Here is a 109,890-nt window from a genome sequence, read left to right as displayed (position 1 = left end):
CATGACTGCTCCGTAAGATGTGTGTTCGATGGACTCCGGGCGTTATCCGCCAAGAGCGCGGTTCCGCCCCGTGGGCGGTGTTCCGGATTACCGGTCGCGTTTGTCCATCGTCGTTCACTCCTCTACGAATGGCATGACAGTAGAAAATGACGTTGTGCCGGTCAAGCATAGGTCGCCGATCATTCACCATCTGCACGGCATGGCGCAAAATGGGCTGGCATTTGCCCTGTGTAGGTCACACCGGAATCGGCGGTCAAAGTTCGTCGCAAAAGGCGCACAAACAGCCACGCAACATATGTCGCTGCATGGCTGCTGCTTTGGCAAAGGGCTCAGGCCGCCGCTGTTGCTTCTATTTCAAACAACAAACCCGGTATCGCAAGGCGGCTCACCCCCAGCAGCGTCATCGGCGGTGCGCATTGGATCGGGCCAAAGCGCATTCCGAAAAGATCAAAGTTTTTAAGCGCTTCGTCCACATCGGTCGCATAGACACCCAGCCGGATGATATTGCCAAGGCCCATATTCGCGCCCTGCAAGACGGCCTCGAGGTTGTCCAGTGCAAGGCCGATCTGGCCGCGCATGTCGCCAAGGTGCTGTGGATTGCCCTCGCCGTCGACAGAGGTTTGGCCCGCGCAGATCAACTGGCGCGTGGTGCCTTCGATGACCTCGCCCTGATTGTAGCCAAGGTTCAGCGACCAATTCCATGGGTTTACCGGGGTACGTTGCATGATAAATTCTCCTGATTGAAACGATTGGGGGCGGCTCAAGCGGCCTTTTGATCGGTATTTTCTGCATCAACGACACGTTCGAGATGCCAGATCTTGGATACGATCTGCCAACCCTCAGCACCCTTCACAAAGCCCAGATGATCGACAAAGACGTTCTCATGCGCCCGGATGCGAACCTTCACGGTCGCGCTGATTGGCGAGAGATAGTCGATCAACAAAACCTCGGCTTCGCGGGGCTGGCCCTTGCTGGCCGGGGACGTGCGGCCAGCGACATCGCGGCTGAAACTGTCGATCGGTTCGACGAACACGGTGCCCTGATCGGCATCAAAAAGGCTGGACTGGGGGTGAAACACCGCATTCAGCTTCTCTGTGTCACAGTCATGGATGGCGTCAAAATAGGTGTCGATGGCAGCGAGCAGGTCAATCTGAAGGGTCATGGGCGCATCTCCGATTTGCGTTGATGACCGATACTTGTCATGCCGGGGAAAATCGCGATACTGGCGAAATGGACAACACACAGTCAAATTCTGCCAACATGGCCAAAACGGCCATGCCCCCCGCAAAAAACGGTTTGGTTTGCGCCATCGCCTATGATGGTCTGTGCACATTTGAATTCGGCATCGCGGTCGAACTTTTCGCCCTGCCACGGCCAGAAATCGAAAACTGGTATCGCTTTGCGACCGTGGCCGCGGACGACGGGCCAATTGCCGCGCTTGGCGGCTTTACCATTCAGGTCGACGCCGGTCTTGAACTGTTGCAAGAGGCCAGCCTGATCATTGTGCCCGGTTGGCGTGGCGCGGACACGCCGGTGCCAGAGGCGCTTTGCAAGGCCCTGCGCGCCGCCTATGACCGGGGGGCCCGGATCGCGTCAATCTGTTCAGGAGTATTTGTGCTGGCGGCGGCGGGTTTGTTGAACGGCAAATCGGCGACAACCCATTGGCGGTACACGGATATGCTGGCAGAGCGCTTTCCAGAGATTTCGGTTGATCCCGACGTGTTGTTCGTCGAAGGCGACCGTGTCTTTACCTCTGCCGGATCTGCCGCCGGTCTTGATCTGGGCTTGCATATCATCCGCCAGGACTACGGCGCACAGGTGGCTGCTTCTGTGGCGCGCAGGCTGGTGCTTCCGGCACAACGGGATGGGGGCCAACGCCAATTCGTGCCGCGCCCGGACCCAAAACCCCGCACAGGCTCGGGCTTGGCGTCACTCCAGGACCGCATCCGCGCATCAATTGACGAAGAATGGCCAATTGAACGCATGGCCAGCGAAGCGGCAACAAGCGGTCGGACCCTGGCAAGACGGTTCCACGAAGAGACCGGGACAACCCCGCTGAACTGGCTAAAGGTAGAGCGTGTGTCGCGGGCGGCAGAACTGCTTGAGAATGGGTCTATTCCGCTGTCGGATGTCTGGGAAATCTGTGGCTTTGGATCGGCTGAAACCTTTCGGCGCGAATTTCGAAAGATGATGGGCGTTCCGCCCATCCGCTACAGAGAGCGTTTAGGCGCCCCTGCCGCGTAACCGAACGCAGCGCATCTGTGATTTGATTTTCATGCCGCAGGTTCGAAATTTGCGGATCGCCCCGGCGCGGCATCTTCCCCGGTCTTGCCCTCTGGCACAAGCGGAGCGGGCCGCGCATCGGCTGCGCGGCCCTTTTCGCGTTATGGGCAGGTGTAACCGCCATCAATCACCAGATCGGCCCCCGTCATGAACGAGGATTTATCCGAAGCAAGGAACACGGTGCCGTAGCCAATTTCATCAGGCTTGCCAAAGCGTTTCATCGGCACCAGATCGACCAACGGGCCCCATGCCTCTTTGGGCACAGAGGATTCGAACAGGTTGGTGTCGAACATGCCCGGACAGATGGCATTGATGCGGATGTTGTCGCCTACGAACTCCAACGCGGCTGATTTGGTCATCAGACGGACAGCGCCCTTGGTAGATTGATAGGCGGTTGAGACGCCTGCCCCCGCGATGCCATAGATGGAAGCGAAATTGATGATCGACCCGCCGCCGTTTTCCTTCATTGCGGGAACCGCCGCCTTCATACCCAGCAAGGTGCCCAACTGGTTGACGCCCACAATCTGGTGGAATTTTTCGACCGTATGATCCAGCAGACCCGCATGGTAATAAATACCGGCATTGTTCACCAGCACGTCCAGCTTGCCAAAACTGGCAACGGTCCTGGCGACCGCGGCCTCCCACTGATCTTCCTGTGTCACATCAAGCGCGACAACCTCTGCCCGACCACCGGCATCACAGATTTCCCTGGCCACGTTTTGTGCATTGTCCCACAGGCCTGTTGCGGGTTTGCCTTCGGCGATAATCGGGTCTTCAGGCAAATTGGCGAGCATCAAGATCGCGCCCTCCTTTGCCATCAGTCGCGCCTGCGCCTGACCCAGTCCGCCACCCGCCCCTGTGAGCAGCACTACTTTGCCTTCGAGTCTTCCAGCCATGGTTTTTCCTCCCTTTGGATTTTCACTAGATTTTGGGTTGTTCGTTGCGGTTCGGCTCAACCCGAACAGCCGTCCGGGAACGTTCATCAGAACATTCCGTTGTCATGAGCGCTGGTTGCCGGCAGTTCCTGCAAGACGTCCCAATGCTCGATGATCTTCCCGCCCTCATTGAGCCGGAAAATGTCGATGCCCGCGTATTCAAGGCCATCCGGCCAGATCTGGTGGCAATGCAAGACCACGTAGCAGCCTTCGGCCAGCGCGCGTTTGATGGTGACACGCTTGCCCGGAAACCCGGCCGCCATACGTTCGAAATACGCGATGAACCCTTCTTTGCCGGTCTCCACATGGGGGTTATGCTGGATGTAATCCGCCCCCACATATTCGGCCACCGCACGACGCGGGTCGCAATCGTTGAACATCAGCTCATAGAAAGCGATGACATTGCGTTTGTTCTGTTCCAGATCAGCCATGGATCAGAACGGGTAATGCTGTGCGGGGTCTTCGATCGTGACCCAGCGGGTTGAGGTAAAGCTGTCGATGCCAGGCCTTGCCGCCAAAGCGGCCATAGCCGCTGTCCTTGACGCCACCAAATGGCATCTGCGCCTCATCCCCCACTGTGGGTCCGTTGATGTGGCAAATGCCGCTTTCGATTTGATCGGCCACTTTCATGGCGCGCGAAATATCCGCGCTATAGACAGATGCCGACAGACCATAAGCCGTGTCATTGGCCACGCGCACGGCCTCGGCATCGTCTTTCACCCTGATAATGGGTTTGACGGGGCCAAAGCTCTCTTCCTGATAGATCAGCATCCCGGGCGTCACGTTGTCGATCACGGTCGCCGTGACAACCGCGCCATCGCGCGTCCCACCGGCCAGCACCTTGCCGCCCTTTGCGACGGCGTCGGCAATGATCCGATCCATTTTTTCCGCCGCGTCCAATGTGACAAGCGCCCCCAGCACGACCTTGTCGCGCGGATTGCCTGCGGGCAGCTTGGCCGCCTTGGCCGCGAAGGCGCGGACAAAATCATCGGCAATGCCTTCGTGCACGATGATGCGTTCGGTGGACATGCAAATCTGGCCCTGGTTCATGAAAGCCCCGAATGCGGCACCGTTTACCGCCCCTTCGAGATCGGCATCGTCCAGAATGACCATCGGCGCCTTGCCACCCAATTCCAGCAACACAGGTTTGAGATGCGCCGCCGCTTTTTGCGCGATGATGCGCCCGACATTGGTCGATCCGGTAAAGTTGATGTGTCGCACAGCCGGGGCCGAAATCAGCGCATCAACGATGTCTGCGGCATCCTCTGGCGCGTTGGTCACCACGTTCAGCACACCGTCTGGAAACCCGGCCTCTTGAAACACGGTTCCAATGGCGCGTTGCACAGCCGGGCACATCTCGGACGCTTTCAGCACAACCGTGTTGCCGCAGGCAATGGCGGTGGCGACGGCGCGCACGCCCAGAATGACCGGCGCGTTCCACGGCGCGATGGCCAGACAGACGCCCAATGGTTTGCGCTGTGCCATGGCAAGGCTGCCGGGTTTGTTGACCGGGATCACATCGCCCGTGATCTGTGTGGTGATAGCGGCCGCCTCACGCAGTATGGCCGCAGCAAGCATGCAATTGAACCCCGCCCAAGGCGCCGTTGCACCGGTTTCGGTGATCATCAGCTGAATGATCTCGTCAGTCTTGGCCTCCAGCGCATCAGCGGCCTTCAGCAGCAACATGCGCCGCGCACCCGGTCCCGTTGCGGCCCAGGACGGATAGGCCGCGGCGGCGGCATCAACCGCCATCAAGGCATCCGCCACGCTTGCGGCTGCGGCCGTCGTCGCCACGTTCCCCGTGACCGGATCACGGCGTTCATAGGTACGAGTGTCCTGTGCGGTGACCTCGCGGCCACCGATCAAAAGGTTTACAGTCATTTGATTTTCCTTAGAAATTCATGGCTTCGGACATGACCGAGGCCTCTAGGCCGCCGTCACATGCAATGTTTGTGCCGTTCACCCAACGCGCCCCGTCGGATGCCAGAAACAGGATAGAGGGCGCGATGTCGTTTGCCGTACCTGCACGGCCCACACGGTTGATGTCGCCGTTGACGCGGTCATCACCCAGCACATCGCGGAACTGCAAAAGAATGGGGGTCTCGACCGGGCCGGGGCTGACGGCGTTCACGCGAATGCCACGGTCCTTGAACACCGGATCATGGGCGGCGCGGTAGGTCCACATCAGCAACAATTCCTTGCTGTCGGGGTATGAGGTTTCATCCTGAATGTTGTGGTCCGCACAGAATTGCGCAGGATCGGGGAAGCCTTTGACGTCGATGGCTTTGCGCGTCCGCTCAAGATTGCTGCGCCAGCCGAAACCGGCAATGGACGCCACATTGATGACAGAGCCATATTGGTTCATCTTGGGGGCCAGCCCCAGCGACAAGGCACGCAGCCCCAGAAAGTTGACCGCAATGGTCGGCACTTTGCCCGGCGTGCCCGAAAGCCCCGCGACATTGGCCAGGGCGTCGATCCCGTTTGGCAATGCGTTGACCAACGCCGCGACACCCTCTGCGGACCCAAGATCCGCCGCGATGAAATGCCCGACCGGGTTGTCCGGCGTGTTCCGATCGACCGAGAACACATTGGCCCCCTGCGATTGCGCCAGCTCTGCGGTGCGCTGCCCGATGCCCGACGCAGCCCCCGTGACAACAATGTTCTTTCCTAAAAGCATCTGTTTTCCTCCCTAAATGACTTGTTGATTTCAGTGATGCGATGGCCGGTCTGGATCACCGCTCCTGGCAGGTGGGCCAAGTGCAGCTTTGTCGGGCGCGAACGATGCGCGCCGCGCGAATGCGCGTGTCATGGTTCCCCCCCGACATCCCCAATTCAGGGGGTTTTTCTTTTTGTGATCCAACGTAGTTCGGTAAATTCGTCCAAGGCCCACCGCCCGCCGAACCGGCCATAACCGCTGGCTTTTACCCCGCCGAACGGGGCAAGCGGGTCGTCATCCACCGTGCACCGGTTGATGTGGCAAATGCCGGTGTGGATCTGGCTTGCGATCTGGTCCGCGCGCATCGGGTTTCCACTGAAAACCGATGCGGCAAGGCCATAGTCGCTGTCATTGGCGACCGTCACCGCCTCCTGGTCGGTCGCCACGCGCGTGACAGACAGGATCGGCCCAAAGGTTTCTTCGGTGTAGAGCCGCATGTCCGCCTCGACCCCGTCGAGCAGCGTCGGATGGAAATAAGCACCCCGCATCCCGCCGCCGCCCACAAGGCGTGCGCCCTTGGACACGGCATCGCCGAGCAGACCGGACAGACGCTCTGCCGCACCGACGCCAATGACCGGCCCGATGTCCGTCGCGGCATCAATGGGATCACCAACCACCAAAGCATCGCGCAGCTTTTCGATCTTTTGGATCAGCGCATCGGCCACGTCGGTCTGGACGATCAACCGTTCGGTGGACATGCATATCTGTCCCTGATTGAGGTAGGCTCCCTGCACCGCCTCTGATGCGGCAAGGTCAAGATCGGCATCGTCCAGCACAACCATCGGGGCCTGACCGCCCAGTTCCAGCAAGGGCCGCTTCAGGTGCTTGGCGCAAAGCGCGGCGATCCGGCGGCCAATCCGCGTCGAGCCGGTGAAATTCACCCGGCGCACCACCGGATGCTCGATCAGCGCATCAACGATCCTTTCGCTGTCGTCCTGCGGGCACAGGAACACCTGAACCACGTCTTGCGGAAACCCGGCCCCAACCACCGCGTCGCCGATCAGGCGAAAGGTACGCGGCGCAATTTCATTGCCTTTCAACAAGACCGTATTGCCACAAAGCAAGGGCGCTGCGATGGCGCGAATGCCCAGGATCACCGGCGCATTCCAAGGCGCGATCCCAAGGCAGACACCGCAGGGGACGCGATGGGCCTCGCTGATGATGTCATTTTCGGCTGTCAGCGTTTCGGGGTGACGCAAGGCGCCCGCCTGATCCGCGACACCATACAGAAGACGGGCGGCAAAAGTGACGTTATGCGCAGCCCATTTTTGTGGGGCTCCGATCTCTTCACACATCGCGTGGCAGAGCGCGTCACCATCCGCAATCAACCGATCCGCGAGCGCCCGAAGATGGTCCGCACGGGCATCGACCGCCAAGGCAGACCACGCAGGAAACGCCGCCGCGGCATGCGACACAAACCGCAGGCTTTCAGCCAGATCATGCGCAATCTCGCGGCTGACCACATCCCCTGTCGCCGGGTTCTGGCGGGTAATGATGCGCGGCTCTGTGGTCAATTGTGACGATGTCAAAGGTATCATGTGTTTTTAACGGATTTGCATCCGTCCTCCCCTCTTTAAGACTAGAGCAGGAGCATTTTGCATGTAATGTTAGATTCTGGTCATTAAATGCGAAATTCTGGGATTCGTGATGCAAGATACCTACGCCACACTGCAAGACGAGCGCGATGCTTTGCACAACCGGTCCTTGCGCCGCCGGTTTCCTGACGGATTCGCAACGCTCTTGTTTCTGACCCGTGGCACCCTGCTGATTGGTGAGGACGAAAATGAACGCCATGGTCCGGCGCTGTTCTTCTGGCCGGGCAACAGCCGTGATGTGCTGACACTGAAAGCGGGGGCAAGCGCGCGGCTTTTGGGGCTGAGCGATGCCATTATCCTGGACGCGATCGGCGCGCGTTCGGAATTGGTGCATTTGCGGATGCTGGTCGAAACGCCCTTCTCTGCCGTATTGTCCGAAGACCCCAAAGTTCCGCAGATCGAGACGCTGTTTGACTGGTTTGCCCATGAGCTTGAAGAACCCGAACGCCGCTCGCCCATGTCGATGTCCGCGTTCCTGCGCCTGCTGCTCATCGCGGCCCTGCGCGTCCACACACCAGAGGATACGTCGGTCAGCGCCGAGGCAACGAATGTCCTGCGCCAGTTCCGCCATCTGGTCGAGCTGCACTATAAGGACCACTGGAAAGTGACCCGCTATGCCGACACGCTGGGCGTTGAATACGACCGCCTGCACCGGATCTGCAAACGCGATACCGGTCGATCCCCGGCCGAGTTGGTACATGAACGCATCACCGCAGAGGCCAAGGCGCGACTAGAGAATTCGGGCCTGCCGCTCAAGAAGATTGCGGCGGATTTGGGGTTCTCGGATGCCTCGCGCTTCAGTCACTTCTTCAAACGCCGCACCGACCTGTCGCCAGGGGCCTATCGCGCGGTGGTGTCACGGCCCGACAGTGACGATCTGCAAGACCTGCGGCGCGGGTTTTCGGACTGGCCGTAAAGGGCGGGGTCATCGCTCCTCCGCCACCTGCGCAGCATGAGGCAAGATGGGTCGCATTTGCCGATCGTGGATTGCGCAAAGATTGCGCCAGTCGCGGTTCGTCGCGGAAAGGGCCAGTGATTTAAATCAAAACTCCGCCTTCGAGCGGGTTGGGCGGAAACCGGACCTTAGCTGCACCTGAACACATCTTACTGCAGATCGGTAAAAGCGGTCATTCAAGACCGCGAAAGCTTAACCAACCATGCTGCACTAACCATCAAGGTCAGCAATGCGCAGGAAGCGGAGTTTGCAAAGTTTGGGCGACTTCCCGACAGCGGTCATTCGTGCTGCGTGCGGCGAATTCGGGCTGTGAGCCCAAATTGCTTGATAATGCGTTAAGCGAGAATGTCGGCTCTTCGTGGTCCGGGAAAAAAAACGGAGCAAAATCAACGTAGTTATTGCCAAGGGATTGTGGCACGAGAATTTTCAATGGTTCTGGTCCGGGAACAACCACTGCAAAAAAAAACCGGTTTGGCAGTGACCTGCCCCCTGCTGGTCCCTCATTCATAATGAGAGTCTGCAGGTTGAATCTGGGTATTCGGCTTCCGCGTCTGACGCAAGCGCGCCGGGCGCGGAGTTTTCAAATTGCTCAAGCGCACGGCGCGCTTGCAGCGGCGTTTGGTTGCCCAAGGACGAGTGTGGCCTGACCGTGTTATAGTCGTAACGCCATAGGGCCAGCTTGCGCCGCGCATCATCCAGGCTGTCGAAGATCTCCTCGTTCAGTAGCTTATCCCTGAGACTGCCGTTGAAGCTCTCGATGAACGCGTTCTGCTGCGGCTTGCCCGGATCGATGTAGTGCCACGGCACCTCGTTCTCGTCGGCCCATTTCAGGATGGCCCGACTGGTGAACTCAGTTCCATTATCGCTGACAATGCAGCCGGGCTTTCCGTAAAGCCGGATCAGAGCGCTGAGCTCCCGGGCGACCCTTGCGCCGGAGAGGCTGGTGTCCGCGATAAGGCACAGGCATTCCCGAGTGCAGTCATCGATCACTGCCAGCATCCGGAACTTCCGCGAGGCGCCGAAGCTGTCGGATACGAAGTCCAACGACCAACGAGCATTGGGATACGCCGCAACTGGCATCGGCACCCTGGTGCCACGCGCCCGTTTCCGGCCGCGCCGCCGCTTCACGGACAGCCCTTCTTCGCGATAGACCCTGTAGAGCTTCTTGTGGTTCATGGTCATGCCCTTGCGCTCCAGCAGCACGCCGATCCGGCGGTAACCGAACCTGCGCCGCTTGGCAGCGATGTCCTGCATCTCCTTGCGGATCTCGGTACAGTCCGGTGGGCGTTCTCGCCGGACTGTTTTGGGATCGACACCGACAAGCCTGCAGGCCCGGCGCTGCGAGATGTCATGATCCCGCATCGCCCGAAGCGCCGCGTCTCGCCGCTTGGTCAATGTCGTCAATTCTTTCCCAGCAAGTCTTTCAGCACGACGTTGTCGAGCATGGTATCGGCCAGCAGGCGCTTGAGCTTGGCGTTCTCGTCTTCGAGCGCCTTCAGCCTGGCGGCCTCAGAAACTTCCATCCCGCCATACTTGGCCTTCAACTTGTAGAAAGTCGCCGTGCTCAGCCCGTGCCTGCGACACACCTCCGCTGTCGGCATCCCTGCTTCCTGTTCTTTGATCATACCGATGATCTGCGCCTCGGTGAAACGACTCTTTCGCATCTGTCTGCTCCTTCAGAGTTGGCGCAGACTCTACATTACGGTGAGGGATTTCGCGGGGGGCAGGTCAGCAGCTCTGTCTCCGCTTCCCAGGTACGAGTGAGTTCGAGCGTGATCCAAGTATCTGTGGTCTGTTGCGAATGCTTTCGGAACGCCCCGAGAGTAAGAGCATAAATTGACGCAAACTAGCGCTCCTTCAACACCCAACTTAAGCCGTTCATTTTAAACAGTAATGAATTTATTTCCTTCCGATCCAAACTTCAATGTGCTCCGGTGAGGTCTGATCTCGCCATTTTGAGGCACTTAAATCAAACACCCGTACAGGGGCAGTAGTGTCTGATCTGACGATTTTTTGGAGAGCAGCGGCCAAATTTATAGCCTCTTCCCGGTATTCTGGACTCGAATACCGAACCTCGAGAGTGCCCTCTGCAGCAGCTACATTATTAAATTGGCTTGTCTGGACGTTCCACCCTGCATTTTCGAGTTCTTCGCCAAGCCTCTCAGCCTCTTTGTGTGTCCAAGGTTCAGACCTATTTACCGATAGCCAAGTATCAGCCAAAAGCGGACCTGGGACTTGCGTTCCGGGCAGCTGAGTATTGTCTCCGGAACTGGCGGGTTCGATAGGAATTTCTGGGCGCTCTTGAGCTAGAGCACAACCTTGGCCAAACCAATTATACAGACACCAAACGGAAACTGCAGGGAGTGCCCGCCCGCCTGAAACGATCTGAACAACTGCTAAAGTTGTGATTGCCATAAAAACACCAGCTACGAACCATGCTATGGTATGCACCAGCAGTCCTGGCAAATTTGCAAGTATCGTGAGTCCTATATATACTGCGGCGCCTATTCCAGCAACTTGCAGCGCGAAGCCTGTGTCAAGGCCATCCTTGAACCAAACTCCAACGATTGCAACCCCTGCAAATACGGCAAGAATCGTTACAATAACTTTTGCCAGATCAGGATTTACCGACAGCGCTTTCTCAATTACCTTCCAAGGCGCAATCGTAAGAACTAAACCGCCGTCTTCTTTAGGTTCGTTGCTATTGTGTGCCATCATCAATAAATCCTTAAGAAACTTTCCAGAAGGCCCGTAAATTGGGGTGAAGTCGCGGAATTTCCTCTGTCAATCAAACCACCTGTGCCAGAGCCGACGTCGGTTTCCATCAGAATTCTGACAGTAATAGTTTCTGGATGTAAGTTTGCTTCCACCGCAAAAAATTAGCTATAAGTCGTTACTCTATAAGGGAAACCATTATGCCTTTTAGGCCTTTATCAAGAAGGCTGAGGCCATGAAGCCATCCGCGAGGCCGTCATCTTCCAAATCGACCAACGCCCAGTCGTGGTCTTTCCCGGCAAAGCCTAAAACACCTACGACCTGCCCCTCCGGGGCTACGGTCAACCGAGTGCTAGAAATGCTCGGCGCAGACCGCAGCACCAATCCAGAACGTGCGTTCACAATATATCGACCCAGACTATTGTTAGGGCCAGCGTTTAATCCAGGCGAAGTCGGTGTCGTGCGAGCAGCTAGTCGGGTAGCCAGTTTTATATAGCGATTGACCAACTCGCCGTAGTACTCGCCAGCACCGTTCCGATGACCTTGTTTCCAGCCAAGATTTCGATCATATGACCCTCGATTATAAGCAATCGCAACCTTTGTTGATTCCGCGATGGTCAGTTTGCGATCTAAGTACAGCTTCAGTCCTTTGGCTTTTGTCGTAGCCTCGGACAAGGCTTTTCCAAATGTTCCCTCGAAGCTTCTCCAACCTTTTGTAAGGAAGTAGTTGGGGTCTTCCTTGAAGAATTGCAGATCATATTGAAACAATCCGTAGCCACGGCAGAAACGTTTTTTGTGGCGGACATATTTAGCATATTCAGGCGCAACGTTACCCAATATCTGCAACGCATTCCGTCCGATATCATACATTTCAACGCCATTGGGCATCGCTTTGAGTTCTTGTGGCGTTCGAGGGAACGCTTTGCGGCGCGGTGCGCCGATTACATCCCCGACGCAGGCATCTAAGAAGGCTTCCTCACCGTCCGCGTGTTCGCGGATGCGCGACCAAAGATATCCAGTTTCTTGGTATGCGATGCCCGCAAACATAGGCAAAGTAAACGGTGTCTTTTTGATTTCGGATTCGATTCTTAGACCAAACTCTTCCAAGAACCAATTGATCTCTTTGCGGGCGCTCATTATTCAATATCCTCTGTTTTGTTGCCTAAATATTTGCATTTTGAATGTAAATGTATCGTAAATCGACAAACGGCCTATTGCTGCGCCGCCTGTTTTAGGTTGCCCAATATTTTCCCTTAGATCAAGATGTTTTGAGGTTTTGTTCCGTTGTTCGGGCACCTACTCCACGATCTTTGGGAGGAGACTAAATTCTCCTTCCACTGCCAAATTTTGCAAAACTGTTCTCTGATTGCGGCTTTTTATCCAAACATGGTCCGCCTCAAAAGTAGATCACTCACACCATGAAGGCACCGTAACCCGTTGATTGATCAGAATAACCGCTGTGATCGAAATTTTGATGGCGTAGTGTCTATTAACGACACTATTTCGCCTATGCGTTGCCGGCTAAATCCGAAAGCGGCCACTGGCGTCGGTACGGAGAAATGATGCTTTTTCCTGCGGTGCAGACGCCCAGTTTAGTAGTTTAAATGTCCGCTACTAACATACCTGTACAATCAGATCATGCCCGTTTTGGGCTGACAGCAGTCATCCGGTGTGATCGCTCAGGCCGGTGCCAGGGCATTTTGCGCAAAACCACGCGCTGCATTGCCGCAAGTCTGCTTGGAGCCCATTTCGCACTTCGCTGCACGGTATGCGAACGTCCGGTTCTGTTGCAGCGGCCGTAGGGCGGAACAAATTTCGATCGATTTTGGGCAAAGGTCCGTTATCTGGTATCAGGTCAGAGTTTACTTGCAGCCGCCCGGAACTGCGTCGCGTTGAAACTTCACTCAATTCAGCTGAAACAGGTGTTGCGTTAGCAGCTTTGCTGAGCAGCCCGACGCGTTTGCAGCCGAAATTCCTTTTCGAATTTGTCTATCCCTTGAGAGGTTTTTTTGGACGATGGAACGGAGAATATGCGTTGGCAGCCGTGCGGAAAATAACTTGCTCGCAGTCGCTCTAGAGTTTCGTTAGAAAACTCCCTTCCATCATCGCCATCATAGAAACGGTAACCTGCATCGCCTGAGGTCGTCACTATCTCGCCTGGAAATTCATTAAAGGCTCGGGAAAAGAAAACGATGCAAATCCTTGTGCTTTCAAGGCTCTGTAGAAATCGCAGAATATCTGTGGCCCTTTCGTACAAGCTAGCACGATTGTTGCCACCTTCTTGAAAGCAAGAATAGTGCATTACTAGCATCGATGGGATCGCATCAGGGCGCGCCCAGATTCTGATCCTATAGTCATCCCTCCAGTCCTTCGGAAGGGAAGTCGAAAAACGCCACCGCAAACCCATGTCTTCTTCGAGTTCGTCAAGAAAGCCCTGCATTCCCACATATTCCTCGAATTCGTAGAAATCGGTATCGCATTTTATGAGCACTACATCCCCATTTTCTTCCACAGTGGAAGCAAAGGAGCGGTCAGGATAGATCTCTAGATACCAGCTTGCTAGCAACTTGTGAGCAGACCAGGGGTCATCTGGTGTTACAATGCTGTTGTGATCCCCCGGGAGCCCTCTAACTCGGTTACAAAGAAACTCAACATCCCGCTTCTCAACTACTATCGACCGCAATGGACCCCAGCCCACAGTTGGGTCTATCTCAAAAGCACAGAAGCTTGTGATCGCTTCCATATGCCCCTTGCGGCGCCATTCATCGCGCAGATCGTTCAAGAAACTGCTTTCTACAGCAACGATATCGCCGCTCTCGTTCACTTGATATCGAATCTTAAACAGTTGTGCCATGTCTTCGAGCGAAGCGCTTGACGACAAGCTGGAAAGCCAATTTGCAAGTCGGCTTCCTCCTGTCGGCGTCGCAAAGGTAAAAATTGCCGGTGTCCGTTCAGCTAGACCCTTATGTCCATTGATGATATTTCGGACAATCAGGCCACCCATGCTATGTGCAACGAACAATATGTCCTGATATCGAGCTACCCCATTTTGGTGCACATCCAAAATACCACGTTCGAGTATTTCGGTTGCGAAAAAGTCACTGCTCAGACTATCTATGCTTGGACTCTCACGCCATTTGGTCGAAAGATAGTTGACGACCAATACATCGGCATCCGAGAAAAGATTGTCTTCTACGACAATCTCTGGCCACGTTGGGCCGTTGTTGTCGGCTGTAGAGCTCCAAGTTTCGGATGCGCTTCCGTCGATCCCATGAACGAAGATCATAATCTTGGATGAAGCGGCTTCTTTTCTAAGCCAGCAACTTTCTTCGTATTCAACGTCTTCGCAGCTCTGACCGAACGCAGCCGATCCCAGAGATATCAGAACGATGGCTTTGGACAGTAATTTCAGAACTCGCATAATTCGGCAGCCTTCAACCACCAGTGATTTTCCGCATTTTTTGGACTTCAGGCTCATTTTTCACGAATTCTGAAGAGAAAATCAAGGATTTCTTCCTAGTCATGAATTGCAGAGCAAGATGGCCTCGATCCAGAACTGCTACTACCCATGGGATTTGCCAAACTTATCCGTTTATGTGACAGGCGACAACTACCGGTGTTCGCCAACTCGAAAGCCAGAAAGCGGACTTTGGCGCAGTAGCAGCGAATTAGTTCTTTGTCGCGCACTGCCGACCTTGTGCTGTAAAATTTGTTGCGTCAGGTATCGAACGGCAGCTTTAGTAAAGCTGCAACGCAGCGTTTGGTTCTTCGAGCAACGGCGGCAATGGGCCGAGGGCCGCCTTCCACAGCAGCCCTCACAGCCTCCACAACAAAACCCCCCCATTACACCCAGTCACCCAAAACCTGGCAAAGCTCAGGCTTGTTTCCGGGATACGTCGAAGTCGGCTCTCAGGGGGGCGGTGTCGTAGATGATGGTCATTCGGGCAAAGAGGTGCCGGTCCTCGGTCAGTTCAAAGACATCGACGCATTCGAATTCCACGATCTTGCCGCTGGCGAGGGTCCAGACGTACCGGAAATGCAGCGCCACGGAGCGGCCTTCGATGGAGCGGTCAAAGATGTTGAGCAGCGTCGTTTGCGAGCGGGAGGTGTCGGCAAAGAGTTCGGCGTAGAAATCCTGTGCAGGCCGCACGCCGTAGAGCGGCGACACGATCTCGGCGTCGGCGGTAAAGAGGGCGCGCACCCCTTCCAAATCGCCAGCATTTAGAGCGTCGAGGTAGCGGTTGCAGAGGTCGTCGAGGGTCATTCAGGTCTCCTTCGGGGAATTAGGCCCGAGGCGCCTCTGAATAGACGGAGCCGCCGGTGGGCGGCGGCTTCTGTGATCTTAACGCATCATCAGGCCGCCGTCAGGGGTGGCGGTAATAGCATGGGGTCTGATGGCAACGGAGGATCATGGGGGATCAGTATTGGTTCGCTGCGCCGCTGTCAAAAGCATGCGCTCTGCACCATGCACAAAACCGTCGCTGATCGCGCGGGGCCTTGCGGTCTGTGGTGTGGTGGTGATGGGCCGGTTTTTGACGCCGCCCCTAGGGCCCACCCCCTGGCCTCAGGCCGCAATCAGTTCGGCGCTTGCGCCCGCAGTTCCGCGTCAAATTCAGCGATGGCCTTGGATTTGTCTTCGTCGTCGGTCTCGTGCAGCTCACGGGTGACGACACCGGGCAAAGCGCCGAATTGCTTGCTCAGTTTCACCGGGTAAAAGGTTGTCTTGATCCCGCCAAAGCCCGGCAGTTTCTGCAACAATTGTGATGTGGAATTGGCGCAGAACGCCTGGGCCACTGCGCCGTTGTTGATCGCCAGTTGCAGCGCCTTTTCGGCAACCTCGGGCGAGACTTCGATCCGCTGGATCACCACATAGTGGGTCTTGCGGGAATGGGCGCTGGCATAAAATTTCTCGATCCGCGGCGTAATACCGTAAAGCACATCGGCACGTTCGGCGATCTGCGAATGCTGCACCGACCCCGCCGGATCAAAGATCACCCGCTGCGAGCCGTTGATCATCAAACTGGTATGCGCGCGGCCCCGGTGGTGGCGTTCACCATGGTATAAAGCGTCAGCGCAGGCGGGCCATCATGGCGATAGGCCGCGCGCGCCACGGTTTCCGCATCGTCATAGCGTGTCCGTTCTGACGTTGTGCCACATGCCGCAAGAAGGGCAAGGCCGACAAAGGCCACAATCAGTTTCTTCATCGGATCTTGCCCCCGAAAGACAGCTTAGCTGTTGAAAATGGCGAGGAAAATCAGCACCAGAATCGACGCAACCGCCACGCGCGTCGACGCAGTGATAAAGCCGTTAAAGGTGTCTTCCTGAACGGAGATGTCCATTTCGCCGTGTTTGTGTTCAGCCATGTCATTGGTCCTTTGGATCGTGTTCCCGGTCGATGTAACGGATTCCTCTTGGGCTGTCACGCCTCGAGCTGATATCGCCGGTCTAACGCGCGATTATGTCGCTTCGGTGTCAGCTTCGCGGGCGACTTTTTCCAATTGCTCCGCCAAACGGAACCCGATGCGGCGCGGGGCGGCGGTTTCGACCTGGGTTGGCAGCGCGCGGAGCAGCACGTTCAACTGGCTGACATGCTGCACCAATTGGGTGCGGATACCCTGGGCATCGGTGCCATGAAAGGTGATGATGTCGGGATCGAAATAACCCATGCCCTCAATCCGCAAGATCCCGGCCTGACCGCCGGTGAACCCCATGGCCACCTCGTGTTCGTTGTCCAATCCGGCCTCGAAATCGCGGATATAGAGCACCAGCCGCTCATAGGCCCATTCTGCCGCGCTCTTTTGCGCCACCGGGCGATTGGTCAGACAATCCGCGGGTGGCAGGCCCTTCGCGGGCGCCTGGCCCTCTGTGTACACTTCGATTCGCCGTGGCAAGGCCGCGGCTTCTGCCGCTTCGGCGGTGGTGGAAATATCATGTTCTTGCATGGAACCTCGGCTCATAACGGCATTGCTGTGGTGTCTTTTATATCTTCCATGACGAAACTCGCAGAGATATCCGAAAGCGGCACCATGGCGATCAATTTCTTGTAGAACACGTCATAGGCCGGCACATCCGCCACCCGGACCCGCAGGATGTAGTCCAGATCGCCGGTCATGCGATGCGCGGCGGTGATTTCCGGCAAAAGCTGCACCGCGCGGCCGAATTTCTCCATCCAGGCGGCATCATGGGCATTGGTGCGCACCAGCACATAGACCTGAAGCGGGCAGCCGACCTTGGCCGCATCCAACAGCGCGACACGCCCCCGGATCACCCCCGCCTCTTCCAGCATGCGCATCCGCCGCCAACAGGCATTGCGCGACAGGCCTGGCCGCCTCGGCCAGGGCATCCATGCTCTGGCTGGCATCCTTCTGCAGCGCCCGCAGAATCTTGAGATCAAATGCGTCAAGCTGGGTCATTGATGGGATCATGTCCCAAAGACAGACGCAAAAGCAAGAAGATTTGGGACGGATTGACCGCCATGGTTTGGTATTTTGTCACCAACAAGATCTTTGCAAACAGCAGGAGAACCCCATGCCTTCACACGGTCCCGTCGCCTTTTTCACCGCACATCCCGCTTCGGTCAACGAAAGCTATGGCCAGCACCTGCGCTTTGCCCTGCGGTTTTCGGGTCTGCTGTTTCTTGCCGCCGGCGCGGCATTGGTCCATGCGATCCTGCCGCGTTCTTTGAAAAAACCGCCAGCCGGATTGTCCTGCGGCTGCATGACAAAGTGACCAACCGACGGTAATGCGGTTCCGCCTGCGGGCCTAATCCCGTGGGGCGGCGGCCCGGCGCAACCGGTCATTGATGGCCCGTCCCAACCCATGATCGGGCACCGGGGCCACGGCGATCCCTTTGGGGCCGCCCCTGTCAAGCAGGTGCAACGCCCCAAACAAATTCGCCGCCGCTTCCTGCAGGTCGCCAGCGGGGGACAGCGACATGTCGCCCTGGACCGGGCCAAAGCCCAGCAGAACCTCACCCTGTTCGACCGTCTGCGCATTCATCCGCAGCCCGGCGGAAGGCGCGTAATGCGACAGCAATTGCCCCGGCGATGTCGGGGTCTCTGCCGAGCCACCGCTGGCCAGCGGGACACCCAACATGGCCTCCAGCGCCTCGGCCTGGAATCCACCGGGGCGCAAAAGGGTCGGTTCGGGGGCCAAGGCCAAAATCGTCGATTCCACCCCGACGGAACAGGCCCCGCCCATCAGAACCGCCTCGATCAGCCCGTCCAGATCGGCCAGTACATGTTCGGCTGTTGTCGGGCTGATCCGCCCCGACAGATTGGCCGAAGGCGCGGCCAAAGGCCCGTCAAAAGCCCGCAGCAGCTCCCGCGCCAGCGGGTGCGCCGGAAGGCGCAGCGCCAGCGTGTCCAGCCCCGCCGTCACCAAGGGTGAGATCCCCGCATCGGGCCGCAATGGCAGGACCAGCGTCAAGGGCCCAGGCCAGAACGCCGCCGCAATCCGGTCGGCGACATCATCCCAGATCACATAGCGCTGCGCGGTGGCCACATCTGCCACATGGGCAATCAACGGATTGAAACTGGGCCTGCCTTTGGCGGCGTAAATCCCGGCCACGGCCTGACCGTCGCGGGCATCCGCGCCCAACCCGTACACCGTTTCCGTTGGAAAAGCGACACGCCCCCCCTGCGCCAAAACCTTTACCGCGCCTGCAATACCATCCCCCTTGGGATCAAGCCGCGCTGTGATGATCGGCTCAGCAATAGTATCAGTCATCGGTCAAAATCAGTCATCGGTCAGCACAACCTTCCCTGTGACGCCGCGTTTCGGTTGTCGCAGAATTTCGCAGGCGTATAGCTAAAGTTTAGGCTTAAAGCAAAGACTTTGCAAGGAAAATATATGGCATATTCCGCCCCGCTCAACGACTATGATGTCATCCTGCGTCACATTGTGCCGCTCGCCCCTGTTGCCGCGACCGACAAGTTTGCCGAAGCGACAGCCGAAATGGCAAAGGCCGTTCTGGGCGAGGCTGCGCGGCTCTGCGAAGAGAAGCTGACGACATATCAACGCAACGGCGACCTGCACCCTGCGGTGTTGGAAAACGGCGTTGTGCGCACCTCGCCCGGGTTTGCCGAAGGACATCGCGCAATCGGCGAAGGGGGCTGGATCGGCATGTCCGCCGCACCAGAGCATGGCGGCATGGGGTTGCCGATGATGCTGACCACTGCGGTCAATGACATGATGTCGGGGGCGTGTCTGTCCTTGCAGCTGGCCCCGCTGATGAGCCAGGGCCAGATCGAGGCCTTGGAAAACCATGCCTCGGATGCGTTGAAGGCGCTGTATATTCCCAAGCTGATTGCCGCGAATGGACCGGCACGATGAACCTAACCGAGCCGCAGGCCGGGTCGGACGTTGGCGCGCTGCGCAGCAAGGCGGAACCAAACGGCGACGGCACCTATGCGGTTTCAGGACAGAAAATCTTTATCTCCTGGGGGATAACGATTTTTCCGAAAACGTCTGCCATTTGGTGCTGGCGCGTCTGCCCGATGGCAAACCGGGAACCAAGGGCATCTCGCTCTTTCTTGTGCCGAAGTTCATTCCTGATGAAACCGGCGCACCGGGCGCGGCCAATTCGCTGCGGGTGGTGTCGCTGGAACACAAAATGGGTCTGCATGGCTCGCCCACTGCCGTGATGGAATACGATGGCGCGACCGGTTGGCTGGTCGGCGAAGCGCATGACGGGATGCGGGCGATGTTCACCATGATGAACAACGCGCGCCTTGGGGTCGGCGTTCAGGGTCTGGGCCAGGCCGAGGCTGCGACCCAGACCGCGCTGGCCTATGCGCTGGATCGCAAACAGGGCCGAAGCCCGATCGAGGGCGGCACCGGCACAATCATCGACCATGCGGATGTGCGCCGTATGCTGGCCACCATGCGGGCAGACACCTTTGTCGCACGCGCCATTGCCGTCGCCTGTGCCCAGGCAATCGACATGGGCCATGCCACGGGCGACGCAAACTGGACCACAAGAGCCGCACTTCTGACACCAATCGCCAAGGCCTTTGGCACCGAAACCGGCATGCGCGTGGCCGAAATGGGTGTGCAGGTGCATGGGGGCATGGGGTTCATCGAAGAAACCGGAGCAGCCCAGTATTACCGCGACGTGCGCGTCACCGCGATCTACGAAGGCACCAATGGCATTCAGGCGATGGACCTTGTCGGGCGCAAAATGATGGATGGCGGCGACGCGATGAACGCCCTTCTGGACGAGGTCGAGGCCCATGCAGAGGGGCTGCGCGCCACACTGCCGGATCTGGCGGAACCGGTCTGGCAGGCGTCTGAAACCCTGCGCGAAGTGGTCGATGCAATGGTGGAAAAATCCGACATGAATGCACGATTTGCCGGCGCCGTGCCGTTCCTGATGGGATTTGCGCGCGTGCTGGGCGGGCATTTCCACCTGAAAGCGGCAGCCGCCGAAGGCGCAGACAGCGCACGCGGCAGGCTGGCGCGCTTCTATGTGGAGCGGCTTTTGCCAGAACATGCCAGCCTGTTGGAGCAGGCAGGTGCCGGGGCGGCGGCCCTCTATGCGCTGACGCCGGAAGATCTGGCCTCGTAATGGACGGCAGCGCACCCGGCATCCGCACCCCCTGGCCCGAACCACCCGCCGAAGGCACCGCAACCGAGGTCGCACCCGGCGTGCTCTGGATGCGGTTGCCGCTGCCGATGGCGTTGGATCATGTCAATATCTATGCGCTGGACGACGGCGACAGCTGGACCGTGATTGACAGCGGAATTGACACGAAACGCGCGCGCGCCATTTGGCAAAGACTTTTGTCCGGGCCACTGGCGGGCAAGCCGATCGGCCGCGTCATCGTCACACATCACCACCCGGATCATATCGGTCTGGCCGGATGGTTTCAGACAGAACATGGCGCCACGCTGTGGACCAGCCGCACCGCATGGCTGTTTGCCCGCATGTTGTCGCTGGACGTACAGGATCGGCCAACGCCGGAAACGCTGGCGTTCTGGCGGTCCTGCGGCATGGATCCTGACGTTTTGGCCAAACGCATGGGCGAACGTCCCTTCAACTTTTCCGATGTCGTGGCACCGCTGCCCTTGGGCTTTCACCGCCTGAAAGCGGGGGATGAGGTCACCATCGGCGGGCGGCGCTGGGCTGTGCATTTCGGCCATGGCCATGCGCCGGACCACCTCACCTTCTGGAGCCTCGACGACAATCTGGTGATTGCCGGGGATCAGATCCTGCCCTCGATTTCCTCCAATATCGGCGTTTATGCGACCGAGCCGGATGCAGATCCGGTGGCGGATTGGCTGGAAAGCTGTGAGCGGTTCCTGCCTATGGCGCGCGAGGATCATTTGGTGTTGGGGGGGCACAAGCTGCCGTTCACCGGGGTGTCGATGCGGTTGCAACAGTTGATCGACAATCATCATGGCGCGCTTGCCCGGCTGGCGGACCACCTGCAAACGCCGCACAGCGCCGCCGAATGCTTTGCCCCGCTGTTCAAACGCAAAATCGGCGAAGGCGAATATGGCCTGGCCATGGTCGAAGCGATGTCACATTGCATCCACCTCTGGCACGAGGGCCGCGCCACGCGGGCACGTCGCGATGATGGTGCCTGGATCTGGACGGCGGCCTAGGCGACCTGCGCGGTCCCGGACTTGATCCGGGACCTATCGTCCGTTTGCGCGGAGGTCCCGGATCAGGTCCGGGACTGTGCCGTCTAATGCTCGCCCGCTTATGCCCGCCCCGCCGTGGCCGACAGGGCCAGCGCATCAATCCCCAGCGTGCCCAGTGCCGCCTCCCATTTTTCCGTATCCGGAAGGTCAAACACCAGATCAGGGTCGCTGTCACAGGTCAGCCACCCGTTTTGGGCCAGTTCGTTTTCCAATTGCCCCGGCCCCCACCCGGCATAGCCGAGCGCCACCAGACGCCGTTGCGGCCCGCGTCCGGCACCGATCTCTTCCAATACGTCCACTGTGGCGGTCATCGACATGCTGTCATCCACCGCCAGCATCGCCACAGGCGATTCGTAATCCGGCGAGTGCAGCACAAACCCCCGCCCCTGCTCCACCGGTCCGCCAAAATGCAGCGGCCCCGGCGCAAAATCATCGGTCACCGAAATATCCAATTGTGACAACAGGCTGCCCAGCGACAGATCCGCCACCGGTTTGTTGATAATCAGCCCCATCGCCCCTTCGTCGGAATAGGCGCAAAGATACACCACCGAATGGGCAAACCGCGGATCAAGCATGCCCGGCATGGCAATCAGAAGTTGCCCGGTCAGGTCACTATTGCCAATATCCGACAGCGTTTTGGCCATTACGATGGTCTCCCCAGAGTCACATTGCCCGACAAAGATGGTCGCTTGGGACACAACACGCAAGTCTCGCTACAAAGTGAGTTGGATTTCCGTCGGCTTTGGCGCAGGTCTGGGGGCATGATGCGAAATTTGATGAAAATTGTCGTTTGCGCCTTGGGTCTTTCGGGGGCGACGGCAGCGGTAGCACAACAGTCGCCGGGCCAGGAAATTGCGCGGGCGGAATTTCTGCCGGGCTGGCGTCAGGCGGATGGCAGCCATGTGGCTGGTCTTTTGATCGACCTGAAACCGGGATGGAAAACCTATTGGCGCAGCCCCGGTGATGCCGGAATTCCGCCGCGGTTCAACTGGTCCGGCAGCCGCAACATCGGTGATCTGCGCCCGGTCTGGCCGACGCCGCGGGTGATGGACCAGAATGGCATGACCTCGATCGGCTATCCCGGCGATGTGGTGATTCCCTTTGTGATCCGACCGGATGCAGCGGGGCGCGAGGTGCAATTGCGGGCCCAGATGGAATTGGGCGTCTGCAAGGACATCTGCGTTCCGGCGACGCTGACCTTTTCCGGGGTCTTGCCGCGCAGTGGCACCCGTGACCCACGGCTGGTGGCGGCAATGGTGGACCAACCGCTGAGCGCGGCTGAGGCCAAAGTGGGCAAGGTCACCTGCCGCATTTCCCCACAGGCGGGGGGCATGACCGTGACCGCCTCGATCCCGATGGCATCGGCGGGCGGGCCCGAATTTGTGGTGATCGAAACCGCCAATCCGGCGATCTGGGTGTCCGAGGCCGTGACCCGTCGTGAAGGCCGCGACTTGATTGCCGTCACAGAAATGAGCCACGTCAACGGCACGGCATTTGCGGTGGATCGTTCCCGGCTCAGGTTCACCGTGCTGGGGCACGATCACGCGGTCGATATCCAGGGCTGCGCGGCGCGCTAACCCGCCCCGCGCGCTGTCGGTGTGAGTGCCCTGTCAGCACCGGTCACACCCCCGCCCCCAGCCAACAAACAAGTACCGTCAAACGGGGCAAGCGGCCCGACTGTGGGCAGCGCTTGCGCGGGTTTTTGCAGCCGCCAATACGGCGCTGGCGGTGACCGGCCTGTTACCGGCGGCGGTCGCGGCGTGACGACATCGGCTGAAACGCCACGCCGACATGTGCCTCGCAATAGGGTTTGCCCTGTTTCACCGGCAGCCCGCAGAACCAGAAATCATCTGTCGCAGGGTCGCCAACCGGCCATTTACAGGTGCGTTCGGTCAGCTCCATCAAGGTCAGGCGTTTGGCCTTCTTTTCGATTTCGCTCACTTTGGCCAGCGCCTCTGGGCTGATCTCATTCGCCGAGGGTTGCGGCGGCAGCGGCTGGCCGGCAGGGATGATCTGGCGGCGGGCCGGTGTCACCGGCTTGGGCACAACTGCGGTTTCCACCACCGGTTCGGCCTTTGGCTTGGCTTCGACCTTGGGCACTGGTTTGATCTTGGGCTCGACCTTCGCCGCCTTGGCCGGTTCCGGTTTGGCCGCGGGGCCAACGCCGGCCCGGTTCGACAGGCCCAGCCGGTGCACCTTGCCAATCACGGCATTGCGCGTCACACCACCCAGTTCCTTGGCGATCTGGCTGGCGGATTGCCCCTCGCCCCACATCTTTTTGAGCAATTCGACGCGTTCATCGGTCCAGGCCATCGGGTATCCTTACGAGAAAAGCAGCCTCATGTACGGGCTGCCCTTGGAATTTCGGTCAAGCTCCTATTCTAGTCACTCGTGGCTGAGTTACAAGGCCGCGAATCGGTAAGGGAGAATCAACATGGGCGAAACAGGGCACACACCCGAAAGCACCGTACTGGACATGGGCGGTCGGCGCTTTGGCGCGGTGAACTGGCTTGGACTGTTCACGTTGTGCCAGCGCGAGGTTCAGCGATTCCTTGCCGTCTGGACCCAGACCTTGTTGGCGCCGCTGGTGACCGCCGGTCTGTTTCTGTTGATCTTTTCCATCGCCATCGGCCCACGGCGCGGCGATGTCATGGGGGTGCCGTTCACCCATTTCATTGCCCCCGGCATCCTGATGATGACGGTGATCCAGAACGCCTTTGCCAATGCCTCGTCCTCGATCATGATTTCAAAGGTACAGGGCAATATTGTGGATACGCTGATGCCGCCGCTGTCGCCGCTGGAGCTGGTGATCGGCTATCTGGCGGGTGGCGTGGCGCGTGGGGTTGTGGTGGCAATTGTCATTGCGACCTGTCTGGTGCTGTTCCTCGGGATTGGCATTGCCCATCCGGTCTGGATGCTGGTGTTTGTCATCCTGGGCGCGGCGTTTCTGGCGGGCTTGGGCATTATTGCCGGCATCGTGGCACAGAAATTCGATCAAATGGCGGCGATCACCAATTTCATCGTGACGCCCTTGGCCTTTTTGTCCGGTACGTTTTATTCGGTTCAGGCCCTGCCGCCGGTACTGCGCGAGATCACCCATATCAACCCGATGTTCTATCTGATCGACGGTGTGCGCTATGGCATGGTCGGGGTCTCTGATTCGTCGCCCTGGTTGGGGCTGGCGGTGTCCATCGTTTCGGTTCTTGCGGTGGGGTTTATCGGCTGGACCATGTTCCGGCGCGGCACGCGGCTCAAGGCCTAGGGGCAGCCCCCGCTGCGGACCGCCGGGTGGCAGCCCGCCCCTCGCGCCATGCAAGCAAGGCGCCGCCGGCAATGATAATCGCTGCGCCCAGCGCCGACACTGGGCGCGGCACCACACCAAAGACGCCGAAATCAATCACTGCGGCGAAAATCAACGTGCCATAGCTGAACGGCACGATAAAACTGGTCTCGGCGCGGGACACGGCATTCAGATAACAACTCTGGGCCAGGGCCATCGACAGGCCAACCCCCGCCATACCGCCCCATTGCGCGAGCGTGGGCCAGACCCAGACCCCGCGCCCAAAGACCAGCACCACCAATGTCGCGATGCCCAGGCCGATCGCGTTGTTGATCGACAGCACCTGCAACGGCCCCTCTCGCCCGGTCAGACGCTTCATGAAGATCACCTCCAGCCCCAGCAACATCGCCGCGCCCAGCGCCAGCAAGGCGGCGGGCTGAAACGCGCCGGTTCCGGGCCGCAACAGCACCAATGCCCCGACAAAGGCCAACCCCGCCGCCGCCCAACGCACCGGGCCGACCCGCTCCCCCAGCAAAGGGATCGCGAGGATCATTGCAAACACCGGGTTGAGAAAGGAAATCGCCGTTGCATCCGCCAGCGGGATCGCGGCCACGGCGGCAAACATCAACGTCACCCCGCCCCAGCCACAGCTGGTGCGTTGCAGATGAAGCCGCCAATGCACCCTTGTATATTTCAGCCGCGACACCCCAACGATGCCGCGAAAAACAGGCCCGCGAACAGAAACCGCCCGAATGTGACCTGCAAGGGATGCATGGAACCGGCAATCGCGCCGGCGCCCAACGCCTTGGCAAAGGCGGTTGAACTGGCGATGAACACCGTCGCGCCAAGCATCAGAAGAATGGCAAGCGGGGGATTTTGGGTTTTGGCCTGAAACATGCAGAGAGTTGCACCGATCCCGGCCGGATTGACAAGAACAATCGAAGACGCCTGTCAGGGCGGATGAGAGGCGCGAAAAGCCTCAGCCGAACGCGCGAGGATAGACCAATTCTGCCTCTGGTATGTCCTGTCCCGGCGCCATCAACAATGTATGGGCAATCGGATAAGGCGAGGACAGCCGCGCCGCCCGCGCCTGTGAAAATCCGCACCGCTCGTAATATGCCGGATCGCCCAACACCACGATCGTCGCGCCGCTGGCCCCGGCCCAGCCCGACAACATGCCAAGCATACGGCGGCCAAAGCCCTGCCCCTGCCACTCCGGGGCAATCGCCACCGGCGCCAGACAGAGCCAGCTCTTGGGTTTGACCATCATCGACAGGGCGAAGTAACCGGCAACACCCCGGCCCAGCGGCAGGACGCTTTCGCCCGCAATGGCACCGGATTTGCGCAATTGCGCGATCAACTGCGCTTCGGTCTTGCGCCCGAACGCCGTGTGCAACAGCGCATCCACCGCCGCCTCTTCGCCGCGTTTCATTTCCCGCAAGAACCCGGGACGAAGTTTTGCGCCCTCGGCGCGCGTGTCTTTTTGCATGTTGCCTAGCCATTCCTGGCGGCGGTTTCGACCACCGAAACCGTCTGTGTCACCAATTCCGCAGGCCCGTAGCTGGTCAGAAACGCGGTTTCCGCCGCATCCAGCCCCACGCCGATGCGGGCAATGGTGCTGGCGGTGGACATGCCTGTCGGATCAAACAACTGCCAGCCGCCATCCAGAAACACCTCGACCACGGCATGAAAATCGGGCGGTTCGACCCCCGGCGCATAGGCGCTGACAAACCGCGCCGGAATGGTCGAGGCCCGCGCCATGGCAATCATCACATGGGCGAAATCCCGGCAAATGCCCTGACGTTGCACAAATGTGTCCAGCGCGGTTGTCCCCGCGTGGCTGGCCCCCGGCACATAGCGGATGTTGCGTGCCACCCAATCGGCAATTGCCATCACCCGCGCCCCGCCCGACAGTGAGCCGAATTCCTCGATCACGAAATTCTGGAATTGATCCGACGGGCAATAGCGTGACGGCATCAGATATTGCACCACGCCCCCCGGCAAAAGATGCGGCGGCACCGACGCCAGCGCATTGAGATCCGGGTTGGCGCGATCGACCTCGACCGACGCGCGGTATTGGCAGGTGAAATCACCCGCCACCCGCATCCAGATCCGCTCTCCCACCGAACTTTCGGCGTTGACGCGCGCGAAATGCAAGGTCGGGCCGGGTTGCAGATAGGGGGCGATGATCCGTTGATCCGGCAGGATCGCCGCCTCGATTTGCAGCAGAATATCGGTTTCCGCCGACAGTCGATAATGCAGATAGGACTTGATCTGTAGCAACATATCGGGGCTCCGTATTGGAGGTTTGAAAAAATCGGGCGCAGCGGTCGTTTGGGGACGTAACCCAATGGCAGTTGGTTTCAAGTTGGCGCGATAAGGCCGTCGGCCTGGCATTTCAGACACCGGTAAACCGCACGCCGCAGGTCGCCTGTCTTTGGCCCTCCTGTCTTTGGTCTGCCTGTCTATGAGCCACCTGTCTTTGGTCTACCTCAAGGGGTGTCTGCCCCGCTGCAACAAATCAAGCTTTGATTGCCATCCTGCCCAGCATTTGGGACAGAACACGCCGATTGCCCGTCTAGACCCTGCTTTTGGTTGCCCGGCCGGCAAGCTGTTGCAAGACCCGGCGCAGCACAACAACATCGTCGGGGTCAAGCCCGGCCACCAGCGCCGCATCATATTGCTCGGCAACACCATACAGATCACGATAGGCCGCCTGCCCCATTGGGGTCAGCATCAGATGTTCCACCCGCCGATCTGCGTCATCCTCCTGACGGATCAGAAAGCGCCGCGCCTCCAACCTGGCAACAGCGCGGCTGACCTTGGTCTTGTGGATATTGGCCAACCGCCCGATATCCCGCGCCGTCATCCGGCCATAGACCCCAAGATGAAAGAACACCCGCCAATCGGTCACCAGCATCCCGTAGCGGTCTTTGTACACCTTCTGAAATCCCAACGACGACACCTCGGCCGCCTGATTCAGCAGATAGGGCAGGAACAGGTTCAAATCGAACCCGCCATCTGATGCGCTATTATTTGTCATATCGCGAAGGATAATCGTTGTTAGTTACAAATTCAACTATTATTTCTCTCTCAGCAGGAGGACACGTGATGACAAATTCCCCAGTCACCCCGACAATGAACCGCCCCATGACCCAGGCCCAGACACCGGTTGGCACGACACCCGGCTATATGCCCGGTTTTGGCAATGACTTCGAAACCGAGGCCCTGCCCGGTGCCTTGCCCCAGGGGCGCAACAGCCCGCAGAAATGCAACTATGGGCTTTATGGTGAGCAGCTTTCGGGAACGGCCTTTACCGCGCCCAGCCACCAGAACGAACGCACCTGGTGTTATCGCATCCGCCCCTCTGTCAAACACAGCCATCGGTTTGAAAAGATCGACGTGCCCTACTGGAAAACCGCCCCGCATGTGGTGTCGGATGTGGTGTCGCTTGGCCAATACCGCTGGGATCCGGTGCCCAACAGCGATCAACCGCTGACCTGGATCACCGGAATGCGCACCATGACCACGGCCGGCGACGTGAACACCCAGGTCGGCATGGCCAGCCATATCTATCTGGTCACCGAGTCCATGCAGGATTCCTATTTCTATTCGGCGGACAGCGAACTTCTTGTCGTGCCACAACAGGGCAAGCTGCGGTTCTACACAGAACTGGGGATTATCGACCTTGCGCCGGGTGAAATCGCCATCCTTCCGCGTGGGCTTGTCTATCGGGTCGAGGTCGTCGAAGGCCCGGCGCGCGGATTTGTCTGCGAAAACTATGGTCAGAAATACGACCTGCCCGGCCGCGGCCCGATCGGGGCCAATTGCATGGCCAACCGCCGCGATTTCAAAACCCCGATTGCCGCATTCGAGGACCGCGAAACGCCATCAACAGTCACCGTCAAATGGTGCGGCCAATTCCATCAAACCAGCATCGGTCATTCCCCGCTGGATGTGGTGGCCTGGCATGGCAATTATGCCCCGGTGAAATACGACCTCAGCGACTATTGCCCGATTGGCGCGATCCTGTTCGATCACCCCGATCCGTCGATCTTTACCGTATTGACCGCCCCGTCCGGCGTCGAAGGCACCGCCAATATCGACTTTGTCCTGTTCCGCGAACGCTGGATGACGATGGAGGACACCTTCCGCCCGCCGTGGTATCACAAAAACATCATGTCGGAACTCATGGGCAATATTTACGGCCAATACGATGCCAAACCCCAGGGCTTCGTGCCCGGCGGCATGTCGCTCCACAATATGATGTTGCCGCACGGCCCGGATCGCAATGCCTTTGAAGGCGCGTCAAACGCCGATTTGCAACCAGAGAAGCTCGACAATACCATGTCGTTCATGTTCGAAACCCGGTTCCCCCAGCATCTGACCGCCTTTGCCGCGCAAGAGGCCCCGCTGCAAGATGATTATATTGATTGCTGGAGTGATCTGGATAAGAAATTCGATGGCACGCCGGGCAAGAAATAGGTCGGCACTGGCAGTGAGGCAAAGATGACTGGCGCGTCCCTGAAACTTGTGGTGATCTTGCCGATCCTGCTGCTCTTTGGCGGGCTGATCGTGGCGGTTGTTCTGCAACGCCGCCGCGAGGCCCGTGACGAAAAAGCCCGTGTTGAACAATCCCGTGATGAAAGCGACAAAACATGAAGCTATACTCATATTGGCGATCCACCACGTCGCTGCGGGTCCGCGCGGCGATGAACCTGAAATCGGTGGACTATGACATCGTGCCGGTTGACCTGGTCGCAGGCGACCAAAGGCACGAGTCGTACCAGACGCTGAACCCGGGCAAAGGCGTGCCAACGCTGGTGCTGGATGATGGCACCGTGTTGACGCAAAGCATGGCGATACTCGACTATCTTGAAACCCGCTATCCCGAACCGGCACTCCTGCCGGCTGATCCAATCGCGCGGGCCAAGGTCCGTGCCGCAGCCGATCAAATCGCGCTGGATATCCATCCGGTCAACAATCTGAAGGTCGTAAGCCACCTGAAATCCCTGGGCCATTCCCAGGACGATGCGGTCGCTTGGATGAACCACTGGATGACCGAGGGCTTCACCGCCTTTCAACATCTGATCCGCCCCGACACCGCCTTTTGTTTCGGCGACAGCCCCGGGCTTGCGGATCTTTGCCTTGTTGGCCAGCTCTATAACGCCCGCCGCTGGCAATGTGATCTGGCCCCTTTCGGGCGTCTGATCGACATTGATGCCCGCTGCCAGCAGATTGACGCTATCGCCAGCGCCATGCCCGAGCGCCAGCCTGACGCGGCAGCAAAAGTTGCCACCTGACAAAACTGCTACCTGACAAATAACCGCCTGACGCAAAGGCGATGCGCATCCCGCGCAGTACTTAACAAAGGAAACCACATGCCGCTGATGAAAAGCTGGGTCGAAAGCGCCAATGCCCCCGATACGCAATTTCCGCTGAACAACCTGCCCTATGGTGTCTTTTCGGTTGGCGGGGGCGAGCCGCGCTGTGGCGTGGCGATCGGCGACAAGATCTTTGACTGCCGCGCAGCAGAAGAGGTCGGCTTGCTGAACTTCGGCAAAGAGCCGCTGTTCGACGTGCCGTTCTGGAACGAAGTGCTGGAGGCTGGTTCAGACGTCTGGGACCGGTTGCGCAACACCCTGACCGGGCTGTTCATTGCCGGCAGCGACGTCCGCGCCACGGTGGAACCCTTTCTGATCGACATGGATGCCGCAGAAATGCATCTGCCGTTCCTGATCAGCGAATACACCGATTTCTATGCCGGCCGCCACCATGCCACCAATGTCGGCACGATGTTCCGTGGGGCGGAAAACGCCCTGCCCCCGAACTGGCTGCATATTCCCATTGGCTATAACGGGCGCGCGTCTTCGGTTGTGGTGTCCGGCACCGATGTGCGCCGCCCCTGGGGACAGTTGAAAGGCCCGAACGACGCCCTGCCGCGCTTTGCCCCCTGTGCCCGCTTCGATCTGGAACTGGAAATGGGGGCCATTGTCGGCACACCCTCCGACCGCCCGGTCACCGTCCGCGAAGCTGACGACATGATCTTTGGCTATGTGCTGCTGAACGACTGGTCCGCACGTGACATCCAAGCCTGGGAATACCAACCGCTTGGGCCGTTCCAGGCCAAGGCAACCGCAACCACCCTGTCGCCCTGGATCGTGACCAAAGCGGCGCTGGAACCTTTCCGCTGTGACACGCCTGCACGGGAACAAGAGCTGCTGCCGCACCTGCGCGACGCGGGCCCGATGCTTTATGACATCGACCTGTCGGTGACGCTTGCCCCGGCGGGCAAAGCGCCGACCACCATCGCCGAGACCAATTACAACGTGATGTATTATTCCGCCGCCCAGCAACTGGCGCATCACACCACCTCGGGCTGCCCGATGAACTCTGGCGACCTGCTTGGCTCTGGCACGATTTCCGGCCCGGAAAAACATCAGCGCGGCTCTCTTCTGGAACTCAGCTGGGGTGGCAAGGAGCCGCTGACACTCGACAACGAAGAGACCCGCACCTTCCTCGAAGACGGCGATACCCTGACCCTGTCCGGCGTGGCACGGGGCGACGGATATCAAATCGGCTTTGGCGCCTGCACAGGCCGGATCTTGCCCGCGCTGGCCGACCCTTACGCGCGATAGACCCTTCTTCTCTTCCTGAAATACGCAATTCCCGGCCCTTCCACCCCGACTACAGTCAAGGAAACCACAGGGCCGGGATCTTTGCCTCTCAGGGCGATCCGAACTTGGGCGTGACCACGGGCAATGACAGCGTGATGATCGCCCAGGTCCGCGGAACCGCCCCCCCGCTGGACCTAAACGGCGGCACTTGACCTCGCCATGTGGCAGGCGCCGTGAAGGTGATCACAGAACACCGGGCGGTGCATGCCATTGCACCCCCGGCTATTGACCCGTTGACCCCAGCCCCGCATGTCGTACACCTGAGCCACACCGACATGCGAGGCATTCATGACCCAGATCATCCAGTCCTTTTCCGAGATCTCCGATCATTACGACGCGGCATTTGTCGACCTGTGGGGGTGTGTGCACAACGGCATCGACGCTTTCCCCGAGGCCGTCGCCGCCCTGCAAGGCTTTCGCGCACGTGGCGGCACCGTGGTGCTTTTGACCAACGCCCCGCGGCCGCGTGACGAGGTCGCCGAACAATTGGCAAAGATGAATGTGCCGGATGATGCGTTTGACACAATCGCCACCAGCGGCGACAGCGCCCGCGCCGCAATGTTCACCGGCGCGGTTGGTTCAAACGTCTATCACATCGGCGAACAGCGCGACGGACGGTTCTTTCAACCGCTGCATTTGATCTCGGACCCGGTCACCATCAATCGCGTGCCCCTGCAAGAGGCCGACGGCATCGTCTGTACCGGCCCGTTTGACGCCCTGGCCGATCCCGCCGTGTTGCGCCCGGATCTGTTGTTTGCCAAGCAAAAAGGCCTGAAACTGCTCTGCGCCAATCCCGACATCGTCGTTGATCGCGGCGAGAGCCGGGAATATTGCGCCGGGGCCGTGGCGGCACTTTATACTGAAATGGGGGGCACCAGCCTCTATTTCGGCAAGCCACATCCCCCGGTCTATGATCTGGCGCGCCGCCGTCTGGCCGAGATCCGCCCCGGTGTCGCAGACAATGCGATCATTGCCATCGGTGACGGCCCCCATACCGACATCGACGGCGCAATGGGCGAAGATATTGATTCCTTGTTCATTTCCGGCGGGTTGGCGGCACAAGAAACCAAAACGTCGCATAGCCCGGATGAAACGGCCCTAAACCATTATATTCAAAGCGAAAACATCAACCCCAGCTATACAATAGGTCGCCTGCGCTGACCTAATAAGGCTTGATTTTCTGCGCCTGCAAAGTAATTATGTTGCGAAATGCCCGACATGGGCGCGCAAAAATTACCCGAAGGCGACAAAATGGAGCCCCCCATGCTGGACAATATGCCCCGCGGCACGATCTGTATCGAAGACATCGAAATGGGGATGACCCGTCACCTGCGCAAACAGGTGACGGACCGCGACATCGAATTGTTCGCCGAGGTGTCGACAGACCGCAATCCGGTGCATTTGGACGACGACTATGCCCAGGACACGATCTTTGAGGGGCGCATTGCCCACGGCATGTTGACCGCCGGGCTGATTTCAGCGGTGATCGGCGAACAATTACCGGGCCATGGCACGGTCTATATGGGCCAAACCCTAAAGTTTCTCGCCCCCGTGCGCCCCGACGACGTGGTCTATGCCGAGGTCAAGGTGATCGGGATCGACCACGCCAAACGCCGGGTGACGCTGGAGTGTCATTGTGCCGTCGACGGCAAAAAGGTGTTGATCGGTGAAGCCAAGGTGCTGGCCCCGTCACGGAAGTTCGACTGAGGATGGTTGAGACATTGGGCCACATATCCGGTTTGGCCGCATATCCAATTTGGCCCGTGCTTGCACCCGAAGTCCAGCGCACCGCTTGGTCGCTGACGACCTGACACGGTTGCCGATAAAGACCCCAATCGGCATTTTCATTCAGGAATACGCCCCCGCCGAATACGTCAGCTCGTAGCTATGGCTGTATAGCTCGAACACGATGCCGAACGGATCTTCGACATAGACCATCCGATAGGGTTTCTCGTCGGGAAAGTATTCGCGTACGGGCATGCGTTGCTTCCCACCAGCCGCAACAATTTTCGCAAGAAGGTCTTCAAGATTGGGGTCCTGGATCGCGAAATGGAACGTCCCATGCTGGCGAAACTTAAGATTTTCCTCCGGCGCATGGTGTCCTTCGAATTCAAACAATTCGAACCCGACGCGGTCGGCGGTCGCAAGATGCGCGATCCTGATACGCCCCCACCCGGCACCAAACACATCGGTGCACATCTGCCCAATGTCGCTGCCGTCTTCGATAATCTCTGTTGGTTCCATGATGACATAGAACCCAAGGACATCACCGTAGAATTTGATGGCTTTGTCCAGATCGGGAACAGATAGCCCGATGTGTGAAAATGTGCGTGGTGTCGGGTGCATAACGTAATCCTTTTCCGGTTATTGTCACCGGTTTAACTGGACCAACACCAAACCTGAAATTATGATATTTCATGATATTGATAACACCATGGAATGATCTGTGCTCAATGCCACATGGCTGGAAACCTTTACGACCCTATGCCAGGTCGGACATTTTACACGAACGGCTGATCAGCTGGGCATGACGCAACCCGGCGTATCGCAACATTTGCGCAAACTGGAAGACCAGATTGGGAAGCCGCTGATTGTCAGAGACGGCAAAACCTTTACCCTTTCGCCCGCGGGGGAAGCTGTTTTTGCTGTTGGCAAGGCCAGACGCACGCAAGAGCAGGCCCTGAAAGAGATCGTTCAGGTGGACGAACCAGATGTTGGCACCGTCCGTATCGGGTGCTCGGGTAGCTTCGCGCTGTGGCTCTACCCCCATCTGCTGGAGCGTATGCAACAGGCCCCGGACCTTGTCATCCATTTGAACGCAACACCGCAGGCCGGTATCGTGAACGGGGTTCTCGACGGCGATCTTGATTTGGGCATCGTCACGGAACGGATGGATCACCCCCAACTTGAAACATCCTTGCTCACCAAAGAAGAATTATGTCTGGTCCTGCCCGCAGGTTTTCCGACCGATGGTCTCACCTTACAGCGCCTGAACATCCTTGGCTTTGTTGCCCACCCGGATGGTTTTGCCTATGCCAATGAATTGCTGCAAAAAAACTTTCCAGATGAATACCAAGGCGCAGAGCACCTAAAGATCCGAACCTTTGTAAACCAAATTGGCCAGATCCCGATCCCGGTGGCCAAGGGCATTGGATATACGATCTTGCCCAAATCCGGTGTGGACGCATTTCCACATCCTGAAGCTCTATCAATTTATGCCCTTCACGAAAGACGGTTTCACGATCTGTGGACCATTGCCCGCAAGGGGCGATCCCAATTCGCCCGCATTTCCGCAATCAAGGCGACAATAGACCGGGCAACGCAAGCCGCAGGGTGAACTCATCCCTGCCTGCCGATGCCTACCGTCGGCGGGACACCCAGGTCACCGCTTTGGCGGCGAAACCAGGCCGCGCCAAGCCAACATCATGGCGGGAATTCGTAAAGGGTCGAACAACAAAAACCCCCACCGATCTCTCGGCAGGGGTTTCTTTTTTCAGGCGGGGCTTTCACCCCAGGAATTACCAGTCCTCGCGGACCACAATCCGGGTTTTGATCGGCAACTTCATCGCGGCAAGGCGCAGGGCCTCTTTCGCCACGGCTTCGGTCACGCCGTCCAGTTCGAACATCACACGGCCGGGTTTGACCTTGGCCGCCCAGAAATCCACCGAACCTTTACCTTTACCCATCCGAACTTCGGTGGGTTTGGAGGTTACGGGAGTGTCCGGGAAAATGCGGATCCAGACACGGCCCTGACGTTTCATGTGACGCGTCATGGCACGACGAGCCGCTTCGATCTGGCGTGCAGTCACACGCTCAGGCTGAAGCGCCTTGAGGCCATAGGTGCCAAAGTTCAGATCGCTACCGCCTTTTGCCTCGCCGGAAATCCGGCCCTTGAACATCTTGCGGAATTTAGTGCGTTTGGGTTGTAGCATTGGTTACGCTCCCTTAGCGACGGCCACCGGCACCACGTGGGGCCGGACCGTCCTGGAGTTCCTGTGCCTTGCGGTCACGCGCTTGGGGGTCGTGTTCCATGATCTCGCCTTTGAAGATCCAGACCTTGATCCCGATGATGCCATAAGCGGTGGTCGCTTCGACATGTGCATGATCGATATCGGCACGCAGAGTGTGAAGCGGCACGCGACCTTCGCGGTACCATTCGGTCCGGGCGATCTCGGCACCGCCAAGGCGGCCCGCGACGTTAACCCGGATACCCAAGGCACCCATGCGCATGGCGTTCTGCACCGCGCGCTTCATGGCGCGACGGAAGGATACACGACGCTCAAGCTGTTGTGCGATGCTTTCGCCAACCAGGCGGGCATCCAGCTCGGGCTTGCGCACTTCAACGATGTTGAGGTGCAATTCGCTGGAGGTCATGTTGGCGATTTTCTTGCGCAGGGTTTCGATGTCTGCGCCTTTCTTGCCAATAATCACGCCAGGACGCGCAGTGTGCACCGTGACGCGGCACTTCTTGTGCGGACGTTCGATGATCACGCGGGAAATACCCGCCTGCTTGCACTCTTCATGAATGAAGTCGCGGATGGCGATGTCTTCCATCAGAAGATCGCCATAATCCTTGGTATCGGCGTACCAGCGGCTGTCCCAGGTGCGGTTGACCTGAAGGCGCATACCGATCGGATTGGTTTTGTTACCCATTAGGCTTGCTCCTCGATCTGACGCACCTTGATGGTGATTTCCGAGAACGGCTTGTGAATCTTGCCGAACCGGCCACGGGCGCGCGGACGACCGCGTTTCATGATCAGGTTCTTGCCAACATAGGCTTCGGCCACGATCAGCTCATCCACGTCAAGACCGTGGTTGTTCTCGGCGTTGGCAATTGCCGACTGCAGGCACTTGCGTACATCCAGAGCAATCCGCTTCTTCGAGAACGCCAGATCGGTCAGCGCTTTTTCAACCTTCTTGCCGCGGATCAGACCAGCGACGAGGTTCAGTTTCTGCGGGGACGTCCGGAGCATGCGCAGTTTTGCCATTGCTTCGTTGTCTGCCACGCGGCGGGGGTTCTTTTCCTTGCCCATGACTTATTTCCGCTTCGCTTTTTTGTCGGCGGCATGGCCATAATAGGTACGGGTCGGCGAATATTCACCGAACTTCTGACCAATCATGTCTTCGCTGACGTTGACAGGGATATGTTTCTGGCCGTTGTACACGCCAAACGTCAGACCCACGAATTGGGGCAGGATCGTCGAGCGGCGCGACCAGATTTTGATAACTTCGTTACGCCCGGATTCGCGCGACGCTTCGGCTTTTTTCAGCACATAAGCATCGACAAAGGGGCCTTTCCAAACAGAGCGCGACATATATTAGCGACCCTTCTTCTTGGCGTGACGCGAGCGCAGGATAAGCTTCTGCGACGCCTTGTTCTTATTACGGGTGCGCGCACCTTTGGTCGGTTTGCCCCAAGGCGTGACCGGGTGACGACCACCCGAGGTCCGGCCTTCACCACCACCATGGGGGTGGTCGATCGGGTTCATCACGACACCACGAACACTTGGGCGGATGCCCTTGTGACGCATGCGGCCGGCTTTACCGTAGTTCTGGTTCGAGTTGTCGGGGTTCGACACAGCACCAACGGTGGCCATGCATTCCTGACGGACCAGACGCAGTTCGCCCGAAGACAGACGGATCTGAGCGTAGCCACCATCACGACCAACAAACTGGGCATAGGTGCCCGCGGCACGTGCGATCTGGCCGCCTTTGCCTGGCTTCAGCTCGATGTTGTGAACGATTGTACCGATTGGCATGCCCGAGAACGGCATCGCGTTGCCCGGCTTGATGTCGGCCTTTTGGGCTGCGACGATCTTGTCACCAATGGCCAAACGCTGCGGCGCCAGGATATAGGTCTGATCGCCATCAAGGTATTGCACCAATGCAATGAATGCGGTCCGGTTCGGGTCATATTCAATCCGCATCACGACGGCTTCGACGTCGAGTTTGTTGCGTTTGAAGTCCACGATCCGGTAGAGACGTTTCGCCCCACCACCACGGCGGCGCGATGTAATACGTCCGGTGTTGTTCCGGCCGCCCGACTTCGTCAAACCCTCGGTGAGGGCTTTGACGGGGCGTCCTTTGTACAGCTCCGAACGGTCGATCAGCACCAGCCCGCGCTGGCCCGGCGTCGTCGGCTTATACGACTTGAGTGCCATGCTTTCTGTCTTCCGTTTAGCAATGCAGGGCGTTTCGTGCCCCGCTATGTTTGAAGGCCCCCGTAGGTGCCCAAGTTATAGGCCCCCGTAGGTGCCCGGTTCGAATTGCCTTGCGGCAATAACGCAGACGCCCCAGACGAATCTGGGGCGGTGCGGATGGGGTCTGATAGGGGATGAAGGGGGTGGGGTCAAGTGGCGCGACCACTGGAAGTTTGCCGGGACGCCATTCAACGCCCCCTTCAATTGAGGGACGTGTATCCGGCACTGCAAGAAACGAAAAGACCCCGGCCACTTTCGTAGCCGGGGTCCAAAATCCCAACGTGGGCAACAGGCGCTTACAGACCGGTTGTCACGTCGATTGTGTTGCCCTCTTCGAGCATCACATAGGCTTTTTTCACGTCTTTACGCTTGCCCAGTTGGCCTTTGAAGCGTTTGACTTTGCCTTTGGTGATCGATGTGTTCACCGCTTTGACCTTCACACCAAACAGAGCTTCAACAGCCTCTTTGATCTGGGGTTTGGCGGCGTCGATCGCCACTTCGAATACCACGGCACCGTTTTCGGACGCCATTGTGGTTTTCTCGGTGATGATCGGCTTGCGGATCACGTCGTAATGTTCTGCTTTCGCACTCATTTCAAACGAGCCTCCAGAGCTTCGACAGCCGCTTTGGTGAGCACCAGGGTGTCACGCTTGAGGATGTCATACACGTTTGCACCCATCGATGGCAGGATGTCGAGACCTTCAATGTTGGCCGCAGCTTGTGCGAAACCGGCATTGACTTCGGCACCGTCGATGATCAGCGCGCGCTTCCAGCCCAGTTCACGGACCTGTTTGGCCAATGCGCTGGTTTTGCCTTCGGACGCGGCGTTTTCGATCACAACCAGTTGCCCGGCTTTGGCTTTCGCCGACAGCGCGTGCATCAGGCCCAGCTTGCGGACCTTTTTCGGCAGATCGTGGCCATGCGACCGCGGGGTTGGACCTTTGTAGATACCACCCTTGCGGAAGATCGGCGCGTTACGGTCACCGTGGCGTGCGCCGCCGGTGCCCTTTTGGCGATAGATCTTCTTGGTCGAATAGCTGGTTTCCGAACGGGTCTTCACCTTGTGGGTGCCGGCCTGTGCGTTGTTACGCTGCCAACGGACAACACGGTGCAGGATGTCGGCGCGCGGCTCGAGACCGAACAGCGCATCATCCAGATCGACCGAACCGGCAACGCCGCCGTCGAGATTGATCACATCAAGTTTCATGCTTCACCCCCTTCGGCAGGTGCTTCGACCGCCGGTGCTTCGGCAGCGGCTGCTGCTTCGGCAACCTTCAGACCCGCCGGGAACGGCACGCCATCGGGCAGCTTTTTCTTGACCGCGTCTTTGACTGTGACCCAACCACCTTTGGAGCCGGGAACAGCGCCTTTGATCATGATCAAGCCACGATCGGCATCGGTTTTCACAACTTCAAGGTTCTGGGTGGTAACACGGACAGCGCCCATGTGACCGGCCATTTTCTTGCCTTTGAAAACCTTGCCCGGATCCTGACACTGACCGGTCGAACCATGCGAACGGTGCGAGATCGAAACACCGTGCGTGGCGCGCAGGCCGCCGAAGTTGTGCCGCTTCATGGCACCGGCGAAACCTTTACCGATGGATGTGCCGGACACGTCGACCTTTTGGCCTTCGAGGAAGTGTGTGGCGGCAATTTCCGCACCCACTTCGATCAGGTTGTCTTCGGACACCCGGAACTCTGCCACTTTGCGCTTGGGCGCAACATTGGCCTTGGCGAAGTGACCGCGCATCGCTTGCGATGTACGGCTGGTTTTGGCTGTACCGGCGCCGAGCTGAACGGCGCTATAGCCGTGCTCTTCCGCGGTGCGTGTTGCCACAACCTGAAGACTGTCCAATTGCAGGACGGTCACGGGGATCTGTTTGCCGTCTTCCATGAAGACGCGGGTCATCCCGACTTTTTTTGCAATGATACCAGAGCGCATCATGTTCATGCCCTCCTTACGCTTGCAATTTGATTTCGACGTCCACACCAGCGGCCAGGTCGAGCTTCATCAGCGCGTCCACGGTCTGGGGGGTCGGATCAACGATGTCGAGAAGGCGCTTGTGTGTCCGGATTTCGAACTGGTCGCGCGACTTCTTGTTCACGTGGGGGCCACGCAGAACGGTGAATTTCTCGATCTTGTTCGGCAGCGGGATAGGTCCGCGCACGTTGGCGCCGGTCCGCTTGGCAGTGTTGACGATCTCTTGTGTGCTGGCGTCCAGTACACGATAGTCAAACGCCTTGAGCCGAATGCGAATGTTTTGGCTTTGCATTGGTCATGAGCCTTCATTGGCGTTTCGGTTGAGAGGAAGACTGACGACCATCGGCAACCTTCTTCGAACCTAAAAGGCGGGGAATCACCCCGCCTTTGACGGCACGATGGCCGTTGCGCGCGTATACGGGCTTGGGCCAGTGGTGGCAACCCGCAGCTTGCGGATATCGGAACTAAATTGCCCGAGCTCCAACAAAGAATGCGCAAAGACAAAGGGCCAGTCGTTTGACTGGCCCTTGGCTTGATTATGAGGTCCCGGGTCAGGCCCGGGACCGGATCACGATCACTCGATGATTTTGGACACAACGCCGGAACCCACGGTGCGGCCGCCTTCGCGGATGGCGAAGCGCAGGCTTTCTTCCATGGCGATCGGCGCGATCAGTTCGACTTCGAACTTCAGGTTGTCGCCGGGCATAACCATTTCTGTGCCTTCCGGCAGGTTCACGGTTCCGGTCACATCGGTGGTGCGGAAGTAGAACTGCGGACGGTAGTTGGCAAAGAACGGCGTGTGACGGCCACCTTCGTCTTTGGTCAGAATATAGGCTTCTGCCTCGAACTTGGTGTGCGGCTTGACCGAACCCGGCTTACACAGAACCTGACCACGCTCAACGCCTTCACGGTCGATACCGCGCAGCAGGGCGCCGATGTTGTCGCCCGCTTCACCGCGATCCAGCAGCTTGCGGAACATTTCCACACCGGTACAGGTGGTTTTCTTGGTGTCGCGGATGCCGATGATTTCCAGTTCGTCGCCAACGTTGACAACGCCACGTTCCACACGACCGGTCACAACAGTACCCCGACCCGAGATCGAGAACACGTCTTCGATCGGCATCAGGAACGGCTGGTCCACAGCGCGTGCAGGCTGGGGGATGTATTCGTCAACAGCGGCCATCAGCTCGGCGATTTTCTCTTCACCGATGTTGGCGTCGCGACCTTCCAGAGCGGCCAGAGCCGAACCGGCGATGATCGGAATGTCGTCGCCCGGGTAGCCGTATTCGCTCAGAAGTTCACGAACTTCCATTTCCACCAGTTCCAGCAGTTCCTCGTCGTCAACCTGGTCAACTTTGTTGAGGAAAACCACCATCGAGGGGATGCCAACCTGGCGGCCCAGCAGAATGTGCTCACGCGTTTGCGGCATCGGGCCGTCAGCAGCGTTCACCACCAGGATCGCGCCGTCCATCTGCGCCGCACCGGTGATCATGTTTTTCACATAGTCAGCGTGGCCGGGGCAGTCGACGTGCGCATAGTGGCGCGCTTCGGTTTCATATTCCACGTGCGCGGTGGAAATGGTGATCCCGCGGGCTTTCTCTTCCGGCGCGCCGTCGATTTCGTCATAGGCTTTGAAGTCACCAAATTGCTTGGTGATCGCCGCGGTCAGCGTTGTCTTGCCGTGGTCAACATGGCCAATCGTGCCGATGTTGCAATGCGGTTTGGAACGCTCAAACTTTTCCTTTGCCATGGTAGTGGCTCCTTTTGTCTTCTGGTCGGATGGTGGGGACGCGCCCCACCCTACGGTGGTGGGTAGGGCGGAGCTAACCCCGCCACCCGGCTATTATGCGTACTTCGACTGGATCTCGTCCGAGATGTTCTGCGGCACAGGATCGTAATGGTCAAACTGCATCGTAAACTGCGCCCGGCCCGAGGACATGGACCGCAGGGTGTTGATGTAGCCGAACATGTTCGCCAGAGGCACCATTGCGTTGATCGCAACAGCGTTGCCGCGCGGTTCCTGGCCGGTCACCTGGCCACGACGCGAGGTCAAATCGCCGATGATGCCACCGGTGTAATCCTCGGGTGTCACAACTTCGACCTTCATGATCGGTTCCAGCAGTTTGGCGCCAGCTTTCCGCATACCTTCACGCATGCCCATACGAGCTGCGATTTCAAAGGCCAGAACGCTCAAGTCAACGTCGTGGAACTTACCGTCGATCAAGGCAACTTTGAAGTCGATCACAGGGAAGCCCGCAAGCGGACCGCTGTCCATGACCGATTTGATGCCTTTTTCAACACCGGGGATGTATTCCTTGGGAACGGCACCACCAACAATTTTCGATTCGAAGGAATAGCCTTCGCCCGGCTCTGTTGGTGTGATGACCATTTTCACCTCGGCGAACTGACCCGAACCACCCGATTGTTTCTTGTGGGTGTAGGTATGTTCGACTTCGTGACCGATGGTTTCACGATATGCCACCTGCGGCGCACCGATGTTGGCCTCAACCTTGAATTCACGCTTGAGACGATCCACCAGAATATCGAGGTGAAGTTCGCCCATGCCCTTCATGATGGTCTGACCGGATTCGATGTCGGTTTCGACGCGGAACGACGGATCTTCTGCCGCCAGACGCGCAAGGCCGGTCGACATCTTCTCTTGGTCGCCCTTGGTTTTGGGTTCGACGGCAATCTCGATCACAGGATCGGGGAAGGTCATCGTTTCCAGAACCACCGGATCGGATTTGTCACACAGGGTGTCACCGGTTGTGGTGTTCTTCAGACCGCCAAGCGCGATGATGTCGCCAGCGAAAGCTTCGCTGATTTCATCACGGTTGTTCGAGTGCATCATCATCATCCGGCCAACACGTTCGTTGTTGCCCTTGGTCGAGTTCAGCATCGAATCGCCCTTGGAGAGTGTACCGGAATACACACGCACAAAGGTCAGCGAGCCAACAAACGGGTCGTTCATGATTTTGAACGCCAGGCCCGAGAAGGCCATGTTGTCGTCGGCACGACGCGGGATGTTGCGGACTTCTTCTTCGTCGCCGGGTTTGAAGCCCATGTAATCAACAACGTCCAGCGGGCTGGGCAGATAGTCGATCACAGCGTTCAACAGCGGCTGAACACCTTTGTTTTTGAAGGCCGAACCACCCAGAACCGGCACGAATGCCAGCGCCAAAGTCCCCTTGCGCAGCAGGGCGCGCAGGGTTTTGACGTCCGGCTCTGCGCCGTCCATCAGGTAGTTTTCCATCGCGTCGTCGTCCATTTCGACGGCCGCTTCGATCATTTTGCCGCGCCATTCGTCAGCCATGTCTTTCAGGCTGTCGCGAATCGGTGCTTTGATCCAGCTGGCGCCAAGGTCTTCACCCTGCCACAGCCATTCTTCCATGGTGACCAGATCAATCAGGCCTTCCAGCTCGGTTTCGGCACCGATCGGAATCCCAACCGGCACGGCTTTGGCGCCGGTGCGGTCTTCGATCATTTCAACGCAGTTGAAGAAGTCTGCGCCGATTTTGTCCATTTTGTTGACGAACACCATCCGCGGAACCTTGTAGCGGTCAGCCTGACGCCACACGGTTTCGGTCTGGGGTTCGACGCCAGCGTTGGCGTCAAGCACACAGATGGCCCCATCGAGAACCGCCAGCGAACGTTCAACTTCAATGGTGAAGTCAACGTGGCCGGGGGTGTCGATGATGTTCATCCGGTGCTTTTCGGAGTTTGCCGTAGCGCCGTCCTCGGTGCGTTCCCAGAATGTGGTGGTCGCAGCCGAGGTAATGGTGATCCCGCGTTCCTGCTCCTGCTCCATCCAGTCCATCGTAGCCGCACCATCGTGCACCTCACCGATGTTGTGGGATTTGCCAGTATAGAACAGAATCCGTTCCGAGCAGGTGGTTTTACCTGCGTCGATGTGGGCCATGATGCCGAAGTTACGATAACGATCGAGCGGATATTCGCGTGCCATGGGTATTAGCCTCTAAAGAATTACCAGCGGTAATGGCTGAACGCTTTGTTCGCGTCGGCCATCTTGTGGGTGTCTTCGCGCTTCTTAACAGCAGAACCACGGGAATTAACAGCGTCCAAAAGCTCGCCGGCGAGGCGTTCTTCCATCGTGTTTTCGTTGCGCGAGCGCGAGGCGTTGATCAACCAACGGATGGCAAGCGCTTCACGGCGCTCGGGGCGCACTTCAACGGGAACCTGGTAGGTTGCACCACCAACCCGACGCGAACGTACTTCGACCGACGGTTTGATGTTGTCGAGCGCTTCGTGGAACAATTCCACCGGCGCGCGCTTTACCTTGCCTTCAATACGATCAAGCGCATTATAGACGATTTTTTCTGCGACCGACTTTTTGCCGTCGATCATCAGGTTGTTCATGAATTTTGTCAGAACCCGGTCACCATATTTGGCGTCGGGCAGGACTTCGCGTTTTTCAGCGGCGTGACGACGTGACATATCCTGTTCCCCTTACTTAGGACGCTTCGCGCCGTACTTCGAACGGCGTTGCTTACGATCTTTGACGCCCTGGGTATCCAGAACACCGCGCAGGATGTGGTAACGCACACCGGGAAGGTCTTTTACACGACCGCCACGGATCAGCACAACAGAGTGCTCCTGGAGGTTGTGGCTTTCACCGGGGATGTAGCTGATGACTTCGAAGCCGTTGGTCAGACGCACCTTGGCCACTTTCCGCATCGCCGAGTTCGGCTTTTTCGGTGTGGTGGTGTAGACGCGTGTGCAGACGCCGCGTTTCTGCGGGCATTGTTCCAAGTGCTGGGACTTGGACCGTTTGACTTTGGGCTGCCGCGGCTTGCGGATCAGCTGTTGGATCGTTGGCATAGAGGTATCTTCCCCGGTTTCGCTCTCATTCAAGGTGCACGAGGCGCACCCCATGCGGTTTAGGATCGTGGCGCTTGCCAACCCCGTAAGAGGCGTACACAAGCGCAAAACCCGCGATCGCAGCCATTCCGAGGTCTACGACGCGGTTTGTTATCAGAGGATCGGAGCTATAGGTGCCCGGATCTTGACCACTTCAATATGATGTCGACGGCGGGACAGGCCCATTGCCGAGATGAGGGTGGCGTATAGGCGGAGTCGCACCCCTTGTCAACAGCACCCGCCATCCTGGATCGCCGCCGGTGAACCGCTTGCAAACAAGCCGTCGCCAGTGCAAGGCTTGTATCATCTTTCGCAGGGATAGGAGCATCAGAAAAGACAATGCAGGTCATTGGTTTATGCCGGTTCTCTTATCCCGGTCTTGGCGGCTTTCAGGTCGAACATGACACAATCGAAGATCGCATCGCCTATCTCTATGCGCCCGACCGGATGGAAGAGCGGTTTCGCCATTTCGAGGCAATCACCCTGCCCGGGCTCAAGGCCCAGACCGACGGTGATTTTACCTTTGTGATTGTGGTGGGCGATCAATTGCCCAAGATCTATGCCGACCGGCTCTGCGATCTGGTGGCTGATTTTCCTCAGGCCCGGATCGTGGCGCATCCACCGCGCGAACACCGCCCGGTGATGGCGCAGATCATCAACGATGTCCGCAGCGACCTGGGCCAGCCCTGTCTGCAATTCCGTCACGACGATGATGATGCGGTGGCTGTGACCTTCATACAGCGCCTGCGCGAGGCTGCGGACGACTGTGGCGCATTGCTGCGCGATCACCGGCTTGTCGGCTTTGACTTCAACCGTGGCTTCATTGCCCGCCCCGATGCCGATGGCGTCCATGCCGAGGAAAACGTGACGCCCTATTGGGGGGTTGCGCTAGCGATGGCGGTCAAACCCTGGGCGCGCCACACGATCATGAATTTCGGCCACAACCGGCTGAACCGATTCATGCCGACCGTGACCTTTACCCACGAAGATATGTTTGTCCGTGGCCATAACGACCACAACGACAGCCGTCAGGGCAAAAACGTCACCAAGGTCAAACTCAAGAAACTGGACGCCGAGGGCGAGGTCTATTTCCAACAGACCTTTGGCATCTCATCGGATCGGGTTCGCGAGATCTTTTCTGCCCGGGCGGGCGCTGCGCAATAGGGTGAATATCCCCATGGACACGACAATCGCCGCCCCGATCAGGGTCAGCGGCGTCGGCCAGTCCCCCCAGATCACGTAACCCAGGATCAGCGCCCAGATCAGACCGGTATAGCGAAACGGCGCGGTAAAGGCGATCTCGCCCACCCGCATCACCATGACGCTACAGAGATAGGCCACCAGGATAAGCCCGGCTGCGGCCACGATCAAAAGGGCGTTTTGCGGCGCAACGGGCTGCCAGCCAGTGGGGATGCTGGCCAGACCGGCAAAGGCCATCACCGACACCGCCCCGCACAGCGACACCAGGATGGACGGCACGGCGGTCGAAATGCGCCGTGTGACCAAATCGCGGAACGTCGAACACCCCACCGCAACCAGCGCGAAGATCGTTGCCGTACTGAACCCGTCGGGACCGGGGCGCAGGATCAACACCATGCCAAAGAATCCCACGGCGATGGCCAACCAGCGCCGCCAGCCCACAGGCTCGCCCAGGAACAGCGCCGCCCCCAGGGCCACGCTCAGCGGCAGGATTTGCAGCACAGCGGTGACATTGGCCAATGGCATCTGGAACAGCGCCGCCAGAAAGAACACGGTCGCGCCGACCTCTGATGCGGATCGCAGGGCGATCAACACCCAATCCCGCCGTGGCAGACGGAACCGAAACGCCCCAAGGTGACGGGCCAGAAAGACCAGGAACAGGCTGGCCAGCACCCCCCGCATGAACACCAGTTGAAACAATGGGACCGCACCATCAGTCAGCTTTACCATGGCATCATTGAAGGTAAATCCGGCCATGGCCCCCATCATCAAGAGCGCGCCGCGTATATTGTCCTGCATCCTGCCCCCTGCCCTACTCTGTCCTGCCGAACTCTGTTCCGCCCAATTCTGTCGTGCCCAACATTTTCCTGCTCTGTGCCGATCCTTGGACCTCTCGACCGGAAGAGACAATCCCCTGCCGCGCAGTCGTGGTGTTCCACAACGAAAAACCCCGCCCGCATTGCTGCGGACGGGGTCAATTCATAACTTGGACGATCGGCCTTAGCTGCGGCTGTCTTCTTCGACAATCGGCTGGCTGAACGGATCATTGACAACAACGTCTTCCGTCGGCGCGGCCAGTGCTGCTGCGGCCTCGGCTTCGATACGACGTGCTTCGACAACCACATTGTCACGGTCCTGCGCGACACGACGCATCTGCTGGGTTGCCCCACCAGTGCCCGCCGGGATCAGGCGACCCACAATGACGTTCTCTTTCAGGCCCACCAGCTTGTCTTTCTTGCCCTGCACCGAAGCCTCGGTGAGAACGCGGGTGGTTTCCTGGAACGACGCTGCCGAGATGAACGACCGGGTCTGCAAGCTCGCCTTGGTGATCCCCAGAAGGATCGGCTCGCCCTGGGCCTCGCGTCCGCCTTTGGACAGCGCTTTTTCGTTCGCTGCGTCAAATTCGGCCTTGTCCACATGTTCGCCCTTGAGAAGCGTGGTATCGCCGCTGTCCTGGATCTCCCACTTCTGCAACATCTGGCGCACGATCACTTCGACATGCTTGTCGTTGATCTTCACACCTTGCAGACGATAGACGTCCTGAACTTCGTCGATCATGTAGTTCGCCAGCGCCTCGATCCCCATGATGGCGAGGATGTCGTGCGGTGCCGGGTTGCCGTCCATGATGTAGTCGCCCTTCTGGACGAAGTCACCTTCCTGAACCGGAATGTGCTTGCCCTTGGGCACCATGTATTCAACCGGTTCCAGGTTGTCGTCAGCAGGGTCAATCGCGATACGGCGCTTGTTCTTGTAGTCTTTACCAAAGCGCACGTAACCGTCGATTTCGGCGATGATCGCGTGATCCTTGGGACGACGGGCTTCGAACAATTCGGCCACACGCGGCAGACCACCGGTGATGTCCTTGGTCTTGGCACCTTCGCGCGGGATACGCGCGACAACGTCACCGGCTTTGACATCCACACCGTCATCCACCGACAAAATGGCGTCAACCGACATCGGATAGGTGATCGGGTTGCCAGCCTCGTTCCGGACCGGTTCGCCATCACTGTCGACCAGAATGATTTCCGGCTTCAGCTCATTGCCTTTGGGCGCCGCACGCCAGTCGACCACGATCTTCTGGGTCATACCGGTCGCGTCATCGGTTTCCTCACGCACGGCCACACCGTTCACCAGGTCGACGTGACGGGCCATACCGTCCTTCTCTGCGATGATCGGCAGTGTATAGGGATCCCACTCATAGAGTTTGTCACCCCGGCCCACTGTGTCGCCCTCTTTGACGAACAGCTTGGTGCCGTAGCCCAGCTTGAAGCTGGCGCGCTCTGCGCCGTGTTCGTCATTGATGACCAGCTTCATGTTCCGACCCATCACAAGGGTCTCGTCCATGGAGTTCTGCAAGGTGTTCGCAGCTTCGAATGCCACGATACCTTCGGTGCCGGCCTCTTGGAACGACTGTTGGCCACCCTGCGCAACGCCACCAATGTGGAAGGTCCGCATTGTCAGCTGTGTACCCGGTTCCCCAATCGACTGCGCCGCGATGATACCCACGGCCTCGCCTGAGTTCACCATGGTGCCGCGCGCCAGGTCACGACCATAGCACATTGCACAGACGCCTTCCTCGGCCTCACAGGTCAGCGGGCTGCGGATGCGCATTTTCTGTACAGCCAACTCTTCGATCGTGTCCGCCATGCGTTCGTCGATCAAAGTGCCTGCCTTGCAGATCACGTCGTCCGACCCCGGCTTCAGCACGTCATCGGCTGCAACCCGGCCCAGAATACGCTCGCCCAGCGACGACACAACCTCACCGTCATTGACCGCAGCTTCTGCCGTGATCGCCCGGTCGGTGCCACAGTCACGTGCACGCACGATGCAATCCTGTGCCACATCCACCAGACGACGGGTCAGATAGCCCGAGTTCGCCGTTTTCAAAGCCGTATCCGACAGACCCTTACGGGCACCGTGGGTCGAGTTGAAGTACTCGAGAACGGTCAAACCTTCTTTAAAGTTCGAGATGATCGGCGTTTCGATGATGTCGCCGTTCGGCTTGGCCATAAGGCCACGCATCCCGCCCAGCTGTTTCATCTGGGTGACCGAGCCACGCGCACCGGAGTGGGCCATCATGTAGACCGAGTTCGGCTCCATCACCGAACCATCCTCGGCATGACGTTCCGCCGAAATGGTGTTCATCATCGCTTCGGTGACTTTGTCGTTACACTTCGACCAGGCATCGACAACTTTGTTGTACTTTTCGCCCTGAGTGATCAGGCCGTCCATGTACTGTTGTTCGAAATCCTTCACCTGATCGCGGGTTTCTTCGACGATGGGCCATTTGGTGTCAGGAATGACCATGTCATCCTTGCCAAAGGAAATCCCGGCTTTGAACGCCTCGCGGAAACCCATGGTCATGATCTGGTCACAGAAGATGACGCTCTCTTTCTGGCCGCAATACCGGTAAACGGTATCAATCACCTTTTGCACGTCTTTCTTGCGCAGAAGGTTGTTGACCAAATCGAACGGCGCTTTGGCATTCAACGGCAGAAGCGAACCAAGCCGCAGACGGCCCGGCGTGGTTTCATACCGTTTCATGATTTCCAGACCGTTTTCGTCGATCTGTTTGACCCGCGCGGTAATCCGCGAGTGCAGATGCACTTCGCCTGCGTTCAGAGCATGTTCGACCTCTTCGATGGAAGAGAACGACATACCTTCGCCCTTCATGCCGTCACGTTGGATGGTGACGTAATAAATGCCCAAAATCATATCCTGCGAAGGAACGATGATCGGCGCGCCGTTGGCGGGCGACAGAACGTTGTTGGTCGACATCATCAGAACGCGCGCTTCAAGCTGGGCTTCAAGCGACAGCGGCACGTGAACCGCCATCTGGTCGCCGTCAAAGTCAGCGTTGAAGGCCGAACAGACCAGCGGGTGAAGCTGGATTGCCTTGCCTTCAATCAGCGTGGGTTCGAACGCCTGAATGCCCAAACGGTGCAATGTCGGCGCGCGGTTCAACATGACGGGGTGTTCGCGGATCACCTCATCCAGAATATCCCAAACTTCGGGACGTTCCTTTTCCACCAGCTTTTTCGCCTGTTTCACAGTCGACGACAGGCCCTTGGCCTCCAACCGGCTGTAAATAAACGGTTTGAACAGCTCCAGCGCCATCTTTTTCGGCAGACCACATTGGTGCAGCTTCAATTCCGGGCCGGTCACAATCACCGAACGACCGGAGAAGTCGACGCGTTTCCCCAAAAGGTTTTGACGGAAACGACCCTGTTTGCCTTTCAGCATGTCGCTGAGCGATTTCAGCGGGCGCTTGTTGGCACCGGTGATCACCCGACCGCGACGGCCGTTGTCGAACAACGCATCAACAGATTCCTGCAACATCCGCTTTTCGTTCCGCACGATGATGTCGGGCGCACGCAATTCGATCAGACGTTTCAGACGGTTGTTCCGGTTGATCACACGACGATACAGATCGTTAAGATCCGACGTCGCAAAACGCCCCCCATCCAGCGGCACCAGCGGGCGCAGCTCTGGTGGGATCACCGGGATCACGGTCATGACCATCCATTCCGGGCGGTTGCCGGATTTAAGGAAGCTTTCAACCACTTTCAGACGTTTGATGATCTTCTTGGGCTTCAGCTCACCTGTGGCTTCTTTCAGGTCCGCACGCAGGGTGTCGGCCTCGTTTTCGAGGTCGATATTGGCCAGCATTTCGCGGATCGCTTCGGCACCGATATTGGCGGTGAAGGCGTCCATGCCATAGGCATCCTGGGCATCCATGAACTCTTCTTCGGTCATCATCTGACCATAGGTGAGGTCGGTGAGGCCCGGTTCGATCACGACGTAGTTTTCGAAATAGAGCACGCGTTCCAGATCGCGCAGCGTCATGTCCAGCATCAGACCGATGCGCGACGGCAACGATTTGAGGAACCAGATATGGGCGCAGGGCGCGGCCAGTTCGATGTGGCCCATGCGTTCGCGGCGGACCTTTTGCAGCGTGACTTCGACACCACATTTTTCGCAGACAACGCCGCGATATTTCATGCGTTTGTATTTGCCGCAGAGACATTCGTAATCTTTGATCGGGCCAAAGATACGCGCACAGAACAGGCCATCACGCTCGGGCTTGAAGGTCCGATAGTTGATGGTTTCCGGCTTCTTGATCTCGCCATAGGACCACGACAGAATCCGTTCCGGCGACGCCAACGAGACCTTGATCTCATCAAAGGTTTTCACCGGGGCAACGGGGTTAAACGGGTTGTTGGTCAGTTCCTGGTTCATTCGATTTCCTCATTGAAGGAGGGTGCGGGGGAGTGGCGGTGCGCAACGAATGCGCACCCAACGTAGGGTGTGCCCTGAGGGCGCACTGACTACTCGTCCTCCTCCGCATCCAGGAGTTCCATGTTCAGGCCAAGGCCGCGGACTTCTTTGACAAGGACGTTAAAGCTCTCTGGAACGCCCGCCTCAAAGTTGTCTTCGCCTTTGACGATCGATTTATAGACCTTGGTCCGGCCAGCAACGTCATCCGATTTCACGGTCAACATTTCCTGCAGGGTATAGGCGGCACCGTAAGCTTCAAGCGCCCAGACCTCCATTTCCCCGAAACGCTGTCCACCGAACTGTGCCTTACCGCCCAACGGCTGCTGGGTCACAAGCGAGTATGGTCCAGTCGAACGCGCGTGGATCTTGTCATCGACAAGGTGGTGCAGCTTCAGCAGGTATTTGACACCCACAGTCACCGGACGGGCAAACTGTTCACCGGTCCGGCCATCAAACAGCACCGATTGACCCGATTCAGAGAAGCCAGCCCGCACGAGCGCGTCGTTCACGTCGCCCTCTTTCGCACCGTCAAACACCGGCGTCGCAATCGGAACACCGCGGCGCACATTGCCCGCAGATTCCAACAGTTGCTCTTCGCTCATACCGGCAATGCCTTCTTCATAGACATCATCGCCATAAGCACCGCGCATCGCATCCCGAACCGGGGTCAGATCACCGGAACGGCGATATTCACCCAATGCATCGTCAACCTTGATCCCCAGACCGCGTGCGGCCCAACCCATGTGGGTTTCCAGAATCTGACCAACGTTCATCCGCGACGGAACACCCAGCGGGTTCAGACAGAAATCAACCGGCGTGCCATCGGCAAGGAACGGCATGTCTTCCATCGGAACAACGCGCGAAATCACACCTTTGTTGCCGTGACGACCGGCCATTTTGTCACCCGGTTGCAGCTTGCGCTTCACCGCGATGAACACTTTGACCATTTTCATCACGCCCGGCGGCAGATCGTCGCCACGGCGGACTTTTTCGACCTTGTCTTCGAACCGTGCGTCAAGCTGACGTTTCTGCGCTTCGTATTGCTCGTTCAGCGCTTCCATGATCTTGGCGTCTTCTTCTTCGCCAAGCGCCAGTTGCCACCATTGGCCGCGGCTCATGCTGCCCAGCAGTTCCTCGGTGATTTCCGAGTTCGGGCGAATGCCACGCGGACCTTTGACCGCGGTCTTGCCCATGATCAGGCTGCTGAGACGGGCATAGATGTTGCGGTCGAGGATGGCCAACTCGTCGTCGCGGTCGCGCGACAAACGTTCGATTTCCTCGCGCTCGATCTGCAACGCACGTTCGTCTTTTTCGACGCCGTGACGATTGAACACCCGCACTTCGACAACTGTACCAAAGTCACCCGGTTTCACCCGCAGCGATGTGTCACGCACATCCGAAGCTTTCTCACCAAAGATGGCGCGGAGGAGTTTTTCCTCTGGCGTCATCGGGCTTTCGCCTTTTGGTGTGATCTTGCCCACAAGGATATCGCCCGGTTCGACGTCGGCACCGATGTACACGATGCCCGCCTCGTCGAGGTTGCGCAGCGCTTCTTCACCGACGTTGGGAATGTCGCGGGTGATCTCTTCTGGTCCAAGCTTCGTGTCACGTGCGGCGACTTCGAATTCCTCGATATGCACCGAGGTAAAGACGTCATCACGCGCAATGCGTTCGGAAATCAGGATCGAGTCTTCGTAGTTGTAGCCATTCCAGGGCATAAACGCGACGATCACGTTTTTACCCAGAGCCAGCTCACCCATATCGGTGGACGGACCGTCAGCGATAACCTCGCCTTGCGACACTTCCTGACCCACCTTCACCAGCGGTTGCTGGTTGATACAGGTGTTCTGGTTCGACCGCTGGAACTTGCGCATGCGATAAATATCAACGCCGGGGTCGCCGACCTCAAGATTATCGGTCGCCCGGATCACGATCCGCTGGGCATCGACCTGGTCGATGATCCCGCCCCGTTTCGCCATCACGGCCGCACCAGAGTCACGGGCCACAACCTCTTCGATGCCGGTGCCGACCAGCGGCGCTTCGGAGCGCAGGGTCGGAACCGCCTGACGTTGCATGTTCGAGCCCATCAAGGCGCGGTTGGCGTCGTCGTTTTCCAGGAACGGAATGAGCGAGGCCGCAACCGACACCAGCTGTTTCGGCGACACGTCGATCAGGTCGACGTTTTCGTTCGGCGACAGAGTGTAGTCACCGGATTTCCGGGTCGACACCAGATCGTTGACGAATTTCATGTTCTCGTCGAGGTTGGCGTTCGCCTGCGCAACGGTGTGGCGCATTTCCTCGGTCGCGGACATGTAATGCACTTCGTCGGTGACAGTGCCGTCCTTGACGATCCGGTACGGTGTTTCGATGAAGCCGTATTTGTTCACGCGGGCAAACGTCGCCAGCGAGTTGATCAGACCAATGTTCGGGCCTTCCGGCGTTTCAATCGGACACATCCGGCCATAGTGGGTCGGGTGCACGTCGCGCACCTCAAAGCCCGCACGTTCACGCGTCAGACCACCCGGTCCAAGCGCCGAAAGACGGCGTTTGTGGGTGACTTCCGACAGCGGGTTGGTTTGGTCCATGAACTGCGACAGCTGGCTGGAGCCAAAGAATTCGCGCACGGCGGCCGCGGCCGGTTTGGCGTTGATCAGATCCTGCGGCATCACCGTGTCGATCTCGACGCTGGACATCCGTTCCTTGATCGCGCGCTCCATACGAAGCAGGCCAACACGGTACTGGTTTTCCATCAATTCGCCGACCGAGCGCACCCGGCGGTTGCCGAGGTGGTCAATGTCGTCGATGTCGCCACGACCGTCGCGCAGATCGACCAATGCCTTGATACATTGAACGATGTCGTCCCGATCCAGCGTCCGCTGGGTGTCTTCCTTGTCAAGCGCAAGGCGCATGTTCATCTTCACGCGGCCAACCGCCGACAGGTCATACCGTTCGCTGTCAAAGAACAGGGTATCGAACAGCGCCGAAGCGGCTTCGACGGTGGGCGGCTCGCCCGGGCGCATCACACGATAGATGTCCATGAGCGCGGTGTCGCGGTTCATGTTCTTGTCCATCGCCATGGTGTTGCGCATGTAGGCGCCGACGGTGATGTTGTCGATGTCCAGAACCGGGATCTCGGTGATGCCCGCGTCCACCAGATCTTTCAGCGTGCCACCTGTAACATCGCCGTCCTTGTCGAGTTCCCAGGTCAGCTCATCACCGGCTTCGACGTAAATCGCGCCAGTTTCTTCGTTGATGATGTCCTTGGACACGAATTTGCCAGCGATCTGTTCGAACGGCACCAGAAGATCAGTGACCTTGGCTTCGTCGATCAATTTCTTGACCGCCCGCGGCGTCACTTTCTTGCCAGCTTCGGCAATGATCTCGCCCGTGGCGGCATCCACCAGGTCATGCGTCGGACGGGTTCCGCGCGCACGTTCCGGGAAGAACTTGGTGACCCAGCCCTCACCCCGACGAAGGGTGTAGGTCACGGTGTTGTAATAGGCGTCCATGATCGCCTCTTGATCGAGACCCAGCGAATACAGCAGGGTTGTCACCGGCAATTTGCGGCGACGGTCGATCCGGGCGAATACGATGTCCTTGGCGTCGAATTCGAAATCCAGCCAGGACCCGCGATAGGGAATGATGCGGCAGGCGAACAGCAGCTTGCCCGAGGAGTGGGTCTTGCCCTTGTCATGGTCAAAGAACACGCCCGGCGAACGGTGCATCTGGGACACGATCACACGTTCGGTGCCGTTGACAACAAAGGTACCATTTGGCGTCATCAGGGGCATATCGCCCATGAACACGTCCTGTTCCTTGATGTCCTTGACGGATTTGGCGCCGGTATCTTCGTCGATATCAAACACGATCAGACGCAACGTCACCTTGAGCGGTGCGCTGTAGGTCAGGTCACGCTGCTGACATTCCTCAACATCGAATTTCGGTTTTTCCAACGCGTAATCGACGAATTCGAGAACGGCAGTCTCGTTGAAATCCTTGATCGGGAAAACCGACTGGAAAACGCCTTTGATACCTTCACCATCCATCGGCGTCAGCTGATCGCCGGACTTCAGGAACAAGTCGTAAGAAGATTTCTGAACCTCGATAAGGTTCGGCATTTCCAGCACTTCACGGATTTTGCCGTAATACCGACGAAGACGTTTCTGGCCTAGGAAGCTTTGCGCCATGACAGATGTCACCTTTCACATTTCTCAACGGTTGCGTCCGCTGTCGGGCTACAGCGACGCCGCCATCAGAGACGACAATGGTCGGATCCATGCCTGGCCGCCGTCCCACCGGCTGCCTCCCGATCCTTTGACCCGTGTCTTGGAAAACCCCATTTGGATGGGGCTTGCCAAGACGGGATCGGCAGGGCCCGGGGAAACCCCGGCCCTGCCTCGTTCTGTCGCTCTCCCTCAGGAGCATGAGATCCCGGAACATGTCCGGGATGACCACAGCCCCATCGGGACAGAGATCACTTCAGTTCGACTTCAGCACCAGCTGCTTCGAGCTTCTTCTTGATCTCTTCGGCTTCGTCTTTGGACACTTGTTCCTTGACGGCTTTGCCACCCGCTTCGACCAGCTCTTTGGCTTCTTTCAGGCCAAGACCGGTGATGCCGCGGACTTCTTTGATCACGTTGATCTTTTTGTCGCCTGCAGCTTTCAGGATCACGTCGAATTCGGTCTGCTCTTCAGCAGCAGCCGCGCCCGCGCCATCGGCAGGGCGGCCATCATCACTGCGCCGCCAGCTGCGGGCTCGATGCCGTATTCGTCTTTGAGGATGGTTTTCAGTTCTTGTGCTTCCAGCAGGGTCAGACCAACGATGTCTTCTGCCAGTTTTTTCAGATCAGCCATTTTTAACTCTTTCCGTATCTAGATGTGTTCCAACGTGTGAGTTTCAACCCCACGAAAGTCTCTTGGTTTGCCTTACGCCGCTTCTGCCCGTTCCTCGATAGTCGAGAGGATGGAGGCAATATTCGAAGCTGGTGCGCCAATGGCCCCGGCAATGTTCGAAGCAGGTGCGCCGATACAACCAACGATCGAAGAGATAAGCTCTTCGCGCGACGGCATTTTCGACACGGCTTCGACACCGGCCCGGTCCAGTGCAGTTTCACCCATTGCCCCGCCAAGGATTTCGAACTTCTTGTTCTCTTTGGCAAAGTCCTCGACCACTTTGGCAGCTGCCACAGGGTCTTCGGAATAGGTGAGCACGGTCATACCCGTCAGAAAGTCAGCAATGCTTGCGCAGGGCTTCCCATCCAGGGCGATCTTGGCGAGCCTGTTTTTGGCGACACGCACAGCGCCACCCGCGTCGCGAGCACGCGCGCGGAGGTCTTGCATCTCGGCAACCGTGAGACCTTCGTAGTGGGCAACCACTACGACGCCAGAGCTTTCGAAGATCTGGCCGAGTTCCTCGACCAATTTCTCTTTCTGGGCTCTATCCACAGTTTCACTCCATTAGTTGGAGGGGGACCCCTCCGGCTCAGTTCTGCCAGACAAATGCCTGACAACGCAGTCCGTACGGGTCGTCACAAACGAGAGCCCGGAACACATCCCGGGAGCGTATGTCTCTTCCCGTCTCGGGCAGGAATTATCGGCACTGGCCGACCCACCGTCTCGGACGAAATAAGGGCGCCTGCGAATCACGCGGGTGCCCTCGCTCTGTGGAATAGGTGTTTTGCCGGGAAATGCCAAGGGCAAGAATGAACTTTGCGACACTCGGCCGACGCATTCCGGGGGGCCAGCCGGTCGAAGCCCGCATCGGATCAACGCGCGCCCAAGGTCCGCCGCCTATTGTTTTGTTGTGCCGCGGTTGTCCGCGCGGGTTCAATCGCGCTGGTCCCGTCACATTGGCCTATTGGCCATAAAGCTGACTTCTTCACGCATATACCCAAATGGTTGGCACAATGAAAGACCGCCCCCCATGGGATGGCAAGTGCCGAATTCAGGCGGCATTCACCTCAGGGCGGTCGCCGGGGCCCAAATCAGCAAGCCGCGATATCAGTGCCTTTTTCGATACCGGCTTGCCAATCACATCATTCATTCCGTGACCGAGATAGTCCTGCACCTGATGTTCCATCACATTTGCGGTGACCGCAATGATATGCGTCGGAGGGCGGTCATTGGCAATTTCCATTTCTCGGATGCGCTTAGTCGCCTCTATCCCATCCATGACGGGCATCTGGATATCCATCAAAATAACATCGAATTCCCCGCCTGTAACCGCCGTAACCGCTTCGGCGCCATCATTGGCTTCTTCGACACGACCGCCGGTATTTTTCAGGAACCTGCGCAAGATCATGCGATTGGTGGAATTATCGTCCACCACCAGAACCCGCAGATTGACCACCCCATCGCTGACCTCTGTCGGGGTGTCCTTGGTCGCGGCTTGGGTCTTTGGCGCCACCGCTGGCAGCGGCAGATCAAACCAGAACTCTGCCCCGTGTCCAAGGATGCTGTTGACGCGAAGCTCGCTGCCCATGGCGCGGACCAATTGGCCGGAAATCGTCAACCCAAGTCCGGTTCCGCCATGTTTGCGTGTGATGCTGGCATCAGCCTGGGTAAACGGTTGAAAAATGGTTTTTTGCGCCTCAATCGCAATCCCCGGGCCAGTATCCTTGACCGAGAAGCGGATTTCTGCCCTCCTCCGGCGCCAGTTTTGCCGACAGGCGCACCGTCCCATGGGCGGTGAATTTGATCGCATTGCTGATCAAATTATGCAGGATTTGGCGCAGACGCGTGGCATCCCCCACAACCATCTGTGGAATATCCGGCGAAATCTCAACCTCGAACCTCAAACCTTTGTCGCGTGACACGCCCCGATACAGTGCCTGCGCGGTATTCAACGCCTCACCAATATCAAATTGCCGGTTCTCGATCACGATTGCGCCTGCCTCGACCTTGGACAGGTCCAAAACGTCGTTCAACGTATTCAACAGCAATTCACCGGATTGACGTATGACAGTCACACAGGCGCGTTGATCCGGATTCAAATTCGAGTTGGCCAATTCACTGTTCATGCCCAGAATACCATTCAAAGGCGTGCGAATTTCGTGGCTGACATTCGCCAGAAACCGCGTCTTGGCCTCATTGGCCTGTGCGGCTGCGCGGCTGAGCTGCCTTTCGCGGCGCTGCGCGATCCCGGCAAAGATGATTTCGGCGATAACATAGAGCACCAGAAAGGCCATCAAGGCGACAATCAAGGCCTGCACTCTCACCGAGCGGGCGTTTGCACCAATCCCCAAAGTGACTTCTGCGAAATCTCGCCCCTGGAAGGTGTCTATCCAGATCACACGTAGCTCACCGGACAGTTCGGTAAGCTCCCGCGCCATGACAATGGAATCGCGCGGCGCAATTATTGGACGGTCAAATATGACCTCCTCCCGTTCGCCGAGAAATTCCCTGTATCGCTGCAAGAGAGACCTGATTTCGGGGGTATCGCCGACATTGGTCTGCTCTAGCACGTCAACCCGGCTCCACAAGAGATCAAAGCGCCGTTGTACATCCGTGCGCTTCACCTCACCCGTGGATTGCAGCCGCAAAGCCAGCGAAAGACGCTGTGATTCAAATACAAGCTCGCTGACCTTCCAGGAATTGGCCGAAACCTCCTGCATGGCCCGTTCCTTGGCCAGGTTCACTTCCCCCTTTTGGGCCACAAAGAGAACAGCCAAAGCGACGATCGCGGCCACCGCAACAGTCGCTCTGAGTGTCCGCCCATTTTCTTTGAGGGAATTCCACACCGCGCCCGTTCCTTATCAGGGGCCAATATGAAGCTTGGCCAGCTGCCAAACCATTTCATTGTCGAAAGGTTTTTCCTTGGCTTCAGCCTCGGTCAAAGGAAAGACGATCCAGATTGGCCCCTTGTCGCGAATCCGCATGGGTTTGCCATCAATATCCATCGCCAGGATCGCCGAATGCTTGAACACCAGATCCAGAGGAAACTCCGTGGCGTAATCATTGATGGCCGTCGCTCTCAACGTTTCGCCATCGGCGCCAACGGCCTCCAGTACAGAAGCCACTGTTGGCCCGGCGAAATGCTGTAGACCAGAGGTAAAGGAGGTATAGGTGTCAACCTGGCGCCAATCCAGCGCCTCCAGCATGGGCCGATCGAATTGCACCCCAACCGACGAATTCGTCGCGGTGATGGCCCCCGAAACCGTTAAAATGACCTCACTCTCGGGCTTGGCGATGTCAGCTCTGGCGGCGGATGCCGCGCAGAACACGGCCAGAACAAGGAGGGAAATGAGATTTCGAAACATGGCGTTCCTTTCGACTGCGGTGACAACTCACAGTCAAATTGCGCGAAATCTCCTAAGAAAACCTTCCCGTCAAAAAAAAACGCGCCACAAGGGCGCGTTTTTCGATCACATTTTTACGAGAATTCACTCTGCGTGTGCTAAATCCACCGCAACGGTCACACCCGGGCCCATTGTCGAAGACAGCGAAATCTTCTTCATATAGGTACCCTTGGCGCCAGCGGGACGGGCCTTGGCCACGGCACCGACAAAGGCACGAATGTTTTCGGCCAGCTTGCCCGCATCGAACGAGGCTTTGCCCACACCCGCGTGCACAACGCCGGCTTTTTCGACCTTGAACTGAACTTCACCGCCTTTGGCCGCCTTGACGGCGTCCGCGACATCCATGGTCACCGTGCCAACCTTGGGGTTCGGCATCAGGTTGCGGGGGCCAAGAACCTTGCCCAGACGACCCACAACCGGCATCATGTCAGGTGTCGCGATGCAACGATCAAAGTCGATCTTGCCGCCCTGAACGATTTCCATCAGATCTTCTGCGCCAACAATGTCCGCGCCTGCGGCCTGGGCCTCTTCGGCCTTGGGACCTCGGGCAAACACAGCCACGCGCACATTTTTGCCGGTGCCGTTCGGCAGACCAACCACGCCGCGCACCATTTGGTCCGCATGACGGGGGTCAACACCAAGGTTCACAGCGATTTCAACGGTTTCGTCGAATTTCGCATTGGCGCTGGCCTTGATCAGATCAACCGCTTCTTCAACGGTGATATTGTCTTTGCCAACAAATGCATCGCGTGCCGCGCGGGTACGTTTTCCAAGTTTTGCCATCTTACTTCACCTCGATGCCCATAGAGGTCGCCGAACCGACGATGATCTTCATCGCGGCTTCGATGTCGTTCGCGCTGAGGTCTTTCATCTTGGCCTCGGCAATCTCACGCACCTGCTTCACGGTCACCGAGCCGACAACTTCGCGCGACGGGGTTTTTGCACCGGATTTCAGCTTGGCAGCTTTTTTCAGGTAGTAGGACGCCGGCGGCGTCTTGATGTCCATGGTAAAGGACTTGTCCTGATAATAGGTGATCACGGTCGGGCACGGCGCGCCGGGCTCCATATCCTGTGTCTTGGCATTGAAAGCCTTACAGAATTCCATGATGTTGATGCCGCGCTGACCCAGCGCCGGACCGACGGGGGGGGACGGGTTTGCCTGCCCTGCGGGCACCTGCAGCTTCATGCTGCCTACAAGCTTCTTGGCCATTTGGCCTCTCCTTTTTCATCGGCGTGCGAATTGATGCACACCCTAAATGCCGAAACGCGTTCCGACCTTTACACTGCGTGGTGCGGCGCCGGCACGCGTGCCCTTGCCTCCCACAAACGAACGGACCTCGCGGCCCGCAAGGTGCGCATTGACTGCGCGACCTGCACTCACATCTGTTTGGCGACCTGAGTGAATTCCAGTTCGACCGGTGTTTCCCGTCCAAAGATGGACACCGAAACCTTGAGCCGTTGGTTGTCTTCGTCGACCTCTTCGATCAAACCGTCGAAATCTTCGAACGGGCCATCAGAGACCTTAACTTTTTCGCCCACTTCAAAGTGGATCAAGGTGCGCGGCGTTTCCTCGCCCTCGGCCACTCGGCCAAGAATCGCTTCGACTTCGGCATCGCGCATCGGCATCGGGCGCCCTTGGGGGCCCAGAAATCCGGTGACGCGGTTGATCGAATTGATCAGGTGATAGCCCTGATCAGACATCTCCATCCGCACCAGCACATAGCCCGGCATAAAGCGACGTTCGGTGGTCACCTTCTTGCCGCGACGGACCTCGATCACCTCTTCGGTGGGCACCAGAACCTCTTCGATCTGATCTTCAAGCCCATGCTCTTCCACCGACGTTCTGATCTGTTCGGCAATTTTCTTCTCGAAATTCGAGAGGACGCTTACCGAATACCACCGTTTTGCCATCTGGCGCTCACCTTCGTCCTGCTTGGTCTCTGTGACCGAAATTTGTTATTCTTCAACACCTTGGCATCGCCCGGCATCACATCCCGGAATAAAAAATCGGCGCGAGGGCCGAATCGCCACGCGCCAGACATCTTAGGATGACGCGTCTTTACCCGCGCGACATGTCGAATTCAAGGGGCGACGCCCCAACCCGGCCCTTAGCCGAACATGCCCAATACAGCCTGAAGCCCGCCCCGGATCGCCAGATCGACCAACGCGAAAAAGATCGCGGTCAGGGTTGCCATGATGAACACCATCACGGTGGTCAACAACACTTCGCGTCGGGTCGGCCAGACGACCTTGGAGACTTCGGCGCGCACCTGCTGGATGAACTGAAGGGGGTTCGTCATTGCCATGTTTTCGTCCTTGAAGAGGTTAAAGGTGCAGATACGCGGGGTCCCGGCGGAATTCAAGGTCCGCAATTGCCAGGTTGGCATTCAGGTTGGCCCGACGCGCACCAATTGGGTGACTAAAAGTTAGGCATGTGCCAAAAAACGCTTAGCCATTGTGCACGCCAGCTGTGGCACCTGCGGTGATCCCCGCCTAGTCTCACGTCATGACCAATGCACTCCCACTGCTCGTCTTCACGGATCTCGACGGCACTTTGCTGGACCATGCGACCTATTCCTATGCGCCTGCACTCCCGGCGCTGGAGGCCCTGAAATCCATTGGCGCCGGTGTGACACTGGCCACCAGTAAAACCGCAGCCGAGGTCGCACCGCTGCGCGCCGAACTCGGGCTGGAGGCCTGGCCCGCAATTGTCGAAAATGGCGCCGGACTTTTGGACGGCGGCGCAACGGCCGGATCGGATGACACGATCTACCGCGACATTAGGGGTCGGTTGGCGCAACTGCCCGGCAAGCCATCCTGTTTTCGCGGTTTCGGCGACATGAATGACGCCGAGGTCGCAGAAATCACCGGATTGCCGCTCGAAAATGCGGCCAATGCCCGGCGACGCGCGTTCAGCGAACCGGGCGTCTGGACCGGCCCCCCCGCCGAATTGGGCGCATTCCTCGACACCGCTGCCACGGTCGGATTACACGCCCGGCGCGGCGGTCGGTTTCTGACGTTTTCACTGGGCCAGACCAAAGCCGACCAAATGGCCAACCTGATCACGCGTTTCAGGCCCAGCGCGACGCTGGCGCTTGGCGATGCCCCCAATGACATCGAAATGCTGGACACAGCCGATGCCGGGGTGATCATCGCAAATGCCCATGGCCAGCCGCTGCCCACCCTGCCCGGCGAAGAGAGCGGCCGCATTCGCCGCAGCGTCCTGCCCGGCCCCAGCGGCTGGAACGTCGCTGTTCTGGCGCATCTACAACAAATATCCTGACCCATTCCCAGATCGCAAAGGCGACCCCCGATGGCTGACTTTCACCAGAACGGCAATATCACCACCCTGCACAATCTGCGCACCCGCGGTCTCGACGACCTCGAATATGAATTGACGACCTATGCCCAGACGCGAAAAATTTCTCTGATCCTGCCGTCCCTGTTTTCAGAACTAGAGGGCGAGGCGCTGCCGCATATCCTCGAAGAACTGGCGCGCGTGCCTTACCTGCACCGGATCATTATCGGCTTGGATCGCGCGGACGAGGCACAATACCGCAAGGCGCGGGCGTTTTTTGCCACCCTGCCCCAAACCCATACGGTGATCTGGAACGACAGCCCCCGGATGCTGGAGCTTGGTGCGCGGCTCGAAAAACGCGGCCTGGCACCACAAGAACCCGGCAAGGGCAAAAACGTCTGGACCTCCATCGGCTATCTGATTGGCTGCGCCGACAGCGCGGTTCTGGCGCTCCATGATTGTGACATCCTGACCTATGAACGCGAAATGCTGGCGCGGCTGGTCTATCCGGTGGCAAACCCTTCCTTTCCCTATCAAATGTCCAAGGGGTATTATCCCCGGATCGGCGATGAAAAGCTGAATGGCCGGGTCACCCGCCTGCTGGTCAGCCCGCTGCTCATTGCCTTGAAAAAGGTCATCGGCGATCGCGACTACCTCGATTACCTCCGATCGTTCCGCTATCCGCTTTCGGGTGAATTTGCCATGCGCACGCCCATCCTGCCGGATCTGCGCATTCCGTCGGACTGGGGGCTGGAAATCGGCACGTTAAGCGAAGCCTGGCGCAATCTGGCGCCGAAATCGGTCTGTCAGGTCGAGATTTCAGATGCCTATGACCACAAACATCAGGTGCTCTCACCCGAGGACGCCAGCAAAGGCCTGTCACGCATGTCGACCGACATCTGCAAGGCAATTTTCCGCAAGCTGGCCGCGGACGGCACCGTGTTTACCCCAAATGTGTTCCGCACGCTGAAAGCAACCTATTACCGCTCTGCGCTTGACCTGCTGGAAGGGTATTACAACGACGCGAAAATGAATGGCCTCGCCCTTGATCGCCATAGCGAGGAAAAGTCGATTGAGCTGTTTGCCGAAAACATCATCCTCGCCGGCCAGATCTTTCTCGATAACCCACATGAAACACCATTCATCCCGACATGGAATCGGGTGCACGCCGCAGAACCACAATTCCTGAATGATCTGCGCGCCGCCGTGGCTGCGGACGAGGAAGAATTTTCCGCACAATAACCCCACCCAGTTTTAGCGTCGCGCCCCTACCTGTTGGTCTCGGGCCCCCGCCTTTCATCTGACCAAAAATATCCCGGGGGGTTTGGGGGGCTGGCCCCCCATTTATCCTGCGGTTTGGGGGGCTGGCCCCCATCCTTAACTGCGGTTTGGGGGCTGCCCCCATCCTATCTGCGGTCTGGGGGACTGGCCCCGCCTCTTACCAATGGTCTGGACGCCAAGGCGATTTTACGCCCTGTTGGTAATCCACCGGCATTGGTACGGCGCAAAAACGATGTCCTCACCCGCCGCAAGGATCTCTTCCCCGGTCATAAGATCCAGCCAATGATCGCCCTCGATCAGGTTCACCGCAGATGGGGCGATGCGGACCTCTTCGTCGCTGACATTGTGCAGCGCAAAAATCGACTGTGCCCGATCCAGACTCTGCCGCCACAATCCGAAAATCCGGTCATCCAACGTCAGCGTGAACTGTGTCGCATTGGGGTGAAAGGCCGATTGCCGCCCGCGTATTTTCATCCTGGCCGAAATTTGCGCCAGAACCTGTGACTGGGTGCTGTCCGGATCGTCCAGCCGTTCCAGCAGGGTCGGGTAATCCCAGCGATGACGGTTGATCGCCCGGTTCATGCCACGCCGCTCCACCCCCTCATGATCATTGGGCGTCGCCAGCATGGAATGAATGTAAAACGCCGGAATCCCCTCCAGCGACATCACGATCGTTTGCGAACACAGGAAGCGGGCGATGTGGTGGGTATCCTTGCCCTTAAAGGTCTGGCCGACGGCCTCAAAGAAGCTGCAGTTCAGCTCGTAAGGCTCCTCTCCGCCATCGGGCAGCGTGCGCATCGACACCAGCCCGCCGATGTCGCGCACGGTGTCGATCATCCGCACCTTTTCCTCGGGTGGCAGCACACCTTCGGCCGGGCGCATGCCAATCCCATCGTGGCTGGCGGTGAAGTTGAGGTAAGCACAGCCCAGTTGCGCCGGGGGCATGGAGGTTTGCCAGCGATGCAAATACCGGGCCGAACCTGATTGCATCGCGTGCAGGATCAGCGGCGGCAGCGGAAAATTATAGACGACATGTGCCTCGTTGCGGTTGCCGAAATAGCTAAGGTTCTCGGTTCGTGGCACATTGGTTTCGGTCAGCAAGACCACGGTTTCCAAGGCATAGTCACACAACAGGCGCATCAGCTGAACAATGGCATGGGTCTGCGGCAGGTGGATGCAATTGGTGCCCGCCTCCTTCCAGACAAAGGCCACCGCATCCATGCGCAAGGTCCGCACCCCATTGTCGATATGCAGCCGGATGATGCGCAGCATCTCCAACAAGACTTCTGGATTGCGAAAATCCAGGTCAATCTGATCATGGCTAAAGGTGCACCAAACGTGGCGCTTGCCGTTCGATGTCTCGACCTCCTGAAGCAGCGGCGTGGTACGGGGGCGAACCACCAGGGACACATCCTCTGCGGGGTCTGCTTCGAAAAAGAACTTGTCATAGGGCTCTTGCCCCTGACGATAGGCATTGAACCACGGGCCTTGTGACGACACGTGGTTCAGCACCAGATCGGACATCAGATAGAAATTCTCGGCAATGCGGCGAATGTCAGCCCAGCTGCCCAGTTCCGGGTTCACAGCGCGATAGTCGGTCACGGCAAATCCATCGTCCGAGGTGAAGGGAAAGAACGGCAGAATATGCACGCCATTCACCACGCCCTTCATCTTGCGCAACAGGAAATCGTGCAAAAGATCCAGCGGCTTGTGCGCACCATCGACAATCGAATTGCCATAGGTGATCAACACCGCATCTTGTTCCGACCACAGGTTGTTTGACGGCGGCCGCCCACGTTTGCGGCGATGGCCATTGTCCGGCCAGAACGCTTCGACGATCTGGCTGGACAGAATATCACAATCCAGATCGGGATAAATTTCGCGAACAAGCCCGGTCAGCCGGGCGGTGAATGTGGCTGAGGCACGCGCCATGAGGTCGTCCAATCCTTTTAGTCAGCGGGGGGTCACACCCCACCAGGTCAATTCACACGTGTCATGGCCGCCGGTGTCAAATCCAACGCCGCCCCAAACGCCATTAAATCGGGCAATCCACGCGTCTGGGCCCACGACAGCCCGAAAATTAATCATCTGCCAGGTCAGACGAGCGCAGACAGGACGACTTTAACCCGTGTCTAGGTCTCGTCAATTGGGCCACGTTTCCAATCGCCCCGGTACATCCGGGTGTGGAATGGCGGGAATTTCACCAATTCCTCGAACAGCAACAAGGAAAAGATCCAAAAGACCGAGAGATCCAGCCACAAGATCATGATCGCGGTGACCGGCACCCGGAACAACCATTGTGACCAAATGAAAACATGCATGACATAGATGGTTTCCCCCCGGCCCGCAGGCTGTTGCCGCAGATCGCATTTGACCCTTTGGGAAAGGGCAGAAGCAAGAGCACGGGCAGAAAGCTGAACAATGTGGCGCGCGTGTCCGGGTGCAGGTTGGCATAGATTTGCCCGGACGACAGGCAGATCACAAGATAGAACGCCGCCACAACCGCCGCCGCGATAAAGGCCCCGCGCCATGCCCCACGCAGGAACCGGTCCAGATCAGCCTCGGCAACCTTGCGCCCCAAAAGCTGGGCCACGATGATGCCGGTCGCCTGCGCCCAGGAAATGCCGAATGTACCGGCAACCTGAACCCAGGGCAGGATAAGTGTCATGGCCGCAAATTGATTGACCGACAGAGTGGCATACAACAGACCGCACACGCTGTTGGCGGTGGTGGCGCTGACGAATGTGGCGGCAATCGGCAGCGAAAATACCAGATGCCGGCGCAGGGACGCCACAAAGGTGCCATTGCGCCAACCGCTGACAGTCAGAAAGCCGCCGGTCTTGCGCCACAGGCAGATCGCCAGAAAACCGACCTGAAGGACCGCAGCAATTGCACTGCCCCATGCCGCGCCGACCACGCCCAGCGCCGGAAGTCCGAAATGCCCGTGAATCAGCACCACGCTGGCGCCCACATTGACCGGCACCGCCAACAAGTAGCTGTAAAGCGGCAACCGCGTGTCACCGCAGCCATTGAAAAAGCTGCTCAGACATTGGCCGACCGCCTCGCCCAGAATGACAATGGCAAACACCGTCAGATAGCTGCGCGCCTGGGCATTCACCCAAGGATCATGCGCCAGGGCGTCGATCATCGCTCCGCCCGCCAGTGCAAGGATCAAAAGCCCGCCCAAGGTGACAACCAGATTGATCGTCAAACCGGAATAGAGCGCCGATTTCAAAAACGCAGCTTCGCCAGAGCCAAAGGCCTGGGCCACCCGGATCTGTGTGGCATTGGCAAAGGAAAAAATCACCCCCAGAAGCAGCCCGGCAATCGCCGCCGCCAGCCCCAGAACCGCGACGGCAACTTCGCCCAGCGACGACACCAGCCAGGCGTCGATGACGACGATGCCGTGCAACATGATCGCCTTGATCGTCATCGGCCAAGCCAAATTGAACACCGCAGCCGTTGACGGCGCAGCTGCTAAGGGTCGCGTGTCAGTCATATTCGGAACATTTCCGGTGCAATGGATGCGCCTGTTAACCAGGATAAACGCTCATCGTCACAACCCGCAGCCCAATGGGCGCGCGACCTGTGACATCATAAAAAGTCAAGCTGTCAGTATCTGGTATTCCAGTTGACCAGAGAGGTCAACCACCGGGCACCGGGCCGGAATTAATGTGTCATCGGCTCAAAATAATCGGCATTGGATTGGGTGATCGACGCGATTGTCGCATCCAGCCGCGACAGATGCAGCATACCCATGTCCACCGCCGCCTGGGCATCGCCGCTTTTGACGGCCTTGGCCATTTCTTCGTGATCCGCCAGCAATTCGGGCATCCGCGATTCCTTGGACAGACCAAGCATGCACAACCGGTCGACCTTGGCCTTTTCGGATGAGATCACCTCAAATGCGAAATCAACCTTGGCGATCTCGCAAAGCGCCTGATGGAAATCGTAATCCAACACGCCAAAGGCCTCATAATCATTGTCCTCGATCGCGCGGCGTTGGCGCGCGATATGGATGTCCAGCCGCGATGCGCCAATATCGTCGCAATTTGCGGCAGCACGGCGCAGCACCTCGGCCTCGACAGAGGCACGGACAAAGCGGCTTTTTTCGATTTCGCGAATGGAAAACCGGCGCACTTCGGTGGCGCGCTGCGGACGGATCAAAAGCAGATCAAGATTGGCCAATCGGCTAAAGGCATCCCGCACCGGCTGGCGCGACACACCGAATTTCGTTGCGATGTCAGCCTCTGACAGTTTGTCGCCAGGGCGCAACGCAAGCGTGGCAATCTGATCATACAGATCGTCAAATATGGCGTCCACAGTGGTTCTGCGTTCACCCACGTGATTGACCTGTGCCATCTCGATTCCTCCTGATAACGGCTAGATAGCCATGTTTCGCCTTAATATCCAGTTGCCTTGGCGGCTGTTTTTACCACCGTGGCACCTGGCGCACATAGTTCGGGATGTATTTCAACATCTCGTCGGTATCGTCGCGGTCGCGCACCATCGCCCGCTCATAGAGATCATGTAGTTCCGCGACCGCAGCATGATCCAGCTCAACGCCCAGCCCCGGCCCCTCGGGCACTTGCACAGTGCCGTTGCGGAAAACAGGTCGCCCACCTTTGACGATTTCCTTGCTCGACCAGGGATAATGCGTGTCACAATCATAGGTCAGATTTGGGGTCGCCGCCGCCACATGGCACATGGCCGCCAATGAAATCCCCAGATGCGAATTGGAATGCATCGACACGCCCAGCCCCGCCGCGCGACACATGTCGCCCAGTTGCACCGCACCCGTCGCCCCGCGCCAGTAGTGATGGTCCGACAGGACAATCTGCACCGCATCCTTTTTGACTGCTTCAAAGATCTCTTCGAATTCGACCACCACTAGGTTGGTCGCCAGCGGCATATCGGTCTGGGCCGACAATTCCGCCATGGCCTCCATGCCGCGACAGGGATCTTCGAGATATTCCAGAACGCCCCCCTCGACACCGCCAAGATCCTTGATCACCTTCAGCGCCGTTGGCACGGTCCAGGCCCCCATCGGATCAATCCGCAAAGGATGATGCGGAAAGGTCTCGCGCAGTTTCAACATGGTTTCGACTTCGAGATCGGGCTCAAGAACGCCGCCCTTCAGCTTCAGAGATTTGAAACCGTATTGGCCGACAAACTCCTGGGCCTGCGCCACAAGCGCATCCGGCGTCATCACTTCGCCCATGATATCGGGGCCAAAGGTGGTGTCCTGCTTTTCGAATTTGAAGAAAAGATAGCCGCCAAAGCTGATCGTCTTGCGCGTCGCCCCGCCGAGAAGTTCGTATATTGGCCGCCCGACCTCCTTGCCGCGCAAATCAAGGCAGGCGATTTCAAACGCAGAATAGACCACATCCACCACCTTGTGATCGGCCAGGGCGGTCAGGGCATTGATCCCGCCCGCATCCGGCAGCGCCGCTTCGATCCGGCGGCGCAGATCGCGCAGGTCATAGGGGTCCAGCCCCTCCAGCCGCGCCTGCACCGCGCGCAACCCATCCAAGGTCCGCGCCGCGCCATATGTTTCGGCAAGGCCGACAAGGCCGGTATCGGTCTTCACCTGAATGACCGACCGCAGAAACACCGATTGGTGCACGCCCTTGGTATTGGCCAGCGGCACATCCGGGATGGCGATTGGCGTGACGATAACTTCGGTGATTTTCATGGCATTTCCTCCGTCCCGGACCGGACGCCTCCCTCATTTGCGACTCTCATGTTTATACTAGTATTCCAGATTACTTACTAGTATACCAGATGAAAGTTTCAGCGAATCGCATCACTCGGCTCACGGCATGAGGCCGCGATCAGGGTGAGCGACCGCAGGGCCATCGGCCGGTTGCGGGTCAATTGGAGGGAGGGGACATGTCAGGGGTTCGTTTAGAGGGCATCGTAAAGGCCTATGGTGCGGTTCAGGTGGTCCATGGGATCGACCTGGAAGTACAGGAAAAGGAATTTGTCGTTTTGGTCGGTCCGTCCGGCTGCGGAAAATCCACAACCTTGCGGATGATCGCGGGGCTGGAAGAGATTTCCGACGGCGACCTGACAATTGACGACCGGCATGTGAACCGGGTTGCACCCAAGGATCGCGATGTGGCGATGGTGTTCCAGAACTACGCGCTTTATCCGCATCTGAACGTCGCCGACAATATCGCCTTTGGTCTGCGTATCCGCAAGGAAAGCAAGGAAACCATCGCCTCTTCTGTCGAAGAGGTTGGCGGCATCCTTGGCCTGACACCGTATCTTGAACGTCGTCCGGCGGACCTGTCGGGCGGTCAGCGCCAGCGGGTCGCCATGGGCCGTGCCATCGTGCGCCGCCCCAAGGTGTTCCTGTTCGATGAACCCCTGTCCAACCTTGATGCCAAGCTGCGGACCCAGATGCGGGCGGAAATCAAACGCCTGCACAAGCGTCTCGGCGTCACCTCGATCTATGTGACCCACGACCAGGTCGAAGCGATGACCCTGGCCGACCGCATCGTCGTCATGCACGACGGCCGGATCGAACAGATCGGCAGCCCGATGGACCTGTTCCTGAATCCGAAAAACACCTTTGTCGCCGGGTTCCTGGGGTCGCCGCCAATGAACATGGTCAAGGCCACCATCGCCGCCGGCGATCAGGGCCCTGTCGCCGAATTCGACGGCCAGCGCGTCCAGCTTCAGCAGATCCCGGCACTGACCAACGCCGTCGGCCTGGAAGTGATCCTGGGCATCCGCCCGGAATTCGTGTCGGTTGCGGATCAAAACGACCCGAACCTTGTCGGGCTGGACATCGACCTGGTGGAAACACTGGGCTCCGAGGCACTGATCCATGCCAGCCTGCAGGGTGAACCCTTTGTCATCCGCACCGATACCGTCGGCCAGATGCACATTCTGGACGGCATCAAGGGTTTCACCATCGAACCGAACCTCGTCAAGGTCTTCGACGCCAAAACCGGCGAGGCGCTGCCCGGGCAGGTGCTGGAACAATGAGCAACGATCCCAATTTCACCGGTGCCGGGGGGCCAACGACCGAAGAACTTGTCTTCGATGCAAAGGAAGCCCAGCGCCGCCGCAAGCCCAGCACAATGCAGCGGGTCGGCGATCACATGAAACGGGAATGGCAGCTCTATGTCATGCTGGTCCCGACGATCCTCTGGCTCGTGATCTTTCTCTACAAACCGATGTACGGGCTTCAGATCGCCTTCAAGGATTATTCGATCTTCCGCGGCGTGGCGAACAGCCCCTGGATCGGGCTGGAGCATTTCCAGACCCTGTTCGGCAATGACCAGTTCATTCGCGCCCTGCGCAACACGATCATCATCAGCTTCTATGGCCTGATCTTCGGCTTTCCCATGCCGATCCTTCTGGCGCTGATGTTCAACGAGATCCTGAAGCAGACCTTCAAGAAGACGGCCCAGACCATCGTCTATCTGCCGCACTTCGTCTCTTCGGTGATCATCGCCGGTATCGTGATCACGGCCTTTTCCCCAAGTGCGGGCATCGTCAACACCTTCCTTGGGGCGCTGGGGGTCGATCCGATCTACTTCCTGACCAAGCCTGAATGGTTCCGTCCGATCTTTGTCGGCACCGGTATCTGGCAAGAGGCAGGGTTCCAGTCGATCGTCTATCTCGCGGCCATCGCGGGGGTCTCTCCGACGCTCTATGAATCCGCTGTGGTCGATGGTGCCAGCCGCTGGCAGATGATGTGGAAGATCACATTGCCGTCGATCCTTCCGACCATCATCATCATGCTCATCATCCGCATCGGCAACATGCTGGAGGTCAGCTTCGAGATGATCATCCTGCTCTATCAGCCGGCCACATATGAGACCGCCGACGTCGTGAACACCTTCATCTATCGCCAGGGTATCCAGGGCGGCCAGTACGACCTTGCCGCAGCAGCGGGCCTGTTCAACGCGGTGGTGGCCTTTGTGCTGGTGATGACGGCGAACGCAATCTCCAAGCGCTATTCGCGCACGTCGCTCTGGTAAGGGGGGGAACCAGTCATGACCAACATGAATCTCTCTATTCACGTGGCGACAAGATGTTCGTCATCATGAACATGGTCCTCATCGGATTGTTCACCCTCTCGACCCTCTACCCGTTCATCTACATCGCATCACTGTCGATGAGCACCGGGTTCGAGGCACGGGCCGGCAATGTGATCCTGACCCCGGTCGGCTTCACGCTGGAGGCCTACAAACAGGTGCTGAGCGAGCCGCTGTTCTGGTCGTCGTACATGAACACGTTCATCTACACGATCGGCGGCACGATCATGAGCCTGCTGTTCATCATCCCCGGCGCCTATGCCCTGTCCAAGCCCCAGCTTTACGGGCGTCGGTTCTGGAACCTGGTGGTGGCCTTTACCATGTGGTTCAACGCAGGCCTGATCCCGTTCTTCCTGAACATGCGGGACCTCGGGCTCCTGGACAGCTACCTCGGCATTATCATCGGCTTTGCGGTCAACGGCTTCAACATCATCCTTTTGCGCAACTTCTTTGAGGGCATTCCGCAATCCTTCGAAGAGGCGGCGCGGATGGACGGCGCCAACGAATTCCAGGTTCTCTGGAAGGTCTACATGCCGCTGTCAAAGCCCGCGATTGCCACGGTAGCCCTGTTCTGCATCGTCTCGCGCTGGAACGGCTTCTTCTGGGCCATGGTGCTTTTGCAGGACGAAGAGAAGATCCCGCTTCAGGTCTATCTGCGCAAAGTCATCGTCGAGCTTTCCGACGACGAGGAATTTGCAACCAGCCTGCTGACTGCGGCCTATTCGGTCGAAACCGTGACCGCCGCGATCATCGTCTGCTCGATCATCCCGATCCTGCTTATCTATCCCTTCCTCCAGAAATATTTCAGCAAGGGCATCCTGCTGGGCGGTGTGAAGGAATGACGGACCCGGGACAGCGCAATCGTGAATGCGCCGTCCCCCAAGATCACCTTCGGGCCCTCGCGGGCCCCAAGGGTACCAAAATTTGAATTTCGCAAAAGGGAGGACACCATGCGAACTTTGAAACTGGCAGCCGCTGCCATCCTCGGAACCACCGCACTGACAGCCCCGGCACTTGCCGAAGGCCATCTGCCCATCGTGGACGAGCCGCTGGAACTGACAATCCACATGCACTGGGCCCGCGCCCAGGGATATGGCCCCGGCGGTGACACATCGAAGATCTATCCGGTCGAGGAAGTGGCACGGGAGAAGACCAACGTCCATCTGATCGACAAGACATCCGGCCGCAACTCGACCGATCAGTCCGAAGCGATGAACCTGCTTCTGGCCACCGGCAACCTGCCCGACATCGTCGGCGGTGCGAAGATCAAGCAGCCGGTCAACGAATACGGCCCCCAGGGTGCGTTCCAGCCGCTGAACGAGCTGGTTGACGAACATGCGCCCAACATCAAGGCATGGTTCGACGAGCACCCGGACATCTGGAAAGCGATCCAGGCCTTTGACGGCAATGTCTATTACATTCCCTACCTGCCCGACGGCAAATATGCCCGCGCCTGGTTTGTCCGTCAGGACTGGCTCGATGCGCTGGGTCTGGAACAGCCCGACAACGTGGACGAGCTTCATGACGTGCTGGTGGCCTTCCGCGACCAGGATCCCAACGGCAACGGCGAAAAGGACGAAATCCCCTTCTTCGTGCGCGACTGGGAAGAAGTTCTGCGTCTTTTGAACCTCTGGGATGCACGCTCGACCGGGGCGGATGTCTATCACCAGTTCTACATCAAGGACGGCAAGGTTGTTCACCCCTACGCACAGGAAGCGTATCGTGACGGTCTGGCCAATATCGCCGACTGGTACGCAGAGGGCCTGATCGACGCAGAGGTCTTTACCCGTGGTTCTTCGGCCCGCGACTACCTGCTGGGTGAAAACCTGGGCGGCATGACGCATGACTGGTTTGCCTCCACCTCTGGCTACAACATCGCGCTGGCCGACAAGGTCGACGGCTTCAACTTCATCCCGTTCCTGCCGCCGAAATCGGTGAGCGGTCAGCGGATCGAAGAAAACCGTCGTATCCCGATGAAGCCCGATGGCTGGGCGATCAGCTTCTCGAACGAGCATCCTGTCGAGACCATCAAATACTTTGACTACTGGTTCTCGGAAGAAGGCGCACTGCTGGCCAACTTCGGTGTCGAGGGCAAGACCTGGGACATGGTCGACGGCGAGCCGGTCTACAAGGACGAGGTCCTGAATTCCGGTCAGCCGGTCAACAGCCAGATGTATCTGGAAGGCGCGCAGGTCTATCGCGGCTATCCGCAGGACTACCGCTATGAATGGCAGTGGACCCGCGACAGTGCCCGCAAGGGGATCGAACTGTACGACACCCAGGATCTGCTGGTTGAACAGTTCCTCGGCGTGGCCTTCAACGAAGATGAACAGACCGTCTTTGACAAATACTACCCGTCGATCGAGACCTACATGCTGGAACGTCAGCAGGCCTGGATCCTTGGCACCGGCGACATCCAGGAAGACTGGGATGACTACGTGGCTGCCTTGAACAAGATGGGCTACGAAGACGTTCTCGAAGTCATGAACTCGGCCTACGAACGCCAGTACGGCGGCTAAGCCCCCCTCCTCCCGATATGACAAGGGTGCGGCCGATCCTCGGCCGCACCACCCCCCCTTTTATACCCAAAAGAAAGACCTGACCGATGCCCGGCGCCGCAGTCCTTCCCACGCTCGATGAACCCAAAACCGGTCGCCTGACGATCCAATACGCGCCCGACGCCACCAGTGAGATCACCGAGAATCCGCCGCGCTTTACCTGGTTGCCCGTCATCGAAGACGAGGCGCAATACGTGCTGCGCATCTCGACCGATCCGAATTTCGGCAACGACACACGGGTCTTTGCCAATATCCCGCTGAATTTCTTCACCCCCGATGTGGCGCTGGAGCCCGGGCAATATCACTGGGCCTATGCGGTCTGTGACGACGCCGGCGCACCCGCCTCGGGCTGGAGCAGCACCCGCAGCTTCACCATCACCGACACATTGCCAAAGACCCCGCTGCCAACGCGCAAGCAACGCTTTGCCAAATCGCCGCAAAGCCACCCGCGCCTGTGGTTGAACGCCGATCGTCTGGCCACCTTCCGCGATGCGGTAAAGGCCGATGCAGATCACTGCACATGGGCGAATTTCTATGACAAATCCGTCCTGCCCTGGATGGACCGTGACATCACGCCGGAACCTGCGGGCTATCCCGGACACCAACGCACCGCCCCGGTCTGGCGTCAGACCTACATCGACCTTCAGGAGGTGATGTATGCCATTCGCCACCTCGCCATCGGCGGTCAGGTGACGCAAGACGCCGCCATGCTGGCCCGCGCCAAGGAATGGTTGTTGTCAGTTGCCGAATGGGATCCGATGGGCACCACCAGCCGTGCCTATACAGATGAGTGGGCGTATCGGGTCTGTAATGCACTGGCCTGGGGCTATGACTGGCTGCACGACCAGATGGACGAAGACGAACGCGCCAAGGTACGCGCGGCCCTGAAGGAACGCACCCGCGACATTGCCGAACATGCGATCATCAACGCCAAGATCCACCTGTTCCCCTATGACAGCCATGCGGTGCGCTCGGTTTCGCTGACCCTTGTGCCGGCGCTGATTGCGTTGCTGGGCGAAGATGAAGACGACGAGGCCCGCGACTGGCTCAACTATTGCATCGAATTCCTTGCCACCGTCTATTCCCCCTGGGGCGACAGCGACGGCGGCTGGGCGGAGGGTACAAATTACTGGATGATGGGCATGGCCTATCTGATCGAGGCCGCCAACCGGATCAAATCCTTTACCGGCATCGACCTGTATGAGCGCCCCTTCTTCCGCAACACCGGGGATTTCCCGCTGTTCTGCAAGGCGCCGAACACCCGCCGCGCCACATTTGGTGATAACTCGACACAGGGCGATCTGCCCTGCATCAAGACCGGGATCAACCTGCGCCAATACGCGGGCGTCACCGGCAATGGTGCCTATCAATGGTATCACGAGGAACTCGCCCGGCTGAACCCCGGCACCGAAGGCGCCTTTTATAACTGGGGCTGGTGGGACACCAATTTCGACGAACTGACCTACCTCACCGATTTCCCCGAGGTCGAGGCCAGCGATCCGCCCTCTGGCATGTGCCATTTCAAGGGGATCGGCTGGGTCGGTATCCAGCACGAAATGGCCAACCCGGACAAACATGTTCAGTTTGTCTTCAAATCCAGCAAATTCGGCTCGATCAGCCACAGCCACGGCGACCAGAACGCGTTCTGCATGGCCGCCTATGGCGAAGACATGGCGATCCAGTCGGGGTACTATGTGGCGTTCAATTCCACCATGCACCGCGAATGGCGCCGCCAGACCCGGTCCAAGAACGCCATCCTGATCAACGGCAAGGGCCAGTACGCCGAAAAGGACAAGGCCAAGGCGATGGCCGCAACCGGCAAGATCCTGGCCGCCGAAGAACATGACGATCACGTCTATATCAAAGGCGATGCCACAGCGGCCTATCAATCGCTCTCGCCCGAGGTGACGCTGGCCGAACGCGAAATCTATTTCGTGCGCGGCAGCTATTTCGTGATCGTCGACAAGGTCGATGCCAGCGAACCGGTCACCATCGACTGGCTTCTGCATGCCAATCAACCTTACGATCTGGGCAAAACCTCGTTCCGCAACACCGGACAAAAGGCGGGCTTCTACGGCCAGGTCGTCTGGTCCGAGGCGGGCAAACCCGAACTGACACAGGTCACCGGTTTCCCCGGCGTTGACCCGGCGGATTACGCGGGACTGCCAGAAAGCACTTGCCTGCACGCGCAATACCCGGCAGCCACGCGTCACCGGATTGCGACATTGCTGGTGCCATATCGTCTGGAAGAACCGAAACGGATTTTCAACTTCATGGATGACCAGGGCTATGATGCCGACCTGTATTTCACCGACGCGGACGAAAACACGTTCAAAGTAGTGATGAAAAAGCTGGCCAATACCTGATCCGCCATATCGGCGCAGACCAAACACGACCCGGAGACCCAAGATGACCGTAAAGAACTACTTTCCCGGCAAAGAGAACAAACTGTTCGACGCCGGTGGCGGGCTGACCCGCAAGGTGGCGGCCTATAACAACAACGCAATGTGTGTCGAAGTCCATTTCGACACCGGCACCGTGGCCGCGCGCCATCACCACCCACACGAACAGATCACCTATGTGATCTCGGGCAAGTTCGAGTTCACCGTCGGCGATGACACTTACATCGTGTCTGCCGGGAACTCTCTCTATAAACAGCCCAACATCGAACATGGCGCGACCTGTCTTGAGGCAGGCACGCTTTTGGATATCTTCACGCCTCACCGCGAAGATTTCCTCTGAACCAACACAAATACAGAATACCAAAGGGAGAACACGGCATGACCAAACCTGTCATCGGTTTCATCGGCCTCGGCCTCATGGGCGGCAACATGGTCGAAAACCTTCAGAAACGGGGCTACGAACTCGTTGTCATGGACCTCAACAAGGACGCCGTGCAGACCGTCTTTGACCGTGGCAATGCCAAAGCGGCCACCTCGCCCAAGGAATTGGCCGAAGCCAGCGACATCGTGATGTTGTGCCTGACCACCTCGGAGGTGGTTGAAAAGCTCGTCTATGGCGACAACGGCATTCTGGCCGGCATCAAAGAGGGCGCGACGCTGATCGACTTCGGCACCTCGATCCCGGCCTCGACCCGCAAGATTGGCGCCGATCTGGCCGCCAAAGGCGCAGGTATGGTTGACGCACCGCTGGGCCGCACCCCGGCACATGCCAAGGACGGCTTGCTCAACATCATGGCGGCGGGCGACAAGGCGACCTTTGAAAAGGTCAAACCGGTGCTCGACGAACAGGGCGAAAACGTCTTCTACCTCGGCGCGCTGGGGGCCGGTCACACCACCAAGCTGATCAACAACTTCATGGGCATGACCACCGTCTGCACCATGAGCCAAGCCTTTGCCGTGGCCGATCGTGCCGGTGTTGATCGCGCGCAGCTCTATGAGATCATGTCGACCGGCCCGTCGAATTCGCCCTTCATGGGGTTCTGCAAGAACTACGCCGTGGACGGTGTCAGTGATCTGGGCTTCTCGATCAACAATGCCAACAAGGATCTGGGGTACTTCCTGAAGATGGCCGAGGATCTGGGCACACGGGCCGAGATTGCCGAAGGCACCTCAAACAACCTGCAAGCAGCTGTTGACGCGGGCAAGGGTGACGGCAATGTGCCGGAAATCTTTGACTACTTCCTGACACTGAACAAATAACCAGACTTGGCACCAGCGCCGCCTGTCGGCGCTGGTCCAACACGCCGTCCCCCCAAAAAAATTCCGCCCAATACCCCCGGCCCAAAAACCGGCCAGGCGCAACAGAGGACAGACCATGAAGCTTCAGGGAAAAACAGCCATCGTCACCGGTGGCGGACGTGACATCGGGCGCGCCTGTGCTGTGCGTCTGGCGCAAGAAGGCGCAAATGTCGCAATCAACTATTTTGCCTCCAGCGCCGGTGCCGAAGAAACCGTCGCGGAAATCACCGCCGCCGGCGGCAAGGCGATTGCGGTTCAGGGCGATCTGTCAACCGAAGCAGGCGTCGCGACGCTGGTGGACAAAACCGTGGCTGAATTCGGATCGGTCGATGTTCTGGTCAACAACACCGGCGGGCTGATCGCCCGCAAGACCATCGCCGAAATGCCGTTGGCGCATTGGAATGCGGTGATGGATCTGAACCTGACCAGCACCTTTCTGATGATCAAGGCCTGCCTGCCCCATATGAAAACCGGTGCCATCGTCAATATCGCAAGCCAGGCCGCCCGCGACGGCGGTGGGCCGGGCTCTATTGCCTATGCCACGTCCAAGGGAGCAATCATGACCATGACCCGCGGGTTGGCAAAGGAGCTTGGCCCGGATATCCGCGTCAACGGTCTTTGCCCCGGTATGGTGGACACGGATTTCCACAATATCCACACCAAAGACGAAGTCCGCCGCGGTTTCGAAGCCGCAGCCCCGGTCAAACGCCAGGGCGTGCCGATGGACGTCGCCAATCTGGTGGCCTTCCTCGCCAATGACGAATCCGGCTTCATGACCGGCACCAATCTGGACATCAATGGCGGCGTGGTCTTTAGCTGATCACACCGCGTTTGCGCCCCGCTGACCCTCTGTCAGAGAAAATCATCGCGGCGGGGCGTGAAGCAATCGACCAATGTGCCGGGTTCAAGGCACACACAGCCGTGTTCGGCATTTGACGGCACGACAAAACTGTCCCCTTGGGCCACTTCGGTCACCACACCTTCGACTGTGAACCGGAACCGGCCACTTTCGACATAGGTGGATTGAACGTGGGGATGGTTGTGCAACGCGCCCTCTGCCCCGGTCGCGCCAAAGCGAAACGCTACAACCATCAGGTCCGGGTGATCCGACAAAACCTGTCGTTTGACGTTCTCGCTCGCGTCAATGACGGGAAATCCACTCATCTTCGGTGTCTCCTGCATGAGAAAGTTCAGCGCGGCTGACTTGGCGACCGCTGTTATCCAATAACATGCCGCCAAAGATGATTTCCAATACCGTTTTTCACCGCAAGATCCCCTGTGGGGGCCGTCGACGCATGGCCAATGCGATTGCGCCTGCTTCACATAGGGAACCAGAGCGGCAGAAATTTTGGAAATTGGGGTGTTTTACTGTTCCACTGGTGTGGAACCGGCACAATGTGCGGAAAATGGCAGGGGCACCAGGGTTCGAACCCGGGACCTACGGTTTTGGAGACCGTCGCTCTACCAGCTGAGCTATACCCCTAAGGCCGGGTGTTCGGATACAACCGCATCAACATGAAATCAAGAGCGTTTTTACTGAAATGTTGTTCACGCGACATCCTTTTACGATCACGCAGATCCGATCAAAACATCGCCGTTGTTCACCGCACCGTGAGATTTGATTTCACCCGGCCATGTGCACAAAAGCACAACAAATGTTTACTCTTTGCACGACATTTCCAATTCAGAAATTTTGCCGCGTTCCCGTGTGATTTCGCGCTGAAAGCCCGCAACAAATTCCCTGAAAACAAAGGCTTTGGAGGGGGGCTAGGAAGCCGGACCGCAATCGTCAAGCACACCTTTTGGTGAGCGGCCGTGTGCATTTGCGTGATTTGAGTTCTCCGGGCTGTGGGCCCAGATGCTGTGTTGTCGGAAGCGACCACCGACGGAAAGACACACAGTCTTCGTAAGACAGACAGTCCCACACCGGGACCATAGAGAACAAAAGGAACAGAATTATGAAAAACATCATCGCAATCACCGCCCTCGCCCTGGCTGGCTTCGCAACAACCGCATCCGCCATGACCCAGTCGACCACCGGCAACCTGCAGCAAATCGAACGCTATGCACCGAATGCCGATCTGTCGAACCTCAGCGACGAGCGCGTGGCTCTGATCCTGGCGACAATCCACTCCGGCGACAACGACAGCGAAGTTCGTTCGACCGTCCGTTCGCTCGTGGCCGGCAGCTAAGCTGACAGCCTGATCTGACCGCTCAATCCAATTCGGGCCCAAGGCCCAGACATCGAAAATAGGAGACTATCATGAAAAACATCATCGCAATCACCGCCCTCGCCCTGGCTGGCTTCGCAACAACCGCATCCGCCATGACACAGTCGACCACCGGCAACCTGCAGCAAATCGAACGTTATGCACCGAATGCCGATCTTTCGAACCTCAGCGACGAGCGTGTAGCTCTGATCCTGGCGACAATCCACTCCGGCGACAGCGACAGCGAAGTCCGTTCGACCGTCCGTTCGCTCGTAGCCGGCAGCTAAGCTGACAGCCTGATCTGACAGCTAAATCCAATTCGGGCCCAAGGCCCAGACATCGAAAATAGGAGACTACCATGAAAAACATCATCGCAATCACCGCCCTCGCCCTGGCTGGCTTCGCAACAACCGCATCCGCCATGACACAGTCGACCACCGGCAACCTGCAGCAAATCGAACGCTATGCACCAAATGCCGATCTGTCGAACCTCAGCGACGAGCGTGTGGCTCTGATCCTGGCGACAATCCACTCCGGCGACAGCGACAGCGAAGTCCGTTCGACCGTCCGTTCGCTCGTGGCCGGCAGCTAAGCTGACAGCCTGATCTGACAGCTCAATCCAATTCGGGCCCAAGGCCCAGACATCGAAAATAGGAGACTACCATGAAAAACATCATCGCAATCACCGCCCTCGCCCTGGCTGGCTTCGCAACAACCGCCTCCGCCATGACACAGTCGACCACCGGCAACCTGCAGCAAATCGAACGCTATGCACCGAATGCCGATCTGTCGAACCTCAGCGACGAGCGTGTGGCTCTGATCCTGGCGACAATCCACTCCGGCGACAACGACAGCGAAGTTCGTTCGACCGTCCGTTCGCTCGTGGCCGGCAGCTAAGCTGACAGCCTGATCTGACCGCTCAATCCAATTCGGGCCCAAGGCCCAGACATCGAAAATAGGAGACTAACATGAAAAATATCATCGCAATCACCGCCCTCGCCCTGGCTGGCTTCGCAACAACCGCCTCTGCCATGACCCAATCGACCACCGGCAACCTGCAGCAAATCGAACGCTATGCACCGAATGCCGACCTGTCGAACCTCAGCGACGAGCGTGTAGCTCTGATCCTGGCGACAATCCACTCCGGCGACAGCGACAGCGAAGTCCGTTCGACCGTCCGTTCGCTCGTAGCCGGCAGCTAAGCTGACAGCCTGATCTGACAGCTAAATCCAATTCGGGCCCAAGGCCCAGACATCGAAAATAGGAGACTACCATGAAAAACATCATCGCAATCACCGCCCTCGCCCTGGCTGGCTTCGCAACAACCGCATCCGCCATGACACAGTCGACCACCGGCAACCTGCAGCAAATCGAACGCTATGCACCAAATGCCGATCTGTCGAACCTCAGCGACGAGCGTGTGGCTCTGATCCTGGCGACAATCCACTCCGGCGACAGCGACAGCGAAGTCCGTTCGACCGTCCGTTCGCTCGTAGCCGGCAGCTAAGCTGACAGCCTGATCTGACAGCTCAATCCAATTCGGGCCCAAGGCCCAGACATCGAAAATAGGAGACTACCATGAAAAACATCATCGCAATCACCGCCCTCGCCCTGGCTGGCTTCGCAACAACCGCCTCCGCCATGACACAGTCGACCACCGGCAACCTGCAGCAAATCGAACGCTATGCACCGAATGCCGATCTGTCGAACCTCAGCGACGAGCGTGTGGCTCTGATCCTGGCGACAATCCACTCCGGCGACAACGACAGCGAAGTTCGTTCGACCGTCCGTTCGCTCGTGGCCGGCAGCTAAGCTGACAGCCTGATCTGACCGCTCAATCCAATTCGGGCCCAAGGCCCAGACATCGAAAATAGGAGACTAACATGAAAAATATCATCGCAATCACCGCCCTCGCCCTGGCTGGCTTCGCAACAACCGCCTCTGCCATGACCCAATCGACCACCGGCAACCTGCAGCAAATCGAACGCTATGCACCGAATGCCGATCTGTCGAACCTCAGCGACGAGCGTGTGGCTCTGATCCTGGCGACAATCCACTCCGGCGACAACGACAGCGAAGTTCGTTCGACCGTCCGTTCGCTCGTCGCCGGCAGCTAAGCTGACCCCTACGACCCGCGCTGAACGCGCATTGTCTTGCCGGAGCAATTCGGCGTGACCGACAGACCGGCCTCAAGGCCGGTCTTTCTAATTTGGCCCCCGGAACATCCAGGGGCATTCAGGGGTATTGTTGGCCCCATGGCCCATTGGCCCGCAGCGCACACACCAAAGGTGTGATTTCAAATTTTACCCCCCAAAAACGACAAACCCCCGAAGCGGCTGCCCGGGGGTCGTCTTACTTTGTGTCCAAAGCTGGAAATGCTTAGAGCATCCCTTCGCGCTGGGCTTTCTTACGTGCCAGTTTCCGGGCACGGCGGATCGCTTCAGCTTTCTCGCGCGCTTTTTTCTCGGACGGCTTCTCGAAATGTTGCTTGAGCTTCATTTCACGAAAAACGCCTTCACGCTGCAGCTTTTTCTTCAGGGCACGAAGCGCCTGATCGACATTGTTGTCGCGAACACTAACCTGCATGTGGTTTTCACCACCTTTCTAAGTTGAAGTTGCAAGGATTTGCAGGAGTGCGCCGTATAGCAAAGCCCGAATGACTTGTCTACTATTGCCTGTGACAGGCACAGGAGGGTGTGACATGACCGACCCGAAGGAAAAATTGCTGGACGCGGCCCTGGCGCATGTGGCGTTTGACGGCTGGGGCGACGACACATTCCGGGCCGCGATCGAGGACAGCGGTGTCAATGAAACCGTGGCCCACGCCATTTGTCCGCGCGGCGCGGTCGATCTGGCGCTGGCGTTTCATCGGCGCGGCGATGCCGCCATGGTGGCGCGGTTGCACAGCACAGATCTGGCGGGCATGCGGTTTCGCGACCGGATCGCATTTGCGGTGCGCGCCCGGCTGGAGGCGGTCACCGACAAAGAGGCGGTGCGCCGCGGCACGACACTGTTTTCGCTGCCCCATCATGCGGCAGACGGTGCGCGGGCGATCTGGGACACCTGTGACGCGATCTGGACCACATTGGGCGACACTTCGGACGATGTGAACTGGTACACGAAACGCGCGACCCTCAGCGCGGTTTACGGCGCGACAGTGCTGTATTGGCTGGGCGATGACACGCCGGACCACAGCGCCACCTGGGCATTTCTGGACCGCCGGATTGACAATGTGATGCAGGTCGAGAAGCTGAAGGCACAGGTGCAGGAACACCCGCTGCTGTCGAAATTGATGGCGGGGCCCAACGCGGTTCTGGCGAATATTCGCGCGCCTCAAATGCCCGACGACCTGCCCGGTCGGTGGACACAGCGCAGCAGTGATACATAGAGGACAGCAGATGAGCGAAACGATGTTGGCGGTGGAAATCACCGAACCCGGCGGGCCGGACGTGCTAAAAACAACCAGCCGCCCCCGCCCCGCCCCGCGCGCGGATGAGGTGGTGATTGTGTGGCCTGGGCCGGGGTGAACCGCCCTGATGCGCTGCAACGTGCCGGCAAATATGCCCCGCCGCCGACGGCCAGCGATCTCCCGGGGCTTGAGGCCTCTGGCGAGGTTGTGGCGCTTGGCGATGGCGTCAGCGACTGGCAGATCGGCGATCAGGTCTGTGCGCTGTTGCCCGGCGGTGGATATGCCGAATATGTCGCCACCCCGGCGGCGCATTGCCTGCCGGTGCCCAAGGGGATGGACCTGCGCGAAGCGGCCTGTTTGCCGGAAACATTCTTTACCGTCTGGTCCAATGTTTTCATGCGCGGCGGATTGCACGCAGGAGAGCGGTTTCTGGTGCATGGCGGATCATCCGGCATCGGCACCACCGCGATCCAGCTGGCCAACCACTTTGGCGCGCGGGTGTTTGCCACGGCCGGATCGGCAGAGAAGTGCAAGGCCTGTCGCGATCTGGGCGCGGAACAGGCGATCAACTATCGCGAGGCGGATTTTGTCGAGGTTCTGCGCGCCGAGGGCGGCGCCGATCTGATCCTTGATATGGTGGGCGGCGATTACATCCCCCGCAACCTAAAGGCGCTGGCCGATGAAGGCCGTTTGGTGCAGATCGCCTTCTTGCAGGGACCAAAGGCCGAGGTGAATTTCGCGCCATTGATGATGCGGCGCCAGACCATCACCGGATCCACCCTGCGGCCGCAATCCGATCTGGCAAAGGCCCGTATCGCCGCCGCATTGCGCGAACAGGTCTGGCCATTGCTGGACGCGGGCCGCATTGCCCCGGTGATGGACAGCGAATTTCCATTGACCGATGCCGCCGCCGCCCATGCCCGCATGGAGGCCAGCAATCACATTGGCAAAATCGTGTTGAAGGTGCGTTCATGAGCGAAGACCAACCCGAACGCGTGACGCCGCTGACCCTGCTTCAGGAACATGCGGTCCGCGACAGTTTCGAAACATTTCTGCCGCATATGTCCGCATCGATGCTCTATCCGCGCAAGGCGTGGCTGCGGAAATACTGTGTGAAACAGGCACTGGCGGCGCATGGCATCGCGGGGCTTTACGCGGAATTTGGTGTCTGGCGCGGGCATGGCGTCAACCTGTTTGCGCGCATGCTGACCGAGGCAGGTGGCCATGTCACCGGCTTTGACAGTTTCGAGGGGCTGGAAGAAGACTGGACCGGCCACGCCAAAGGCGGCGAAACCGGTCGTTATGACCTGGGCGGGGTGCTGCCAGAGGTGCGGCCCAATGTGACGCTGGTCAAGGGCTGGGTGCAGGACACCGTGCCGGGCTGGTTGGCCCAACAGGGCGATGCGCCCTTTGCGCTGGCGCATTTCGACATGGACACCTATACGCCCACGGCCTTTGTGCTGCGGGAAATCCGGTCACGGTTGGTGGCGGGCACGGTGATCCTGTTTGACGAGCTTTACGGCTATCCCGGCTGGCGCCATCACGAATACAAAGCCCTGCAAGAGGTCTTGCCGGACGACAGTTATCGCTTTGTCGGCTTTTCGGAACAGGCGGTTGCCATCCAGATGCTGCGGGCGCCGGAATAACCGGGCGGATCCCTTTGCGCCCGAAACGAACCGTCTGACGCTGGCAGACATCAAAGATTTCGGGCGCGCCAGATGATGCAGAAACACGGCCCCCGCCCGCGGCGGCGGGCACGCGCTCAGGCCAGCGCCGCGCCATTGTTGGCTTCGGCATCAGCCGTACGGCGCGCCTGACGCTGCTGCGCGGTCCAGATCACCATCCCGACCTGCGGCTCGATCAGGGCAATCAGCGCCGCCATGCGCCCGGAAATACGGCGACGGCGGGACAATCCCATACGGGACATGAACGACCGGACCTCTACCGCCGAAAGCGGCGAAGCGGCGGCGTCTTCGACGGTGATGTCAAACCGCACCCGCCCCATCAGAAGATCCCGGCACAACGCCCGGATGTCCGCGCTGCGCAACCGAAGGGCGTCGCATCGTGACCAGGCATCCCGCGCCCGATCAAAGGCCATCGCCGGGTCATGGCCCACCGCATGAAACGCCAACGGGCGCTGCACATGGGTGATCAGCCAGATAATCTGGCCATCTTCGGTCAGACCCCGCCGGGCCATCATCAACCCACAATCCAGTTCACGGCAAAGGAATTGTCGACCCACATCCGAACCCAGCTTTCGTTGTGCCGTTCGATGTCACCGGGGGTCTGTTTGAAACCGGGAAATTCGGCAGAGAACAACTTGCGTTCCACTGCGAGACGCGCCTTGCGCTCTGCCGCTTTTTTGGTGCTGAAAATTTGTCGCATGAATCACCTCGTAAAAACGAACATCGCGCCAAACAGTGGAAATCTGACTAACAAACAAAAAGCACACGGCGCGATGCCCATGGGTGACAGAATGCCCTTTGCCGTTGCGTCACACCAGTCAGGGATTCCCGACCCCCGGCCCGGTTGCCACCGTGAAAATGCACAACGCCGCCCCTTTTCAGGCGCGGCGCAGCAGTATTCATTTGGCTATTGGCGTCTGGATCACAGACGTGACAACAGTTCCGCTTTCTTGGTCTCGAACTCGGACTCGGACAATATGCCGCCCTGCTTCAACTCAGCAAGTTTCTGGATCAATGCAATGATCTGACCTGAATCGACGCCGCTGCCGACCGGGGGCTCAGATGCCGGTGCCGATTGCGGCAGATCCATCGCTGGGGAAAACGACGTCGCGTCCGGCATGGCCGGCTGGGCATAGTTGTCTTCCATCGGGGCTGGTTGGTTCGTCATCGGCGCTTGTTGCGGGGTCTGTTGCGGGGTCTGTTGCCCCATGTCACCGCCCAAGGACACACGTGGCAAATCCGCAACCCGGACCAGACCATATTGGCTGGTAAATGTCACCGATTGATCGCCGCTTTGCTGCTGCGAAAAGCCAGAGATATTGTGATCGCCGATGTCGAAAACTTCGATGCCACGGCCGATATCAATCGCCAGACGGCGGGTCTGGGGAAATACGGCGTAGCGCATATTGTTTTGTGAGCCAGAGGACGACGGCGCCCCCAATTCGGCGGGCCAGGGTTCCGCATAACCGGATCCGGACACAAACAGGCTGGTACCGTTGCCCTGGGACTGACTTTGCGACGACATCGGCTGCGCCGCAGGCATCGGCGCGAACATCTGGTTGTTGGCCAATGCATTCGAAAGCTCGTTGCACAGCGAGTCCACAGTGGCCTTCAGGCCATTATTGAACATGTCGCCAATCATGATCATTCCGCCCATCGACCACTGGCCCATCCCGCCAAGTTCCGGGTGATTGAACTGGGCCTGGGTGCCATGGCCATTGTTCACCGAAATCAAAAGCGATTCGATTGCGTCGGTCGATTTGCCATAGCGGCCTGCTATGTCGTTGATAAGTCTTTGGCCTTCGGGTGTCAGACGTGACATCTCAACTTTCCATATATCACTGATGTGCGGGGTGCACGAAAGCGCACCTAACACTTTGCGACCGACGCCGCTACATCCGAATTTTCGCCTAAAATTACGCCGCAAAAGCGCATAAAATATGGGCGAAATCAGCGGATCGGCGTGAACATCGCATCGGTCATTCGGCAGTCGCGGATCACGTCACGGCCACAGGGGACCGGGCGCAATTCCTTGGACAGGCAAACGCGCGCTTCCTGAATATGACCATCCTTGCAGGTGATGGTGATCATGTCTGCTTCCAAGTTCGGATTGGCCTGTAAAAACGCTTCTTCGACCACCGATGCCGGAATTTTCACCGCCTTATCCAGCTTGCGAAAGATCTCGGGGCGGGTGATCGCCGCATAGGCGTCGCGCGAGGCGCGGAAATAGCCCGCCGCCGACAACCCCGAGCAAACGCCATGTTTTTTCCACTGATACCAGGCAAGCCCGGCCGTGCCCATGATGTCAGCCATATCGCCGGTCATGCCCCGCGACGGCGCGCGTTCCACCGTCGGGCAGTACGACGGCCAGCCACGGTGAAACTGTGGCCACAGCCCATGCAACGTCCAGCCGAAATCATGCCGCGCCTCACATTGCTCTGATGCCTTTGCATCCCCTTCAAGCGCGCACCAATTCGGCGACCAGCTGAGCGCGAGCACGTAATAATCAAATTCACCCGATTTTTCACCATCGGCCGCAGCCGGGATTGGCAGCAAACCAGCCATACAGAACAACAGACACAAAGCAATCAAACGCATTTTCACTTCCCTTTCCGGCTTGACGCCACTATATAGCCCCCCAGTTCCCCGACAACGGAAACCGTCCCGGCCCCGCCAGGACAGCCCATCCAGGCGCCGGGAGAGATTTGTTCTAAGGAGACCGCAAAATGGCCAAACTGCTGCACCCCAAGGCGACCGCCGTCTGGCTGGTCGACAACACCACGCTGACATTCAAACAAATCGCCGATTTTTCCGGCATGCACGAGCTTGAGGTGCAGGGCATTGCGGACGGCGATGTCGCCGCCGGCGTCAAAGGGTTTGACCCGATTGCCAACAACCAGCTGACCCAGGCCGACATCGACAAGGCCCAGGCCGATCCGATGGTGCGCATGAAGCTGAAATTCAATGCCGCCGCCCATGACGAAGACAAACGCCGTGGCCCACGCTATACGCCGCTGTCGAAACGTCAGGACCGTCCCAACGCCATTCTCTGGCTGGTGAAATTTCACCCCGAACTGGCGGACAGCCAAATCGCCAAACTTGTCGGCACCACCAAACCGACAATCCAGACCATCCGCGAGCGCACCCATTGGAACATCGCCAATATGCAACCGATCGACCCGGTCGCATTGGGCCTGTGCCGCCAGAGCGAACTGGACGCCGCCGTTCAGAAGGCCGCCTCGAAACGCGCATCGGAAGGCACGGCCATGTCGGACGACGAACGCCGCAAGCTGCTGTCGACCGAACAAAGCCTGGGGATGAGCACCGAACCACGCATTCCGACCGCGATCGAAGGTCTGGAAACCTTCTCGCTGTCCGACAGCAATGATGATGACGAAGAAGAAGATACCAGCGATATCCTCGACGCGGACAGCTTCTTCAACCTGCCCAGCGGCGGCGAGGATGACGAAGACGAACAGCCCTGATCTGTTCATCTCCATCACTTGAAACACGACAAAGACCCCGGCGATCATCTCGCCGGGGTCTTTGTTTTCCAACCACTGCGCTCACATCTCGTAACGTTGGCGCGGGTTCCGGCCAGAGCGTCTGTCATTTCACCGACGCCCCCCCATCTCTGCTCCGCACGGCACAAGGAAACCGGGCATCAAAAACAACGGGACAGAGAAAAAGGAACCCGATGACCAATATCAACAAAACTGACGCCGTTCACCTCATGCTGGCCGGACTTGTGGCAGAGTTGTCGTTCGAAGCCTATGCATGGCTGGTTTCGCCAGCGCTGTTTGGTGTGCAGCTGGAACCGGCCAATCTGGTGATCGGGCTGACCGGAATGGCGACAGGAACACAGCTCCCCTACGCCGCCGCCTTTGCCATTCATTTCCTGATTGGCATCTTCGGCTTTGCGGCCGCGGTATGGCTGGTGAAACGCGGGACGGGTGTGGGCCATGCCACGGCGGGGCTGATCACCGGGGTGGGCCTCTGGTTTGTTGCCCAAGGGATGCTTGCCCCGCTGATGGGACGCAACTTCATGATGGGGTTCGGCGCCTATACGCAATCCTCTTTTGTCGGCCATGTCGGCATGACATTGATCGTCGCCCTTGTCTGGCGGCGGCTGGCAACACGCCACGCGGCCCAACCGCAACCGATCTGACACCGATCACAAAAAGCGCCCACTTGGGGTGTCCCAAGTAGGCGCAATCTTATCGCGGTGAGGCTTGGTTGGCGGCTGCTGGCGTCAGAGCTTGCCTGCCAAATGCAGATCCAGATCCTCCAGCCGATCCTGACCAAAGAACCGCTGACCATCCTCGGTGACGTAAAACGGCGCGCCGAACACCCCGGCCTCGACCGCGGCCTCCAGGTTGGCGGCATAGGTTTCCGCCCCATCCAAAAGCCCGCTGTCGGCCAGCGCCGGATCAAATCCGCATTTTTCCAGCAGATCCCGGATCACATCATCCTGCGCAATATCGCGATCCTCGACCCACACGGCACGGGTAAACCCATGCGCCAGCGCCGCAAGATCGCCACCACCGGCCTTTTGCGCCGCGATAAGCGCATAAGACGACGGCGCCATATTGGTCGGGAAATGCGCCGGTTGCATGTTCAACTTCACCCCCAGTTTCTTGGCGGTCCGCTCGATGTCCTGCAAACGATAGGCCTGCCGGTTTGGGTGGCGATCCTTTGGCGGCTGGCCCCCGGTGCGGGAAAACAGCGCCATGATGTCCAATGGCCGATATGTCACCTGCGCGCCGTGACGGGCCGCAACCTCCTCCAGCCGCGTTCCGGCAAGATAGGTGAATGGCGAAATCGTCGCGAAGTAGTAATCAATTTGTCCCATGGTGCCTGCACTCCTGACCTGTGGCTTTTGCGGACGGTAACCGCGTGCTAAGCGAAGTCAACGTCACGAATCCTTTACCTTCCCTCAGGACCGAACGCATGCCCCAAATCATCGAACCGAAGCTCATGTCAGGCAACGCCAATTTGCCGCTGGCCAAATCCATCGCCCGTCGCATGTCCATGCACCGCGGCATGAACGTCGGCCTGGTCGACGCGCGGGTTGAACGGTTCAACGACCAGGAAATCTTTGTCGAAGTCTATGAAAACGTGCGCGGCGAGGACATGTTCATCATTCAGCCGACCTCGAATCCGGCCAACGACAATCTGATGGAACTCTTGATCATGGCCGACGCCCTGCGCCGGTCCTCCGCGTCACGGATCACCGCAGTGATCCCCTATTTCGGCTACGCCCGCCAGGACCGCCGGTCCAAGGCCCGGACGCCGATTTCCGCCAAACTGGTGGCAAACATGATCGTCGAAGCCGGGATCGAACGGGTGCTGACCATGGATCTGCACGCCGCCCAGATCCAGGGGTTCTTTGATATTCCGGTCGACAACCTCTATGCCAGCCCGATCTTTGCCCTGGATATCCGCGACCAGTTCAAGGACCAATTGGATGACATCATGATTGTGTCCCCCGATGTCGGCGGCGTGGCCCGCGCCCGGGAATTGGCCAAACGCATCAATGCCCCCCTGTCCATCGTGGACAAGCGCCGCGAAAAGGCGGGCGAAGTTGCCGAAATGACCGTGATCGGCGATGTCAAAGGCAAGAAATGCATCATCGTCGATGACCTCTGCGATACGGCCGGCACGCTGTGCAAAGCCGCCGAAGTGCTGATGGAGGCTGGCGCAACCGAAGTGCACTCCTATATCTCGCACGGTGTTCTGTCCGGGCCTGCGGTGGATCGGATCAGCAAATCGGTGATGAAATCGCTGGTGATCACGGATTCCATCAACCCGACCCCGGCTGTTCAAAACACCAAGAACATCCGTATCGTGCCCACCGCGCCGATCTTTGCCCAGGCCATCCTGAACATCTGGAACGGCACATCGGTCTCATCTCTCTTCGAACATGAAACGCTGGAGCCGATTTACGAAGGCATGTATTCCGGCATCTAACCCCCCGCCCAAGGCATAAGAACAGAAGAAGCGCGGCACAGGTCCCGTCTTCTTCTGTTCAAAAATATCCCGGGGGTGAGGCCAAAGGCCGAGGGGGCTGGCCCCCTCTCTCCGACCAAAAGGTCAAATGCTTACTGCAACGGCCTAGCGCAATTTCGGCGGTGCCACCTTCAACGGCGGTGCGCTATTGGCCGCCGCCACGAAATCCGCGATTTTCTGCGCATCCTTGACGCCCGGTGCGCTTTCCACACCTGATGCAACATCCACCTGCCGGGCACCGGTCATGGCGATGGCTTCGGCGACATTGGCGGGGGTCAGCCCCCCGGCCAGCATCCATGGCAGCGGCCAGCGCCGTCCGGCAATCAACCGCCAGTCAAACGCCAACCCATTGCCCCCGGGCAGGATTGCGTCCTTGGGTGCCTTGGCATCCACCAAAAGCTGATCCGCCACACGGGCATAGACATCAAGTGCGGGCAAATCGTCGGGGCGCGCAACCCCAAGCACCTTGATCACCGGCAAGCCGTAGCGCGCCTTGATTTCGCGCACGCGCTCCGGGCTTTCCTGTCCATGCAATTGCACCATATCGACCGGAACCACATCGGTGATCGCATCCAGCAGCGCATTGTCGGGGTTCACCACCAGGACAACCTTGGCAATTCCCGGCGGCACCTCCAGCGCCAGAGCGCGGGCCGTCTCAGGGTCTACATAGCGTGGTGATTTCGGAAAGAAGTTGAAACCGGCATAGCTCGCGCCGGCCTCGGCCACCGCAGTGACGTCCTGTGGCCGGGTCAGGCCACAGATCTTGGTTCGGATATGGGTCATATTGACGTATCGCTCAGCTGGCTTCGTCCAGAAGCGCCAGGACCTCGTCTTCGCCTTCGTGCTTCTCTCATCACGCAGACGACGCAGCTCGCGTTTCATCTGCTTGATTTCGCTGTCTTTGCGCGCGCTTTCAGCCCGTTGCTTGAATTCACGCAGCCATTCCCAGACAAAGCCGATCAGCAGGCCCGCGGCCACACCGGCAATGATCACCGCGAACAGCGGCAGCGTGATGGATTGGTTCACCCCGGCCAGTTCCGCCAATCCCGGCGGCAGCAAGGTGAGCGTGACAAGACCGCGATTGGCCACTGCAACCGCAATAATGGCAAGCCCCACCACCGCCAGAAACGCATATTTGATATAGCGCATGTGTTCGTCTTACTTTCCGTTCAGGCGATCGCGCAGCAGTTTCCCGGTCTTGAAAAACGGCACATGTTTTTCTTCGACTTCGACGGCCTCGCCCGTGCGTGGGTTGCGACCGGTGCGCGCATCGCGTTGTTTCACCGAGAACGCACCAAAACCACGAAGTTCGACCCGATCCCCACGCGACATCGCGTCGGTGATCTCTTCGAATATCGTGTTTACGATACGCTCCACATCCCGTTGATAAAGATGCGGGTTTTCATCCGCAAGTTTCTGGATCAGTTCCGATCTGATCATCTGCGCCATCCCCCTTGAAACGGTTCGCGCGTTCATTGCCGCACAGCTAACTATAGGAAGATTGTACCGGTTCGGAAACATCCCTTGGCGGACCTTTGGCAGCAAACCGCCTGAAAATTCGCGATTTTTTTACGTTCCTCAGCGCGAGTGCACCAATATCACCCACAGCAGCAGTCAAATCCGCACATCGGTTGCGGTTTTGCCGCTATATTGATTCGCCTTGGAATTGGGCTTCCAGCACTGCCTGAAATTATCGCCACGCGGCTTCTGCCCAGTGCCGGATCACGCCATCGCATAAAAAAAGCCCCGGCGGTGTCGCCGAGGCTTTCCAGATTTCCAAAGCTCTTGGCTTACTCGTCGTCGGCTTTCAGAGCCGCGCCAAGGATATCGCCGAGCGATGCACCCGAATCGGAGGAACCATACTGTTCGACGGCCTCTTTTTCTTCTGCAATCTCACGCGCCTTGATCGACAGACCCAGACGGCGGGTCTTGGCGTCGACGTTGGTGACGCGCACGTCGATCTTGTTACCGACCGAGAAACGCTCTGGGCGCTGCTCTGCACGGTCACGCGACAGATCGGAGCGGCGGATGAAGGATTTCATGCCTTCGTATTCCACTTCGATGCCGCCATCTTCGATCGCGGTCACTTCGACGGTCACGATCGAGCCGCGCTTCACGCCGCCAACCGCTTCTGCGAACTTGTCGCCGCCCAGTGCCTTGATCGAGAGCGAGATACGCTCTTTCTCGATGTCGACTTCGGAGACCACGGCAGGAACGATGTCGCCTTTGCGGTAGTTCTGAATCGCATCTTCGCCACGTTCGTCCCACGACAGGTCCGAAAGGTGCACCATGCCGTCGATTTCGCCGGGAAGACCAATGAACAGACCGAATTCGGTGATGTTCTTGACTTCGCCTTCGACCTGCGTGCCCTCGGGGTGTGTTTCAGCGAACACTTCCCATGGGTTGCGCATGGTCTGCTTGAGACCCAGCGACACGCGGCGCTTGGCGCCATCGATTTCCAGAACCATGACTTCGACTTCTTGCGAAGTGGACACGATTTTGCCTGGGTGCACGTTCTTTTTGGTCCAGGACATTTCGGACACGTGAACAAGACCCTCGACACCTGGTTCCAGCTCCACGAACGCACCGTAATCGGTGATGTTGGTGACGCGACCGGTGTGTGTCGATTCCAGCGGGTATTTCGCGGCAACCAGATCCCATGGATCTTCTTGCAGCTGCTTCATACCAAGGCTGATACGGTGGGTTTCCTTGTTGATCTTGATGACCTGAACCTTGACGGTTTCGCCGATCGACAGGATCTCCGAAGGATGGTTCACACGGCGCCATGCCATGTCTGTGACGTGCAACAGGCCGTCCACACCGCCGAGATCGACAAACGCGCCGTATTCGGTGATGTTCTTGACCACGCCGTCAACCGCTTGGCCTTCGGCCAGGTTGGCGATGACTTCGGCACGCTGTTCGGCACGCGATTCTTCAAGGATCGCACGACGCGACACAACGATGTTGCCACGACGACGGTCCATTTTCAGGATCTGGAACGGCTGCTTCAGACCCATCAATGGGCCCGCGTCACGCACGGGGCGCACGTCAACTTGCGAACCGGGCAAGAAGGCCACGGCGCCGCCAAGATCGACTGTGAAGCCACCTTTGACACGACCAAAGATCGCACCTTCGACGCGCTGGTCGTCGGCGTAGGCTTTTTCGAGACGGTCCCAGGCTTCTTCGCGACGGGCCATTTCGCGGCTGATGACGGCTTCGCCGCGGGCGTTTTCCGCCGAACGCAGGAAGACCTCGACATCGTCGCCAACCGAAATGTCGGGCGCTTCACCGGGATTTGCGAATTCTTTAAGCTCGACACGGCCTTCCATCTTGTAGCCGACGTCGATGATGGCTTGTCCCGCTTCAATTGCGATGACTTTGCCTTTGACAACAGACCCTTCTTCGGGCGTGTCCATTTCGAAGCTTTCGTTCAGGAGGGCTTCGAATTCCTCCATCGTTGTATCTGCCATGTGGCGTTAGATTCCTTTTTCAAGTCACTATGCTGGCCGGGTGGTTGTCTCCACCGGTCTTAATTGGTGCCCGCTTGCGCGGACCGGATTGGTCACGAAAGGCATCCGCAAAACAAAGAGGGCCGGTAGAATACTCCGACCCTGCCCGATTTTGCTGCGCGGCGTTATTTGCCTTATCGACGCGGGCGTCTATACGCCTATGGCCCCGGGTGTTCAAGAAAATTCACGCGCAGCGGGTTTTACTGTAGGCTAACCGGAACAATTGCACTGCCAATAATTGATTCCGAGTAGGCATGACATCCCTTCGCCAATCCTCTCCCTCCTCTGATCCGCGCCCCGCCGCTGCGCATTCACATCCATGGAAAATTTCCGATGTGGTGATTTTTCCGATGATTGCGCTGGGTCTTATTCTGGAATGGCTCTGTCCGACCAGTTTCGGGCTGGGCCGGGCGTGGGCAGCAGTGATCGGTTTGGCGGGCGCATTCGCCGGGTTTCAATTGGTGCAATGGTCGAAACGGACCTTGGACGCCGCGTCCCAGCCCAGCCTGCCGGGTGCGCCGACAACCGCTCTGGTCACGCGTGGTCCTTTCCGGTTTTCGCGCAATCCCAATTACCTTGGCGCCGTGGTCATGGTGACGGGCGGTGCGTTGGCGCTCGACACGCTTTGGGTGCTGGCGGCGGTCGTGCCGGTGGGAGTGATCCTTGATGTCTGGATGATCCGCCCGGAAGAGGCTTATCTTCAAGAACGCTTCGGCGACGCATATTCGGCTTACCGTCGGCGTACACGCCGCTGGATCTGATGGCTGTTCAGCAAATCCGGCGCAGGATCTCGGCCGCAATTTCCGCATCCGGGTCCGGCACCGTATCCTGTGGCACCTGATCGCGTTTCAGGCTCTTCCAACCGGTGGTGAGGCTGCGGCAATGGACAAAGCTCAGGCCCGCATGGGTACGCCGCCGCAGGAACGGCAAACGCTCCATCCCGTGGATATCCCAGCTGAACCCGCCCAACCGTTTTGACGGCGCCAGACACCATTTTGGCGGACAGGGTTTCGGCGGTTGCGCGGTATGGCTGTGATCCAGATGAGAAAACGGCCCGTCGCCGCCCGGTGCGGGGTACACCCAATGGCCTGCGATCTGTACAAACCCGATGCGCGAGGTCACCGCCGCATCAAACACACTGCCGCCGCGCGTCACAATCAACTCATCCACATCACAGTTCAAAATTGCTCGCGCCTGCGCCAGAAACCGCAACCGGAGCACATTGAACAGGGCCGTCTGCATGTATTTTTCCGTCCGCCGATAGGGTTTCTTGCCCACCGGCCCGTATTTGAACGGCACGTCCAGCACCAAAAGCTTCTGCAATCCAACCGGGGCAAGGGCCGCCCGAATGTCATCCAGCCCATAGCTGCGAGAGCCATTGTCCATCACGATCAGCGCCTGCAATCCATGGGCCTCGCGGTGATAGCGAGCATGGGTCACCAACCAATCAAGCGGGTTGTCCTTGGAAATCAGGAACGCGGTGTTCAGCCCGGCAAACCCCTCTGGCGCGGCGGGGGACACGGCGCTTGTGCCGGTCCAGCCCTGCATCAGGATCGACAGTTGTTTCGGGCAGGTCGGCGCCTCCAGCTCTGCCACATCATGGCGGGCATACCGGCGCAGGCGCAAAAACCGCAGCGGCTGATCATCCCCCCGAAACACCGCTTTGCGAAACCCGGCGCGAAAATTATTGAGCGGCGGACAGATCAGGAACAGCCGGCGGCAGACCAGATCGCATCATACCACAGGGTTTCACGATCCAATGCATCGAGATATCCCTCTGGCTGGGATTTCACCGCCAGGACCGTGTCACGCTTCATGTGATCCGGCAGGGTGAGTGAGGCGAAATCGCCGCTCATCGTCTCAGCAATACCGCTCAGGGCCGACATATTGGCCCGGGCTGTAGCGATCGCCATGTGCCCAGCCGACCGGCAGCGCCTCTTCAATCCGCAAGAGATCCTCTGCCGTCAGGGCCATCTCTGCGCCCCGCACGCATTGACGGAAATGATCGACCGACCGGGTGCCCGGGATTGGAATGACATGATCGCCCTGCGCCAGGAGCCAGGCAATCGCCAGCGCCGCTGTCGGCTCGCCCATATCCGCCGCCAAGGCCCGCAACCGGTCTGACGCGGCAATATTGGCTTCGTAATTGGGCGAGGCGAAACGCGGATTGGTCTTCATCCACGCCAAAGAAGGCACACGGTCTTTGGTGATCGGCGTATCGGTCAGGAACGACCGCCCCACCGGCGAAAACGCCACCAACGCCGTGCCCTGACGTGCGCATTCCTGCACCATGCCCAGCTCTGGCGCGCGGCTGGCCAGTGAATATTCGTTCTGCACAGCAGCCACCGGCGCGATGGCCGCCGCACGCCGCAACGAGGCAGGGGCAATTTCGGAAAAGCCAAAGGCCTTGATCTTGCCCTTGGCCACCAATGCCGCCAAGGTTTCGGTCACCTCTTCGATGGCACGCGCCTCTTCCCGGCGGTGCACATAAAACAGATCCACCGCCTCAATTCCCAAACGCGTCAGGCTGGCGTCCAATTCCGCTTCAAGATGTTCAGCCGAATTGTCAAAACACCGGTTGCCATCCGCGTCCGTCGTGATGCCCGCCTTGGTCGCGATATGGAATTCCCCGCGTGCGGTGGGGTTGCTCTGAAAATAAGCGCCAATCGCGCGCTCCGAGCGCCCCATGCCATAGACATTCGACGTGTCGATATGGCTCACCCCCAGATCGCGGGCCGCATCCAGAATGGCCCAGGAATTTTCCTCGGTCGTCGGGCCGTAAAATTCGGCGAACGACATTGCACCAACGCCCATCACCGACACGTTGACACCTGCGATCTTGCGCTGTTGCATGGCTATTTTCCCTGTTCCTGTCGGGCACGGACCACGGCCAGGGCGGCGGCAAATGCCTCTTCGATGCTCATGTTCGTGGTGTCGATATGGGCTGCGTCATCTGCCGGTCTCAGGGGCGCCTCGGTGCGCCCCATGTCGCGTTCATCCCGCGCGCGCACATCGGCCAAAACCACGTCGAAAGTGGTATCTGTCCCCTTTTGGCGCAATTCCTGAAACCGGCGCTCGGCCCGCACTTCGGCGCTGGCGGTGACATATAATTTGGCCTCCGCATCGGGGCAGATCACGGTGCCAATGTCACGCCCATCCAAAACTGCACCGCCATCCCGGCGCGCAAAAGCACGTTGGAAATCCACCAATGCGGCGCGGACCTCGGCCAGGACCGCCACTTTCGAGGCCGCCTGCGCAATCTCTGGCGTCCGCAGGCCCGCGTAGTCCAGGTCTTCGGCCCGCAGCTCGGTAGCTGCTTGCAATGGGACAACACCCTCCAGCACCCGACGCCCAACCGCACGGTACAGCAGTCCCGTGTCCAGATGCGCAAACCCCAATTCGCGCGCCAAAGCCTTGGACACTGTCCCCTTGCCCGAGGCGGCAGGCCCATCGACCGCAATTGTAAACGCCATGTGATCCTCTTTCCCTACGCCGTCTGGGGGTAAACACCCCGACCACAGGTCGCAGATTAGCCAATGCCCGGCAGATGTTAAAGCGGCCTTGGCCAGCCGTATATTGCCGGTCATATTTTCCGCGACGCCCCTGCCGCCAAAAACGCGCGCATGGCTGCAACAGACAATGCAGAAAACCGGCGGCCCAAACAGATCCACGCCATGCCAATCGGTCACAAACCGCGCCACCGCATCACCAGACCGGCATCAATTCCGATCCTCAACGCCAATAGCGGCAGAGACCCGATGTCGGCGCACGGCGATCAAAGAACGCGCACGCCGACGCCCAGCGCAACCAAAAACTTTCGCGCGACGGTCAGGACAAAACGATCCTGACCCCCGCGATATGTGTGCGACGCGAAGCGCCTATGCCTCGCGGCGACAATCCGCGCCAAGCGACGCCATCAATGGCTCGAATATCGGGAATGAGGTGGCAATCGGCGTGCCATCATCCACCCGCACCGGCGCTTTCGTCGACATGCCAAGCACCATGAACGACATGGCAATCCGGTGGTCCAGATGGCTGGCACAGGTCGCGCCGCCCGCAACCGTACCCGGCCCCTGCCCCGTCACACACCACCAATCCGGCCCGTCCTCGACCGTGACGCCACAGGCGCGCAGACCGCTGGCCATCGCCTCGATCCGGTCGCTTTCCTTGACCCGCAATTCCTTGACCCCAGTCATATTGGTCACACCGGTCGCATTGGCGGCAACAACCGACAACACCGGATATTCGTCAATCATACTCGCCGCGCGCTCTGGTGGCACGTCAATGCCCTTCATCTCGGGCGAATATTTCGCCCGCAGGTCGGCCACCGGCTCTCCGCCTTCTTCGCGCATGTTCTCAAAGGTCAGATCCGCGCCCATTTCCTGCAACGTGGTAAACAACCCCGCCCGCGTCGGGTTCAACCCGATCCCCGGCACCAACACGTCAGACCCCGGCGTGATCAGCGCGGCACAGACCGGAAACGCGGCAGACGACGGATCACGCGGCACGGCGATCATCTGCGGTTTCAATTCCGGTTGCCCGGTCAGGGTGATCACCCGCCCAGCTTCGGTAACCTCTGTGGTGATTGTGGCGCCAAATCCGGCCAACATCCGCTCGGTATGGTCGCGGGTGGCCTCTTTTTCGATCACCACCGTCTGGCCCGGCGCATTCAAACCGGCCAGCAAAACCGCCGACTTCACCTGGGCCGAGGGCACCGGAACCTCATATCGCACCGGGACGGGATCGGCCGCACCGACCAATGTCATGGGCAACCGCCCGCCGGATCGTCCAACCGATTGCGTCCCGAACAAGGCCAACGGATCTGTAACCCGCGCCATCGGCCGGCCATTCAGACTGGCGTCGCCGGTAAAGGTCACGGTGATGGGCGTGGTGGCCATCGACCCCATGATCAACCGCACACCTGTGCCGGAATTGCCGCAATCCAACACATTGTCCGGCTCGGAAAACCCGCCGACCCCAACACCAAACACATGCCAGGTGCCGTCATCATCGCGCACGACCTCAGCCCCAAAAGCGCGCATCGCCTTGGCTGTGTCCAGCACATCCTCGCCTTCCAGCAAACCTGTCACAACGGTTTCACCAACCGCCATCGCCCCCAGGATCAGCGACCGGTGTGAAATCGACTTGTCGCCCGGAACCTCGGCCACGCCGGTCAGCGGGCCACAGGGGATCGAGATCATCGGAATAGGCGTGCCATGACCAGACATGTCGGAAAATCCTTTGTTATCGCTCACGGACCTCTTAGCAAGCGCGCCGAAGGGGGTCCATCCCAGCTTGCCGGCCGTCGAAATTTTGCCAGCTCAATGTTGCCAGCGCCCTGTGCCGCGTGCCAAAGCGGCTTTCATCTGACCAAAAATATCCCGGGGGTGAGGCCAAAGGCCGAGGGGGCTGGCCCCCTCATCCCCCTGTTCCCGCACAGAAACAGCCCGCCGTTATCGTTTGCGGAAGGTCAGGTAATGCGGCATCCGCCCCTCACGAAGGGCTTTTTGTTCATAGCGGGTGGAAATCCAGTCATCCCAGGGGGTACGCCAATCGTCCGGGCTTTCGGCCAGCCAGTCGAACCCATGGCGCGGCACCTGCTCCAGGGTCTGGCGCACATAGTCGGGAATGTCCGTGGCGACACGGAATTCCGCCCCCGGCTTCATCAATTCCGACAGCGGCTCCAGATGCTCTGGCGTCACAAACCGACGGCGGTGATGACGTTTCTTTGGCCAGGGATCCGGATACAGCAAAAACGCCTTGGAAACAGAAGCCTTGGGCAGCACATCAAACAGATCACGGGCATCGCCGGGATGAATGCGCAGGTTGTCGACATCCGCGTCCCGCACCTTGCCCAACAGCATCGCCACGCCATTGATATAGGGTTCGGCGCCGATGATCCCGACGTCCGGATTGGCCGCGGCCTGATGCACCAGATGTTCACCGCCGCCGAATCCAACCTCGACCCAAAGATCACGACCACCAAACAGCGTCGCGACATCCAGCGGCGCGCGCTCCTGGTTCACGTCCCAGCCCACCGGACCGGGTGACAAGGCGTCCAGATCCTCATCCAGGTAGGCCTCTTGCGCAGGGCGCAGGCCCTTGCCTTTGAAACGGCCATAGAAATTGCGCCAAGGGGCGCCCGAAGGGTGTTTGCCGGGGTGTTTTGTCTCGCTCATGGGGCGCGGGTGTAACGGGGTCGCGGCGGCGGCGCAACGGGGTCAGGCCACTTGACGCAGAACATCAACCGCTCTGCGGGCGTCACACCCGCTCTATCGCAATCGCAGTGCCTTCGCCGCCGCCAATACAGATCGCCGCCACCCCGCGTTTCAACCCGCGTTTTTCCAGCGCATTCAACAGTGTCACCATGATCCGCGCCCCCGAGGCCCCAATCGGATGCCCCAGGGCACAAGCCCCGCCATTCACGTTGACCACATCGCGCGGCAATCCCATTTCCTTCATGAACGCCATCGGCACCACGGCAAAAGCTTCGTTGATCTCCCACAGATCCACATCCGACAGTTTCCACCCAATCCGATCCAGCAGCTTTTTCGCGGCGGGCACCGGCGCGGTGGTGAACCATCCCGGCGCCTGGGCATGGCTGGCATGGCCAAGAATACGCCCGCGCGGCGCGACGCCCCGGGCTTCGGCCATCTCTTGTGTGCCCAGCACCATCGCCGCCGCCCCATCCGAAATCGACGACGCATTGGCCGCTGTGACGGTCCCGTCCTTGCGGAAAGCCGGTTTCAACATCGGGATTTTTTCCGGGCGCGCCTTGCCGGGTTGCTCATCACAGGTGATGATTTCTTCGCCATGGCGCTGATGCAGGGTCACAGGGGCAATTTCGTCTTTGAACGCGCCGTCGCGTTCCGCCGCCAACGCATTATCGAGCGAGCCAATCGCAAACTGATCCTGTGCCTCGCGGCTGAATTGGTAATGTTCGGCGCAATCTTCGGCAAATGTGCCCATCAAACGCCCCTTGTCATAGGCATCTTCCAGCCCGTCCAGAAACATGTGGTCGATCACCTGACCATGGCCAATCCGTGCACCGCCACGCATTTTGGCCAAAAGATACGGCGCCTGGGTCATGCTTTCCATTCCGCCCGCAACGATCCCGTCGCCGCGCCCAGCGCAATCCGGTCAAATGCCATCATTGCCGCCTTCATCCCGGAGCCACACATCTTGTTCAGCGTGGTTGCGGGCACGTCCTCGCCCAGACCGGCGGCAAAACCCGCTTGGCGCGCCGGGGCCTGCCCCTGACCGGCAGGCAGGACACAGCCCATCAGCACTTCGTCAATTGTCGGCTTGCCGGCATCGCGATGCGCCGCGGCAATGGCCACCCCGCCCAGGGTCGCGGCCGGAACCCCATCAAAGTCACCCTGAAATCCGCCCATCGGCGTGCGTGCCGCGCCCAGGATCATCACGTCTTTCATTGCCGTCTCCCAAAAGCTTCGAAAATGCATACCGAATAGTAAGGTTTGAAGTCTAGCTTACCTTGAACTTGGCAACGCAGGACAGAGTTTGCAATGGACATGAGCAGTAGACACGAAGGCGCACTTCAAATTGTCGAAGTCAACGCACAGCGGATTGATGCCGCCGTCGCGATTCAGTTCAAGGATATGATGCGGGCGGAAACCGATGGTCCGACACAGCGGGTCATCTTGGACCTCAGCCAGGTGGAATTCATTGATTCCAGTGGCTTGGGGGCGATTGTCGCCGCCATGAAGCAACTGGGACCGGGGCGGCAGCTTGACCTTGCCGGGCTGACCCCAAATGTCGACAGCGTGTTCCGGCTGACCCGGATGGACACGGTGTTTTCGCTCTACCCGACGCTCGACGCGGCTTTGATGGCCAAAGCGGTGTGATGATTCCCCCGGTGGCCCAAAGTCCCGCCCAAACACAGGTCGCCATGCCCCACGGTTCACAATGTAGCACCCGTATCGAAGCACAAAGCAATACGATGGCCGTACGCGACATTCTGGACCGTGCACTGGCATGCCTGTCCGATTGGGATGTCGCGGCGGACCGCATCGGCCCGGTGCATATCGTGCTGGCCGAGGTGATGAACAACGTCGTGGAGCATGCCTATAGCTACGCCGAGGGTCTGCCGATCGCGCTGGAAATGCAGCTGCAGGGCGGGCAATTGAGCTGCACTGTCATTGATAGCGGCAAGGCCTTTCCCGGTGGGGAACCCCCTGTCGGGGCAAAGGTCTGTCTGGATTGCGACATGGCGGACATGCCCGAGGGCGGATTTGGCTGGTTCATGATTCGCGAACAATCCGATTCTCTGAGCTACGAACGCCGCGACGGCCGCAATCACCTGACGGTGAATTTCTCGGTTTAGTGATCTGGCGCACAGTCTGGATACGTTCCCGCCCTTTGCCCCAGTTTCGCCGCAATACCGACCTAGGGCCGCCAGATTGAAAGCCGATAACGTAAGTGTAGCTGCATATAGCTTCCCTCGGCGCCGAGTATTAATAGCCCCCACCCAGTGCGCGGCGTCGAGGTACTTCCCCCCCCCCCCCGAAAAAAAGTGAAACCGATGCCAGACTTGGCGCAACACCCGATGGGTCAAGCCATTATGTCAGGCCGGTGTTTTGCGATCAGCTGGTATTCGATCCACTTGCCCGCGCGTGCGTGACGCAAGCCAGCGCCCAAAAGTAAATTCACCACCAAAATGGGCCGAGCGCGATCCCGCCGACAGCGCTTCACGTGCAGCGCAAAACACCCGGTATTGCCGGAAATCAAAGATGACCCGCGCGCACGGTAACCCAGCCGCGTCAGCGGTGACGCGAACCGCCTTCATCATCGGAAGCCCGTGCCCGACCGATGACGCTTAGTTCAATTGGAAGTGCAGCGGATATGATCCGTCTTCAAATTCACCAAACAGATCTGGAATGTCCGGGTGATCCACCGGGCGACCGGAATAATCCGCCACCAGATTCTGTTCCGAGACATAGGCGACATAGAAGCTCTGATCATTTTCCGCCAACAAATGATAGAACGGCTGATCGCGCACGGGGCGGCTTTCCTCTGGAATGGCATTATACCATTCCTCGGTGTTGCTGAATTCAGGATCCACATCAAAAACCACACCGCGAAACGGATGCTTTTTATGTTTGACCACCTGGCCCAGATAATATTTTGCGCAAGTCGTATACATGCCGGAAAGCCCTCTATCGTCGCACAGTAGCGTCATCAAGAGGGATTTGTCCAATTTTCGAGACGATTTTTCAGGAAACAGTCTGTCCTTGCTCACCAACAGGGCGCCGCCCTGCCCGGCCATCTGGACAAAAGGTGATTTCACTATAGCGCAGGATCGGCTATGCTGGAAAAAAACAAAATAAAAGCGAGAGGCAAATGAGCAGAGTCCTTCGCGCCTTGGTCATCGTATTGGCGGTTGCGTCCTGTGGCGGCGGCAATCACTCCGCCCCGCGCAATCTTGATGATGCATGTGCGATTTTGAAGCAACGGCCAAAGTATATCCGGGCCTTCCGGGCGACCGAGCGGCGCTGGGGTGTTCCGGTGCACGTGCAAATGGCGACGATTTATCAGGAAAGCAAATTCATCGGCAACGCCCGCACCCCATTGCGGTACAGCCTCGGGGTTATTCCCATGGGGCGGCAAAGTTCCGCTTATGGCTATGCCCAGGCGCTGGATGCCACATGGGATGAATACCGGGACGAAACCGGCAAACGCGGCGCGAAACGGGATCAGATCAATGATGCCACCGATTTCATGGGTTGGTACATGAACAAAACCCGCGCGCGTAACGGCGTATCGTTGCATGATGCCCGCAATCAATACCTCGCCTACCACGAGGGCCACACCGGTTTTGCCCGTGGATCTTATAACAGCAAGGCCTGGCTGCTGCGGGTCGCGGATGAAATCGGCACCCGCGCCATCACATATCAGGTGCAATTGGCCAGCTGCCGACAGGCGCGCTAAACTGCCAACACTCTGACACCCGCGCCCCGCCCAATGCGGCGGGGCCTCCTCCAACCGTGAGACCGCCATGGATGATCAAACCCGCATCGAATTAGAGGCCGCCGCCTTTCGCACCCTGCGCGAACACCTGATGGAAAAACGCACGGATGTGCAGAATATTGACCTGATGAACCTGGCCGGCTTTTGCCGAAATTGTTTGTCGCGTTGGTATCAAGAGGCCGCAAACGCCCGCGACATCGACATGGACAAGGAACAGGCGCGCGAGATTTTTTACGGCATGCCCTATGCCGACTGGCGCGCAAAATTCCAGACCGAAGCAGGCGATGCACAAAAGGCGGCGTTCTCCAAAGCGTTTGCTGATAACGTCGGCGACAAGGGGTAACGCCCCGAAAGTTGCGCCTAAAAAACTCGGCTGTGCGCCTTAGCCGTACTGCCGGGTCAATTGTGGGCCGCAACGCTCGGGCCCAAATCGCACCTCGCCACACCGCCCGTTTTCATGGTCAATCTCCAGATCGGCCTCCAAGGTGGCGATCCGGGCCTCTCTGTCCGCCAGCAACCCAATCGCCCCACGCAACTCATTGCGCAAACGGTCAAGTTCGGCGCGCTGCGGCACTTTCTGGCGGCGCATCCCGCGCAAACCCCAGCCTACTGCGGCCCCAACCAAAAGACCGGCAGCGCCCATTGCGACAAACTCAAAACTGACAACCATCATCGCCCCCAGACGAAACAAGCAGATAAATGTCCAGGCCATTCCATCGCATGCGCGTCTTGGGAAATGTGCGGTGCTACGCCCCGGATCTGCCCGGCCAATCCGACCCAAAGCGATCCAGGGGAAAACACCCCCGATGCCGGTGCGGCCACTCGGCCAACCAGCCCCCGACGCGGCCCGCGGAAAGCGCCCGGCCACGTCCCCACACAAACACCAACACCACTTGGCCGCTCAAGTCCTAAGGTGAAAGCCAGTCAAAATCGGCGGCAAAGCGTGGCTTTTGCGCCGCCTGTCAGCGCGATTTCGCCAATTTCCGGATCTATGTCACAGTGCCGGATCTGTGCCACAGTGCCGGACCTTCGTCAGATCGCCGCTTTGCGGCTTTCCTCCAGATAGATCTGGCGCAGACGGGACGCCACCGGCCCCGGCGTTCCATCGCCCACCGCATCACCATCAATTTCCACCACCGGCATCACAAAGGTCGAGGCCGAGGTCACAAAGGCCTCATCCGCCTGTTTGGCCTCTTCGATGGTAAAACTGCGCTCTTCGACTTTCATCTGCGCCTCTTCGGCGAACCGCAGAACCGCCGCGCGGGTGATGCCATGCAAGATGTCGCTGGACAGGGCGCGGGTAACAATGCGCCCATCCTTGACGATATAGGCGTTGTTCGACGTGCCTTCGGTGACGACCCCGTCCTCAACCAACCAGGCATCATCGGCCCCGGCCTTCTTGGCCATCATCTTACCCATCGACGGATAGAGCAATTGCACCGTTTTGATATCACGGCGGCCCCAGCGGATATCCTCGATCGAAATGACCTTGATCCCCGTCTTTGCCGCCGGGTTGTCGGCCAGCCCGGGCTTGTTCTGGGTGAACAACACAACCGTCAGCGGCGTCGTGGCCGGATCAGGGAACACAAAATCCCGATCTCCCGGCGCGCCGCGCGTGACCTGTAGATAGATCATGCCTTCGACGATGTCGTTTTTCGCAACCAGCTCGCGGTGAATGTCCAGCAATGCCTCTGCCGTCATCGGCAGGGGCATATCCAATTCGGTCAAAGACCTCTCCAGACGCGCTGCGTGGCCCGCGAAATCAATCAGCTTGCCATCCAGAACCGATGTCACCTCATACACCCCATCCGCCATCAGGAAACCGCGGTCGAAAATAGATACGACCGCCTCTTCCTCGGGCAGATAGGTTCCATTGACATATACAATGCGGCTCATCGGTTTTCTCCGTCTTGGCTCAGCCCCAAAGGGCCGGTTCCGGGGGGTGGACGCCAGCGGCGTCGAAATTCAAGGGGTGGTCGCGGTCTTCGGCCAGAAGCAATGGTCCGTCAAGATCCGTAAACGCCGCGCCCTGCGCCACCAGTGTCGCCGGCGCCATCGCCAGCGATGACCCGACCATACAGCCAACCATCACACCATACCCGGCGGCGCGGGCCGCGTCCCGCAGGGCCAGCGCCTCGGTCAGACCGCCGGTCTTGTCCAGTTTGATATTAACGATGTCATATTTGCCATGCAGCCCGGCAAGGGACGCCCGGTCATGGCAGCTTTCATCGGCACAGACCGGCACCGGCCGCTCCATCCCCAAAAGCGCGTCATCCGCAGCGGCGGGCAATGGTTGCTCGACCAGATCCACCCCGAGCCGCAGCAAATGCGGCGCCAGTTCGGCATAGACCTCGGCACTCCAGCCCTCATTCGCATCAATGATGATCCGCGATTTCGGCGCGCCGGCGCGAACGGCCTCCAGCCTTGGCATATCATCGGGCGTGCCCAATTTGATCTTCAAGATCGGCCGCGCCTGATGCTTCTTCGCCTGCGCCCGCATTTTCTCCGGCTCATCCAACGAGAGTGTAAAGGCCGTCACCTCTGGCCCCGGCGCGGCCAGCCCGGCCAGATCCCAAACCCGCCGACCGGCCTGTTTCGCGGCCAGATCCCACAGCGCACAATCCACCGCATTGCGCGCGGCACCGGGCGGCAGGGCGGCTTGCAGATCTTCGCGTGTGATCCCCTGTGGCAGGCCGGAAACCTGTGCAGCAACAGAGTCCAGCGTCTCGCCATAGCGCGCATAGGGCACACATTCGCCCCGCCCCGTCACCCCGGCGCGGGTCACGGACACCGTCAGCACCTCTGCCACGGTGCGCGATCCGCGCGAGATGGTGAAAACCTCGGCCAATGGGAAACTGTCACGCTGGATGTCGATCACAGGGGGCCTGCCCTTCTTCTCTTTTCAAATACGCATTCTACCGCTGGCGATGGGCGCAACGGTGCAACCGGGTCACATCGCCGTCAATGCATCCACCAATCGCTGCGCCCCCTGGCGGAACGGATCAACCGCCGGAAGTCCCATACGGGCCTCCACATCCGCCAGATAGGCCAGCGCCTCTTCCTCGGACATATGTGCGGTATTCACCGAAATGCCGATCACCTCGCAGGCGGGATTGGCAATCCGCGCCAGCGGCAGCGCCATGTCGCGCAGCGCCTCAAGCGACGGCAGGCTGTATCCCGGCAATCCCCGCATATGGCTGCGGGTCGGCTCATGGCTGAGGATCAGCGCATCCGGCTGACCGCCATGGATCAACGCCATGGTCACACCGGAAAACGATACATGGAACAGGCTGCCCTGACCTTCGATGATATCCCAATGGTCGGCGTCATTGTCCGGTGTCAGCCATTCCACCGCCCCGGCCATGAAATCCGCCACAACCGCATCCAACGGAATGCCATCCCCGGTGATCAGGATACCCGTCTGGCCGGTGGGGCGGAACGTGCTTTTCAGGCCCCGCTCTTTCATCGCGCGGTCCAGCGCCAGCCCGGTGTACATCTTGCCAACCGAACAATCGGTTCCCACCGCCAACACCCGTTTGCCACGGCGCTTCACACCATCGGCAATGGGGTATTCGACCGTCGGCACCCGCACGTCATGCAGGGCCCGACCGTGTTTCTCTGCCGCCGCCACCAGATCGGCCTCGTCCCGCAACAGGTTGTGCAGACCCGACGCCAGATCATAACCGGCCTCCAATGCCGCCAACAGCACCTGTTTCCATGCCGGGCTGATCTTGCCGCCGCGATTGGCCACGCCGATCACCAGCGTTTTTGCCCCTGCTGCACGGCCCTCTGCCAGGGTCATATCCGCCAGCTTCATGTCGGCCTTGCAGCCGTCCATGCGCAATTGGCCGACCACGTTTTCAGGTCGCCAATCCTTGATCCCCTGCGCAACCTTTGCGGCCAGCGCGTCGGGGGCATCACCGAGGAAAAGCAGGTAAGGTGTCTGGATCATGGCAGCGCTCCGGAAATTTGGGATTTGCGGCACATCTAACATTGCAAGAGGCGACAGGTTTCCGAAATTTGGACTTGGATCGACAATTTGGGGGAGATTCTTCGTAGAATTGACAGTTTCCCACAAGATTCTGCGCTTAGTTCCGATCTGACCAAATTTTCAGCACATTGAAAACCCGTCAACCGACCAGAATTGCTGCATCTGCAAAACAGACTTGCGCAGCGCAGCGTAATTTAATATCGCTACCACAGTCCGTTTCGCAACATCATTTCACCGAGGTCGCCAATGTCCTTCCGAATTCAGCCCCCCGCCCCCGCTCGCCCGAATCGATGCCAATTGTTCGGCCCCGGCTCGCGCCCTGCGATTTTCGAAAAGATGGCCGCATCCGCCGCGGATGTCATCAACCTTGACCTCGAAGATTCAGTCGCCCCGAGTGACAAGGACAGCGCCCGCGCCAATATCATCCAGGCCATTGGTGACATTGACTGGGGCAAAAAGACCCTTTCGGTGCGCATCAACGGTCTGGACACGCCTTATTGGTATCGCGACGTTGTGGACCTTTTGGAACAGGCCGGCGACCGGTTGGATCAGATCATGATCCC

The 109,890-nt window shown here is 58.7% G+C and carries 120 protein-coding genes, 1 tRNA gene and 6 pseudogenes (2 of these 127 cut by a window edge); 45 read left to right on the top strand and 82 right to left on the bottom strand.

Translation table 11 applies throughout. The annotated features are described in order from the left end of the window. The 3 genes from AC0L4F_RS11680 to AC0L4F_RS11670 form a co-directional block, all read right to left on the bottom strand. Positions 1-3: the beginning of an SDR family oxidoreductase gene (locus AC0L4F_RS11680; protein WP_244688586.1), read on the bottom strand. The gene continues 792 nt to the left of window position 1, outside the view; 3 of the gene's 795 nt are visible here — the first part of the coding sequence; its start codon is at positions 1-3; its stop codon lies off the left edge, out of view. Between the two features lie 326 nt (positions 4-329). After that, a complete protein-coding gene (locus AC0L4F_RS11675) occupies positions 330-725 on the bottom strand; it encodes a RidA family protein (RefSeq protein ID WP_244688584.1) in 396 nt (131 codons plus the stop codon). 35 nt (positions 726-760) lie between these two features. Beyond that, complete coding sequence (locus AC0L4F_RS11670) at positions 761-1,162, bottom strand: nuclear transport factor 2 family protein (RefSeq protein WP_244688582.1); 402 nt, start codon at positions 1,160-1,162, stop codon at positions 761-763. A gap of 23 nt (positions 1,163-1,185) precedes the next feature. Between AC0L4F_RS11670 and ftrA the strand changes: the two genes are divergently transcribed. Continuing rightward, complete coding sequence (ftrA, locus tag AC0L4F_RS11665; protein WP_244688580.1) at positions 1,186-2,244, top strand: transcriptional regulator FtrA; 1,059 nt, start codon at positions 1,186-1,188, stop codon at positions 2,242-2,244. Positions 2,245-2,384: 140 nt separating this feature from the next. Here the strand turns inward: ftrA and AC0L4F_RS11660 are convergent, their stop codons facing one another. From AC0L4F_RS11660 to AC0L4F_RS11640, 5 genes are all read right to left on the bottom strand, one after another. Beyond that, a complete protein-coding gene (locus AC0L4F_RS11660) occupies positions 2,385-3,179 on the bottom strand; it encodes an SDR family NAD(P)-dependent oxidoreductase (protein WP_244688578.1) in 795 nt (264 codons plus the stop codon). Between the two features lie 86 nt (positions 3,180-3,265). Continuing rightward, positions 3,266-3,649: a nuclear transport factor 2 family protein gene (locus AC0L4F_RS11655; protein ID WP_244688575.1), complete on the bottom strand. Its 384-nt coding sequence runs from the start codon at positions 3,647-3,649 to the stop codon at positions 3,266-3,268. Next, entirely contained in the window at positions 3,642-5,099 is a 1,458-nt protein-coding gene (locus AC0L4F_RS11650) for an aldehyde dehydrogenase (protein WP_348524093.1), read from the bottom strand. The genes AC0L4F_RS11655 and AC0L4F_RS11650 overlap by 8 nt, the downstream gene beginning before the upstream one ends. Positions 5,100-5,109: 10 nt before the next feature. Further along, on the bottom strand, positions 5,110-5,895 hold the full coding sequence (locus tag AC0L4F_RS11645; protein ID WP_244688573.1) for a coniferyl-alcohol dehydrogenase: 786 nt from the start codon (positions 5,893-5,895) through the stop codon (positions 5,110-5,112). Between the two features lie 155 nt (positions 5,896-6,050). Beyond that, positions 6,051-7,472 carry an aldehyde dehydrogenase family protein gene (locus tag AC0L4F_RS11640; RefSeq protein ID WP_244688570.1) on the bottom strand — a complete coding sequence of 474 codons (1,422 nt, stop codon included), beginning with the start codon at positions 7,470-7,472 and terminating at the stop codon, positions 6,051-6,053. 109 nt (positions 7,473-7,581) lie between these two features. Here AC0L4F_RS11640 and AC0L4F_RS11635 point away from each other — a divergent pair, with 109 nt between their 5' ends. Beyond that, positions 7,582-8,445, top strand: a complete 864-nt coding sequence (locus tag AC0L4F_RS11635; protein WP_244688568.1) for an AraC family transcriptional regulator — start codon at positions 7,582-7,584, stop codon at positions 8,443-8,445. Between the two features lie 543 nt (positions 8,446-8,988). Here AC0L4F_RS11635 and AC0L4F_RS11630 read toward each other — a convergent pair. The 11 genes and pseudogenes from AC0L4F_RS11630 to AC0L4F_RS11580 form a co-directional block, all read right to left on the bottom strand. Beyond that, positions 8,989-10,148 (bottom strand): IS3 family transposase gene (locus AC0L4F_RS11630; protein WP_244688566.1). Its coding sequence is split into 2 segments (ribosomal slippage): positions 8,989-9,899 and positions 9,899-10,148, totalling 1,161 coding nucleotides; the frame shifts between segments, so codons are not numbered across the junction. Between the two features lie 235 nt (positions 10,149-10,383). Beyond that, entirely contained in the window at positions 10,384-11,202 is an 819-nt protein-coding gene (locus AC0L4F_RS11625; RefSeq protein WP_244688563.1) for a hypothetical protein, read from the bottom strand. A 204-nt stretch (positions 11,203-11,406) separates the two neighbouring features. Beyond that, positions 11,407-12,336 carry an SH3 domain-containing protein gene (locus tag AC0L4F_RS11620; RefSeq protein ID WP_244688561.1) on the bottom strand — a complete coding sequence of 310 codons (930 nt, stop codon included), beginning with the start codon at positions 12,334-12,336 and terminating at the stop codon, positions 11,407-11,409. Between the two features lie 793 nt (positions 12,337-13,129). Then, a complete protein-coding gene (locus tag AC0L4F_RS11615; protein WP_244688558.1) occupies positions 13,130-14,677 on the bottom strand; it encodes an esterase/lipase family protein in 1,548 nt (515 codons plus the stop codon). 396 nt (positions 14,678-15,073) lie between these two features. After that, positions 15,074-15,463: a nuclear transport factor 2 family protein gene (locus tag AC0L4F_RS11610; protein ID WP_244688556.1), complete on the bottom strand. Its 390-nt coding sequence runs from the start codon at positions 15,461-15,463 to the stop codon at positions 15,074-15,076. A gap of 311 nt (positions 15,464-15,774) precedes the next feature. Further along, positions 15,775-16,215, bottom strand: coding sequence for a hypothetical protein (locus AC0L4F_RS11605; protein WP_348524092.1), 441 nt, complete (start codon positions 16,213-16,215; stop codon positions 15,775-15,777). Next, positions 16,215-16,403, bottom strand: coding sequence for a hypothetical protein (locus AC0L4F_RS11600; RefSeq protein ID WP_348524091.1), 189 nt, complete (start codon positions 16,401-16,403; stop codon positions 16,215-16,217). Before AC0L4F_RS11600 ends, AC0L4F_RS11605 begins: the two co-directional genes overlap by 1 nt. A gap of 24 nt (positions 16,404-16,427) precedes the next feature. Further along, on the bottom strand, positions 16,428-16,562 hold the full coding sequence (locus tag AC0L4F_RS11595) for an aa3-type cytochrome c oxidase subunit IV (RefSeq protein ID WP_244688553.1): 135 nt from the start codon (positions 16,560-16,562) through the stop codon (positions 16,428-16,430). Positions 16,563-16,655: 93 nt separating this feature from the next. Beyond that, complete coding sequence (locus AC0L4F_RS11590) at positions 16,656-17,141, bottom strand: DUF6173 family protein (RefSeq protein ID WP_244688551.1); 486 nt, start codon at positions 17,139-17,141, stop codon at positions 16,656-16,658. 11 nt (positions 17,142-17,152) lie between these two features. Next, positions 17,153-17,542, bottom strand: coding sequence for an Lrp/AsnC family transcriptional regulator (locus AC0L4F_RS11585; protein WP_348524090.1), 390 nt, complete (start codon positions 17,540-17,542; stop codon positions 17,153-17,155). A 19-nt stretch (positions 17,543-17,561) separates the two neighbouring features. Further along, positions 17,562-17,612: pseudogene (locus AC0L4F_RS11580) on the bottom strand (hypothetical protein); the annotation flags it as partial. A gap of 115 nt (positions 17,613-17,727) precedes the next feature. On the opposite strand from AC0L4F_RS11580, the gene AC0L4F_RS11575 reads away from it, so the two are divergent. After that, entirely contained in the window at positions 17,728-17,928 is a 201-nt protein-coding gene (locus AC0L4F_RS11575; RefSeq protein ID WP_348524089.1) for a DUF6356 family protein, read from the top strand. A 33-nt stretch (positions 17,929-17,961) separates the two neighbouring features. Here the strand turns inward: AC0L4F_RS11575 and AC0L4F_RS11570 are convergent, their stop codons facing one another. Further along, positions 17,962-18,927: an L-threonylcarbamoyladenylate synthase gene (locus AC0L4F_RS11570; protein ID WP_244688549.1), complete on the bottom strand. Its 966-nt coding sequence runs from the start codon at positions 18,925-18,927 to the stop codon at positions 17,962-17,964. 123 nt (positions 18,928-19,050) lie between these two features. Between AC0L4F_RS11570 and AC0L4F_RS11565 the strand changes: the two are divergent. Both AC0L4F_RS11565 and AC0L4F_RS11560 read left to right on the top strand, forming a co-directional pair. Next, positions 19,051-20,767, top strand: a pseudogene (locus AC0L4F_RS11565) (acyl-CoA dehydrogenase). Further along, positions 20,767-21,807 carry an MBL fold metallo-hydrolase gene (locus AC0L4F_RS11560; RefSeq protein ID WP_244688547.1) on the top strand — a complete coding sequence of 347 codons (1,041 nt, stop codon included), beginning with the start codon at positions 20,767-20,769 and terminating at the stop codon, positions 21,805-21,807. The pseudogene AC0L4F_RS11565 and the gene AC0L4F_RS11560 overlap by 1 nt, the downstream one beginning before the upstream one ends. Before the next feature lie 98 nt (positions 21,808-21,905). Here the strand turns inward: AC0L4F_RS11560 and AC0L4F_RS11555 are convergent, their stop codons facing one another. Further along, the gene (locus AC0L4F_RS11555) at positions 21,906-22,490 is read right to left on the bottom strand and encodes a YqgE/AlgH family protein (RefSeq protein ID WP_244688545.1); all 585 of its coding nucleotides are present in this window, start codon (positions 22,488-22,490) and stop codon (positions 21,906-21,908) included. 132 nt (positions 22,491-22,622) lie between these two features. On the opposite strand from AC0L4F_RS11555, the gene AC0L4F_RS11550 reads away from it, so the two are divergent. Beyond that, positions 22,623-23,423 carry a protein-disulfide reductase DsbD domain-containing protein gene (locus tag AC0L4F_RS11550; RefSeq protein WP_244688542.1) on the top strand — a complete coding sequence of 267 codons (801 nt, stop codon included), beginning with the start codon at positions 22,623-22,625 and terminating at the stop codon, positions 23,421-23,423. A gap of 163 nt (positions 23,424-23,586) precedes the next feature. Here AC0L4F_RS11550 and AC0L4F_RS11545 read toward each other — a convergent pair whose 3' ends face one another. Continuing rightward, positions 23,587-24,159 carry a GcrA family cell cycle regulator gene (locus tag AC0L4F_RS11545; RefSeq protein ID WP_244688540.1) on the bottom strand — a complete coding sequence of 191 codons (573 nt, stop codon included), beginning with the start codon at positions 24,157-24,159 and terminating at the stop codon, positions 23,587-23,589. A 121-nt stretch (positions 24,160-24,280) separates the two neighbouring features. Between AC0L4F_RS11545 and AC0L4F_RS11540 the strand changes: the two genes are divergently transcribed. Continuing rightward, positions 24,281-25,108: an ABC transporter permease gene (locus tag AC0L4F_RS11540; protein WP_473446416.1), complete on the top strand. Its 828-nt coding sequence runs from the start codon at positions 24,281-24,283 to the stop codon at positions 25,106-25,108. Here AC0L4F_RS11540 and AC0L4F_RS11535 read toward each other — a convergent pair. The 5 genes from AC0L4F_RS11535 to AC0L4F_RS11515 form a co-directional block, all read right to left on the bottom strand. Continuing rightward, positions 25,098-25,808 (bottom strand): DMT family transporter, encoded by a 711-nt coding sequence (locus AC0L4F_RS11535; protein WP_348524088.1) that lies wholly within the window; start codon positions 25,806-25,808, stop codon positions 25,098-25,100. The two genes, AC0L4F_RS11540 and AC0L4F_RS11535, sit on opposite strands and share 11 nt — an antisense overlap. 11 nt (positions 25,809-25,819) lie before the next feature. Beyond that, positions 25,820-26,023, bottom strand: a complete 204-nt coding sequence (locus AC0L4F_RS11530; protein ID WP_348524087.1) for a hypothetical protein — start codon at positions 26,021-26,023, stop codon at positions 25,820-25,822. Positions 26,024-26,105: 82 nt separating this feature from the next. Beyond that, the gene (locus tag AC0L4F_RS11525; RefSeq protein WP_244688538.1) at positions 26,106-26,615 is read right to left on the bottom strand and encodes a GNAT family N-acetyltransferase; all 510 of its coding nucleotides are present in this window, start codon (positions 26,613-26,615) and stop codon (positions 26,106-26,108) included. A 5-nt stretch (positions 26,616-26,620) separates the two neighbouring features. Beyond that, entirely contained in the window at positions 26,621-27,412 is a 792-nt protein-coding gene (locus AC0L4F_RS11520; protein WP_244688536.1) for a transglutaminase-like domain-containing protein, read from the bottom strand. A gap of 292 nt (positions 27,413-27,704) precedes the next feature. Beyond that, entirely contained in the window at positions 27,705-28,169 is a 465-nt protein-coding gene (locus AC0L4F_RS11515; protein ID WP_244688533.1) for a MarR family winged helix-turn-helix transcriptional regulator, read from the bottom strand. A 95-nt stretch (positions 28,170-28,264) separates the two neighbouring features. Here AC0L4F_RS11515 and hmgA point away from each other — a divergent pair, with 95 nt between their 5' ends. The 6 genes from hmgA (at position 28,265) to AC0L4F_RS11485 (ending at position 33,510) form a co-directional block, all read left to right on the top strand. Next, positions 28,265-29,611 (top strand): homogentisate 1,2-dioxygenase, encoded by a 1,347-nt coding sequence (gene hmgA, locus AC0L4F_RS11510; RefSeq protein WP_244688927.1) that lies wholly within the window; start codon positions 28,265-28,267, stop codon positions 29,609-29,611. Positions 29,612-29,635: 24 nt separating this feature from the next. Then, a complete protein-coding gene (locus AC0L4F_RS11505) occupies positions 29,636-29,788 on the top strand; it encodes a hypothetical protein (protein ID WP_244688531.1) in 153 nt (50 codons plus the stop codon). Then, positions 29,785-30,429, top strand: a complete 645-nt coding sequence (maiA, locus tag AC0L4F_RS11500) for a maleylacetoacetate isomerase (protein WP_244688529.1) — start codon at positions 29,785-29,787, stop codon at positions 30,427-30,429. The genes AC0L4F_RS11505 and maiA overlap by 4 nt, the downstream gene beginning before the upstream one ends. Positions 30,430-30,507: 78 nt before the next feature. Further along, positions 30,508-31,764, top strand: coding sequence for a fumarylacetoacetase (fahA, locus tag AC0L4F_RS11495; RefSeq protein WP_244688526.1), 1,257 nt, complete (start codon positions 30,508-30,510; stop codon positions 31,762-31,764). Between the two features lie 327 nt (positions 31,765-32,091). Further along, entirely contained in the window at positions 32,092-32,964 is an 873-nt protein-coding gene (locus AC0L4F_RS11490; protein WP_244688524.1) for a TIGR01459 family HAD-type hydrolase, read from the top strand. A 102-nt stretch (positions 32,965-33,066) separates the two neighbouring features. Continuing rightward, positions 33,067-33,510 carry a MaoC family dehydratase gene (locus tag AC0L4F_RS11485; RefSeq protein ID WP_244688522.1) on the top strand — a complete coding sequence of 148 codons (444 nt, stop codon included), beginning with the start codon at positions 33,067-33,069 and terminating at the stop codon, positions 33,508-33,510. 141 nt (positions 33,511-33,651) lie between these two features. On the opposite strand, the gene AC0L4F_RS11480 is transcribed toward AC0L4F_RS11485, so the two are convergent. Then, entirely contained in the window at positions 33,652-34,149 is a 498-nt protein-coding gene (locus tag AC0L4F_RS11480; RefSeq protein WP_244688519.1) for a lactoylglutathione lyase family protein, read from the bottom strand. A gap of 100 nt (positions 34,150-34,249) precedes the next feature. Here AC0L4F_RS11480 and AC0L4F_RS11475 point away from each other — a divergent pair, with 100 nt between their 5' ends. Further along, a complete protein-coding gene (locus tag AC0L4F_RS11475) occupies positions 34,250-35,140 on the top strand; it encodes a LysR family transcriptional regulator (RefSeq protein ID WP_244688517.1) in 891 nt (296 codons plus the stop codon). A gap of 181 nt (positions 35,141-35,321) precedes the next feature. Here AC0L4F_RS11475 and rplP read toward each other — a convergent pair whose 3' ends face one another. The 13 genes from rplP to rpsL all read right to left on the bottom strand — a co-directional run bounded on the left by rplP (position 35,322) and on the right by rpsL (position 44,822). Then, positions 35,322-35,735 carry a 50S ribosomal protein L16 gene (gene rplP, locus AC0L4F_RS11470; protein WP_244688514.1) on the bottom strand — a complete coding sequence of 138 codons (414 nt, stop codon included), beginning with the start codon at positions 35,733-35,735 and terminating at the stop codon, positions 35,322-35,324. A 13-nt stretch (positions 35,736-35,748) separates the two neighbouring features. Then, complete coding sequence (gene rpsC, locus AC0L4F_RS11465; protein ID WP_244688512.1) at positions 35,749-36,456, bottom strand: 30S ribosomal protein S3; 708 nt, start codon at positions 36,454-36,456, stop codon at positions 35,749-35,751. Next, a complete protein-coding gene (gene rplV, locus AC0L4F_RS11460; RefSeq protein WP_244688510.1) occupies positions 36,456-36,836 on the bottom strand; it encodes a 50S ribosomal protein L22 in 381 nt (126 codons plus the stop codon). Before rplV ends, rpsC begins: the two co-directional genes overlap by 1 nt. A 3-nt stretch (positions 36,837-36,839) precedes the next feature. After that, a complete protein-coding gene (rpsS, locus tag AC0L4F_RS11455; protein WP_048532936.1) occupies positions 36,840-37,118 on the bottom strand; it encodes a 30S ribosomal protein S19 in 279 nt (92 codons plus the stop codon). A gap of 3 nt (positions 37,119-37,121) precedes the next feature. Continuing rightward, the gene (rplB, locus tag AC0L4F_RS11450) at positions 37,122-37,964 is read right to left on the bottom strand and encodes a 50S ribosomal protein L2 (RefSeq protein ID WP_244688507.1); all 843 of its coding nucleotides are present in this window, start codon (positions 37,962-37,964) and stop codon (positions 37,122-37,124) included. A 335-nt stretch (positions 37,965-38,299) separates the two neighbouring features. Beyond that, positions 38,300-38,596: a 50S ribosomal protein L23 gene (locus tag AC0L4F_RS11445; protein WP_244688505.1), complete on the bottom strand. Its 297-nt coding sequence runs from the start codon at positions 38,594-38,596 to the stop codon at positions 38,300-38,302. Continuing rightward, positions 38,593-39,210, bottom strand: a complete 618-nt coding sequence (gene rplD, locus AC0L4F_RS11440; protein WP_244688503.1) for a 50S ribosomal protein L4 — start codon at positions 39,208-39,210, stop codon at positions 38,593-38,595. Before rplD ends, AC0L4F_RS11445 begins: the two co-directional genes overlap by 4 nt. Continuing rightward, positions 39,207-39,944 (bottom strand): 50S ribosomal protein L3, encoded by a 738-nt coding sequence (gene rplC, locus AC0L4F_RS11435; protein WP_244688926.1) that lies wholly within the window; start codon positions 39,942-39,944, stop codon positions 39,207-39,209. The genes rplD and rplC overlap by 4 nt, the downstream gene beginning before the upstream one ends. 16 nt (positions 39,945-39,960) lie before the next feature. Next, the gene (rpsJ, locus tag AC0L4F_RS11430; protein ID WP_048532940.1) at positions 39,961-40,275 is read right to left on the bottom strand and encodes a 30S ribosomal protein S10; all 315 of its coding nucleotides are present in this window, start codon (positions 40,273-40,275) and stop codon (positions 39,961-39,963) included. Positions 40,276-40,557: 282 nt separating this feature from the next. Continuing rightward, positions 40,558-41,733, bottom strand: coding sequence for an elongation factor Tu (gene tuf, locus AC0L4F_RS11425; RefSeq protein WP_244688501.1), 1,176 nt, complete (start codon positions 41,731-41,733; stop codon positions 40,558-40,560). A 93-nt stretch (positions 41,734-41,826) separates the two neighbouring features. Next, positions 41,827-43,947 carry an elongation factor G gene (gene fusA, locus AC0L4F_RS11420; protein WP_244688499.1) on the bottom strand — a complete coding sequence of 707 codons (2,121 nt, stop codon included), beginning with the start codon at positions 43,945-43,947 and terminating at the stop codon, positions 41,827-41,829. A gap of 20 nt (positions 43,948-43,967) precedes the next feature. Next, a complete protein-coding gene (rpsG, locus tag AC0L4F_RS11415) occupies positions 43,968-44,438 on the bottom strand; it encodes a 30S ribosomal protein S7 (protein WP_244688497.1) in 471 nt (156 codons plus the stop codon). A gap of 12 nt (positions 44,439-44,450) precedes the next feature. Beyond that, entirely contained in the window at positions 44,451-44,822 is a 372-nt protein-coding gene (rpsL, locus tag AC0L4F_RS11410; protein ID WP_008883423.1) for a 30S ribosomal protein S12, read from the bottom strand. 378 nt (positions 44,823-45,200) lie between these two features. On the opposite strand from rpsL, the gene AC0L4F_RS11405 reads away from it, so the two are divergent. Beyond that, entirely contained in the window at positions 45,201-46,025 is an 825-nt protein-coding gene (locus AC0L4F_RS11405) for a putative rhamnosyl transferase (RefSeq protein WP_244688494.1), read from the top strand. Here AC0L4F_RS11405 and AC0L4F_RS11400 read toward each other — a convergent pair. From AC0L4F_RS11400 to secE, 12 genes and pseudogenes are all read right to left on the bottom strand, one after another. Then, complete coding sequence (locus AC0L4F_RS11400; protein ID WP_244688492.1) at positions 45,972-46,859, bottom strand: DMT family transporter; 888 nt, start codon at positions 46,857-46,859, stop codon at positions 45,972-45,974. The two genes, AC0L4F_RS11405 and AC0L4F_RS11400, sit on opposite strands and share 54 nt — an antisense overlap. Positions 46,860-47,060: 201 nt before the next feature. Next, positions 47,061-51,299 carry a DNA-directed RNA polymerase subunit beta' gene (gene rpoC / locus AC0L4F_RS11395; RefSeq protein ID WP_244688490.1) on the bottom strand — a complete coding sequence of 1,413 codons (4,239 nt, stop codon included), beginning with the start codon at positions 51,297-51,299 and terminating at the stop codon, positions 47,061-47,063. A gap of 89 nt (positions 51,300-51,388) precedes the next feature. After that, entirely contained in the window at positions 51,389-55,525 is a 4,137-nt protein-coding gene (gene rpoB / locus AC0L4F_RS11390) for a DNA-directed RNA polymerase subunit beta (protein WP_244688488.1), read from the bottom strand. 287 nt (positions 55,526-55,812) lie between these two features. Next, positions 55,813-56,192 (bottom strand): annotated as a pseudogene (gene rplL, locus AC0L4F_RS11385) (50S ribosomal protein L7/L12). Positions 56,193-56,264: 72 nt separating this feature from the next. Further along, positions 56,265-56,783 (bottom strand): 50S ribosomal protein L10, encoded by a 519-nt coding sequence (gene rplJ / locus AC0L4F_RS11380; protein ID WP_244688486.1) that lies wholly within the window; start codon positions 56,781-56,783, stop codon positions 56,265-56,267. Positions 56,784-57,282: 499 nt separating this feature from the next. Then, entirely contained in the window at positions 57,283-58,020 is a 738-nt protein-coding gene (locus AC0L4F_RS11375) for a response regulator (RefSeq protein WP_244688484.1), read from the bottom strand. Continuing rightward, a complete protein-coding gene (locus tag AC0L4F_RS11370) occupies positions 57,929-58,951 on the bottom strand; it encodes a histidine kinase dimerization/phospho-acceptor domain-containing protein (protein WP_244688482.1) in 1,023 nt (340 codons plus the stop codon). Before AC0L4F_RS11370 ends, AC0L4F_RS11375 begins: the two co-directional genes overlap by 92 nt. 141 nt (positions 58,952-59,092) lie before the next feature. After that, on the bottom strand, positions 59,093-59,596 hold the full coding sequence (locus tag AC0L4F_RS11365) for a putative pterin-binding protein (protein WP_244688480.1): 504 nt from the start codon (positions 59,594-59,596) through the stop codon (positions 59,093-59,095). 123 nt (positions 59,597-59,719) lie between these two features. Then, positions 59,720-60,418, bottom strand: a complete 699-nt coding sequence (rplA, locus tag AC0L4F_RS11360; RefSeq protein ID WP_244688477.1) for a 50S ribosomal protein L1 — start codon at positions 60,416-60,418, stop codon at positions 59,720-59,722. 1 nt (position 60,419) lies between these two features. Next, a complete protein-coding gene (rplK, locus tag AC0L4F_RS11355) occupies positions 60,420-60,845 on the bottom strand; it encodes a 50S ribosomal protein L11 (RefSeq protein ID WP_244688475.1) in 426 nt (141 codons plus the stop codon). Between the two features lie 167 nt (positions 60,846-61,012). Continuing rightward, positions 61,013-61,546, bottom strand: coding sequence for a transcription termination/antitermination protein NusG (nusG, locus tag AC0L4F_RS11350; RefSeq protein ID WP_244688473.1), 534 nt, complete (start codon positions 61,544-61,546; stop codon positions 61,013-61,015). Between the two features lie 197 nt (positions 61,547-61,743). After that, the gene (gene secE / locus AC0L4F_RS11345; RefSeq protein ID WP_244688471.1) at positions 61,744-61,941 is read right to left on the bottom strand and encodes a preprotein translocase subunit SecE; all 198 of its coding nucleotides are present in this window, start codon (positions 61,939-61,941) and stop codon (positions 61,744-61,746) included. A 200-nt stretch (positions 61,942-62,141) separates the two neighbouring features. On the opposite strand from secE, the gene AC0L4F_RS11340 reads away from it, so the two are divergent. Together AC0L4F_RS11340 and AC0L4F_RS11335 are read left to right on the top strand one after the other, a co-directional pair. Next, positions 62,142-62,918: an HAD-IIB family hydrolase gene (locus AC0L4F_RS11340; RefSeq protein ID WP_244688469.1), complete on the top strand. Its 777-nt coding sequence runs from the start codon at positions 62,142-62,144 to the stop codon at positions 62,916-62,918. Positions 62,919-62,948: 30 nt separating this feature from the next. Beyond that, positions 62,949-64,175 (top strand): glycosyltransferase family protein, encoded by a 1,227-nt coding sequence (locus AC0L4F_RS11335; protein WP_244688467.1) that lies wholly within the window; start codon positions 62,949-62,951, stop codon positions 64,173-64,175. A 225-nt stretch (positions 64,176-64,400) separates the two neighbouring features. Here the strand turns inward: AC0L4F_RS11335 and AC0L4F_RS11330 are convergent, their stop codons facing one another. From AC0L4F_RS11330 to AC0L4F_RS11310, 5 genes are all read right to left on the bottom strand, one after another. Next, complete coding sequence (locus tag AC0L4F_RS11330; protein ID WP_244688465.1) at positions 64,401-66,146, bottom strand: sugar phosphorylase; 1,746 nt, start codon at positions 66,144-66,146, stop codon at positions 64,401-64,403. Between the two features lie 200 nt (positions 66,147-66,346). Then, the gene (locus AC0L4F_RS11325; protein WP_280520555.1) at positions 66,347-66,481 is read right to left on the bottom strand and encodes a hypothetical protein; all 135 of its coding nucleotides are present in this window, start codon (positions 66,479-66,481) and stop codon (positions 66,347-66,349) included. Beyond that, positions 66,478-67,713 (bottom strand): MATE family efflux transporter, encoded by a 1,236-nt coding sequence (locus AC0L4F_RS11320; RefSeq protein WP_244688462.1) that lies wholly within the window; start codon positions 67,711-67,713, stop codon positions 66,478-66,480. Before AC0L4F_RS11320 ends, AC0L4F_RS11325 begins: the two co-directional genes overlap by 4 nt. 170 nt (positions 67,714-67,883) lie before the next feature. Beyond that, the gene (locus AC0L4F_RS11315; protein ID WP_244688460.1) at positions 67,884-68,576 is read right to left on the bottom strand and encodes a GntR family transcriptional regulator; all 693 of its coding nucleotides are present in this window, start codon (positions 68,574-68,576) and stop codon (positions 67,884-67,886) included. Positions 68,577-68,646: 70 nt separating this feature from the next. Next, positions 68,647-69,909 (bottom strand): enolase C-terminal domain-like protein, encoded by a 1,263-nt coding sequence (locus tag AC0L4F_RS11310; RefSeq protein WP_244688457.1) that lies wholly within the window; start codon positions 69,907-69,909, stop codon positions 68,647-68,649. 197 nt (positions 69,910-70,106) lie between these two features. On the opposite strand from AC0L4F_RS11310, the gene AC0L4F_RS11305 reads away from it, so the two are divergent. From AC0L4F_RS11305 to AC0L4F_RS11270, 8 genes are all read left to right on the top strand, one after another. Then, positions 70,107-71,210 (top strand): ABC transporter ATP-binding protein, encoded by a 1,104-nt coding sequence (locus tag AC0L4F_RS11305; protein ID WP_244688455.1) that lies wholly within the window; start codon positions 70,107-70,109, stop codon positions 71,208-71,210. Next, complete coding sequence (locus AC0L4F_RS11300; protein WP_244688453.1) at positions 71,207-72,211, top strand: ABC transporter permease; 1,005 nt, start codon at positions 71,207-71,209, stop codon at positions 72,209-72,211. The genes AC0L4F_RS11305 and AC0L4F_RS11300 overlap by 4 nt, the downstream gene beginning before the upstream one ends. A 65-nt stretch (positions 72,212-72,276) precedes the next feature. Beyond that, positions 72,277-73,110: a carbohydrate ABC transporter permease gene (locus tag AC0L4F_RS11295; RefSeq protein ID WP_244688451.1), complete on the top strand. Its 834-nt coding sequence runs from the start codon at positions 72,277-72,279 to the stop codon at positions 73,108-73,110. Positions 73,111-73,218: 108 nt separating this feature from the next. Then, positions 73,219-74,787: a type 2 periplasmic-binding domain-containing protein gene (locus AC0L4F_RS11290; protein WP_244688449.1), complete on the top strand. Its 1,569-nt coding sequence runs from the start codon at positions 73,219-73,221 to the stop codon at positions 74,785-74,787. 86 nt (positions 74,788-74,873) lie between these two features. Beyond that, positions 74,874-77,192 (top strand): DUF4962 domain-containing protein, encoded by a 2,319-nt coding sequence (locus AC0L4F_RS11285; RefSeq protein WP_244688447.1) that lies wholly within the window; start codon positions 74,874-74,876, stop codon positions 77,190-77,192. A gap of 43 nt (positions 77,193-77,235) precedes the next feature. Beyond that, positions 77,236-77,568, top strand: coding sequence for a cupin domain-containing protein (locus AC0L4F_RS11280; RefSeq protein WP_244688444.1), 333 nt, complete (start codon positions 77,236-77,238; stop codon positions 77,566-77,568). A 38-nt stretch (positions 77,569-77,606) separates the two neighbouring features. After that, positions 77,607-78,488, top strand: coding sequence for an NAD(P)-dependent oxidoreductase (locus tag AC0L4F_RS11275; protein ID WP_244688442.1), 882 nt, complete (start codon positions 77,607-77,609; stop codon positions 78,486-78,488). 115 nt (positions 78,489-78,603) lie between these two features. Beyond that, complete coding sequence (locus AC0L4F_RS11270) at positions 78,604-79,347, top strand: SDR family NAD(P)-dependent oxidoreductase (RefSeq protein ID WP_244688440.1); 744 nt, start codon at positions 78,604-78,606, stop codon at positions 79,345-79,347. Between the two features lie 32 nt (positions 79,348-79,379). Here the strand turns inward: AC0L4F_RS11270 and AC0L4F_RS11265 are convergent, their stop codons facing one another. After that, the gene (locus AC0L4F_RS11265; protein ID WP_244688438.1) at positions 79,380-79,691 is read right to left on the bottom strand and encodes a cupin domain-containing protein; all 312 of its coding nucleotides are present in this window, start codon (positions 79,689-79,691) and stop codon (positions 79,380-79,382) included. A gap of 243 nt (positions 79,692-79,934) precedes the next feature. Beyond that, positions 79,935-80,010: transfer RNA gene (locus AC0L4F_RS11260), tRNA-Trp, on the bottom strand. 475 nt (positions 80,011-80,485) lie between these two features. On the opposite strand from AC0L4F_RS11260, the gene AC0L4F_RS11255 reads away from it, so the two are divergent. The 8 genes from AC0L4F_RS11255 (at position 80,486) to AC0L4F_RS11220 (ending at position 82,854) form a co-directional block, all read left to right on the top strand. Continuing rightward, the gene (locus AC0L4F_RS11255; protein ID WP_244688434.1) at positions 80,486-80,719 is read left to right on the top strand and encodes a hypothetical protein; all 234 of its coding nucleotides are present in this window, start codon (positions 80,486-80,488) and stop codon (positions 80,717-80,719) included. Between the two features lie 71 nt (positions 80,720-80,790). Then, on the top strand, positions 80,791-81,024 hold the full coding sequence (locus AC0L4F_RS11250; protein WP_244688436.1) for a hypothetical protein: 234 nt from the start codon (positions 80,791-80,793) through the stop codon (positions 81,022-81,024). A 71-nt stretch (positions 81,025-81,095) separates the two neighbouring features. Then, positions 81,096-81,329: a hypothetical protein gene (locus AC0L4F_RS11245; protein ID WP_244688436.1), complete on the top strand. Its 234-nt coding sequence runs from the start codon at positions 81,096-81,098 to the stop codon at positions 81,327-81,329. A 71-nt stretch (positions 81,330-81,400) separates the two neighbouring features. Continuing rightward, the gene (locus AC0L4F_RS11240; protein ID WP_244688434.1) at positions 81,401-81,634 is read left to right on the top strand and encodes a hypothetical protein; all 234 of its coding nucleotides are present in this window, start codon (positions 81,401-81,403) and stop codon (positions 81,632-81,634) included. Between the two features lie 71 nt (positions 81,635-81,705). Continuing rightward, positions 81,706-81,939 carry a hypothetical protein gene (locus tag AC0L4F_RS11235; protein ID WP_244688436.1) on the top strand — a complete coding sequence of 78 codons (234 nt, stop codon included), beginning with the start codon at positions 81,706-81,708 and terminating at the stop codon, positions 81,937-81,939. 71 nt (positions 81,940-82,010) lie between these two features. After that, a complete protein-coding gene (locus AC0L4F_RS11230) occupies positions 82,011-82,244 on the top strand; it encodes a hypothetical protein (RefSeq protein ID WP_244688436.1) in 234 nt (77 codons plus the stop codon). 71 nt (positions 82,245-82,315) lie between these two features. Continuing rightward, positions 82,316-82,549 (top strand): hypothetical protein, encoded by a 234-nt coding sequence (locus AC0L4F_RS11225; RefSeq protein WP_244688434.1) that lies wholly within the window; start codon positions 82,316-82,318, stop codon positions 82,547-82,549. 71 nt (positions 82,550-82,620) lie between these two features. After that, positions 82,621-82,854 carry a hypothetical protein gene (locus AC0L4F_RS11220; RefSeq protein ID WP_244688434.1) on the top strand — a complete coding sequence of 78 codons (234 nt, stop codon included), beginning with the start codon at positions 82,621-82,623 and terminating at the stop codon, positions 82,852-82,854. Positions 82,855-83,116: 262 nt separating this feature from the next. Here the strand turns inward: AC0L4F_RS11220 and rpsU are convergent, their stop codons facing one another. Next, positions 83,117-83,323 carry a 30S ribosomal protein S21 gene (gene rpsU, locus AC0L4F_RS11215; RefSeq protein WP_008207378.1) on the bottom strand — a complete coding sequence of 69 codons (207 nt, stop codon included), beginning with the start codon at positions 83,321-83,323 and terminating at the stop codon, positions 83,117-83,119. 115 nt (positions 83,324-83,438) lie between these two features. Here rpsU and AC0L4F_RS11210 point away from each other — a divergent pair, with 115 nt between their 5' ends. From AC0L4F_RS11210 to AC0L4F_RS11200, 3 genes and pseudogenes are all read left to right on the top strand, one after another. Then, a complete protein-coding gene (locus AC0L4F_RS11210) occupies positions 83,439-84,125 on the top strand; it encodes a COQ9 family protein (protein ID WP_244688431.1) in 687 nt (228 codons plus the stop codon). A gap of 10 nt (positions 84,126-84,135) precedes the next feature. Next, positions 84,136-85,121 (top strand): annotated as a pseudogene (locus AC0L4F_RS11205) (NAD(P)H-quinone oxidoreductase). After that, entirely contained in the window at positions 85,118-85,792 is a 675-nt protein-coding gene (locus AC0L4F_RS11200) for a class I SAM-dependent methyltransferase (protein ID WP_244688429.1), read from the top strand. Before AC0L4F_RS11205 ends, AC0L4F_RS11200 begins: the two are co-directional and overlap by 4 nt. Before the next feature lie 116 nt (positions 85,793-85,908). Here AC0L4F_RS11200 and AC0L4F_RS11195 read toward each other — a convergent pair whose 3' ends face one another. The 4 genes from AC0L4F_RS11195 to AC0L4F_RS11180 all read right to left on the bottom strand — a co-directional run bounded on the left by AC0L4F_RS11195 (position 85,909) and on the right by AC0L4F_RS11180 (position 88,429). Continuing rightward, positions 85,909-86,346, bottom strand: coding sequence for a hypothetical protein (locus tag AC0L4F_RS11195; RefSeq protein WP_244688427.1), 438 nt, complete (start codon positions 86,344-86,346; stop codon positions 85,909-85,911). Continuing rightward, the gene (locus AC0L4F_RS11190; RefSeq protein WP_244688425.1) at positions 86,346-86,531 is read right to left on the bottom strand and encodes a hypothetical protein; all 186 of its coding nucleotides are present in this window, start codon (positions 86,529-86,531) and stop codon (positions 86,346-86,348) included. Before AC0L4F_RS11190 ends, AC0L4F_RS11195 begins: the two co-directional genes overlap by 1 nt. Positions 86,532-86,753: 222 nt before the next feature. Beyond that, a complete protein-coding gene (locus tag AC0L4F_RS11185; RefSeq protein WP_244688423.1) occupies positions 86,754-87,653 on the bottom strand; it encodes an SHOCT domain-containing protein in 900 nt (299 codons plus the stop codon). A 128-nt stretch (positions 87,654-87,781) separates the two neighbouring features. Further along, the gene (locus AC0L4F_RS11180) at positions 87,782-88,429 is read right to left on the bottom strand and encodes a ribonuclease T2 family protein (RefSeq protein ID WP_442920398.1); all 648 of its coding nucleotides are present in this window, start codon (positions 88,427-88,429) and stop codon (positions 87,782-87,784) included. 128 nt (positions 88,430-88,557) lie between these two features. Here AC0L4F_RS11180 and AC0L4F_RS11175 point away from each other — a divergent pair, with 128 nt between their 5' ends. After that, positions 88,558-89,316, top strand: a complete 759-nt coding sequence (locus tag AC0L4F_RS11175; RefSeq protein WP_244688421.1) for a DUF1013 domain-containing protein — start codon at positions 88,558-88,560, stop codon at positions 89,314-89,316. A 212-nt stretch (positions 89,317-89,528) separates the two neighbouring features. Next, positions 89,529-89,999, top strand: coding sequence for a hypothetical protein (locus AC0L4F_RS11170; RefSeq protein WP_244688419.1), 471 nt, complete (start codon positions 89,529-89,531; stop codon positions 89,997-89,999). Between the two features lie 84 nt (positions 90,000-90,083). Here AC0L4F_RS11170 and AC0L4F_RS11165 read toward each other — a convergent pair whose 3' ends face one another. Next, a complete protein-coding gene (locus AC0L4F_RS11165; RefSeq protein ID WP_244688417.1) occupies positions 90,084-90,683 on the bottom strand; it encodes a 2-hydroxychromene-2-carboxylate isomerase in 600 nt (199 codons plus the stop codon). 98 nt (positions 90,684-90,781) lie between these two features. Between AC0L4F_RS11165 and AC0L4F_RS11160 the strand changes: the two genes are divergently transcribed. Continuing rightward, the gene (locus AC0L4F_RS11160) at positions 90,782-91,801 is read left to right on the top strand and encodes a ribose-phosphate pyrophosphokinase (protein WP_244688415.1); all 1,020 of its coding nucleotides are present in this window, start codon (positions 90,782-90,784) and stop codon (positions 91,799-91,801) included. Between the two features lie 144 nt (positions 91,802-91,945). Here AC0L4F_RS11160 and AC0L4F_RS11155 read toward each other — a convergent pair whose 3' ends face one another. The 4 genes and pseudogenes from AC0L4F_RS11155 to rpsA all read right to left on the bottom strand — a co-directional run bounded on the left by AC0L4F_RS11155 (position 91,946) and on the right by rpsA (position 95,310). After that, complete coding sequence (locus tag AC0L4F_RS11155) at positions 91,946-92,623, bottom strand: phosphoribosylanthranilate isomerase (RefSeq protein WP_244688924.1); 678 nt, start codon at positions 92,621-92,623, stop codon at positions 91,946-91,948. A 96-nt stretch (positions 92,624-92,719) separates the two neighbouring features. Further along, positions 92,720-92,989: pseudogene (locus tag AC0L4F_RS11150) on the bottom strand (LapA family protein); the annotation flags it as partial. A 9-nt stretch (positions 92,990-92,998) separates the two neighbouring features. After that, on the bottom strand, positions 92,999-93,280 hold the full coding sequence (ihfB, locus tag AC0L4F_RS11145) for an integration host factor subunit beta (protein WP_244688413.1): 282 nt from the start codon (positions 93,278-93,280) through the stop codon (positions 92,999-93,001). A 350-nt stretch (positions 93,281-93,630) separates the two neighbouring features. Then, on the bottom strand, positions 93,631-95,310 hold the full coding sequence (gene rpsA / locus AC0L4F_RS11140; protein WP_244688411.1) for a 30S ribosomal protein S1: 1,680 nt from the start codon (positions 95,308-95,310) through the stop codon (positions 93,631-93,633). Positions 95,311-95,603: 293 nt separating this feature from the next. Between rpsA and AC0L4F_RS11135 the strand changes: the two genes are divergently transcribed. Beyond that, positions 95,604-96,110: a methyltransferase family protein gene (locus AC0L4F_RS11135; RefSeq protein ID WP_244688409.1), complete on the top strand. Its 507-nt coding sequence runs from the start codon at positions 95,604-95,606 to the stop codon at positions 96,108-96,110. 7 nt (positions 96,111-96,117) lie between these two features. Here the strand turns inward: AC0L4F_RS11135 and AC0L4F_RS11130 are convergent, their stop codons facing one another. The 7 genes and pseudogenes from AC0L4F_RS11130 to AC0L4F_RS11100 form a co-directional block, all read right to left on the bottom strand. Further along, positions 96,118-97,008 carry a hypothetical protein gene (locus AC0L4F_RS11130; protein ID WP_244688407.1) on the bottom strand — a complete coding sequence of 297 codons (891 nt, stop codon included), beginning with the start codon at positions 97,006-97,008 and terminating at the stop codon, positions 96,118-96,120. Positions 97,009-97,052: 44 nt separating this feature from the next. Then, positions 97,053-97,262: a hypothetical protein gene (locus AC0L4F_RS11125; RefSeq protein WP_244688405.1), complete on the bottom strand. Its 210-nt coding sequence runs from the start codon at positions 97,260-97,262 to the stop codon at positions 97,053-97,055. Continuing rightward, positions 97,210-98,202 carry an aldo/keto reductase gene (locus AC0L4F_RS11120; protein ID WP_244688403.1) on the bottom strand — a complete coding sequence of 331 codons (993 nt, stop codon included), beginning with the start codon at positions 98,200-98,202 and terminating at the stop codon, positions 97,210-97,212. Before AC0L4F_RS11120 ends, AC0L4F_RS11125 begins: the two co-directional genes overlap by 53 nt. Before the next feature lie 2 nt (positions 98,203-98,204). Next, positions 98,205-98,822 (bottom strand): (d)CMP kinase, encoded by a 618-nt coding sequence (locus tag AC0L4F_RS11115; RefSeq protein ID WP_244688401.1) that lies wholly within the window; start codon positions 98,820-98,822, stop codon positions 98,205-98,207. Between the two features lie 405 nt (positions 98,823-99,227). Next, entirely contained in the window at positions 99,228-100,577 is a 1,350-nt protein-coding gene (gene aroA / locus AC0L4F_RS11110) for a 3-phosphoshikimate 1-carboxyvinyltransferase (protein WP_244688923.1), read from the bottom strand. Positions 100,578-100,802: 225 nt separating this feature from the next. Beyond that, a complete protein-coding gene (trmB, locus tag AC0L4F_RS11105; RefSeq protein WP_244688399.1) occupies positions 100,803-101,528 on the bottom strand; it encodes a tRNA (guanine(46)-N(7))-methyltransferase TrmB in 726 nt (241 codons plus the stop codon). Positions 101,529-101,610: 82 nt separating this feature from the next. Further along, positions 101,611-102,782, bottom strand: a pseudogene (locus AC0L4F_RS11100) (acetyl-CoA C-acyltransferase). Positions 102,783-102,875: 93 nt separating this feature from the next. On the opposite strand from AC0L4F_RS11100, the gene AC0L4F_RS11095 reads away from it, so the two are divergent. Beyond that, positions 102,876-103,214 carry an STAS domain-containing protein gene (locus AC0L4F_RS11095; RefSeq protein ID WP_244688397.1) on the top strand — a complete coding sequence of 113 codons (339 nt, stop codon included), beginning with the start codon at positions 102,876-102,878 and terminating at the stop codon, positions 103,212-103,214. 95 nt (positions 103,215-103,309) lie between these two features. After that, entirely contained in the window at positions 103,310-103,693 is a 384-nt protein-coding gene (locus AC0L4F_RS11090; RefSeq protein ID WP_244688395.1) for an ATP-binding protein, read from the top strand. 492 nt (positions 103,694-104,185) lie between these two features. On the opposite strand, the gene hspQ is transcribed toward AC0L4F_RS11090, so the two are convergent. Next, positions 104,186-104,512 (bottom strand): heat shock protein HspQ, encoded by a 327-nt coding sequence (hspQ, locus tag AC0L4F_RS11085; RefSeq protein ID WP_244688392.1) that lies wholly within the window; start codon positions 104,510-104,512, stop codon positions 104,186-104,188. 197 nt (positions 104,513-104,709) lie between these two features. On the opposite strand from hspQ, the gene AC0L4F_RS11080 reads away from it, so the two are divergent. Then, positions 104,710-105,297, top strand: a complete 588-nt coding sequence (locus tag AC0L4F_RS11080) for a transglycosylase SLT domain-containing protein (RefSeq protein WP_244688390.1) — start codon at positions 104,710-104,712, stop codon at positions 105,295-105,297. A 67-nt stretch (positions 105,298-105,364) separates the two neighbouring features. Next, positions 105,365-105,679, top strand: coding sequence for a DUF1244 domain-containing protein (locus AC0L4F_RS11075; RefSeq protein ID WP_244688388.1), 315 nt, complete (start codon positions 105,365-105,367; stop codon positions 105,677-105,679). A gap of 39 nt (positions 105,680-105,718) precedes the next feature. Here AC0L4F_RS11075 and AC0L4F_RS11070 read toward each other — a convergent pair whose 3' ends face one another. The 4 genes from AC0L4F_RS11070 to dgcN form a co-directional block, all read right to left on the bottom strand. Further along, positions 105,719-106,048 carry a hypothetical protein gene (locus AC0L4F_RS11070; protein ID WP_244688386.1) on the bottom strand — a complete coding sequence of 110 codons (330 nt, stop codon included), beginning with the start codon at positions 106,046-106,048 and terminating at the stop codon, positions 105,719-105,721. A 320-nt stretch (positions 106,049-106,368) separates the two neighbouring features. Beyond that, positions 106,369-107,232: a D-amino-acid transaminase gene (locus tag AC0L4F_RS11065; RefSeq protein WP_244688384.1), complete on the bottom strand. Its 864-nt coding sequence runs from the start codon at positions 107,230-107,232 to the stop codon at positions 106,369-106,371. A gap of 19 nt (positions 107,233-107,251) precedes the next feature. Beyond that, entirely contained in the window at positions 107,252-108,214 is a 963-nt protein-coding gene (gene dgcA, locus AC0L4F_RS11060) for an N-acetyl-D-Glu racemase DgcA (RefSeq protein WP_244688382.1), read from the bottom strand. A gap of 72 nt (positions 108,215-108,286) precedes the next feature. Then, on the bottom strand, positions 108,287-109,288 hold the full coding sequence (gene dgcN, locus AC0L4F_RS11055; RefSeq protein WP_244688380.1) for an N-acetyltransferase DgcN: 1,002 nt from the start codon (positions 109,286-109,288) through the stop codon (positions 108,287-108,289). 285 nt (positions 109,289-109,573) lie between these two features. On the opposite strand from dgcN, the gene AC0L4F_RS11050 reads away from it, so the two are divergent. Then, positions 109,574-109,890: the 5' end (the start) of an L-malyl-CoA/beta-methylmalyl-CoA lyase gene (locus AC0L4F_RS11050; RefSeq protein ID WP_244688378.1), read on the top strand. 643 nt of this gene lie beyond the right edge of the window; 317 of the gene's 960 nt are visible here — the first part of the coding sequence; the start codon lies at positions 109,574-109,576; its stop codon lies beyond the right edge, outside the window.

The organism is Marinovum sp. J2-8 (genome assembly GCF_055808435.1).
The sequence above is the reverse complement of the archived record's forward strand: the minus strand, read 5'-3'. Positions and strand labels throughout refer to the sequence as shown.

What these genes read in the sequence shown, in the direction of transcription:
- AC0L4F_RS11675 (WP_244688584.1), bottom strand. Translation starts at nt 725, where the DNA reads ATGCAACGTACCCCGGTAAACCCATGGAATTGGTCGCTGAACCTTGGC.
- AC0L4F_RS11670 (WP_244688582.1), bottom strand. Translation starts at nt 1,162, where the DNA reads ATGACCCTTCAGATTGACCTGCTCGCTGCCATCGACACCTATTTTGAC.
- ftrA (WP_244688580.1), top strand. Translation starts at nt 1,186, where the DNA reads ATGACCGATACTTGTCATGCCGGGGAAAATCGCGATACTGGCGAAATG.
- AC0L4F_RS11660 (WP_244688578.1), bottom strand. Translation starts at nt 3,179, where the DNA reads ATGGCTGGAAGACTCGAAGGCAAAGTAGTGCTGCTCACAGGGGCGGGT.
- AC0L4F_RS11655 (WP_244688575.1), bottom strand. Translation starts at nt 3,649, where the DNA reads ATGGCTGATCTGGAACAGAACAAACGCAATGTCATCGCTTTCTATGAG.
- AC0L4F_RS11650 (WP_348524093.1), bottom strand. Translation starts at nt 5,099, where the DNA reads ATGACTGTAAACCTTTTGATCGGTGGCCGCGAGGTCACCGCACAGGAC.
- AC0L4F_RS11645 (WP_244688573.1), bottom strand. Translation starts at nt 5,895, where the DNA reads ATGCTTTTAGGAAAGAACATTGTTGTCACGGGGGCTGCGTCGGGCATC.
- AC0L4F_RS11640 (WP_244688570.1), bottom strand. Translation starts at nt 7,472, where the DNA reads ATGATACCTTTGACATCGTCACAATTGACCACAGAGCCGCGCATCATT.
- AC0L4F_RS11635 (WP_244688568.1), top strand. Translation starts at nt 7,582, where the DNA reads ATGCAAGATACCTACGCCACACTGCAAGACGAGCGCGATGCTTTGCAC.
- AC0L4F_RS11625 (WP_244688563.1), bottom strand. Translation starts at nt 11,202, where the DNA reads ATGATGGCACACAATAGCAACGAACCTAAAGAAGACGGCGGTTTAGTT.
- AC0L4F_RS11620 (WP_244688561.1), bottom strand. Translation starts at nt 12,336, where the DNA reads ATGAGCGCCCGCAAAGAGATCAATTGGTTCTTGGAAGAGTTTGGTCTA.
- AC0L4F_RS11615 (WP_244688558.1), bottom strand. Translation starts at nt 14,677, where the DNA reads ATGAGCCTGAAGTCCAAAAAATGCGGAAAATCACTGGTGGTTGAAGGC.
- AC0L4F_RS11610 (WP_244688556.1), bottom strand. Translation starts at nt 15,463, where the DNA reads ATGACCCTCGACGACCTCTGCAACCGCTACCTCGACGCTCTAAATGCT.
- AC0L4F_RS11605 (WP_348524092.1), bottom strand. Translation starts at nt 16,215, where the DNA reads ATGATCAACGGCTCGCAGCGGGTGATCTTTGATCCGGCGGGGTCGGTG.
- AC0L4F_RS11600 (WP_348524091.1), bottom strand. Translation starts at nt 16,403, where the DNA reads ATGAAGAAACTGATTGTGGCCTTTGTCGGCCTTGCCCTTCTTGCGGCA.
- AC0L4F_RS11595 (WP_244688553.1), bottom strand. Translation starts at nt 16,562, where the DNA reads ATGGCTGAACACAAACACGGCGAAATGGACATCTCCGTTCAGGAAGAC.
- AC0L4F_RS11590 (WP_244688551.1), bottom strand. Translation starts at nt 17,141, where the DNA reads ATGCAAGAACATGATATTTCCACCACCGCCGAAGCGGCAGAAGCCGCG.
- AC0L4F_RS11585 (WP_348524090.1), bottom strand. Translation starts at nt 17,542, where the DNA reads ATGCCCTGGCCGAGGCGGCCAGGCCTGTCGCGCAATGCCTGTTGGCGG.
- AC0L4F_RS11575 (WP_348524089.1), top strand. Translation starts at nt 17,728, where the DNA reads ATGCCTTCACACGGTCCCGTCGCCTTTTTCACCGCACATCCCGCTTCG.
- AC0L4F_RS11570 (WP_244688549.1), bottom strand. Translation starts at nt 18,927, where the DNA reads ATGACTGATACTATTGCTGAGCCGATCATCACAGCGCGGCTTGATCCC.
- AC0L4F_RS11560 (WP_244688547.1), top strand. Translation starts at nt 20,767, where the DNA reads ATGGACGGCAGCGCACCCGGCATCCGCACCCCCTGGCCCGAACCACCC.
- AC0L4F_RS11555 (WP_244688545.1), bottom strand. Translation starts at nt 22,490, where the DNA reads ATGGCCAAAACGCTGTCGGATATTGGCAATAGTGACCTGACCGGGCAA.
- AC0L4F_RS11550 (WP_244688542.1), top strand. Translation starts at nt 22,623, where the DNA reads ATGAAAATTGTCGTTTGCGCCTTGGGTCTTTCGGGGGCGACGGCAGCG.
- AC0L4F_RS11545 (WP_244688540.1), bottom strand. Translation starts at nt 24,159, where the DNA reads ATGGCCTGGACCGATGAACGCGTCGAATTGCTCAAAAAGATGTGGGGC.
- AC0L4F_RS11540 (WP_473446416.1), top strand. Translation starts at nt 24,281, where the DNA reads ATGGGCGAAACAGGGCACACACCCGAAAGCACCGTACTGGACATGGGC.
- AC0L4F_RS11530 (WP_348524087.1), bottom strand. Translation starts at nt 26,023, where the DNA reads ATGTTTCAGGCCAAAACCCAAAATCCCCCGCTTGCCATTCTTCTGATG.
- AC0L4F_RS11525 (WP_244688538.1), bottom strand. Translation starts at nt 26,615, where the DNA reads ATGCAAAAAGACACGCGCGCCGAGGGCGCAAAACTTCGTCCCGGGTTC.
- AC0L4F_RS11520 (WP_244688536.1), bottom strand. Translation starts at nt 27,412, where the DNA reads ATGTTGCTACAGATCAAGTCCTATCTGCATTATCGACTGTCGGCGGAA.
- AC0L4F_RS11515 (WP_244688533.1), bottom strand. Translation starts at nt 28,169, where the DNA reads ATGACAAATAATAGCGCATCAGATGGCGGGTTCGATTTGAACCTGTTC.
- hmgA (WP_244688927.1), top strand. Translation starts at nt 28,265, where the DNA reads ATGAACCGCCCCATGACCCAGGCCCAGACACCGGTTGGCACGACACCC.
- AC0L4F_RS11505 (WP_244688531.1), top strand. Translation starts at nt 29,636, where the DNA reads ATGACTGGCGCGTCCCTGAAACTTGTGGTGATCTTGCCGATCCTGCTG.
- maiA (WP_244688529.1), top strand. Translation starts at nt 29,785, where the DNA reads ATGAAGCTATACTCATATTGGCGATCCACCACGTCGCTGCGGGTCCGC.
- fahA (WP_244688526.1), top strand. Translation starts at nt 30,508, where the DNA reads ATGCCGCTGATGAAAAGCTGGGTCGAAAGCGCCAATGCCCCCGATACG.
- AC0L4F_RS11490 (WP_244688524.1), top strand. Translation starts at nt 32,092, where the DNA reads ATGACCCAGATCATCCAGTCCTTTTCCGAGATCTCCGATCATTACGAC.
- AC0L4F_RS11485 (WP_244688522.1), top strand. Translation starts at nt 33,067, where the DNA reads ATGCTGGACAATATGCCCCGCGGCACGATCTGTATCGAAGACATCGAA.
- AC0L4F_RS11480 (WP_244688519.1), bottom strand. Translation starts at nt 34,149, where the DNA reads ATGCACCCGACACCACGCACATTTTCACACATCGGGCTATCTGTTCCC.
- rplP (WP_244688514.1), bottom strand. Translation starts at nt 35,735, where the DNA reads ATGCTACAACCCAAACGCACTAAATTCCGCAAGATGTTCAAGGGCCGG.
- rpsC (WP_244688512.1), bottom strand. Translation starts at nt 36,456, where the DNA reads ATGGGTAACAAAACCAATCCGATCGGTATGCGCCTTCAGGTCAACCGC.
- rplV (WP_244688510.1), bottom strand. Translation starts at nt 36,836, where the DNA reads ATGGGCAAGGAAAAGAACCCCCGCCGCGTGGCAGACAACGAAGCAATG.
- rpsS (WP_048532936.1), bottom strand. Translation starts at nt 37,118, where the DNA reads ATGTCGCGCTCTGTTTGGAAAGGCCCCTTTGTCGATGCTTATGTGCTG.
- rplB (WP_244688507.1), bottom strand. Translation starts at nt 37,964, where the DNA reads ATGGCACTCAAGTCGTATAAGCCGACGACGCCGGGCCAGCGCGGGCTG.
- AC0L4F_RS11445 (WP_244688505.1), bottom strand. Translation starts at nt 38,596, where the DNA reads ATGAGTGCGAAAGCAGAACATTACGACGTGATCCGCAAGCCGATCATC.
- rplD (WP_244688503.1), bottom strand. Translation starts at nt 39,210, where the DNA reads ATGAAACTTGATGTGATCAATCTCGACGGCGGCGTTGCCGGTTCGGTC.
- rplC (WP_244688926.1), bottom strand. Translation starts at nt 39,944, where the DNA reads ATGCGCTCTGGTATCATTGCAAAAAAAGTCGGGATGACCCGCGTCTTC.
- rpsJ (WP_048532940.1), bottom strand. Translation starts at nt 40,275, where the DNA reads ATGCAAAGCCAAAACATTCGCATTCGGCTCAAGGCGTTTGACTATCGT.
- tuf (WP_244688501.1), bottom strand. Translation starts at nt 41,733, where the DNA reads ATGGCAAAGGAAAAGTTTGAGCGTTCCAAACCGCATTGCAACATCGGC.
- fusA (WP_244688499.1), bottom strand. Translation starts at nt 43,947, where the DNA reads ATGGCACGCGAATATCCGCTCGATCGTTATCGTAACTTCGGCATCATG.
- rpsG (WP_244688497.1), bottom strand. Translation starts at nt 44,438, where the DNA reads ATGTCACGTCGTCACGCCGCTGAAAAACGCGAAGTCCTGCCCGACGCC.
- rpsL (WP_008883423.1), bottom strand. Translation starts at nt 44,822, where the DNA reads ATGCCAACGATCCAACAGCTGATCCGCAAGCCGCGGCAGCCCAAAGTC.
- AC0L4F_RS11405 (WP_244688494.1), top strand. Translation starts at nt 45,201, where the DNA reads ATGCAGGTCATTGGTTTATGCCGGTTCTCTTATCCCGGTCTTGGCGGC.
- AC0L4F_RS11400 (WP_244688492.1), bottom strand. Translation starts at nt 46,859, where the DNA reads ATGCAGGACAATATACGCGGCGCGCTCTTGATGATGGGGGCCATGGCC.
- rpoC (WP_244688490.1), bottom strand. Translation starts at nt 51,299, where the DNA reads ATGAACCAGGAACTGACCAACAACCCGTTTAACCCCGTTGCCCCGGTG.
- rpoB (WP_244688488.1), bottom strand. Translation starts at nt 55,525, where the DNA reads ATGGCGCAAAGCTTCCTAGGCCAGAAACGTCTTCGTCGGTATTACGGC.
- AC0L4F_RS11375 (WP_244688484.1), bottom strand. Translation starts at nt 58,020, where the DNA reads ATGGGACGGTGCGCCTGTCGGCAAAACTGGCGCCGGAGGAGGGCAGAA.
- AC0L4F_RS11370 (WP_244688482.1), bottom strand. Translation starts at nt 58,951, where the DNA reads ATGCAGGAGGTTTCGGCCAATTCCTGGAAGGTCAGCGAGCTTGTATTT.
- AC0L4F_RS11365 (WP_244688480.1), bottom strand. Translation starts at nt 59,596, where the DNA reads ATGTTTCGAAATCTCATTTCCCTCCTTGTTCTGGCCGTGTTCTGCGCG.
- rplA (WP_244688477.1), bottom strand. Translation starts at nt 60,418, where the DNA reads ATGGCAAAACTTGGAAAACGTACCCGCGCGGCACGCGATGCATTTGTT.
- rplK (WP_244688475.1), bottom strand. Translation starts at nt 60,845, where the DNA reads ATGGCCAAGAAGCTTGTAGGCAGCATGAAGCTGCAGGTGCCCGCAGGG.
- nusG (WP_244688473.1), bottom strand. Translation starts at nt 61,546, where the DNA reads ATGGCAAAACGGTGGTATTCGGTAAGCGTCCTCTCGAATTTCGAGAAG.
- secE (WP_244688471.1), bottom strand. Translation starts at nt 61,941, where the DNA reads ATGGCAATGACGAACCCCCTTCAGTTCATCCAGCAGGTGCGCGCCGAA.
- AC0L4F_RS11340 (WP_244688469.1), top strand. Translation starts at nt 62,142, where the DNA reads ATGACCAATGCACTCCCACTGCTCGTCTTCACGGATCTCGACGGCACT.
- AC0L4F_RS11335 (WP_244688467.1), top strand. Translation starts at nt 62,949, where the DNA reads ATGGCTGACTTTCACCAGAACGGCAATATCACCACCCTGCACAATCTG.
- AC0L4F_RS11330 (WP_244688465.1), bottom strand. Translation starts at nt 66,146, where the DNA reads ATGGCGCGTGCCTCAGCCACATTCACCGCCCGGCTGACCGGGCTTGTT.
- AC0L4F_RS11325 (WP_280520555.1), bottom strand. Translation starts at nt 66,481, where the DNA reads ATGATCTTGTGGCTGGATCTCTCGGTCTTTTGGATCTTTTCCTTGTTG.
- AC0L4F_RS11320 (WP_244688462.1), bottom strand. Translation starts at nt 67,713, where the DNA reads ATGACTGACACGCGACCCTTAGCAGCTGCGCCGTCAACGGCTGCGGTG.
- AC0L4F_RS11315 (WP_244688460.1), bottom strand. Translation starts at nt 68,576, where the DNA reads ATGGCACAGGTCAATCACGTGGGTGAACGCAGAACCACTGTGGACGCC.
- AC0L4F_RS11310 (WP_244688457.1), bottom strand. Translation starts at nt 69,909, where the DNA reads ATGAAAATCACCGAAGTTATCGTCACGCCAATCGCCATCCCGGATGTG.
- AC0L4F_RS11305 (WP_244688455.1), top strand. Translation starts at nt 70,107, where the DNA reads ATGTCAGGGGTTCGTTTAGAGGGCATCGTAAAGGCCTATGGTGCGGTT.
- AC0L4F_RS11300 (WP_244688453.1), top strand. Translation starts at nt 71,207, where the DNA reads ATGAGCAACGATCCCAATTTCACCGGTGCCGGGGGGCCAACGACCGAA.
- AC0L4F_RS11295 (WP_244688451.1), top strand. Translation starts at nt 72,277, where the DNA reads ATGAACATGGTCCTCATCGGATTGTTCACCCTCTCGACCCTCTACCCG.
- AC0L4F_RS11290 (WP_244688449.1), top strand. Translation starts at nt 73,219, where the DNA reads ATGCGAACTTTGAAACTGGCAGCCGCTGCCATCCTCGGAACCACCGCA.
- AC0L4F_RS11285 (WP_244688447.1), top strand. Translation starts at nt 74,874, where the DNA reads ATGCCCGGCGCCGCAGTCCTTCCCACGCTCGATGAACCCAAAACCGGT.
- AC0L4F_RS11280 (WP_244688444.1), top strand. Translation starts at nt 77,236, where the DNA reads ATGACCGTAAAGAACTACTTTCCCGGCAAAGAGAACAAACTGTTCGAC.
- AC0L4F_RS11275 (WP_244688442.1), top strand. Translation starts at nt 77,607, where the DNA reads ATGACCAAACCTGTCATCGGTTTCATCGGCCTCGGCCTCATGGGCGGC.
- AC0L4F_RS11270 (WP_244688440.1), top strand. Translation starts at nt 78,604, where the DNA reads ATGAAGCTTCAGGGAAAAACAGCCATCGTCACCGGTGGCGGACGTGAC.
- AC0L4F_RS11265 (WP_244688438.1), bottom strand. Translation starts at nt 79,691, where the DNA reads ATGAGTGGATTTCCCGTCATTGACGCGAGCGAGAACGTCAAACGACAG.
- AC0L4F_RS11255 (WP_244688434.1), top strand. Translation starts at nt 80,486, where the DNA reads ATGAAAAACATCATCGCAATCACCGCCCTCGCCCTGGCTGGCTTCGCA.
- AC0L4F_RS11250 (WP_244688436.1), top strand. Translation starts at nt 80,791, where the DNA reads ATGAAAAACATCATCGCAATCACCGCCCTCGCCCTGGCTGGCTTCGCA.
- AC0L4F_RS11245 (WP_244688436.1), top strand. Translation starts at nt 81,096, where the DNA reads ATGAAAAACATCATCGCAATCACCGCCCTCGCCCTGGCTGGCTTCGCA.
- AC0L4F_RS11240 (WP_244688434.1), top strand. Translation starts at nt 81,401, where the DNA reads ATGAAAAACATCATCGCAATCACCGCCCTCGCCCTGGCTGGCTTCGCA.
- AC0L4F_RS11235 (WP_244688436.1), top strand. Translation starts at nt 81,706, where the DNA reads ATGAAAAATATCATCGCAATCACCGCCCTCGCCCTGGCTGGCTTCGCA.
- AC0L4F_RS11230 (WP_244688436.1), top strand. Translation starts at nt 82,011, where the DNA reads ATGAAAAACATCATCGCAATCACCGCCCTCGCCCTGGCTGGCTTCGCA.
- AC0L4F_RS11225 (WP_244688434.1), top strand. Translation starts at nt 82,316, where the DNA reads ATGAAAAACATCATCGCAATCACCGCCCTCGCCCTGGCTGGCTTCGCA.
- AC0L4F_RS11220 (WP_244688434.1), top strand. Translation starts at nt 82,621, where the DNA reads ATGAAAAATATCATCGCAATCACCGCCCTCGCCCTGGCTGGCTTCGCA.
- rpsU (WP_008207378.1), bottom strand. Translation starts at nt 83,323, where the DNA reads ATGCAGGTTAGTGTTCGCGACAACAATGTCGATCAGGCGCTTCGTGCC.
- AC0L4F_RS11210 (WP_244688431.1), top strand. Translation starts at nt 83,439, where the DNA reads ATGACCGACCCGAAGGAAAAATTGCTGGACGCGGCCCTGGCGCATGTG.
- AC0L4F_RS11200 (WP_244688429.1), top strand. Translation starts at nt 85,118, where the DNA reads ATGAGCGAAGACCAACCCGAACGCGTGACGCCGCTGACCCTGCTTCAG.
- AC0L4F_RS11195 (WP_244688427.1), bottom strand. Translation starts at nt 86,346, where the DNA reads ATGATGGCCCGGCGGGGTCTGACCGAAGATGGCCAGATTATCTGGCTG.
- AC0L4F_RS11190 (WP_244688425.1), bottom strand. Translation starts at nt 86,531, where the DNA reads ATGCGACAAATTTTCAGCACCAAAAAAGCGGCAGAGCGCAAGGCGCGT.
- AC0L4F_RS11185 (WP_244688423.1), bottom strand. Translation starts at nt 87,653, where the DNA reads ATGTCACGTCTGACACCCGAAGGCCAAAGACTTATCAACGACATAGCA.
- AC0L4F_RS11180 (WP_442920398.1), bottom strand. Translation starts at nt 88,429, where the DNA reads ATGCGTTTGATTGCTTTGTGTCTGTTGTTCTGTATGGCTGGTTTGCTG.
- AC0L4F_RS11175 (WP_244688421.1), top strand. Translation starts at nt 88,558, where the DNA reads ATGGCCAAACTGCTGCACCCCAAGGCGACCGCCGTCTGGCTGGTCGAC.
- AC0L4F_RS11170 (WP_244688419.1), top strand. Translation starts at nt 89,529, where the DNA reads ATGACCAATATCAACAAAACTGACGCCGTTCACCTCATGCTGGCCGGA.
- AC0L4F_RS11165 (WP_244688417.1), bottom strand. Translation starts at nt 90,683, where the DNA reads ATGGGACAAATTGATTACTACTTCGCGACGATTTCGCCATTCACCTAT.
- AC0L4F_RS11160 (WP_244688415.1), top strand. Translation starts at nt 90,782, where the DNA reads ATGCCCCAAATCATCGAACCGAAGCTCATGTCAGGCAACGCCAATTTG.
- AC0L4F_RS11155 (WP_244688924.1), bottom strand. Translation starts at nt 92,623, where the DNA reads ATGACCCATATCCGAACCAAGATCTGTGGCCTGACCCGGCCACAGGAC.
- ihfB (WP_244688413.1), bottom strand. Translation starts at nt 93,280, where the DNA reads ATGATCAGATCGGAACTGATCCAGAAACTTGCGGATGAAAACCCGCAT.
- rpsA (WP_244688411.1), bottom strand. Translation starts at nt 95,310, where the DNA reads ATGGCAGATACAACGATGGAGGAATTCGAAGCCCTCCTGAACGAAAGC.
- AC0L4F_RS11135 (WP_244688409.1), top strand. Translation starts at nt 95,604, where the DNA reads ATGACATCCCTTCGCCAATCCTCTCCCTCCTCTGATCCGCGCCCCGCC.
- AC0L4F_RS11125 (WP_244688405.1), bottom strand. Translation starts at nt 97,262, where the DNA reads ATGGCGATCGCTACAGCCCGGGCCAATATGTCGGCCCTGAGCGGTATT.
- AC0L4F_RS11120 (WP_244688403.1), bottom strand. Translation starts at nt 98,202, where the DNA reads ATGCAACAGCGCAAGATCGCAGGTGTCAACGTGTCGGTGATGGGCGTT.
- AC0L4F_RS11115 (WP_244688401.1), bottom strand. Translation starts at nt 98,822, where the DNA reads ATGGCGTTTACAATTGCGGTCGATGGGCCTGCCGCCTCGGGCAAGGGG.
- aroA (WP_244688923.1), bottom strand. Translation starts at nt 100,577, where the DNA reads ATGTCTGGTCATGGCACGCCTATTCCGATGATCTCGATCCCCTGTGGC.
- trmB (WP_244688399.1), bottom strand. Translation starts at nt 101,528, where the DNA reads ATGAGCGAGACAAAACACCCCGGCAAACACCCTTCGGGCGCCCCTTGG.
- AC0L4F_RS11095 (WP_244688397.1), top strand. Translation starts at nt 102,876, where the DNA reads ATGGACATGAGCAGTAGACACGAAGGCGCACTTCAAATTGTCGAAGTC.
- AC0L4F_RS11090 (WP_244688395.1), top strand. Translation starts at nt 103,310, where the DNA reads ATGGCCGTACGCGACATTCTGGACCGTGCACTGGCATGCCTGTCCGAT.
- hspQ (WP_244688392.1), bottom strand. Translation starts at nt 104,512, where the DNA reads ATGTATACGACTTGCGCAAAATATTATCTGGGCCAGGTGGTCAAACAT.
- AC0L4F_RS11080 (WP_244688390.1), top strand. Translation starts at nt 104,710, where the DNA reads ATGAGCAGAGTCCTTCGCGCCTTGGTCATCGTATTGGCGGTTGCGTCC.
- AC0L4F_RS11075 (WP_244688388.1), top strand. Translation starts at nt 105,365, where the DNA reads ATGGATGATCAAACCCGCATCGAATTAGAGGCCGCCGCCTTTCGCACC.
- AC0L4F_RS11070 (WP_244688386.1), bottom strand. Translation starts at nt 106,048, where the DNA reads ATGGCCTGGACATTTATCTGCTTGTTTCGTCTGGGGGCGATGATGGTT.
- AC0L4F_RS11065 (WP_244688384.1), bottom strand. Translation starts at nt 107,232, where the DNA reads ATGAGCCGCATTGTATATGTCAATGGAACCTATCTGCCCGAGGAAGAG.
- dgcN (WP_244688380.1), bottom strand. Translation starts at nt 109,288, where the DNA reads ATGATCCAGACACCTTACCTGCTTTTCCTCGGTGATGCCCCCGACGCG.